We start from the raw sequence: 115,343 nt of genomic DNA on the forward strand, positions 1-115,343 counted from the left end.
GATGCTGTTTGGGGTAAATCCGGTAGTGATTATAACAAAAGTGCCATGCGTGCCGTACAAATGGTGAACTTCGAAAGTGGTAAAGGTTTCCCGCCACATCTTATTGAGTCTTTTAATGGTGCAATTCGAAAAGTCCTCGTTGCCAAGAGTAAATAATCTCTGCTTTGTATTCATTAAGTAAAACAAGTCTCAAAAGAAAGTGGCATAACCTAAGCGACCCTTGCTAGCATAGCTCTCTTTCTGAAGAGTTAAGTAATCTGTTTTATGAATGCCGCTTTGTTACCACTCGTTTTCCACCCTAATTACAGCATCCCATTTCCCGCAGGGCATCGGTTTCCCATGCGCAAGTTTGGTCTGTTGGCGGAGTCCTTAAGAGAGCAGGGGATCCTGACGGACGAAAACGAATACACACCTGCGCCGCTTTCTCTTAAAGTATTAATGGCTGCTCATCATAAAGAATACGTACAACGCTTTATTCGTGGTGAGCTGAGCAAACGAGAAGAAAAAGAAATTGGCTTGCCTTGGTCTGAATGGCTAGTCGAACGGACCTTGCGCGCCGTCTCTGGCACCATGCTCACCACTGAACTCGCGTTCGAACATGGCTTGGCTTGTCACCTTGCTGGTGGTACGCATCATGCACATCCTTCTCATGGATCTGGATTCTGTATATTCAACGATTTAGCTGTCGCCGCACTTGCTATGATCAAATCTGGCAGGGCGAAAAAAATCCTTATCCTAGACTGCGATGTACACCAAGGCGACGGAACTATTGCCTTCTTCAAAGATAGAACCGATATCATTCCGGTCTCGTGGCATTGTGAAGAAAACTATCCTCCAATCAAACAAACTGCTGGCCTCAATATCGCCATCCCCAAAGGCGCAAATGACCAAGAATACCTATCCATTCTAAAAAGTACATTGCCCGCGATACTCGCCGAACACCAACCTGACTTCATCTTCTACGACGCAGGTGTCGACGTCCATAAAGACGATCGACTTGGCTACGTCAATCTAACCGACCAAGGCATTCTAGAAAGAGATAAATACGTCATTGAAACTTGCGTCGCCCTTAAACTGCCTACTGCGTGTGTCATCGGCGGCGGCTACGACAGACAAGAAGACATAGTCGCACGGCGACATAGTTTGCTGCATCAAGCAGCGAATCAGGTTTGGAAGGAATATCTTTTGTAGCTTTTTAAGAGTCCTGAACATTTTTATCAAGGATGTGAGGTTCGCAGATTGGTTGTCCATGGCTATTAAAAAACTCAGAGGGTTTGTTTAAGCCTTTTAATTTCCATGACAGTATTTTGGTAACCATTGTTAAGTTAATGCTCAACGAAGAACCTTTAAGATTCTCGGGGACTGGCGTTTTAGCAAACTTAGTAAGAACGTGGCCTCTGCTTTTTCCTAGGTTAACGTCACGTGTTTGCGTATTGTCCATGAAGCTATGAATAACTCCAATAAATGGGCCGCCAGCTCCAAATGTATTACCAATTGGTGTGTTGCAGCACTTTGCATACCAGCGATACATGCCTTTAGAGCTAAGCCTAATACAGGCAACATCTGCTTTTCCTTCGCTTATCGTGAGATAAGACACCGGTATTTGAAATATATCTGTCCCGCCATATTGATCTAATACATTGTCTTCCTGATCTAGAAATTGAGCAAATGCTTGGCAGTCATCACAACAGCAAGTAATCCTTGTGCCCATTTTGGCACTTTCCGTAGTGGCTTTTCCTTTTACGGTTCCGCAGGCACATTTCAAATCTATTTCAGGCATTGGGTTAAGTCTCCTTGCTGTGAAAATGCATCGTTCACAGTTTAGCAGCGTTTTAAAAATAAATGGGAAATGCGAGTGAATGAATAGAACTCAATTGGGGATTGTCATAATGTTTGATTTAACAATTGTGTTAGTTAAATGGGCTTTCGAACAAGCTAGATTATTTAATGAATGTTAGGTGTAATTTAAGTCAGTTTTTTATGAGAAGCATGAAAGTAGTTTCTAATATATAAGATTGAGTTTTTAAGTAATAAAGAGCCTCAGCCGAGGCTCTTTATTTAAAAAGCGTTATTGAGTTGTTACTGTAATGGACTCTTACAATGTCATTCTGTATTCAATAACGCCTGGTTCTTCAGCAACCCAATTATAAAGCCGTTGCGCGACTTTATTGCTTTCTTGGGTATGCCAGTAGAAGCGGTCGCTGTTTTTAGCCTGTGCCTTTTCTTTTACATATTGAATTAGTTTTTTCCCAATGTGCTTCCCACGGGTAGCTGGATCTACGAATAGATCTTCGAGGTAGCAGAAGTTATTTATTCCCCAAGTTGAATCGTGGAATAAATAATGGGCAAAGCCGAGAATTTTTTCCCCTTCCCTTGCTACTGCGCAATACACCGGCACGTTTTCATCAAAGAAGCGTTTCCAAGTGGCTGCAGTCACTTCATCAGCTAATTGGGCCTTGTAAAATTCTTGGTAGCTCAGCCAATAGGGCAGCCATTGGGTATAGTCTTCCGGTTTAACGCTTGTGATAATGATATTAGGGCTTTGACTCATAGTTCATACTCGCTTTTTTTGGGTGAAAATTTATTTCATAAAGTTTTTGATTAAATACTGATTACAAATATTATTTTGTTTTCAGTGAAAAGTTTGTGCTTAATAAAGCATAGGCAGCGAGGCCGATTAGCAGCCCCCAGAAAGCGCCACCTATATCGAACAGAGTGATATTAGATGCGCTTGCTAAAAAGGTAATGAGAGATGCCTCACGCGAAGCTGAGTCACTGATGGCGGCAGTAAGGCTGCTGGAAATGGTTCCGATCAAGGCTATACCGGCAAGAGCTGTTATAAAGGCTGTAGGAAATGCCATAAATAGTGTGGCCAGCGTAACGCCGAATACCCCCACAAGAATGTACAACACGCCTGCAATAACACCAGCAATCCAGCGTTTCGTTGGGTCTTGATGTGCTTCTTTGCCAGTACAAATAGCAGCAGTAATCGCTGCAATATTTATTGCGTGAGAGCCAAACGGCGCAAATAGCAATGAACCTAGACCGGTAAAGGTCAAAATAGGACTGGCACTGGTTTTATAGCCATCATTGCGTAGTACCAGCATTCCAGGAATGTATTGGCCTGTTAGCGTAATCAGGAATAACGGCAGTGCTATACTTAGCAGTGCATTCCACGAAAAAACCGGTGTAATAAAAACTGGTGTTGCTACGATTAGTTCGATGCTGGATAAATCCAGTCGTTTTTGCAGCATTAGCCATATTAGCCCGGCTATCATCATGCCTGCTACGGCGTAACGACCAGCACTCCGTCTTAATACAAGATAGCTTAATACCATCAACACCACTAAGAATGGCTCGACATTGATAACAGCAAAGGCACCAATACCAAATTGCAACAAAATGCCAGCGAGTAAGCCAGCGGCAATGCCGGGTGGAATTAACCGGATTACTTTTTCAAAATAGCCACTTAGACCTAGCATGATAAATAAAGCGGCAGATACCAAGTAGGCGCCAATAGCTTCCGCGTAGGAGATCGTCGGTAATGCGATAATCAGAAATGCTGCTGCCGGTGTAGACCATGTTGTGATGATAGGTTTGCGGGTACGCCAGCTCAGAAAAATACAGGTAAGCCCAACGCCAATGGATGAAGCCCAAACCCAAGATGCTGTTAATTCCGGCGATAAGTTCGCCATTTTTGCGGCCTGAAATACCAGTACAAAGGTCCCTCCATAATTGACGATTACAGTCATTAATGCAGCTATGGCAGGGGGGAGTACATCAAGTGATTGTTTGGATTTTTTCAAATATGCGTACATGGTCGGCAACTCTTTTGGCAATAAATTAGACTTGTATTTATAGCAATTAAATGGCCTGATTTACCCATCCACTTTTTTAAAGGAGTCCAGTCCAATTGTTTAAATCTTCCCAATTGGAGACGGTAAAGACTTGGTTGGTTAACCCAATCAATTCGGCATTTCCATTGCATATAAGAATTCAGCGAGCGATAAAACAGCTCATTCTTGATGGTGTTCTTACCTCCGGAAAGCCCTTGCCTGCAACACGTGCTCTGGCAAAGTCATTGGCTGTTTCTAGGGATACTGTTGAAACCGCCTATGGCCAGCTACATGCTGAAGGTTTTATAGATCGGCGCGTAGGAAGTGGCAGTTTTGTTTCAATGAGGGCTCATCGATTATCTAAACGGCCTGTGCAGCATTCAATTCCGTCGGAGAGTCATGAAACAATGTTGAGCCAAAGAGGTATGGCTATGTTTCTTGACGGAGGTATTAAAAATTTTTCAGCTCCTAGGCCTTTTATTCAGGGCGTGCCGGAAACTCGTAATTTTCCGTTGCCGGTCTGGGAGCGTTTGGAGCGACAGGTGTTGAAAGAATATGGCCATCTAGCGTTGCAAGCAGGTCCGCCGCAAGGTATGGAGGCGTTACGTTGTGCTGTTGCTGATTATATTAATCTTGAACGTGGCGCACGGGCAACTCCGGAACGTATTCTGATTTTAACAAGTTCACAGCAGGCCATAGCGCTTTGTGCGCAGATGTTATTGGATACCGGTGAGCGGATTTTTATGGAAGACCCAGCCTACCATGGCGCACGAAAGGCGTTTGAAGCTGCTGGACTTGAATGTATTCCGATTCCAGTTGATAAGCACGGTTTGCAGGTTGATGCTCTTTGTAATTCATCGGTGTCGGCTAGGGTTGTGTTTTTAAGCCCATCACACCAGTTTCCTACTGGGGCGACATTGACACTGGACCGGCGTTTAACATTAATAGAGTGGGCCGCTCAACAGAAGGCTTGGATTATCGAAGACGATTACGACAGTGAATTTCATTATGCAGGTAAGCCGACTGCTTGTATTCAGGGGATGGACCGTTACGAGCGTACGATTTATGTGGGGACATTTACTAAGTCGTTGTTTCCTGGTGTTCGTATAGGTTACATGCTATTGCCTGATTCCCTTGTCGAACCAATGACTCGCGCACGTACTCTGTTGGATGGGCATAGTGCGCCGATTCCGCAATTAACACTTGCACGTTTTATCGAAGCTGGCCACTTTGGTGCTCATGTACGAAGTATGCGACTCATCTACGCCGGGCGTTTGAATGTGTTGGTGCAATTAATTGAAAAGCATCTCTTTGAGTACGTTATTCCAATAGTACCGGATGGAGGCATGCAAATATTCTGCAAGTTGGTGTGTGAGATTTCTGAGCAGACGGTTATTGATAGTGCTCGTCTTGAAGGTATAGACCTTTTCGGATTAACTGCGCTTTACGCATCTGCCCAGCCCCAAGCTGGTTTCTTGTTGGGCTTCGCAGCGTATACTCCAATGGAAATGGATACCGCTATAAAGCTCCTTGCTAAGGTGTTTCGAACCTTACTGAAAAAGGAGTAATAAAACAGACTGTATACTCCTTTAGTCCTGAGCTGCAGAAAATCTGAATCAGTTTAATTTGATTGGTATTACGTAAGAGAGTGCTTCAAATACTCAGGATTGGCAGGAGAGCGCAGTAACTGCACGGTCTTGTGTAATATTCAATGACATAACAACTTAATCCTCAGAAGTTCTGCTGAGTAATTACTGTTGTATCGGCATCATCCACACACCATCCTGCACCGCTTTAGGTAATACGTAATACACCAGAGTTTTAGTTAAACATACAGCATGCTGTCGATCTTTGGGATACACGCAATCGCTACCAAGAAGAAGCGAAACTGGTTAAGCCTTTGGCGACCGTATTCCGGTGAAGCTTTTAATGTATTCAGTCTATTTTTTATGACGAGCCAACGCTATTTTGGTGTGTCTCTAATTCTACTGGGTAGCTGTCAGGATAAATCTCGACTTACAAAATGAAAGCTTCGCTTTCAGCGTCGGATTACGCCTCGTTCCTCGTCTTATCTGACCTGCGTTCTTTGGTTCTACTATCAGGTATAGCGAGCGTAGGTAGCAATCATGTGCCTATGAAGAAGTTGAGGTATTAAAGATCTTAAAGCGAATTTTTGCTTTCCTTTAAACTTAAGTTTTTGGGCGCTAGCAAAAGTTATACGCTCAGCTTTCCCTTAATTAAAGAGTGGAATAAAGGTTGGGAATACAAAGTGTTAGAATGAAACCTACATTCAGCGTCGAGATAAATGCCGATCTACAGGGTTAGGTTGGTGTCGTCAGTTTTCGTTGGGCATCATGAGTAAAGAGGTTCTTGTTAAAAGGTAATGTCAGTTATAATCGTTATGTAATATCGCCACTTTTTTTACAGGTAAGCGTCTCGTCTCATCTGGCTTACGGTATCATATTTAACTGTTGGTAAGTCTATGTTCAATGCTTTTAGGATTCTGGCGATTATCTAATACGGCTAAAATCAAGACTTGGTCTTTTATAACTTGGTAGTAAATTGAAAAAGGAAAGCTGCGTGAAAGCACTCGGAATCTGCCATTAATGTTAGGATGAATACCTGCGAAAAATCGCAACCGTTCAATGTCTAACATCAAACTATCAACACAATACTGACCAAGTGCCTCATTTATTTTTGCATAGAATTTTTTCGCATTGAGCAAATCATTTTCGGCCGATGGCGTAAAGAAAATGTTAAATATCACGATTTAAGCCTTTTTCGTACCTCTTCAAAACTACGCCATTTTTCAGTTTCATTAAGCTCATGTGTACGAGCTTCTAATTCTTGCAGGTGCCATTTAGGTGAGTCAAATTCAGCTTGGTTCTGAGCCAATGCACTCATTACGGCTTCCATTAATTCAATTTGCCCATCAAATGGCAGTTCTGAGATTTTTTTCGTGTCAATCAACATACCAAGCTCCTTTGTTTGGTTTCTTGAAAATAAGTATACCTATATTAACAAAATAATCATTTCCTCTTTTTCACTTGGTTCTTTCCTATTTTATTTTCGTACATATTGTTTTCGTAGGGCATCACTTTTTGAATGGAGCCAAAGAAGAGATTAACCCCATTCTCCGCCTTCTCCTTGGAAGAAAAAGGGGAAGGGGCTTGGTGATTAGTAGTTGTTACCTTTTGCGCTTGAGATCACGATGAAGTCAGTTCGACGCGACGAAGTTGCGCGACTTTATGGAGTTTCAGAGTCATTGTTTGATGGTCTATCTCCCACCGAATGAACAATCTATGCCTTACGATGTAAATCGTCTTGCTAAACCAGTATTAAACAAAATGAATGAGACGTTTGGGTGATAGCCCGATAAAGCGAATTTTTGCTTTCCTTTAAACTGAAGTTTTTGGGCGCTAGCAAAAAGTTACCCGCTCAGCAGAGCGGAATAAACCTGCTGCTAAGAGTCATTGAGAGGAAGAAAATACACTTTAAAACCTAAAGAAATAACCCTTCCCCTTGATGAGAAAGGGGAGGGAATAAATAAGGCTTTGTTGTTAAAAAGGACAGGCCGCTACAAATGCCACCCATGCTTTGGTAAACGGATGCCTAAACTCTAGCCGATAGGCGTGCAACAACAACCGAGGGTCGTTCTGAAGCTCTGGGTCGTAGAATTCATCGCCAATAATCGAGTGTCCTAAGCTTTGCATGTGAACACGCAGTTGGTGAGAACGGCCAGTAAAGGGCACGAGTCGAACACGGGTGGTGTTGTTTTCGTAGGCCATTTTTTCCCAGTAGGTGATGGAGTCTTTGCTCCATTCGTCGGTGCAAATTATTTGTCTTGGGCGATTTGGCCAGTCGCAGCGCAGTGGTTTTCGTACTTCGCCTTTTTCGCCCAAAAGATGACCGCGCAGTAAGGCGCGGTATTCTTTTTGGACTTCTCTTTCACGAAAATGCGCATACATGCGTTTTTGACATTCGTGGGTTTTTGCCACGAGGATTAAGCCTGAGGTGGCTTCATCTAGTCGATGTATAGCAAAGGCTTCGCCAAATAAACACTCTGCTCGATACAAGATAGAATCGAGCTTATCTGGGCCACGACCGGGCACAGATAAGCAGTTAGCAGGTTTGTTTATTACGGCAAACCATTCGTCTTCGTACAATATCTCTAAGCGAGATAGCTCTAAACTCGGCACGGCATCCTGCACAGGATGTTATTCCGGCTTGGTAGTTAAGATGATACGAATCGCATCCAAGCGGATTTGGTGCTCGTCGATACGAGTCAAACCTTCTTGCATGTTGGTTTCAAGACGTTCTATGTCTTCATCACGAATGGTGTCGTTAAAGGCTTTCAATTCCACTAAACGTTCGATTTCATTCTGACAACGATGTTGGTAAGACGTTTTCGCTGCGTGAACGATCGGACGCGCTTGGTCTTGAGCATTCAACTGGTGAGCTTGCAGTACTTCAATAAGGTTTTTGCGCAAGGCAGCAACCCATTGTTCCGCGACTCTGTTTGGCACGCCTTTCAGTTTTTCTGCCCATTTGTCTGCCGTAAATTGCTGATGGAGAAATTTGCCGTTTGAGTCAGACAATTGCCACATTGGTGTCATTGGCAGAGATTGCGCCAATTTTAAACGTGGGTGAGCAGTCGCTTCGATGACGAACATACTTTCCACCAATACTGTGCCTTCAGGCAATGCAGCGATTGGCAAGATAGCCGAAGTAAGCTTGCCAGAGTCAAAGCCTTGAACTTCGTCCATTAGCATGGTGATCAGAGGGTGTTCCCAGGTTGCGAACGCTACGTCTTCACGCTGGCTAGCTTGACGTCGATCAAGCATGAGCATTTTACCTTCTTCCTCTATGCCTGGCAGTGCTTCGAGCATCATGTCAGTAGAAGGGCGCAAGAACCAAGCGGCGCGATCTGGATCATCATTGATGCAATCTGCGTAGATGTTGAACGCGTGAGTAACTTGCTCAATGTAGTGATGCAGGCCTTTTGTCGCTTGGTTGTTAATCTGTTCGATTAACACACGCGCTTGTTCTGGACGGCACGAACTCATTTCTAGCAAGCGGTTACGACCTTCTTCCATTTGTTTTAGTAGCGCTTCATGGTAGATGTTTGCTTCTTTTAGCAAATCAGTGTCGTCGTCTTGACCATGCAAGTAGGCATGCAAGCTGTCGCCAAAAGCTTCTTCGACTTTATCGCCAGAACCCGTAGTACGACAAAATGCGTTTAGGGCGTGGTGGTACCAGTTGAATAGGCGCTCTTGCACGCTTTTCTTGATATAAGGGACGTGAATTTGCACGTCGTTTAGTTGTCCTAGACGATCAAGACGACCAATACGCTGTTCGAGTAAGTCTGGGTGCTCTGGCAAATCGTACATAACGATGTGATGGCTGAACTGGAAGTTACGGCCTTCACTGCCGATTTCAGAACACACTAAAATTTGTGCACCGTTATCGTCTGCGAAATAAGCAGCAGCTCGGTCACGGTGGATCAGTGGCATTTGTTCGTGGAAATCGGCACTTTGGAAGCCAGCAAAAGTCAGTTGGTCATTTAGCCATTGTGCCATGTCGGCGGTGTGACAAATGACGAGGACTTTGTCTGCTTGGCATTCTAGGAATTCTTTTAGCCAAACCCAGCGTGGATCTTTTTCCCATAAGCCGTCAGACACTTCGGTTTCTGGTTGCACATGGCGATCTGCAGATTCGAAGTGTTCATTGTTTTCTAACGGATAAGAATGAAGGTAACGATCCGGGAAACCAGCCACAGCGGCGCGGGTGTTACGGAACATTTCACGGCCTGTTCCATGACGGTCAATCAGCCAGCTAATGGCTTCTTTTGCGGCTTCGGTTTGTTCTGCACCAGATTTGGTTGTAAGTGCTTGGAACCAGTCTTTTGCACTGACTTCTTGTAAGTAAGAGCCAAACGCCGTGTTCCAATCTAGCGCTTTTGGTGAGCTGTCTTCTTGGCTGAACGGCAACAGTGCTTCTGCTAATTCAGCCGCTTGTTTGAATGCTTGTTGTTGTGCTTGATAATGCTCGAAATCGTGATAATGATCAGCATCCAACAGTTGCAAGCGAGAGAAATGCTCGCGTTCGCCAGTTTGTTCAGGTGTTGCGCTCAACAGCAATAACGATTCTGTTTTGGCGGCTAAACGTGCTACAACTTGATAGCCAATGCTTGGTGTTTCTGGGTGCCAAGCAAGGTGATGGGCTTCGTCGACAATCACCATGTCCCATTCTGCATCCAACATGTGCTGAGTGGCTTTCGGATGTTGGCTCGCCCAATCGATTGGCGAGATAACAAAAGGTTGTTGTTCAAACGGGTTGTCGTCGCCTTCCATGAAGTCTTCATACACGGATTCGTTGATCAGTGAGAATGGCTGGTGGAAGCGGCGTAGCATCTCAACCAACCACTGATGTTGCAGGTTGGTTGGAGTCAGAATAAGTACGCGTTTGCAGAGGCCGTTTAGTAGACGTTGATGCAAGATCAAGCCGGCTTCTAGGGTTTTACCCATACCGACTTCGTCACACAAAAGCGCGCGTGCTTTCGGGCGATTAGCGATCTCATGAGCCAAATAAATCTGGTGCGGTAGAAGCTCTGCTTTCAAGCCCATTAAGCCACGAACTGGTGATGCTGCGTTGGCCGCTTGGTGTTCAAGCGTATGGCGACGTAGGTCGAACCACATACGACGAGCTGGCGAAAGCGCCAATAAAGAATCGAGCTCGTTCTTATCGTTACGTGGGAATTGAATGATGGATTCTTCTAACCAATCATCGTCTTCGCTGATACGGTATTCGATCAGGTCATCAATTTCTTCTACTTCCAATATGGTGAAGGTCTCATCTTGAAAGTGCAGTTGATCGCCGACAGTTAAAGTGCGTCGAACAAGACTAGTCTGGTCATTTGAGTATTGACGATCCGCTTCCGCATCAGGGAAGTGCAAGGTAAAAGACTTGTTTTGTTTGTCTACTATCATGCCTACGCCGAGATCAGGCTCGTTGCGGCTACTCCATCTTTGTCCAGTTTGGTACATAGTTATTCGTTGTCCGGTTCAATTAAAGTTAAACTGCCTTGGCATAAATCCGTCAATGCGATTTTATGTTCAGGCCAAGTACGTTCAATAACAGCAAGATCAATTACTATGCTGTCACTGTATGTTTTGTTGGTTATTTCTATATCGCTCTGTTCTAGCCAATATTCAACCTTACCCAGTAAAGAGTAGGCGATTTTCAGCTGAACGGGGCTGCGCGGGTACACATTTTCATATTCTGTTTGCGAAAGCGCTTCTTGTACGGCTTGGCTGTAGGCTCTTACTAAGCCTCCCGCACCGAGTTTCACACCGCCAAAAAAGCGTGTCACGACTACTGTGGTTTCACCAAAATTGGAATGCTGTAACACATTCAGCATAGGTTTACCCGCTGTGCCTTTAGGCTCACCATCGTCACTTTGATCCCATAGATGGGCATTATTTGGCATACCTGCAATAAACGCCCAACAATGATGGTTAGCATCAGGGTAACGCTGGCGCATTTTTTCGATAAAAGCCTTTGCCGCTTGACGGCCGTTCGTACGACAAACCGTCGTAATAAACTGACTATTTTTTATTTCTAGATCAAAGCGTTGCGTGTGTGTTGGGCTTAGGTAGTAATCCATGTAAACTTATCGAGACCTTAGCATGACTGCTGCGCGCGCCAATACAGTGTTAAAAATAGACTCAAAATGCTCATTTATAACCTATAAACTCCGCTTTTTAGTCTATTTTTGCCTCGTCTTGCCTTTGCTCGTGACGTCATGCAAATGCCTCACTTTGTTAAAAACAGACATTTAAAATAGCGAGTTTTAATTCATATGACAGATTGGCTTTCGCAATCAGTTTGGGTGTTATCGGGCTTTTGTATCGGCGCGATTCTTCTATCTGGCATTGCTGGTGCTATTGTACAGGCTATGCGCCGTCAGTGGCAGCACACACAAGAAAAAATGCAGCAACAAAATGAGGATTTAAAGCGTCTTTTAGAACAATCGAAAGATCAGATTCATTATTTGGAGAAAGAGTCGCTGACTTTAGAGCAACAATTTGCTGCCGCGCAAAGTGTTTGGCAGGAAAAGGAAGCCTTTTACCGCGAGCAAAAAAAGCAAAACGAAACCGAATTTAAGCAAATAGCTCATGAAATCATGAGTCAGCAGGGGCAGCAACTAGCGAAAGAAAACGAGCGTCAGTTGGGTTCTTTATTAACGCCACTTGGTTCGCAAATCCAGAAGTTTCAAGAAAGTGTAGAAAAGAGTTATCAAGAAGAAGCTCGCGAGCGTTTTTCGTTGGTGAAAGAAATTAAAGGTCTGCAGTTACTGAATCAAAAAATCAGCGATGATGCGGTGAGTCTAACCCATGCATTGAAAGGTCAAAATAAACTGCAGGGTGGTTGGGGTGAAGTCATTCTTGAGCGAATTTTAGAGCGTTCTGGTTTGGAAAAAGGTCGTGAATATGAGACACAAGCTTCTTATCAAACAGCAGAAGGTCGACGTTTACAGCCAGATGTAGTGATCCATTTGCCTGAAGGTAAGCAGGTTATCGTTGACTCTAAAATGGTACTGATCAGTTATTTGGCTTACATGGAAGCGGAAAGCGATGAAGACAGAAATCGAGCGCTAAAGCAGCATTTGGATGCAGTGCGTCGTCATATGAAGGAGCTGAGCGCAAAGTCTTATCACGATTTACCGGGCGTCACTTCGTTGGATTTTGTGTTGTTGTTTATCCCAATTGAAGCGGCGTTTGGTTTAGCCTTACAAGGCGACAATGGTTTGTTTAGTGAAGCCTTCGAACACAATATTATTATCGTCGGGCCGTCTAATTTATTAGCGACTTTACGTACCATTCAAAACATTTGGCGCAATGAAAAACAGAGTCAAAACGCTATTGAAATTGCGCGTCAAGCCGGTGCAATGTACGACAAGTTTTCGGGATTTGTACAAGATATGGACGACATCGGTAGCAAGCTGGAAGCCGTGAGTCGTACTCATGATTCTGCCTTGAAAAAGCTAACTGCAGGACGCGGTAATCTAGTTGCTAGAGCGGAGAAGCTAAAGTTGATGGGCGCGAAGACCAGTAAGGCGCTGCCAGTGGAGTATCTAAACAACGATACTCTCACTGACGAGTCTAGTGATTAGTTGATATTAAAGTGTGTAATGCCTGATTACGGTCGTACCTCCCTCATCAGGCCTACAAAAATCTTAGCAGATTCACTTTCTTTGTTATTCAGGAAAGGCCCACAGCACGGTGGCTTTGTGGATGTAGCTTGTTGTTTGCAGTTCCTGAAGAATTCTGGCTGTCAGTTGTTTTAGATCAGCGCCTTCTGGGATTTTTGCTGAATTGGCGATGATTTCTAAATCAAGCTGATTGTTTAAATAGTGCAAGCGAGAGTTCGGAATATCCACATAGGCTGTATGTTGGCGCAGTAAAAAGCCTAGGTCCGCTAATATTTGATGACGAGCAGGCAGTTTTAAATGTGGTGGCTTGCCGGATTCATGAATGAAACTTTCGGTTTGGATTTTATCATCAGTGTCGATATGCACCATCACATCTTGTACTTGTGAATGGGCTTTTTTGATGGTGTAAGCCACCAAATCACCAAGGTAATGACCTTCGCTGACGCTGGCGTGGCTCGGCACATGAATGTGCATGTCTAGATAGATTTTGCCTGCCATGGATCTTGCTCTGACATCATGAGGCGCCATGACATGTTTTAGGCTGTTAGCTGTTTCTTTGATTTGTGCAATAAGTTTTGGATCAGGTGCCGTGTCCACCAGTTCAGCTAAGTTTTCCCACACCATGCTGATGGCCATTTTGCCAATCAATAGAGCAACGACAATCGAAGCCACCATGTCTGCCCAGCCATAACCAAAGTAAACACCGATCAAGCCAATCAGTACGGCTACAGAGGAAAGTGCATCACTACGGCTGTGCCACGCATTGGCAACCAACATTTTACTGCCAATTTCATCGCCTGCTTTTTTGGTGTAATGGAAAATCGCTTCTTTAATTACAATGGTTGCAACCAATGCCGCGAGACCATACCAAGTAAATTGTGCTTGTGATGCGGGTGCTGTAATCGACTCATAAGCAATACCAAGTGCGACGACAATAAGTACGATGCCAAGAAATACTGTAGTCAAGGTTTCAAAGCGAAGATGACCATAAGGGTGATTTTCGTCTGGTCCTTGGCGAGAGTTGGCGGAAGCAAAATACACAAATACGTCAGTGACTAAGTCGGATAAAGAGTGAATGCCATCCGCGATCAACGCTTGGGATTGAGAAAAATATCCTGCGACTATTTTGGCTAAACCGAGTAGGGCATCCCAAACGGCTCCGACAAGGGTGACTCTTATGGCTATGTCTTGTTCTTGCTTCTGCTTTGTCATGAGGCTTTTTGACCTGTTGAGAGTTTTAAATACGAGGGTTGCTTAACATAATCCATCTTACTTAACTTATCTTAAGTTTCTATTAAGGAGGATGAGTTTAAGTAGAAATTAATATCGGATTTAAGTGGTATTTTGTTGAATTTAGCTTTGACAATAAGGATGGATTATACCTGTTCAAATTGGTGCATTTTGGATCTTTGTGGCAAGAGCGCCTTGTTGTCTAGCTTACCCAATGTTCTCCCCAAGCTTATCCACGAAATCTGTGGAAAAGGTTGGGGAGCTAAGAAAATACGGTTTTTTAATTGATCTCAAACCATAAGCAGTAAGATGCAAAAAATTCTCTCATAGTCAATGACATTAGGGAGAAGTTAGCGTCCATATCTGATAAGCCACCACCTTGAGAATCATTAAACGCAGCTTCTTTTAATGCATCATCAAATTTGATTTTGCGTAATGTCAGATCTTCATGCAGAACGAAGCTTAATTTGTCAGTCCAGCGCAGGCCTAGGTTTTTAACCGCCATGCCTTGTTGTAAATGACGAGTTACGTCTTCAGATAAAGGCTCTAGAGACTTAAAACGAATGGTAGCTTTGTCTTCAGAAGAGTCTTGGATCTCACATTCATCACCGGTTTCTAGGCTGGCAGGCACTTCATTTTTAACCAACCAATCTGTCATCAATGAAGATGGCGAAACTTGCGCTTGCAATGGGGTCATTGGGAAGCTGCCAAGAGTGGTTTGTAGGTGCTTAAATAATTGCTCTGTCATGCTTGCATTGGTGCTGTTGAGAACCAAAATTTTAGCTTGTAGATCAATGTATGCCCAGATGTCTGTACGCTTTGAAAAAGCCTTCGGACGAAGTGTGAAAACCAGTTCGTCTTTCATGTCTGATTTTTCTTTACGACCGACTTTGCGTCCTTCTATTAGCTCGATTTCAGCTACTTTAGCTTCTAGTTCTTCACGTACTACGGCAGAAGGTAAGACTTTTTCTTCTTTGCCTGCGCGGAATAGTAAACAGCGATCACTGGCTAGGCTCCATTGTTCGCTGTTACGGATGAGCGGTAACCAGCCGAAAGAGAACTCTTCCTGAGAGCCGCATTCTTTTAATGGGAACTCAGGAATCTTGTCGATCAATTCATTTGTATCTAGTGATTCGGTGTCTTTCAATTGGAAAATTTGGGCGTTCTTGAACCACATAATTAGTCTCTCACGGCTTCTTTAAAGTGTTTTCGGCAAACGGACAAGTAACGGTCATTGCCGCCTATTTCTACTTGTGCGCCTTCTTTAACGGGGATTCCTTGTGCATTGAGTCGAATGACCATGGTGGCTTTGCTGCCACAATGACACACGGTTTTTAATTCTATTAGTTTATCTGACCAGGCGAGTAATGCCTTGCTGCCTTCGAATAGTTCGCCTTGGAAGTCAGTACGAATACCAAAAGCCAGAACGGGAATACGCAGTTTATCAACGACTTCTGAAAGATCGTAGACTTGTTCTTTGGTTAAAAATTGTGCTTCATCTATCAATATGCAGCTTAATGCTTTTGGCTGATTTTCATCTTTGACTAAAGTGATGAGGTCAGTATTGCTATCAAATAGGCTGGCTTCTGCCGATATACCAATTCGTGAGGCAATTTGCCCTGTTTCAAATCGGTCGTCTATCGATGCTGTAAGGAGTAAAACCCGCATACCTCGCTCTTGATAGTTATGAGCGGATTGCAATAGAACGGTGGATTTTCCAGCGTTCATTGCCGAGTAGTAGAAGTACAGTTTGGCCATATTAAGTCTGTTTATTAGCTTGCTGTTTAATTTGGCTGGTGAGTATAGCAAATCAATATAGTGAATGGCCTTATTTTTTGGATCTTGCGCTTTTGGGTTTATCTAGACTTTTGTTTATTTGCAAAGTTAGCCATTCTGCGCGTTTTAAACCATTTATCTCACAGAGTTTATCCAGCTTATCGATAATGTCTTGCTCAATGATTAGTTCTAAACGCTTTAGTCCCTGAGCTTTTTCTTTCTCTCGTTGTGCTCGTTTATTGATCTTGAGCTGGTCTTTTCGAGTGAGAGGTTGGGTGCGAGGGCGGCCAGGGGATTTACCAAATAGGTCGATTGTATTCCGGTCGGATGACGCTTTTGCCATGGTGTAATGTTCGTATCAATGGATTAATGATTTAGATTGCGCATAAAAAATAAGAACGAAAAACAGTCAAATACTGTTTTTCGTTCTTTATGTTTTATCTTTTAGTTTTGCGCTGTTTTCTTTTCTGCTTGTTTTTCTGCCATTTGGTTGGTAGCAATAAAGTCTAATAGGATTTCAGACGCTTCTTTTGCATAAGTGTCTTCTTCTATCGGTTTAATGTCTTCAACCGAAGTGAGTAGTTCTAGTCCTAGCGCTTTGCGGCGAGTGTTTTCACGTTCTAGCTCGCTTTTTTTATTGTCTTCTCTTTGTTGTATGCGAGTGCTTTCTTTTAAAGAAATAGTTTTATAGGTCTCAACTTGTTTTTTGAACTCTCCTATTTGTTCATTAATCGCAACGAAGTTAGGATCTTTAGCCATTCTGGCTTCATGGCGTGGTTCTAAAATAGGCAGGTAAGCTGGCATATTCCAATAAACTGGATAGCGAGTTTCGTGGATTTTATCCCAAGGTAAAGGGTTGTCTAGCGCACTTTCCCCAATGGTTTCTTTATCAATCAAAGAAGGGAAAGCTATGTCTGGCATAACGCCTTTATGTTGTGTGCTTTCTCCAGATACTCTGTAGAATTTAGCCTGAGTAACTTTAAGCTGCCCTTTATCCATATCTTGCAATACTTGAACCGTGCCTTTTCCGAAGGTTTGATCGCCAAGAATTAGAGCACGCCCGTAATCTTGTAAAGCGCCCGCAACAATTTCAGAAGCGGATGCACTCATACGGTTTACTAAAACAGCCATTGGGCCACTGTAAACTATGGCTGGATCAGAATCGCCTAATGGCGTGACTCGTCCACTTTGGTCGCGGATTTGTACTGTCGGGCCAGATGGAATAAACAATCCTGCTAGGGCATTGGCTTCTTGCAGGGAACCGCCACCGTTATTTCTTAGGTCAAGAATTAATGCCGAAATACCTTCTTTACGCAGCTCTTCTATGAGTTCTTTTGTGTCTCGAGTAGAGCTTTTGTAGTTTTTGTCGCCAGCTTGGATTGCGGCAAAATCAGAATAAAAAGTCGGCAAGGTAATTACGCCTACTTTGTATTTTTCGCCATCACGCTCCACTTCAACGATTTCTTTTTTGGCGGACTGATCTTCAAGCTTCACTTTTTTACGCACAATGCTAATGCGCTTACTCGTTTGAGTGTCGCCTTTACTTGGAGTAACTTCCAGTATTACTGTAGTGTCTCTTTCGCCACGAATCATATCAACAACATCGTCAAGACGCATACCAACCACATCGACCATAGGTTTGCCTTCTTGGCCTACCGCAATAATTCGATCGTTAGGGGCAAGGTCGCTTTGGGTTGCCGCTGGACCACCAGGAACCAAACGCACGACTTTGGTGTAGTCATCTTCCATTTGTAGGACCGCACCAATGCCTTCAAGAGATAGACTCATGTTGATATTGAAAGCTTCTGATGCGCGTGGCGCAAAGTAGTTGGTGTGAGGGTCTAGTGCCGCAGTGATTGAGTTGGCAAAAATTTGATATACATCGACAGCATTAGTTTGGTCGACTCGTTTTATTTGGTTTTTATAGCGGCGCTCAAGTGTTGAGATGATTTTCTCTTCGCTTTCGCCGTTGAGCTTCATGGTTAACGCACGGTTTTTAAGACGTTTACGCCAGTAGTCATCAAGCTCTGCTTCGGTTGTTGCCCATTTTTGGGCGTCTGGGTCTGCATTAAGTGTTTCATCAATTTCATAATTGAAACCTTTGATCATCTCTGGTAGATGGTCTTGAAGGTTTAGAAGTCGTTTTTCTAAACGCTCAAGGTAAAGGTTGTAAATGGTGTAAGCAACCGTAGTGTCACCGTCTCTTAAAGCATCGTCAAAGCTGTTTCTATATTGAGATAGCTTATCTATGTCGCTTTTAAGGAAAAAGCTTTTGCTCGGGTCTAGAGCATCAATATAGTAATCAAAGGCTTTTGCTGAAATGGCATCATCAATGTGAGGTCTGTTATAATGGATGCCTTCTAACATCTCAACGAGTTCTTTTGATACTTTGTCGTATTCATGAGGAGGCTGTAGCTCCTGATAAGCGGACGCAGGTGTTGAGGCAAAGGTATAGCCGGTTAAAAGGCAAAGCAAAAGGCGTTTATAGTTCATCCGGTATGGGCTCTCTCTGTCTATTTTATACGTCATTGGTAAAATCATATTAGACACTGGGCTGTAAGGCTAGCCAAAGTGTTAAAAAGTCACTTTTTTAAAGCATTCTGCTTATAGGACACTATGGAATTTTCAAATTTTAACGACTCTTTACTGTCATTTCTCCAATCTTCTCCGACACCTTTTCATGCAACCACTAGTATGCGCTATGCTTTGCTAGCAGAAGGTTTTACTGAATTGTTAGAAGAAGACGATTGGGTAATAGAAGAGGGCGGGAAGTATTTTGTCACACGCAATGAATCCTCTTTAATTGCCTTTACTACGCCACAACTCAATTTTAGCCAAAGTGGTTGGCGAATGATTGGAGCTCATACTGACAGTCCTTGTCTGAAATTGAAACCTAATGCGCAAGTTGATCGCTTTGGTTATCACCAGTTAGGTGTTGAAGTGTACGGTGGGGTTTTGCTTCACACTTGGTTAGATAGGGATTTATCCATTGCGGGTCGCATTACGCTGAAAACCGAAAGTGGCGATATTATTAGTCGCTTGGTGGATTTTAAAGATCCAATTGCAGTGGTGCCTAATTTAGCTATCCATTTGAATCGGCAAGCAAATGAAGGTTTTTCTGTTAACCCTCAAGAAGAAATGTTGCCAATTTTGTGTGGTGCTGAAAACGAGTTTGATCTGCATGAGCTGTTAAAATCTCAACTTAAGAAACAATATGCAGATTTGGCTATAGATACGGTTCTTGATTTTGAATTGAGCTTATACGACACACAGCCTCCTGCTCTGGTTGGTTTGCACAAAGAATATATCTGTTCAGCACGTTTAGATAATTTGCTGAGCTGTTTTGTCGGTTTATGTGCTTTGTTGGATTCGGACCAACAGCGTCCTAGCTTGCTTATTTGTACTGATCATGAAGAGATTGGTAGTTTGTCTGCTTGTGGTGCAAATGGACCATTTTTAGAAGATGTATTGCGTCGTCTAACACCGAATCCTGAGCAATATGTTCAGGCGATTCAGCGTTCTATGCTGGTTTCTGCTGATAATGCTCATGCTTTGCATCCAAACTATGCTAATAAGCACGATAAAAATCATGCGCCCTCTATTAACAAAGGTGCGGTTATTAAAGTAAATGCCAACCAGCGTTATGCAACAAATAGTGAAACAGCGAGCGTGTATCGAGACATTGCTGCTGAAGAGAATTATGAGGTTCAATGCTTTGTTGTTCGTAGTGATATGGCTTGCGGTAGCACGATAGGGCCAATCACATCAGGCGAAATAGGTGTGCCGACTATTGACATCGGTTTGCCAACTTTTGGTATGCATTCTATTCGCGAATTGGCGGGTAGTCGTGATGCTTATGGTTTGTATAAAGTACTGACTCGTTTTACAAAACGAGAAAAACTGATTGCTCGCTAAGTTAATTAGACTAGTAGAGTAGAAAAAAAAGCCGTAAAACATCGTTTTACGGCTTTTTTTCATGATCAGAAAAGCTAAGTTAGTTTTTAGCGACTAACCATTTGTCCAACTCTTTGATCTTGTCTTCAGTAAGATCGCCAGTTGCTTCTAATAGGTTTAGTTTTTTTACTACAAAGTTGTATCTATATTGTTCGTAGGTATTTTGCGCATCATATAGATTTGATTGAGCGTCAAGCAATTCTACAAGGTTGCGCGTACCAACATCGTATCCTGCTTTTGTGGCTTCAAGCGCGCTAGTACGAGAACGAATTAGTTGCTGTTGAGCATCAATTTGAGCAACCGCGGTTTGCAGGTCAAGGTATAGACTACGGATATTAAGCTCGATAGTTTGTAATGAGCTTGCTCTTTGCTCTGTAGTCGACATTGCTTGTGCTGTTGCTTGTCTAACAGAAGCATTTATTGCACCACCACTGTATAGCGGGATACTAACACCTAGCCCGATAGATGACGTATTTGTCGCACCATCATTCATTGAGGATGGTGCACTGCTGCTATAATCGTTATCCGTTCGAGATAAAGAGCCCGTTATTGATACGGTAGGAGTACGTCCATTGGCTTTCTGGATGTTAATGTTATTTTCTGCACTTTTTACAGAAAGGTTTAAAATTTGTAGTTCTTTATTATCAATACGGGCTTTTGCAATTAAAGAGTCAACCGTCATATTTGGATCAAGGCTGATTGGGTAGTCTTTTGATAATTGAGGAATGGTTTTTATTTCTTGTCCTGTTCTTTGGTACAAGGCTTTTTGTGCATAAGACACACTTGAACGAGCGCTTAGCTCTGTAACACGAACAGAGTCATATTCAGCTTGAGCGTCTTGTAAGTCTGTAATAGATGCCAAACCTACTTCATATTGTTTCTTTGCACGATCTAGCTGGCTTGCTGTACTTTTGACTAAGGCTTCGGTTGTCTGCAATGTAGACTGTGCAATTAGAAGATCAAAGTATTCGGTCAAGGTAGTAAGTGCTAAGTCTTCTTCTGAATTATTAAAGCTAATGCCTGCACTTTCTGAACTTATCTCTACTGCATCGACAGCGTAGTTAAGAGCTGGAGAGTATATTGGGTAGCTTAAATCTAAAGATAAACTGTTTGATGTGTTGTTGTAGTTGCTAGATGAGTTATCAGTATTGCTATAACCCAAATTGCCATTAAAGCTAATACTAGGGTATAGATTGCCTTTAGTGACTGTTACACCTTCTTTTTCTGCTTGATAGGTTGCTGCTGCAGCTCTTAAACCTGGATCATGTTGTTTGGCAAGTTTGTATACTTCGTAAATGCTTTCTGCATGGGCAGTCGTACTACTTAGAACGGCTGCAGCGATGAGTGATGGTATAATATGCTTTTTCATAGATCTCTGTGGGCTCGTAGTATGAAATATAGTTATAATAGTACCTCAAGTTTTTCGCTTTCGGCAGTGTCATTCTTGCTATATCTATTATGACTACTGACCATATCATAACGAAATATTTTAAATAGACTTTGAATGTGAAAAATTAATGCAAGCGGGGCCGCTTTTTAGCCTATATTTTTCACATTCCTTCATCCTAATTTTTCACATCTATTTTATACGTAATAGTTTGTTTCGAGTTTGCTTGTATTTCCCCTGAAACGAGTAAACTATTTGCATTTATTGGTACTGCGTCATTGCCTTCTAATATATCTACAACACCATTAGTACTTTGTTCTATTGAATACTTTTGTGCTGTATTTGAGTGGTTTTCAATAGTGGCTTCCCAAACTTGAGTGCTAGGAAGTTTTTGAGATGAGGCACTAACCAAGGTTAAATAGCCAGTTATGTCTTGGCTTTTATTGGTCATGACGTCAACTGAGCTGCCTTCACGAACTGTCTCTAAACGGACTGTATTACCGGGAATAAGCAGATCTCCTCTTTTCCAAAATGTCTTGTATTCGCCTGGAAGGCCATTTTTTTCAAAAGAGAAGCTTAGGTTGTTATAGAAATTTAAGTCGATTTTTCCAGAACTATTACCATAAGTATAAAGCTTTGCTTTATGTGTTTGGCTATCTATATTGCTATCGCTGCTAGGTAAAGGAATTAAGGTGTTTGAATAAGGTGCGATTGAAAGTGTGCCACCACCCAGAGAATAGCTCACTTCATTATCTTGGTAATTTATGTCGGGTCTATCTGCGCTCATTGCAAGTGAATTGCGCTCTGCTTTGAAAAGCTGAGGAGCAGTACTTCGGGAGTAGTGAAGTAGGCTGTCTTGTACCTGGATGGTAGAGCTTGAATTGTTGTGAATAAGCGCTTGTTGAGAAACAGAAACCTTATCATTTTCGAAAATCAGACTGAGCTGTGGTGACCACGAAAGCTCGTTTGTTTGATAGCTAACCTTGTAGGGCGCTGTTTTATCGGCATCAGCTTTACTTTCAGGTTTTGTCTCCGCAGTACTTGGGTTTTCAAGCGGGATTAAGTAAAAGTCATCCATGGGTAATGTCATAGAAAACTCTTTATTGCTAAGCACAAAGGATCGAGTGTTGTTCTCGATTTTAGCCAGTGTGCCAGTGTAATTTAGATCTCTTTGTTTGTGTTCCACTCTTACTTTCTTGTTTATCAGATCAAACCAGTTAGCATTTAAGTTATTTTCTAAATGAGTGATTGGTGCGAAATTTTCTTGAAGCGGTAGTAGTGAGCCTGTGTTCGGAGTAAGGCTAAGTTGCTGGCTAGTTTCCACGATTTGACTATTATCTAAACCGATAACGGCATTGATCGGAGCTGCAAAAGCACTGTGAGCAGAGGCTCCTAAAAGAATGCTAAGGCAAAAATAGGCTGGTTGGTTGTTCATAACAGAGTCCTTTTGTTGGTTTTAACAGCACGCAAGTTGTCGTGATGAATCTTCTCTCATGGTACCCTATTAAATTCAAGTAAACGTCAAACAATGTAGCAAAAATAAGGGTTTGCAGTGGATAAAAAATTACTAATTATTGACGGATTGAATCTAATTCGAAGACTCTATGCAGCATTAGAATCAGAGCAAGATGCAACTCGTCGTATTGAGCGCACCCAAAGTATTGCGATTGAAGCCTTGGCGAAATTAACCCATCAATTTTTCCCTTCTTATGCTGTTGTTGTGTTTGATTCAAATGGTAAAACTTGGCGCCATCGAGTCTACCCAGAATACAAACTAGGCCGTGTACCTATGGATGATACCTTACTCGAATCCTTGCCAGACTTTGCTAAGGTATTTCGTTTCAATCATTTGCCTTGTTTGAGAATAGATGGTTGGGAGGCAGATGACCTTATCGCTACGTTAGCGGTGAAAGCGGCGAACAGCAATGTTAAATCCTATATTGTTTCAACAGATAAAGGTTTCACGCAGTTATTAGGGGATGATCGTATTCTTCAATATGATTACTTTGCCAAATTGGGTTACGACAAAATTTGGGTACCCGGTAAATATGGAGTGGAGCCTGAACAACTAACAGACTATTGGGCTTTAGTCGGTGATACCACCAACCGAATTCCAGGTGTAAAAGGTATTGGGCCGAAAACAGCATTAAGTATTATTAGTTTGTTTCCTACAATTGAAGAAATTTATGCCAATTTGCCGTCTTTTTCAGAGCGCATTCAGTCTATGTTAGCTGGTGGTTATGAGCAGTGTTTGCTGTCCCGTTCATTAGTTGCCTTGAAAACAGATGTGGAAATTGGGGTTCGGCTTTCTCAGCTTAGGTATATCGAAAGTAAAGTTGAGTGAATATCAAACTTCTAAGTAGAAAAGTTAGGTTCAACCCCTTACTCATATCTTATGAGACGCTTATAATAGCGGCATTTCAGACAACAAATAAATGAGATTTTTATGTCAGAGGTAAGAACACGTATTGCGCCGTCTCCAACTGGCGACCCGCATGTAGGTACAGCCTATATTGCGCTATTTAATATGGCTTTCGCACGTAAAATGGGCGGCAAGTTTATTTTACGTATTGAGGATACCGACCAAACTCGTAGTACACCTGAATCTGAAAAAATGATTTTAGATGCATTACGTTGGTTAGGTCTAGATTGGGCTGAAGGTCCAGATGTGGGCGGACCATACGGGCCATATCGTCAAAGCGAAAGAGGCGATATTTATGGTCAATATGCTCAAGAGTTGATCGATAAGGGGCATGCTTTTTATGCGTTTGAAACCACTGAAGAATTGGATCAAATGCGTAATGAACAAAAAGAGCAAGGTTTGCCACAAAAGTACGATGGTCGTGCTCTTAACCTGACTGCAGAAGAAGTGCAGGCAAAATTAGATGCAGGCGTTCCTTATGTTATTCGTATGAAAATTCCTGAAGAGGGCACATGTGTTGTTCAGGATATGCTTCGAGGCACAATCGAAATCGATTGGGCTCAAGTGGACATGCAAGTGTTACTAAAAGCAGATGGTATGCCGACTTACCATTTAGCAAACGTTGTTGATGATCATCTAATGAAAATTACCCATGTTATTCGTGGTGAAGAATGGATCAACTCAGCGCCGAAGCATATCTTGTTGTACCAATACTTTGGTTGGGATATGCCGACTTTGTGTCATATGCCTTTGTTGCGTAACCCAGATAAATCTAAGTTATCAAAACGTAAAAACCCAACGAGTATTTTGTACTATCAATGCATGGGGTATATGTCTGAAGCGGTAATCAATTACCTTGGTCGTATGGGTTGGTCTATGCCTGACGAGCGTGAAAAATTCTCGTTAGACGAAATGATAGAACATTTTGATATTCAGCGTGTTTCTTTGGGTGGTCCAGTTTTTGATGTTGAAAAATTGAGCTGGCTAAATGGTATGTGGATTCGTGAGAATCTAACCCCAGAAACCTTTGCGCAAAAATATGTTGAATGGGCGCTTAACCCTGAATATTTGATGAAGATTTTGCCGCTGGTTATTCCGCGTGTTGAAACTTTCTCAGATGTCGCTGATGTGGCTGGCTTTTTCTTAAAAGGTATGTTGCCAATTACCAAAGAGGATTTTTCTTCTATCAAGATGGAAGAAGAAACACTTCGTAAGGCCATGCAGTTCGCTTTATGGCGTTTGGAAGCATTGAACAAATGGGAAAAAGACGAAATTTTTAATGAGATGAAATCATTAGCTCAAGTGATGGAAATTAAGCCGAAAGACTTTTTTGCGCCGTTATTCGTCGCTATATCCGGAACGACTGCGTCGGTTTCTGTTTTTGACTCAATGGCGATTCTAGGCTCTGATATTTCTCGCGCTCGTATGCGCACCGCAGTAAATGTACTTGGTGGTCCTTCTAAGAAAGAAGCGAAGCGCTGGGAAAAAGAATACGCTGATCTATAAGATCAGCTGTTTTTAGCGACAATAATGCTAAAGAAATTTTGAACAAAAAAAACCGACTTTGATAGTCGGTTTTTTTTACGCAATTTATTAGATCAACCGTTTGCTTATTTACACTAACGAGTGGTGAAGACACTCGTCTTTTTGTCTAAGCTACTAACTTGATTGTGAATGTCACGGGTATTGCCTTCAATGCTATTAATATAGCTATTATCACGTTGAAGTTGCTGTGCAATTTTGTCCATTTCTTCACTCATGTGTACAGCTGTTTTTGCAACCTCTTGGATAGAGCGAGCCATATCAATGGAGGAAGCTGAACTTGTCTGAGCATTCTGTTCTATTTCACGAATGGCCAATTCTGCTTTTTCACTAAACTCTTCAATGGCATGTAGGCTTTCTTGACCACTTTGCATGGTTTCGATTGCTGTTTGTGTTGAAGATTGAATAGTGCTTACGATATCTGTGATTTTGGCTGTTGCATCAACTGTCTTCTCAGCCAGAGAGCGTACTTCATCGGCAACGACAGAGAACCCACGGCCTGCTTCACCGGCACGTGCTGCTTCAATAGCCGCGTTTAGTGCAAGGAGGTTGGTCTGATTTGCTAAGTCATTGATCATGCCTATAACGTTGTCGATATCTTTAGATAATTGGCCAAGCTCGTTAAGTTGCTCACTTGTTTTGTTGACAACACTAATAGTGCTAGAAAGATTCGATAACGCGCCCTTAATCGTTTCAGCACCAACTTTTGCAGATTCGTAAGTGTGTTGAGACTGGCTGCTTAAGTCTTCTGTTGTGCTAGAAATACTAGAAATAGTGGTGGATATTTCTTCTGTCGCTGCTGCTAGAGAGTTTGTTTGCTCACTAACGGAACGGTTGCTTTGTGCAATGTTAGTAACGGAAGTATTTAGTTCATTAACCATGTTGTTGACACCTTGAGTGGTATCCACAACTTCGCCAATTACTGAGCTTAGCCCCGTCGTCATTTCATTTACAGAGCTACATAAGGAATCAAATTCATCATTACGCTTTTTGTTAACGTGTAAACGAGCCGTTAGGTCACCACCTTTTACTTTACCGAGGTCCTTGATGATTTGATTAAGTGTACTGTTTACACTACTGCCAATCCCCATCATCATAAGCGCGGCAATGACAGCAACAACAATACTTACAATGATTAAGCTTATGCTAGCTTGTTGAGAACTTTCAGAAGCTTGCTGGCGTGCTTCTAGCACTGCTTTTTGCATGTATTCAACTGCAGCTAAACGAGTTTGAGCAAAATTTGCTTTACTGTCTAGAAACTGTGATTGTAGGTTTTTTAGCTGTTGGTTTTCTTTATCGAAGTTCTCAACAGCTGAAAAATACTTGTTAATAACTTCGCCGAAGCGCTCTTCAAGGCCGAAGTTAGTAACACGCTTATAAAATTTGTCATAACGTTCCATGAAGGCAGCTTTATTTTCAGGAACTGGTTCGAAGATAAAGTTTTTTTCGGCTTCTCGAACTGGCAGGAATTCTTGTTTCACTAAGCTTAGGAAAGAAATTTCTTCTGTTACTTTTTCACCTAATTGAGAGATCTCGCCTTTTAAACCAGAAGACCCATTAAAGCCAACTTTTTGTCTTTGATTGACAAGTAGCTTTAATGTATCGCTGTAGTTGGCTAAAGAAGAGGTAATGCTAGTTATGTTTTTCTTTGCTTCTGGATCTTGAAGAAGATTCGTATCGCCTTCTAGCGTAACCATGAACTTTTCATGGTTAGCATTTAGCTGCTCTAGAAAATTTTCGTAGGTGCTATTGTCAATGCCAGACAGTGTCTCGTATTCCTCCATTAAGGTAATAGCTAAAGATGCAAGATCTTTATCTACTGTGGTAAGGCGATCGAATTTTGAGGATGAGGTTTCTTGAACATTCAATCCTTGTAAAGCAACAGCAGTTACAACAACGAATCCAAGAATAGCCGCAATCAATAATGAGAGTAACTTGGTACGAAAACTAAGGTTTGCCAACATATTATATCCTGCACTTTTTTATTATAAATTGAACAAATAGACATTTTGCAGAGAGTCATCAAAACTCTTAGCCTTCATTAATGAGTCTATTAAAGCATTACAAATGTTTACTTAAGCATTCTATTTCTACTATGGCCTTATTTGCAATTAATTGACATAAAAATATAGATTTATCTTGTTGTGATAATGGCTGCGAATGTTATTTTTAGTATGTTTTTTGTTGTAAGGTAAATTTCGTTTGTCTAAAAGTCATGAGGGCTTAGCCATACATCTATTTTTTGGGTGCCAAGGTAGCTGATTTTTCCTTGATATCGTGCAATTCCACTGGAACTAAATTCAAACCTGTAGGTTCTTTTAATTTTTATTTCTCCTCGGTTCCAGATTGGTCTCCATTCTGCGCCAGCGACACTTTCCTCTAGTAGTTGTAGGTTGAGTGATTCACAGTGTTTTTTTGCGTTTATTAGAGCTTGCTCTCGAATGGAGGAATTTTGCCACCAAGCGTAGGCTACAGCGGAAATTAATAGAAGAATGATTATGTCGGAAAGCTGTAAGTTCATGTGCGCCAACTATTTGTTAAAGAGGTTTACGATCTTCTTTAACATCATAGCGAATAGTGACTAGAAAAAAATAGTCATAATAGAAAGAAATACGTGGCTACCTCCAAGCAGGAGAGAAAGGAGAGGTAGCCACGGTCTTCACGCTATTTAGAGCAAGTCGTAAAATTATCTCATTGATTAAAAGCTAAATTTGGGCATTCGGGGCAGCGAATGTGTGGGTAAACCAAATTTGAGTCGTTAGCTTTAATCAAATGGCCAGTCAGGCGATAATTTAGGCGGCTTCTACTGCTCTCTCTGCGTAAAGTTGGATGACCCACTGCTCGATGCGTTGATCAGTGAGTTCAAACTGTTGATCTTCATCAATTGCTAGGCCGATGAAGAATTCTTTGTTATCAACACAAGCTCTAGATGCTTCAAATTCATAGCCTTCTGTTGGCCATTGGCCAATAAAGGTTGCATTAGTTGGTAATAATTTTTCATATAGCCAACCTACAGCATCGACAAAATAATCGCCGTAGCCAAATTGATCGCCTAGTCCATATAGGGCTATGACTGTATCTTCAAGAGCCAGTTCAGCTAAATTGTCTCCAATGTCTTCCCAGTCGGATTGAATGCCGCCAAAATCCCAAGTAGGAATTCCCAAAATGAGCATGGAATATTGTTCAAGTTGGCTGAGTTCAATATCCTTGATATTGAATATATCTACTTGCTCGCCAAGTTCTTCCCATTGTTTGGCAATCTTGCGGCCAACTTCTTCTGTGTTGTTTGTATCTGTGCCGTAAATAAGGGCAATTGTTGATTGAGCCATGTGATGCCTTTGCTTTCTGTAATTTAGTGAATTTGTTTATATTGGTGGCTACTGACACCAAAGTGTTGGATAAAAGCTGCTTCGAACTGGTCTTCTGAAAAGCCACTTTGAGCAACAATATGAGATTTTGCCGTCGGGTTTTGTCTTAGTTGGGCTGCTGCGAATTTGATCCGGCTACGAGTGCAATAACTTTCGATAGGTTGCCCAACAATAAGGTTAAAGCCAATGGCAAGAGCTTCTGTATTAAGGCCAACTTGTTGCGCTAGATGTTTAATATTGAGAGTATCGTATTCCGGTGTTTCTATTAAATTTTGTGCATGGAAAAGTTTGCTTTGGCAGTCTTCACATTGTGATAAGTGACTGAGCATTTGTAGCTGCTCGATCAGTATAAATATAAGTGAATAGAGGTATCCAGCAAGGCTTATTGAGTGTCCCTTGTGTGCCAATATTGGCTCAATGGCACTGATGGTTCTTTCTGTAATAGGCAGCTGAATCACGGCGTTTTCATTGCCTAGTTTGTCTCGCATAGCCATAAAATGCTGGATGATTTGATCTTCTGTTTCACCTAGGACAGCTGCTAAATGGGCTGGACTAATTCGAGTTTGCAGTAGGCTGTATTCATCACCCTTTGCCATAAAGAAATGACCGTTAATGTTTTTCGGCTGATATGAAATCTGTACAGAATTAATATCTTTTGCCGTATTAATTGGCCCTGCTCCTAAAAAAGAAAAATAGAGTCCTGATCGTGCTTCTTCATGAAGTGAAACGTCTGCATTACTAATTAAGTGTTGGTTAAGTAATTGCAAATTTGGAAGTAGGGCAAGTAATTGTTTATGGCCAGATAGCCATGGCGCTACTTCTTCTTTGACTTTTCCTGCATTGTCATACACATCGCGCATGTTTAGTTGCATCGTATGTTGCCTCAATCTGATAATGGTTATCATTAGAGATTCTTTTTGCTTTCAATGCAAGTGATTCTCATTAAATATTTTATATGAGAATCACTTTATTCATATTTTTATCTGATATGTATTGTTTGGTGGGAGTCAGTCTAAGTAGTCTGTTCGATTCAGGCCGTATTTTTGCATTTTCTGATTGAGTGTTCTGCGAGGAAGCTGGAGTTGTTCTAACACAAGTTGAATATTGCCTTTTTGTTGTCGAATACTGGCTTCAATTAAGCTGCGTTCAAATTCTTGTACCTTCACGCTAAGTGGGAGAGGGGTTATGGTGTCTATATCGTCCTGAGCTTGGTAGCCAGCCAATATTTTTGCCACACTTGTATTAGGTTCAAGAGCATAACGCAGGGCAACGTTTCTAAGCTCACGAACATTTCCAGGCCATCCATACAAAGTCAATGTTTCATGATCGATTGGGCTGAGTTGTCTAAGATCTCCTCCGCGCTCTTTTACTGCTATTCGACAAAAATGTTCAAAGAGCAGTGGGATATCAGATCCCCGGTTGCGTAAATCTGGAAGATGTATTTGCGATACATTCAGACGAAAGAATAAGTCTTGCCTAAAGTTTTCTAGCGTCTGTAGGTCACTTTTTGCAGCCGCGACGACTCTTAGGTCTATCTTGATTGTATTATTACTACCAACTCGCTCGAGTTGATTTTCCTGCAATACGCGTAGCAATTTAATTTGCATCGCGAGTGGCATACTTTCTATTTCATCGAGAAATAATGTGCCGCCACTGGCATGCTCAAGCTTGCCAATCCTTTGCTTGTTCGCACTGGTAAAGGCGCCAGCCTCATGGCCGAATAGTTCGCTTTCAAACAGATCTGCTGGAATAGCGGCGCAATTAATGGCAACAAATGGATTGCTGCTTCTTGGACTGCAGTCGTGTAAAGCTTTTGCAACTAACTCTTTGCCACAGCCTGTTTTTCCGTAAACAATGACATGGGTGTCCATGCTGGCAAAGGTGCGAATTTGCTGTCTGACACGGATGATTTGCTCATTTTTACCAATAATGGTTTCTTCTAAGCCGTGTAAGTCGCCAAGGTACTGAGATTGGTTAGCATGTTGAAGTTGCACTTTTCTTAGTTGAATAGCTTTTTCAACAGTTTGTAACAACCTGTTTGGGTCAAAGGGTTTCTCAAGAAAATCAAAAGCACCGTCACGCAAAGCATTGACGGCGGTGTCAACGTCGCCATGTCCGGTAATAAGTATAAATGGAAGCTCATGTTCTTTGGTCAGGCAGTCGCTCATTAACGTTAAGCCGTCGATTGGCGTCATACGGATATCGCTGACGATAATGCAAGGTAGCCCAATGTTGAACTGATCGATTAGTTCTTGGGCCTCTTGAAATTCTCGTACGTTATAGTTTGATAAACGCAGCCACTGGGCGGTGGTTGAACGAACAATATCGTCGTCATCAAGTAGCCATATTTCAATGTGATTGTTGGTGTTACGGTTTTCCATATTAGGCCTTTAACAGTGTTAAGCTGAATACAAGTTTCGAGTCATTGTCATGGCTTGCTTTTAGTAAGCCATTCATGTCTTTTGCTAGGTTTGCACTAATGGCCAGCCCTAATCCTAAGCCTTTACCGATCGGCTTTGTCGTAAAAAAAGGCTCGAAAATATGCGTAAGTTGAGATGATTCTATACCTGGACCATTGTCTTGGTAGTTTATGGTTATCTGCTCATCGTGTGTTTCTAGGGATATTTTAATACTTGGTGTGATTTTTTGTTCGGAGCAGGCTTGAATTGAGTTGCTAATTAAATTAGAAAATATTCTTTCTAGTCGAGTAGGTTCTGCGATAACAGCATCTAAGTCGTTGAATGCAATTTCCCACTGAACACTGTTTACGTCATCACCAAGGCTTTCAATAGCTCGTTCTACAGAGCTTTTTATAGAGGTTGATGCAAGCTGTTCTGGTCTTCTATAAGCAAGTACTTTTAGTTCGCTGGTTAGTTTTTGCATTCTAACAACAAGCGATTCTAGGTCTATGAGCGTTTTTAAAGCTTGTTCTGAATCTTGGCGTTTAAGTAGCAGTTCTGCGGTATAGGCTAATGTTCTTATGCCTGTGAGCGGTTGATTTAGCTCATGAGCGATGGCTGTAGACATTTGCCCTATGGCAGCGAGTTTTTCTGTTCTTAATAGCTCTTTTTGTGCGGCTTCTAATGCCTTCGTTCGTTCTAATACCCGCTCTTCAAGGCGAGTGTTTGCGTCGAGCAAGTTTAATTCTGCTCTTTTGCGCTTGCTGATGTCGAGTAGGGTTACTAAGTATCCTTGTGAGTCACTCCATTCTAAAGAAGAGACAGAGAGTAACGCTGGAAAAATTTGACCGTTTTCTTTTTGCAGGACTACTTCTTGTTCTAGCAAGTTTGCCGCGAATGCATTTCCAGCGACCTCTTGTGTTTGCAGGGATCTGATAAAAGCTAATGCGATTTGGTTCTCGGGGCAATCTGGTAGGAATTCATATAAATAATGGCTGTTAAGCTCAGCTCTTTGCCCGAAATAACGCAACCCCATCGGGTTTACAAAAGATATTTCACCGCGTTTTGTTAGCTGCAAAAGTCCGACATGAGTGTTTTCGATCAGGACTCTTTGGCGCAGAGCACTATTGGCAATGAGTATTTCGTTCTCTAATTTTGACGCGATTTTTAAAGAGCGCTCACGCCGATAAAGCCAAAAAAGAAATATCAGAGCAAAAATACCTAGGCTGATAAAAGCGATATTTTGTGCTTTTTTCTGAATGCCTTTTAAATTTGATAAATAATGGATTTGCCATTTTAAGTCATCTAAGGTGACGTTCTGTAAAAGGTAGTTTTCATCGTTTAGATGGTAAATTTTAGAGCGAGTATTATTCAAAAACTGAACATCTGTAGGGTTATCTAGCCAATTACTAACTAAAAGCCGATTCAATTTACTGGCTAAGAAAATGAGGCTGTTTTGATCTGTCATCACAACGAGATCATCGAAAAGATTCCATCGCTCAATCAAATCACTGACGTTAATTCTTACTGCGACAGCGCCTGCTAATCCTGCCTTTGTATAAACAGGAGCCAATACTAGATGTGCTGATTGATACTGCTGGGGGTTGTAACCAGAGACGAGGATGTATTCTCCTTGCTGCTCTCTTAGTACATCGCTTAGATCTTGTTTACTGAAGTAGTCGTCTAAATTGAAGTGCGGGGATTGTTCACTGGATACTAAAAGATCACCCTGGGCAGATAAAATAAACCAATCTTGTGTTTTAGATACATGTGTCAGGTCTTCCAGTTGTCGCTGCAGTCGCTGTGTTAACACTTGGTCTTTAGGGTTATTCATAAAGGCTAGTAGAGTAGGGTTATCAGCAAGAGCATAGGGAAGAATATGGTAGTTTTTTAATTCGTTGCGTAACTCAATAACGTAATCGAGTAGTTTATCTTGGCCTTCTGAATGCTTGTCTATAATGAGTGCTTGATAGGCAATGGTGTTTACACCAAAGAATAGTAGGGTTAGTAGAGTGCAACCGAAGGTGAGAAAGAAAAGACGATGTTTACGGAATTGTGAAATCAAAGAGAGTCTCGCTAGCCTTTAATGTGTTTAGCCAGTTTTAAATGTTTAATTAATCGGATTAGATTAGATTAAAGCTGCGTAACAAAGTAACGCCAATACTGGTACTAATCAAGGATGCGATGGTTGTTATAACGATGATGTTTGCCGCAAGCGTAGAGTTTCCATTCATGGCGCGTACCATGATATAGCTCGCGGACGCTGTTGGGGCGGATGACATGAGAAATAGTACGCCGAGCTCCATGCCGCGATAGCCTAGTAAATATCCACCAAAAGTCAGTATGAAAGGGATAAAAATAAGCTTACCTACAGATGCCAATATAGCGCCTAGCATCCCGCTTTTTAAAGACTTAAAGTTGAGTGATGCTCCAGCGCACAAGAGAGCTAAAGGTAGCGTCATTTGTGCAAAATAATCGCCTGCTTTATAAAGCGTTGAAGGAAGTGATAAACCTGTTAGTGAAGTAATAAAGGCTGCCAAAATGGCGATGATTAATGGGTTTTTCGCTATGCCTTTTAGAATGCCTATCAAACTGGCATTTTTTCCTAGGGCTCGGCTTAGGCCAATGACGGATAGTATATTAAATAATATAGTAACTCCGCCTAGATAGACTGACGCCACTGAAAAAACATTATTACCGTAGGCATTAACGCAATAGGCTAATCCAATAATGCCCATATTTGATCGAAAAGCACCTTGAACTAAAACCGCTCTTTCTGCTTTATCTGGCTCCCAAATAGACAAGAGTAGTTCTAATGCAATATAGGTAACAGTTACCGCTATCATTGCATATATCACCAATGATAAGTCAGTGTTTGAAGATATGTCACTCTTGGAAATACTAATGAAAAGTAACGCAGGGAGTGTAACGTTAAACACCAGTTTAGATGCGACATCAATGAAGTTGTCATTGATGATTCGCATTCGGTATAAGATAACTCCCAATGCCAATATCATGAATATTGGCATTGTTATAGAGAAAGAAAATACCAGTACATCTAAAAAGTTGTTCAACGCCATTCCTTAGAGAAGGGTTTTACTGATCGTTGTTTTCGAAGCGGTAGCCTGCACCGTAAACAGAATGAATAACATTTAATTCAGGTGCCACAGCAGAAATTTTCTTACGAAGCTTTTTGATATGGCTATCAATAGTGCGATCACTCACTACGCGGCTGTCGGCATAAATGCTTTTCATTATAAGATCACGGCCGAAAACGCGACCAGGTTCTTTGATTAGCAATTGAAGTAATTGAAATTCAACTGTTGTTAAGTCGATTAAATCACCTTTATACGTTGCACGAAGACGATCTACATCTAAATCGAAGCCATCAGTTCTTGGTGATTCTGCTTGGTCTAATTCTACGCGACGTAAGTTTGCTTTTACACGAGCGACAATTTCACGTGGGCTAAATGGTTTACATACGTAGTCATCTGCACCCATTTCTAACCCGATTAGACGATCGATTTCTTCTGCTTTCGCTGTCACCATGATAATAGGCACGCCACTGAATTGACGAACTTGTTTACAGATTTCAACACCATCTAAGCCTGGTAGCATTAGATCTAGTAGAACAATATCAACTTGGTTGTTTTTGATGTAATTAACAGCGATGTCACCGCGGTCAAGGTGATGATGCTCATAACCCGCCTGCTCTAAATAAGCTGACATTAGTTCTGCTAGTTTTGGTTCGTCTTCAATAATCAGTACTTTGCTCATAATATTATTCGTTCCTATTCGTTTAACGAAACTAGTTTAAAGGGAATTCTACTTTTATTCCTAAGCCACCATCAGGGGAATGATAAGCACTGATTGTGCCTTGATGTCCATCTACAATACTTGCGCAAATAGCGAGACCTAAGCCTCTTCCGCCAGTTGCTCGGTTTCTTGAATTTTCAACACGGAAAAACTGTTCAAAAATTCTGTTTTTATCTTCGTCGCTAACACCTGGTGCAGTATCCTCAAAAAGAACAATGGCTTTCTTGTTCTTTTTTAAAAGTTTTACTGTTAGCTTTCCAGGTGCATTTGTGTATTTTAATGAATTATTCATTAGATTCGAAAAGAGCTGATGTAATCGATCAGAGTCACCATTCATAACAATAGGGTTTTTTTGAGAATATTCAAACCCTAATTCTAATCCAGCTTCATTAAATGGAAGAGTCATGGATTGAACGGTTTGTTCAATAATGTCATTTATCGTAATATCTTCCATTTCATAGCTTAAGTTACCCATATCATGCATTGATAATTGGTTTAAGTCATCAATTAGGCGTGCAATATGCAGCGTCTCTTGATGTAACGAAGAGAGGCTTTCAGGAGAAACTTTAATAATCCCATCCTGCATTGCTTCAATTTCTCCTCTAAGAATTGCCACAGGAGTTCTTAGCTCGTGAGCGGTGTCAGCAACCCAGCGTTTACGTGCCTCCCTCGTGTGTTCTAAGGTGCAAGCTAAGTTATTAAAATCACAACTAAGACTGGCTAACTCATCTGCGCCTTTTACTGATATGCGAGTATCAAACTTTCCAGCTGCCAGTTTTTTTGTGGCTTTCTGCATCGAAATGATAGGGCGACTTAACCACTGAGCCAAAGGCCAGGTTAAAAGCGCTGCGATCGCGAGCATGAAGGCAGAGATAAGTAGGAACGCTTCACCTTGCTGGCGAACAAAGCGTAATGTTTGATCCTGAACAAGCTCTCTGATTGAACGAAGGCCAACATACCCTACTATTTTTTTATTCACGCTAACCGCATGGGTTTCTGCATCGGCAAAGCGAGTTTTGCCGATGATCGGTTTTTGTTGACTATCAAATAATAGAAAGCGTTGGCGATAATACTGGGAAGGATAGATCAAATCTAAGTTAGGTGTGCTAGGAGGCGGAACCAAATCTCGTAAGTTTTCTAGTTTTGCTTTATGCCATTCGCTTTCCATTCGGCTTTCTTGGACCAAGAAATACCAATCGTCGTAATAAATGTACAGGTTGGCTGTTCTGTTTGCCATTTGTTCTAAAAAGTCGCGATCACGTTCCGTTGCGTAGGATACAAATCCTCTGTCAAAACTCCATTGAAATACTTGCCACATAGAAACAATGAGTAAAATATTACTTAAAACAAAAACTGCAAAAAGTTTATGTCGAATTTTTAACCCTTTGGTCATTGCCATAGTGGAGTTTGAGGTCCTATTGTGTCCTGTTTATGTGTTATTTACAGGGGGGTTGATAATCATCGATACGTTATCACAATGTCTTCGGTATCGAGCTGGTTCTCTAGTCATTCTAATCGTCTGTTTACTATACAGTTTTATGTGGAAAGCTGGCTACTTGGTTGGAGTGTAAATAATGAGGATTTCCAATCAAGGGTTTCCTTTAGTATTATGCGTCAATTTTTGTATTTTTAGGTTGGCTTATGCCTGTTTTGTTTGTGCTAAAAGGTCTGGTTTCATTTTTTTTGATCATAATGAATACCTTGATTTGTTTCGTTCCCGTCATGGTTTTGGCTTTGTTTAAGTGTATTTTACCCTTTGCGTCGATACGGGCGGTTTTAAATGTTGTATTGGATAACATAGCAACGTTCTGGATCGTGATAAATAATATCAATCAGCGCTACTTAGGTCGTTCTGTTATTGATGTATCGGGTGCGCGTGATTTTGAGTTGAATGACTGGTATATGATAACGGCTAATCATCAATCTTGGGTGGATATACTTATTCTGCAGCGCCTGTTTAATAGGCGTATTCCATTCATTAAGTTCTTTTTAAAACGTGAGCTTATTTGGGTGCCTTTTATCGGTCTTGCTTGGTGGGCATTAGAGTTTCCTTTCATGAAACGTTACAGTTCTGCTCTGCTCAAAAAGAAACCAGAACTTAAAGGAAAAGACATTGAGGTGACGAAAAAAGCTTGTGATAAATTTCAGTATTTCCCTGTGTCGATTATGAACTTCCTAGAAGGAACTCGTTTCACAACTGAAAAACATGATCAACAATCTAGTCAGTATAAGCACCTTCTTATGCCAAAAGCGGGTGGCTTGTCTTTTGCTTTAAATGCCATGGACGGAAAGTTACATCAATTAATTGACGTAACCATTGTTTATCCTGAAGGTATTCCGAGCTTTTTTGATTATCTTTCTGGAGAAGTGTCCAATATTAAAGTGCATATTAGATTAATGCCTATTGATGATTCTTTACTTGGGAATTATCAAGATGATGCAGAATATAGAGCGTATTTTCAGCAGTGGGTGAATGATCTTTGGCTAGAAAAAGATCAGCAGTTCGAATGCTTACTGCACGTTGAGACAAAAAATATTGAGCAATAAATAACACATTCTCTTTCTGTATCCTTCAATAAATCGAGAATTGTATCTTTTCTATTTTTTAAAAATGTCTGACTCTGTTTCTCTACTCTTAATATATCGAGGCGTTTGGTATGGATATTTCTCATTTATTGACTTCACACTCACGAAACATGGAAGCATCTTTGGTTCGTGAACTGCTGCATTATAGTCAACAGCCAGACATTCTATCTTTAGCCGGTGGTTTGCCAGATGAAAACCTGATGCCAGCATACCCAGAATTGAAGCAACTAACCGACAGTCGGCAATATGGCCCAAGTGAAGGTGAGAAAGACCTGCGAGAATGTATTGTGTCGATTGTGGCTGAGCGAGGTATTCAGACATCTAATGATAATGTGCTGGTAACCAATGGCTCGCAACAGGGCTTGGACATTGTCAGTCGTTTAATTTTAGACGAAAGTTCGACTATTTTAACCGAGCAGCCGACCTATCTCGCTGCTTGTCAGGTATTTAAATTGCAAGGTGCAAAGGTTCAAGATGTCATATCAGATGCTGAGGGTATGTCTGTTTCAGCTTTACGAGATGCTATTGAAAAACATCATCCAAAAGCGGTTTATTTGATTCCTAATTTTCAGAATCCAGCAGGGCATTGTTATAGTTTGCAGCGTCGACACGAGATTGCTGCTCTGCTTGATGAGAAAAATATATTGCTCATTGAAGACGATCCGTATCGCGATCTTTGTTATGACAATGTCGACCTTACGCCAATTTCAACTTTGATAAAACAAGCGCCTTGGCTGTACATGGGGAGTTTCTCTAAGGTTTTGTGGCCAGGTTTGCGTACTGGCTATATCGTTTCCTGTGATGTTTTTTCTCCGTACTTGGTTAAAGTAAAACAAGCTGTTGATCTTCATACCAATCGTCTTGGTCAGAGTATGATTACTCAATTCTTTAAGTCTGGACAATATCCGGATCACGTTATTAAGCTTCAAAAAGCCTATAAGGAAAAGCGAGATGTGATGGCTGAGGCTTTAAATGCAGAGCTTGGCGATCTCATTGAATTTTCGTTTCCAGCTGGTGGTATGTTCTTTTGGGTGAAGTTGCCCGCAGGCGTTTCATCACAATTAGTACTGACTGAAGCGTTGAAGGATAAGGTGTTGGTTCTTCCCGGAACGCCATTTTTCCCCTGTAAGAGTTCACTTGATGATTCGTTTCTAAGGTTGAGTTTTGCGCGTGTTTCACCGGCGCAAATCCATCAAGCAATCACGGTGCTTGCGAAAGTCATTCGACAGCTTGCTTAGTTATTTGTCACTTGGGTGCTACTGGTTGTATGTCTATATTGGCTAAGTTTCTTGTTTCAAAACCTTTTTGTTGTGGTAAGGCTGGCTTTTTATTGTATTTATGCTCGGCTAGCAGTTCCTTCTTTTTAGGCGACACGTTAGAATCTTATTTTTAAGACTGTATAGAATAGGAATATGTAATGGGCAGAGCCTTTCAAAACCGCAAAGAGTCCATGGCAAAAACGTCTGACCAAAAAGCCAAGGTTTACAGTAAATACGGCCGTGAGATTTATGTTTGCGCAAAATCCGGTGGTATTGACCCTAATGGTAATTTGTCGCTACGTTCTCTGATCGACCGAGCTAAAAAAGATCAGGTGCCAACTCACGTTATCGACAAAGCGATTGATAAGGCGAAAGGTGGCGGTGGAGAAGACTTTGATACTGCTCGCTACGAAGGTTTTGGTCCTGGCAATACTATGGTTATCGTGGATTGTTTGTCTGATAACCCAAACCGTACTTTTGGTGACGTGCGTACTTGCTTCAACAAAGTAAAATGTAAAATCGGTAGCCAAGGTAGCGTGAGTCATATGTTTGACCACAGTGCTATTTTTGTTTTTGCTGGTACTGACGAAGAAGCTGTATTGGAAGCCTTGATGATGGCTGATGTTGATGTAACAGATATTGAGCTAGAGGACGGTAAAGTAACTGTTTTTGCGCCTCATACCGATTACAGTAAGGCTAAAACTGCACTAACAGATGCATTTGGAGAGATTGAATTTGAGGTTGATGAAATTCAATTCGTTGCTCAAAACACGACAGAAATTCAAGGCGAAGAGGTGGATCAGTTTGATCGTTTCTTAGATCTATTGAATGACTTGGATGATGTTCAGCGCGTTTATCATAACGCTGAATATTAGAATTTGAGGCCTTGGTGAAGTTCTTTGCTAAGGCCTTTTATTTTAGGTGTACTGATTAAAAATGACTAAGCCAAAACCTCAGTTGAAATCTCCATGCGTCAATGTCTGTCTTTTGAATGACGAAGATGTTTGTGTAGGCTGTTATCGTACCGGTAAGGAAATTAGCCTGTGGGGCAGTATGAATAAAGCCTCTCAGCAGGCGGTGATGAAAAAGGTTCGCGAGCGAGAGGCTAAAAGTAATTTTGTTTCTAGCTAGTGCTTTTTATTAATGTTACTTATCTTCGTTTTTGTTTTTAAGTTCTATCCATTGCGACATGTATTGCGTGCTCTTAAGGCTGTGGTGTCGCAGCATCAATCCCAAGAAATGTTTCTTTCTCAAGCTTTCCCTTAGCTGTATTTGCAGTTTAAGTCGATTGATTAATTTCGGTTCCCATTCTTCTGCTTGATATCGAGCCTGTAGGATTCTATTGCCATTTTGTTGCATTAGTAGCCAGCTTTCTTTGTCTTCATAGAGAGAAACTGCTGCATCAACAAAGGTTTCATTGTCGTCTTTGATGATGCCATTCCATGGAAGCTCTCCATACATGGATTCTGCGCCAATCGTTGTGGTTATGCTCGGCGTTCCCATTTGCATGGCTTCCACCAATTTGCCTTTAATACCTGCACCAAAACGTAATGGTGCTAAGCAAAGTCGAGCTTGCTGCATGACTTCTTGAGCATCTTCGGCCCAGCCTTTTATTAAAAAACCTTCTTTTGCGTTGTGTAATTGCGTGGCTTTTGGTGGTGGGTAAGCGCCATAAATATGCATTTCTGCTTTTGGTAGGCGTTTGCGTATCTTTGGCCATATTTCTGTTTTTAATTGCAGGACGGCATCCCAATTTGGCGCGTGACGAAAATTGCCGATGCTAATGAAGTGTTGGCGCTCTTCAAAGCTGGTTAGAGCATCAGTGTCTTTAGGTTTGGGCAGCATAAATGGAAGGTGAAATAAATGGGTTTCAGGTACGTGAAATTCATCAATTAACAGTTTGGTTTCTACTTCAGAAATCATCAAGGTTAAGTCACAGCGATGAATTGCGGCGATTTCACGAATGCCCAGATCGCTATAAAGGTCTTCAATCACAAAGGTTCTATTTTGTTTAAGAGCATTGTGTCTGGCTTGTCTTAATGAGTGAAGGTCTTCTGTGTTGAGAACGCGTAATGAGTCTGGGCTGAATTTTTCAACGCGCCAACCAAATTGTTCTTCCATCATAAAGCGATCAAATATCACAATGTCCGGTTTTTTGTCTGCGATATAGGTATCGAAAGATGCATCGTTAAGTTCGATGTGTTCAGCCTGTATGCCTAGTTGGGATAGATCCGTCATATGCTCAGTTTGTTGAGCTGGACTGGCAAAGGATAGTTGCCATTGTTGTTTATAAAAACAATTAAGTAATTGCATCATTCGGCTGCCAGCGGCAGATGAGTTGGGTTCTGGCCAGACGTAGCCGATGACAAGTAGGTGCACGGTGTTCTCTCAATGTTTCAATGTTTTTTGGTTCTGAATTTTTAGCAGAATCAGGACATATTCGTCTGGCTATTGTATCATGGCAAACAGATTTGTCTTGCCTGCCTCATTTGAAGGGATTGTCTGGCAAGATGTAAGCAAAACATGACGTTGAGAAGATATTATGATCATAAAACCAAAGATTCGCGGATTTATTTGTACAACAACACACCCAGTAGGTTGTGAGCAAAATGTAAGAGAGCAAATTGCTTTTACTAAAAGCAAAGGGGCTATCGAAAATGGTCCTAAAAAAGTACTTGTAATCGGTGCGTCAAGTGGTTATGGCTTGTCTTCTCGTATTGCTGCAGCGTTCGGTTCTGGCGCAGCAACAATAGGTGTTTTCTTTGAAAAGCCAGGTACAGATAAGAAAACTGGTACAGCGGGTTGGTACAACTCTGCGGCATTCGATAAAGTTGCCAAAGAAGAAGGTTTATATGCTAAAAGCATTAATGGTGATGCCTTCTCAAATGAAGCGCGTGCAACCGTTATTGATTTGATTAAGCAAGACCTTGGTCAAGTTGACATGGTGGTTTACTCGCTGGCTTCCCCAGTTCGTAAAATGCCAGAAACAGGCGAAGTCATTCGCTCTGTTCTTAAGCCTATTGGTAAGCCATACCGTTCTACTGCGATTGATACGAATAAAGATGTGATTATCGAAGCGGAAATCGAGCCAGCAACAGAAGAAGAAATTGCGGCAACGACAACAGTAATGGGTGGTCAAGATTGGGAGCTTTGGATGTCTGCTTTGCAAGAAGCAGGTGTTTTGGCTGAGGGTGTTCGCACAGTGGCTTACTCTTATATTGGTTCTGACATTACTTGGCCAATTTATTGGCATGGTGCATTAGGCAGGGCTAAAGAGGATTTGGATCGTGCCTCTTCAGCAATTGATGCTCAGTTGGCTAAGCTCGGTGGCGGTGCTAATGTTGCAGTATTGAAGTCGGTTGTGACTCAAGCCTCTTCAGCAATCCCAGTTATGCCTTTGTACTTGGCAATGGTCTTCAAGGTTATGCGTGAAAAAGGCCTTCATGAAGGTTGTATGGATCAGATTTATCGTATGTTCTCTGAGCGTTTGTATAATAATCATAACCCAGCAGAATTGACGGATGATAAAAATCGTCTTCGTTTGGATGATTGGGAATTGCGTGAAGATGTTCAGCAAGCTTGTCGTGAACTTTGGCCGCAAGTGAATGATGCTAATTTGTTTGCCCAGACTGATTACCAGCTTTATAAAGACGAGTTTTTGAAGTTATTTGGTTTTGGAGTGGAAGGTGTTGATTACGATGCTGAAGCTGATCCGGAAGCAGACTTTGAAGTAATTACACTTTAGTCTTTACTTAAAGAGACAAAAAAGGAGTTCAAGTATCGCTTGGGCTCCTTTTTTTATGCCTTTTTATCTCTTATAGTGAATGAGTTCTAACTTTGGGGTGATTATGAAATATTCATTGGGGTTGCTTTGTGTTGTGTCATGGTTTGTTGATGCCCAGACCATTGAGCGTCAGCCAGTCGATATTATTTACGGCAATCAGGTGATTCATACGCAGCATCAAATTGTTGTGAGCTCTCGAGAAGAGGTGGCAATTATTCCTGCAGAAAAGTCGAAAACGACTTTGGGGCCAAATATTGTGATAACGGCTGATGGTAAAGGTATGTCGTATTTGGAAGAAAATGCCATTGCCGAGCGGGAACAAGCAATTTACGATGAGGTTAATAAGCGAACTGAGGATGCGCCATTTACTGTTCTGTTTACTGGAAATATACCTGAGGATATTCAGGCTAAGCGCCTTCGGATGATGCCGGAGATTGGTATCTTTGGTGACCAAGCAAAAACAGATGATGCGTCAGTTGATAAGGTGCAGCCAGATGTGGGTGATTTTTCACCAATTGGCAAAGGGGTTGCTCCTGCAGCGAGCGGGGCTAAGGGTGCACCTGCAACTGACCAAGAAAAATTAGAGAAGCTGATCGGTGGTTGAGGCTTTTTGGGTTCTCTAGGTGGCTTTATTTTAAAGATTGGGGGAGTTTGGTGATGTTTCTCTCCAGTCTTGTTGCTCGATGAGTTCTTGTGGGAATGCTTTGTTGTGAATGATTATTTTTGTCGTATCTGTTGATTGCAGTTTGCTATTTATAAAAGCAATAAAGTCCTCTCGCTGAATTTTTTCTACGTTGTTTATCCATTCTTCTCTGGTTAGAAAATCTGGGTCTGGTTTGGCAATTTGGTGCCATTCATTTAGTGCATTGTCACTTAGGTTTTTTGCGGTCATTTTCAGTTCGCTTAGTAGTGCGTTCTTAGCTTGTAAAAAATCTTTTTCCGATATATTGGGTAATCTATTGCTCTGTTCCTTTAGGAAGTCTTCTATAGAATGAACGATCGTTAGGCTGTCGTTATTGGGGGATTGTACTAATAACCCTAGTATTGGTGTGTTCCTAATACTGAGGTCTTGTGCTCCAACAATATAGCCAAGCTGTTGATTGGTTCTTAGTTCCTGATAAAAAGGGCTGCTGATTAGTTTTCTTAATATTGAAAAATAAGCTTTTTCTGTAATGGCTTTTTTTGTTGCCTGTGTGCTGGTGTCTATTAGTGCATATAAAATCACCTTGTCGTCGCTTGTTGATTCGAACTGGTAGTGGTATTTCTTTTGAGTGGTGAGATTTTTGGTTTCAATTTCTAGTGGCTCTCTAGGGGTTAGTCGATCACTAAAGCGTTGATAAATCGAGTCTGCAAGCTTTTCTGCCTGTTCTTTAGTTAAGTTGCCTGTGCTGTAGCCAACTATATCAAAATGTTCGCGTGCTTTTTTTGTGTATTCCCGAAGGTCTTCTAAAGTGAGCTGTGCCAGCGCATCTTCTAGTTGTTTTGTAGTAAAACTATTTTTAGTAATCAATATGCTTAGTGCGCTACTAGCGTTGCTGTAAGCTTGTCGGCTTTTTTGGTTGCTTAAGTCTTTTTCTAGTTGTGTTTTAGCTTGTTCGAATCGCTCTGGTGTTGGGCGAAATAAGAAAAGTTGATCTACTAGCCAAGTGATATAGGTGTTTTGTTTATCTGAATAGCCGCTGGTTCGTAAGGTTACGCCGTTGGCATGAGGGTAAAATGCATAACCCAGCCCTGCAACATACGGTGCATAGGTTGATTCGCTCACACTATCATTAAAAAGACGACTCCATAGTCTGTTGAGTAGGGTGTGTTCTGGTGTATCTGCAGCATCGGCAAAACGTATTGCTAGAAAGTTCATTGCGGTGGGTTTGCCAAAACTTGAGTCGGATTTATTCCAGTAGGTGAAGCCCTCTTTTTGGAAAATGATTGAGGGGGTTGTGTCTTTTTTATCAATTAAATCTAAAGATTCAGGGATGAAGGTGTTCTTTTCGGGCAAGCTAACTTGCGTGCTTTTTACTGATAAATTGATGATGTCTAAAAATAGTTGGCTGAAATTGTTGTTGCTGTATTTGCTCTGGTACCAGGGTTCTGTTTGCCATGTTGGCTTTTTTTCGGTCCAGCTTTCTGGGAATTCGTGATTTGATGTAATTTGTACTAAAAGGTTTTCTTGAGAGAGCTGTTTTAGGAGGTTGCGAACTTGCTTTTTGTCTGCAGCTGATTCTAGGCGATAGCAGCTCAAAATATCTTCAGGTGGTGTTTTTAGTATTCTTGTTGATAAGGATTTAGCTAAGCTTTGAGGGTCTACATAGCCTTGATTGTTAAACATGAGCTGACTAAGTTTTAGTCCCTCTTGTAGGTACATTGAGTTGATAGGGGAGGATTTTAAGGTGCTAACGGTGGCAAAAAAATGTTTGGCTACTGTGTCTATTTTTCTTATTCCCTCATCGGTCAGGGCGATTCTGACAGTGAATAAGGCGTTGTCACCATAATCTGCGCTAGTGCTTGCGGATATGCCGTTTATTAACCCTTCAGATTTAAGGGATGAATATAGTGATCCTTTGTTTTCATTGCCTAAAATATAAGATAAATAGCGTGTTGGTTGGGTCTTGTAGTTTTTATTTTGGGCGTCTATTTGGTAGTAAAAACTTAATGTGCTGTTGTCGATTAGTGAGCGCACAAACTGTAATTGTGGTTTGTCTTTTTGGATGAGTGCTGGGTAGTGTTTTTCTGCCTCAGGCTTTTTACTCGGAATGTTCGAAAAGTACTGGCGGGCAAGTGTGGCCATTTGGTTATAGGGGAGGTTGGCTACCATAACTAGCGCCATATTCTCACTAAAATAATTTTCTTCATAAAGTTTGAGCAATTGCTTTCTTAGTGGATTGTTTGGCCTGTCTTTGAGTGTATCTAAGCTACCAACTGTGAAGTGACTGTATGGGTGTTTAGGGTTGAGTAATGTTTTTAATGCCTGATTGTTTCGTCTGCTTTCATCTTTTAGTTTGGCTTTGTATTCAGAATCGACTGCGTTTTTTTCTCTTTGTGTGAGGGATTCGCTGAATAGTGGTGCGGTAAAAAATTGCGAGAATCTGTCTAGTGCACCTTCGTATGCGGTGGGTTTGATGTCGAAGTAAAAGTTTGTCGTGTCGGTGCTTGTGTAAGCGTTGTGGGAGCCGCCATGAGTATTTATATAGGATTGGTAGTTGCCCGCCTCTGGGTATTTTTTAGTACCAAGAAAAAGCATGTGCTCTAAAAAATGCGCCAATCCTTGTTGGTTGTCTGGGTCTTGAAAATTACCGACATTGACTGATAGTGATGCGGCAAAGCGTTCGGCTTGCGGGTCGCTTACTAATAATACTTTTAGGTTGTTAGTTAGAGTTATGAGGTGGTAGTCATTTTTGTCGGTGAGGCTTTTGTTAGGTATGTTAATAATTTGATCATTTGTCACTTCTACTACGCTACTGTTGGTTTGTTGTGGGCTGGCTTGATTGCTTTCTTGTGCTGCTTTAAATGACGTATTGTCTTGGTTCATGTGATTGCTTATTTCGGGTGTTGTGTTGTTTTCGATAAGGTACGAGGTGTCTGCTTGTATCGAAAAAGATGCAAGTGCAGCAAGTGGCAAGTAATAGGTGGCGACTTTTTTTCTGATATTAATCATGGCTTCAGATTAACCGAAGCATGCGGTGGGATGCAATGGGCGTGCACTATGCCCATTGCTTATAAAGTTAGGTCGTTCTATTGGGCATCCAATGATTTGCCGTTTACTGTTAGGCTGTCTTTACCCATTAGATAAAGATAAATCGGCATAATGTCTTCTGCTGTAGGTAGTGTTTTTGGATCTTCGTCTGGGTAAGCGTTTGCTCGCATGCTGGTTCTTGTTGCGCCAGGGTTTATGGCGTTACATCGAACGTTAGGTGATAGGCTTTCTAGTTCGCTGGATAGTAGTTGCATCATAGCTTCAGTAGCAAACTTTGATACCGCATAGGCTCCCCAGTTGGCTTTGGCTTTTCTTCCAACGCCTGAAGAGGTAAATATTATGGAGGCGTGCTCTGCTTTTTGCATAAGAGGCAGCAGGGCTTGATTTAGCATTAGTTGGCTGGTGACGTTGACACGCATAACCTGTTCAAACAGCGTTGGGTCGTAGGTTGCTAGGGTTGTTCGCTCGCCTAGTAGGCTGGCATTGTGAAGAATGCCATCAAGATGGCCGAATTCGCTTTCTATGGTGTTAGCAAGTTCGATATAGTCGTGTTCGGCAGCACCATCAAGATTTAATGGCACAATGGCTGCTTGTGGATATTGTTGTTTTTCGATGTAATCGTAAACCGCTTCGAGTTTTTTAGTTGTGCGGCCCAAAAGTATGACGGTTGCGCCATGTTTTGCGTAGGTGATGGCAGCTTCTTTGCCTATACCATCACCGGCTCCAGTAACAAGGATTACCTTGTCTTTAAGTAATTGGCTTGGGGCTTGATAATCAAACATATCTCCTCCTTGTGCCTTGGTTAGGCTTCTATTTTTTGGGTGTGCATCATGTAATTGACAGACACGTCTTTGTCATTCAGCTTGTACACTTTGGTGAGAGGGTTGTATGTCATTCCTGTCATGTGAGTGACTTCTAATCCGGCTTTTCTTGCGTAATTATTGAGTTCGGCTGGCTGAATGAACTTTGCGTAATCGTGCGTTCCTTTTGGCAGCATCTTTAAAATGTATTCCGCGCCAACGATGGCAAAAAGATACGCTTTGGGGTTTCTGTTGATAGTAGAAAAGAATACGTGACCACCTGGTTTCACTAGCGTCATGCAGGCTTTAATTACAGACGATGGGTCTGGCACGTGTTCTAACATTTCAAGGCAAGTAACAACGTCGTACTGGCCTGCTTCTCGTTGTGCTATTTCTTCAGCAGTGATTTTCTCATAATCAATGTCGAGTTTAGATTCTTCTTTGTGTAGTTTTGCTACGGCAAGAGGCGCTTCGCCCATATCAATGCCTTTCACATCTGCGCCTAGTTTTGCCATCGCTTCTGACAGAATGCCGCCGCCGCAACCGATGTCGATGACTTTCTTTCCTTGTAACCCGTTGGCGCGATCGCTGATGTAGTTGGTACGTAGTGGGTTGATATCATGTAATGGTTTGAATTCGTTTTCTGTGTCCCACCAACGGCTCGCAAGCGCTTCAAACTTCGCAACTTCATTTAGGTCTACGTTATTCTGTTGTGTGTTTGTCATGTTTTGTTTTCCATTTTTCAATGTCGCTAAGAGTGATAAAGCTATGTTCGTTGTACTGAACCGATCGCCTGTGTTCTGAAATGCTTCTTTAGGTAATAGAGGCGAAGCTTATTTTTATTACGTCATCTTAGTATAGCGCCAACCTCAGAGGTGACCAATAGCAAACTTGCTTTGTTAAAGAGAGTGTTCCGTAGGTGGTTTCTATAAATACAATATAGAGCAACAAAACATGCTCCTTGAAGGGGTGTTATTTATTTCCTTATGTTACAATGCGGCGCTTATAAAAAGATATTAGGGAGTCTTTTTGACTCCGAGGCATAAGGATCGATTGTATCTATGGGTGAATTAGCCAAAGAAATTATTCCCGTCAGTATCGAAAATGAACTTAAGGGATCTTACCTAGATTACGCAATGAGTGTAATTGTAGGTCGAGCATTACCTGATGTGCGAGACGGGTTAAAGCCTGTTCACCGTCGCGTTCTATTTGCGATGAATGAACTTAAAAATGATTGGAATAAACCGTACAAAAAATCGGCGCGTATCGTTGGTGATGTAATCGGTAAATATCACCCACATGGTGATTCTGCTGTATACGATACGATTGTTCGTATGGCGCAACCTTTCTCAATGCGTTACACCTTGGTTGATGGTCAGGGTAACTTCGGTTCTGTCGATGGTGACAGTGCTGCGGCAATGCGTTATACCGAAATCCGTATGGCGAAAATTTCTCATCATCTTTTGATGGATTTAGAGAAAGAAACCGTCGACTTCGTGCCTAACTACGATGGCACGGAATTTATGCCGGAAGTATTGCCTGCGCGTGTACCTGGACTGTTAGTAAACGGTTCTGCGGGTATTGCGGTAGGCATGGCGACTAATATCCCACCTCATAATCTTGGTGAGATTATCGATGGTTGTTTAGCTGTTATTGATAACGCAGACATTACTATTGATGAGCTTATCGATCATATACCAGGGCCTGACTTCCCAACTGGGGCGTTTATTAATGGTCGCGCTGGTATTATTGAAGCTTACAAAACCGGTCGCGGTCGTATTTACATGCGTGCCCGTCATCATTTTGAAGACATGGAAAAAGGTAACCGCCAATCCATCGTTTTCACTGAGATCCCTTATCAGTTAAATAAAGCGAAAGTGATTGAAAAAATCGCTGAGCTAGTTAAAGAGAAAAAACTGGAAGGTATCAGTGAGCTTCGTGATGAATCTGACAAAGACGGTATGCGTATCGTTATAGAGTTGCGTCGCGGTGAAAATCCTGATGTTGTTGTGAATAACATCTTCACGCAAACTCAATTGCAGTCAGTGTTTGGTATTAACATGGTGGCCTTGGTTGATGGTCGTCCTCAGTTACTTAATATCAAACAAATTCTTGAATGCTTCGTTAAACACCGTCGAGAAGTAGTTACACGTCGTACTATTTACGAACTTCGTAAAGCGCGCGAGCGTGGTCACATTCTTGAGGGTTTGGCTGTTTCTCTAGCGAACATTGATCGCGTAATTGAGTTAATCCGTACATCGCCAACGTCTGCAGAAGCAAAAGAGAAAATTGTTAGCGAGTCTTGGGAGCCGGGTAATGTGGTTGCCATGCTTGAGCGTGCTGGTGCTGACGCTTGTCGTCCTGATGATCTTGAGGCTGGCTACGGTTTTGTTGATGGTGCATATCATTTGTCACCAGATCAAGCTCAAGCGATTTTGGACTTGCGTCTACATCGTTTGACAGGTTTGGAACACGATAAGTTACTGGGCGAATATAAGTCTCTGATTGAGCTTATTGGTGAATTGCTAAATATTCTATCTAACCCAGATCGTTTGATGGAAGTTATTCGTGAAGAGCTAGAAGAGGTTCGAGATACTTTCGGCGACGCTCGTCGTACTGAAATCTTAACTTCTCGTCAAGATTTGACCATTGCGGATTTGATTGATGAAGCGCCAATGGTAGTGACGATTTCGAATACAGGTTATGCGAAATCTCAGCCATTAGTTGAGTATCAAGCTCAGCGTCGTGGTGGTCGCGGTAAATCTTCTGCGAGCATGAAAGACGAGGATCACATCGAGCATCTGTTGGTTACTAGTAGTCATGACACCATAATGCTGTTTAGTAATTTTGGTAAAGTTTACTGGTTGCGTGTGTTTGAGATTCCGGTAGCTAGTCGTAGTGCGAAAGGTCGTCCTATTGTTAACTTGTTGCCGTTAAGAGAAGGCGAGTCTATCTCTGCTTTATTGCCTTTGCCGGTTGTTGAAGCAGTTGAGGCAGACTCGGAAGCGGATGACGAAGTTGCAGATGACGCAATTGTTGAAGCTAGTAGCTATATCTTTATGGCGACAGCAAACGGAACAGTTAAGAAGACAGCGATGCAGCATTTTGCTCGCCCTCGCTCGACTGGTTTGATTGCGCTTAGCTTAGATGAGACTGATGAGCTGGTTGGTGTATCTGTTACCAATGGTGAAAATGATATTATGTTGGTTTCATCTTCAGGCAAAACAATCCGCTTTAAAGAGTCTGATGTTCGTGCAATGGGTCGTACTGCAGCAGGTGTTCGTGGTATTCGTTTAGGCGAAGATGCTAAGGTTGTTTCGCTTATCGTTCCTCAGGATGGTTCTGCTGTATTGATGGCTTGTGAAAATGGTTATGGCAAGCGTACTTTGGTAGAAGATTTCCCAGTGTATGGTCGTGGCGGTCAAGGTGTTATCGGTATTCAGGTTTCTGAGCGTAACGGCCCTGTTGTTGGTGCTGCTCAGGTTGATGAAACAGATGAGATTATTTTGATTACCGATCAAGGTACTTTGGTTCGTACTCGGGTGACAGAAGTGTCATGTCAAGGCCGAAACACTCAAGGTGTTACTTTGATTCGTTTGACCAATGATGAGCATTTGGTTGGCATTGAACGTGTTGTTGAACATGATGAAGAAGATGTTGAGATCGATGAAGCAGGTGATGCTGTTGTCGTTGATCAGGCGCCAAGTGATGGTGACGAATCTCCTGATATCCTTGATAGCGATATGGAATAGAAAATAAAGCGGCGCACCTAGGTGCGTCGCTTTTGTTGTAGATAGGTCCTGAAAATACTAGAGGTAATACGCAGGATGAGCCGAGTATATAATTTTTGTTCTGGTCCAGCAGCGCTTCCAGAAGCGGTTTTAAAAAAAGCACAGGCTGAAATGCTAGATTGGCATGGTGCTGGTGTTTCTGTTATGGAAATGAGCCACCGTAGTTCTGAGTTTATGTCCATTCTCGCATCTGCTAAAGCGCGTTTGTCGCGCTTGATGAATATTAGCGATGAATATGAAATTCTGTTTGTTCAAGGTGGCGCCTCTACCTTGTTTGCTCAAATTCCTGCGAACTTAGTGAATGGCTTTGATTCTGCCTGCTTTTTGGATACTGGTGCTTGGTCTTCAAAGGCAATTAAAGAGGCAGAAAGATACACTAAAGTAAACGTAGTGGGATCTTCAAAAGAGCAGAACTATAGTACGGTTCCTGACTTTTCTACTCTAGAGTTGGATGAAAATGCTGCATATTTGCATCTTTGTCCAAACGAAACTATCGGCGGTCTAGAGTTTTCCGACCTGCCTGAAACGAATTTGCCTATCGTTGCAGATTTGTCTTCAACGATTTTGTCTCGCAAAATTGATGTGAGCAAATATGGCTTGATTTACGCTGGCGCACAAAAAAATGTCGGTCCTGCTGGTGTGGTTATATGTATTATTCGTAAAGATTTGCTGGTGCGTAGTAGTGATGAGTTGCCATCAATTTGGAATTTTGCGAATTTAGCGGCAAATGACTCTATGATTAATACGCCGCCAACGTTTGCAATTTACTTAGCTGATTTAGTGTTCGAGTGGTTGGAAGAGCAAGGTGGTGTTGAAGCGATCGAAGCGATCAATATTCGTAAGGCGCAGGCTTTATACGACTTCATTGATGCTAGCAAATTTTATTCAAACCCTGTTGATCCTGCTTATAGATCTCGCATGAATGTGCCGTTTATTTTGGCTGATGAGTCTCTTGAATCTCTTTTCTTGCAAGAATCTGAAGCGGCTGGCCTACGTACTTTAGCTGGACATCGTTCTGTTGGTGGTATGCGAGCAAGTATATATAACGCAATGCCTATGGAAGGTATTGAAGCTTTGATTGATTTTATGCGTGGCTTCGAAAAGCGTCACGGATAATACTTTTTAGAGACAATAACCTCTATGGATAATAAATAGCATGTCAAATTCTAAACAAGCAGTACCAGATACTCTGCCTTTATTGCGCGATCGTATTGATTCCATTGATTCGCAAATACAAATACTGATTAATGAGCGTGCATCTTGCGCTCAAAAAGTGGCTGAAGTTAAGTTGGCTGAGCAGGGTGGTGAGTCTGTTGTCTTTTATCGCCCGGAGCGCGAGGCTCAAGTTTTGCGTAGAGTTATGGAGCGTAACGAAGGACCTTTGGGGAATGAAGAGATGGCGAAGATCTTTCGTCAGGTGATGTCTTCATGTCTAGCGCTTGAAAAACCAATGCGTATCGCGTTCTTAGGACCAGAAGGCACCTTCACGCAGCAAGCGGCATTAAAGCACTTTGGAAAATCTATTGTTAGTGCGCCGATGGCGGCTATTGATGAGGTGTTCCGTGAAGTGGAATCTGGTGCTGCTAATTATGGTGTCGTGCCAGTTGAGAATTCGACAGAAGGTGTTGTTAACCATACGTTAGATAGTTTTCGTGACTCGCGTTTAAAAATATGTGGCGAAGTGGAAGAGCGTATTCACCATCATTTGTTGGTGAGTCCGAATATTAACTCCGAAGACGTCACTCATATTTATTCACACCAACAGTCTTTGGCGCAATGCCGTGCTTGGTTGGATCGTTATTGGCCGCATGCTGAGCGTATTGCTGTAAGTTCCAACGCAGAGGCGGCTCGTCTTGCGGCTGAAGCGGGTCGCAGTGGTCGGGCTATTGCTGCCATTGCGGGTGAAGTTGCTTGTGAGTTATACGGCTTATTAAAAGTTTCTTCTAATATTGAAGATCGTCCAGATAATACCACGCGCTTTTTGATCGTTGGTAATCAGGATGTTCCACCAAGCGGTAAAGATAAAACATCACTGCTAATTAGTGCGAAAAATGAGCCAGGTGCTTTATATCGATTGCTTGAGGCTTTCGAGCGTCATGGGGTTGATATGACGCGTTTGGAAACTCGTCCTTCTTTAATGAGTCGTTGGGGTTATATATTTTATATTGATTTCGTCGGTCATTATTTAGATGAAGATTGCCGTGCTGTAATCGATGAGTTACGTGAGCGTGCATCGGAAGTGAAGGTGTTGGGTTCCTATCCTGTGGCTGTGCTTTAGCAATTTTATAAGAGTGTTGTGCTTTGACTGGTGAAAGTGATTTTCAGGCGTCTGTTAATATGACGTCTCAAGAAAAAAAGAAATTTGGCAATGTAATGATCATTGGTCTTGGCATGATAGGTGGCTCATTTGCGAAAGCGTTAAAAGAGCGCGGCTTGGCAACCTTGTATGCTGTTGATCGTCGGGAGGGGGAGTTAGCGCTAGGGGTTTCAACGGGAGTTATTGATTACCCTGCTGAAATTTCAGCTGAATTTGTCTCTAAGATGGATGTTATTGTTCTTGCTACTCCAGTAAGGGCGATGGAATCTGTTTTGACTGATCTTAAGCCTTTCATATCTGAGCGTACCCTAGTTACTGATGTGGGGTCGACAAAGGGGAGTGTGATTGAGGCGGTTCGTCGTGTCTTTGGGCATGTGCCGGCTAATTTTATCCCTGGTCATCCTATTGCTGGAGCAGAAAAAAGTGGTGTATTGGCATCTAATCCTCTTCTTTTTGAAAAGCACATGGCGATAGTGACGCCGTTGGCAGACAGTAATCCTGTTTTGTTGGATCGTCTTCACCGTCTTTGGCGTGCTGTTGGCGCTGATGTTGTGAGTATGGATGTTGATCATCATGATCACGTGTTGGCCTCTTCAAGTCATTTGCCGCACCTGCTTGCTTATACTTTGGTTGATGCGCTGGCCAATGGTGAGCGTAGTCAGGATATATTTAAATTTGCTGCTGGTGGCTTTCGTGACTTTACTCGGATTGCGTCAAGTGACCCTGTGATGTGGCGAGATGTCTTTATGGCCAATAAAGAAGCTACTTTGGCTACGTTAGATCATTTTACTGATCGTCTTGCTGATATGCGCGCTGCGATAGAGCAAGGTGATGGCGCAAGCATGTTTGGTGTTTTTACTCGCGCTAAGTCTGCGCGAGATCATTTTCTTCGATTGTTAGAGCAGCGTACAATTGGTTCTACGAAAGAGGTTCGTCCAGTTTCTGTTTCTGTTTTGCCTGCATCTGCAATTAAAGGTGATATTTCTTTATTGGGTGACAAATCTCTGTCACATAAAGCGATTACTATAGCGGCGCTTTCTGAAGGTGTAAGTGAAATAAAGAACGTCGATTTGACTGGTGATGTGCGCATTACTATGCAAGCTTTTCGGGATATGGGGGTTGTGATAGAGGAGGCATCCGCTGATCACTTACGCGTTCATGGGGTTGGTCTTCGTGGCTTAAAAGCACCAATTGCGCCAATCAATGTGCACCAATCTAGGGAAAGTTTGTATTTGTTGCTGCCTGTTTTAGCTGGTCAATCATTTTCTGTGTCTGTCGTTGCAGAAGAAAAATTACTTAATCAATCGATGGGTGATTTGTTTTCTTTGGTACGCAAAATGGGTGGCGGTGTCGTGTCTGAAATGACTGATTGTCTGCCAGTTGATCTTTTGCCTGGTGAACCTTCGAATGTATCTGTTGATTTGAAAATTGGGTCTGAACGCTTGCGTATGTCGGCGTTTTTGGCAGCACTATATTCGCCCGTTGAAGGTTCTGTTATGACTCTGTCGACGGGGTTATCTCATTGTGAGGTGTTGTTGCGTCATTTTGGTGTGACAATATTGGGTCATGCTGACGGCTTTAGTGTTGTTCCTGCGCCTTTGGTTGGTACGGATATTGTTTTATCTGGTGATGAATATGAGGCGGCTTGGTTGGTGTTATTGGCGAGCTTGTTGCCAGGTTCTGAATTGCTAATCGAGAATGCGGGTTTGGATTCTGTATCTTTTGCATTTCTATCGTTTCTAAAATCGATCGGTGCGGATATATCTATACCTGAGCAGGGTGAGTTTGGCTTGTACGAAGGTAGACTTCAGGCAGGTTTTGCTGAGTTGAATTCGTTCAGTTTGTTGCCAGAGCAGAGTTACCAATTTAGAAATGAGTTGCCTTTGTTGTGTGTCGCTGCGGCTTACGCGAAGGGTGAAAGTTGTATTCAAGGTGTTGGCTCTCTACCTTATTATTGTGAAGATAGGGTCCTGGCTTTAGTGGATGCACTTGAGCATATGAAGATTGTTTGTGCATACGAAAATGGGGATTTGCTTATTAAAGGTGGTCTTCCATTGGGTGGTGAGTTGGATTGTGCTGGTGATGATAAATTAGCACTTGCCATGTTGGCACTAGGGGCGCGAAGCCAATTGCTAACAAAAGTGAATGATTGCCAAAAATTATTAGAAGAATTTAACGAGTTGGAGAGTGTCACTATGCAGTTAGGTTTTCACTGTTCGGTGGCGCAATAGTTTTTTAAGAGGAATAGTTATGATCAACCAAGGCCCAGTTATTACGATTGATGGTCCAAGTGGTGCTGGTAAAGGCACTGTAAGTCAGTTAATCGCAGAAAAGCTGGGATGGCACATACTTGATAGTGGTGCTTTATATCGACTACTTGCTCTTGCTGTATCGCATCACGGTATGTCTTCTGATGATGTTGAGACCTTGAAGGTCTTGGCCGAACATTTGGATATACAGTTTGAGCAGTCAGAAGAAGGTAAAGTTGAAATTATTCTAGAAGGCGAGATTGTTACTCAAGCGATTCGAACTGAAGAAGTTGGTAATTGCGCGTCTAAATTGGCGGCTATTCCAGAAGTTCGAGAAGGTTTGTTGCTACGTCAGCGCGCTTTTTCGCAATTGCCTGGTTTGGTGGCGGATGGGCGTGATATGGGGACGGTGGTTTTTCCTTCCGCGCAGATTAAAATATTTCTAACAGCATCGGCAGAAGAGCGTGCTCAGCGTCGCTTACAGCAATTGCAGCAAAAAGGCGAAGCTGTTAATCTAGATGAACTTGTTAAAACGATTAAAGAGCGAGATGAGCGAGATGCGAATAGAGCGATTGCTCCTCTTGTGCCTGCAGCAGGCGCTTTAGTTATAGATAGTACGGATTTGACGATAGAACAGGTTGTCGAGATGATTTTTGCTGAAACAGCAAAAGCAGGTCTCGTATAATCTGTTCTTTTTTGCGTCTACTTTTTTGCATCTAGAATGTGCTAGAATAGATCAAATGTTATTCAAGTCGATAAAGGTGCCAGCAAGCTTTTATCGCATCATCCAAAAAAATTGACCCACATTTGCTGGCAATGTGGATATGGCCTAGTTCTTTATATAGGCCGACTATATAGGAAATACAATGACTCAAAGCTTCGCAGAACTGTTTGAAGAAAGCCTATTAACCGTCGAAATGGCGCCAGGCTCAATTGTTACTGGTATCGTTGTTGATATTGACAGCGAGTGGGTAACTGTTCATGCAGGTCTTAAATCTGAAGGCGTAATTCCTCGTTCTCAGTTCCTAACGGATAGTGGTGAGTTCAACTTAAACATCGGTGACGAAGTTAAAGTTGCTCTTGATGCTGTTGAAGATGGTTTCGGTGAGACTAAATTGTCTCGCGAAAAAGCTAAACGTGCAGAAACTTGGTCTGTTCTTGAAAAAGCTTACGAAGAAAATGCCATTGTTCACGGTGTTATCAACGGTAAAGTCAAAGGTGGTTTCACAGTTGATATCGCTAACATCCGTGCTTTCTTGCCAGGCTCTTTGGTAGATGTTCGCCCAATCCGCGATACATCTCATTTGGAAGGTGTGGATCTAGAGTTCAAACTTATCAAGCTTGATCAAAAACGTAACAACGTTGTTGTTTCTCGTCGTGCCGTTATGGAAGCGACTAACAGCGCTGAACGTGAAACATTGCTTGCTTCTCTTGAAGAGGGTCAAGAAGTTAAAGGTATCGTTAAGAACCTTACTGACTACGGTGCTTTCGTTGATCTTGGTGGTGTTGATGGTCTTCTACACATCACTGACATGGCTTGGAAACGCATTAAGCACCCAAGTGAAATCATTGCTGTTGGCGATGAAATCGACGTTAAAGTTCTTAAGTTTGACCGCGAGCGTAACCGCGTGTCTCTAGGTCTTAAGCAATTGGGTGAAGATCCATGGGTTGCTATCAAAGCTCGTTACCCAGAAAACACTAAAGTAACTGCTAAAGTTACCAACTTGACTGATTACGGTTGCTTCGCTGAACTTGAAGAAGGCGTAGAAGGTCTAGTGCACGTTTCTGAAATGGATTGGACAAACAAAAACATTCACCCATCTAAAGTTGTTCAGATTGGTGATGAAGTTGAAGTTATGGTTCTTGACATTGACGAAGAGCGTCGTCGTATTTCTTTGGGTATCAAGCAGTGCACAATGAACCCATGGGAAGAATTCGCAACTTCTTTCAATAAAGGCGACAAAATCTCTGGCGCAATCAAATCTATCACTGACTTTGGTGTGTTCATTGGTCTTGACGGCGGTATCGACGGTCTTGTTCACTTATCTGACCTATCTTGGGACGAAACTGGTGAAGATGCAGTACGTCAATACAAGAAAGGCGATATGCTAGAAACAGTTGTATTGTCTATCGATGCTGAGCGTGAGCGTATTTCTCTAGGTGTTAAACAACTAGAGGAAGATCCGTTCCTAGCTTTCGTTGCTGAAAATGACAAGGGCACTATCGTTAACGGTACTGTCTCTGAAGTTGATGCGAAAGGTGCTGTAGTTGTTCTTGCTGAAGGCGTTGAAGCTACTTTGAAAGTATCTGAAATTAGCCGTGAGCGTATCGAAGATGCTACAACAGCATTGAAAGTTGGTGATAAAGTAGAAGCAGCGATCATTAACGTTGATCGTAAAGCGCGTACTATCACTCTTTCTATCAAGCAGAAAGATGCTACTGAAGAGAAAGCAGCGTTGAAATCTCATTCTGAGAAACAACAAGCTGAAACTAATGGTCCAACCACTATCGGTGATTTGATCAAAGCGCAACTAGAAAACCAAAACTAAGTTTTGATTTCTGGTTGTTGTAAAAAGCGGACTTAGGTCCGCTTTTTTTTGCTTATTTTTTTGAATTTATTGACAGGGAAACTATACACAGAACATGTGGATAACCATGGGTATAGACTTGGTGTATGTTTTTTTAGCGTAATGAGTTAAGTAGTTTTTCAGTGTCTTCTTCGTTCCAATTGTCTTTCTCCAGTAGCTCTTTGAGGGCTTTGCTTTGCTGTGCGTTATGGAGGTTTTTTTGGAATTTGGCGTAATGAAAGTCTTTTATTAAGCGTTCGTCGTGTTCTGAGCGATAAAGTGCCCGATTTTGAGTGTTTTCTATTCTCTCTTGATTGAGCGAGCTGATTTTTTTATAAGTATTTAAGAACTGCTTTTTATTCATCTCCTGCTCTCTTATTTGTCTTCTATACGAAGTATTTCAAAATGGTCGTTTCTTGCGCACCACTTTATATTGATATCCCAAAGCTTGATTCCGTGCTCTCTATTGACCTGTTCTGATAAGTAAGAGGGTCTAGGATCCTGTTCCACAATTTGTTTAATTAAAGTCGTTATTTCTCTTTTGTGCAAATTTTGATAGGTCTCGCATTGTGCTTTTGCGAGTTCAGAAAATAGTACGGGCTTTATTTGCATTTGCGCTGGTGTTGGGGCAAAGCCTCCTTTCGCATCGACAATGCTGTCTGCATAAGGCAGATAAGGTTTTATATCGAGAACTGGTGTGCCATCTAGTAAATCTGCGCCATGCAAATCAATAAAGATTTTTTTGTCTTCTTGGTAGATGCGCCCAATTTTCACAACGGATAAGCCTATCGGGTTAGGTCTGTGCGTGGCTCGTGTAGCGAATACGCCCATTTTTATTTTCCCCCCTAGGCGTGGTGGTCGTATTTTTGCTTTCCAGTTTTCTGTCATGCAGGCGTGAAAGACGAACTGGATCCAGATATGAGAGAATCCATCTAGCCCTTCTAATATGTCCAACCTGCTATAAGGAGGGATTAGCTCTAGGCGCGCTGTTGCTTCTGTTACCAGTCCTGGTTGTCGTGGTATACCAAATTTTTCCTTGTAACAAGAATGTACTATGCCAATGGTGTTGAGAGTAAAAGAATTGATGGGTGGCAATGGGGGATCCTTTCGTGAAAATCTGCGCTAAATGAATAAAAATATTGTGATAGTATACTGTCTTGATGAAATAGATCGCGACTTATTTGGTGATCTATTGTTTGTTCTTTTTACTTTTATTAGAGATTAAAAATGTCTTTAGAATCTTATATGAATCGAATTGGTCAGCAAGCTAGGGCAGCTTCTCGTCTTCTTGCTAAGGCATCCACAAAGCAAAAAAATATGGCGCTGTTTGCTATGGCTGACGCTTTGGAAAATGCTCGACCTCGATTGATAGAGGAAAATGCGAAAGACATGGAGAATGGTCGTGCTAAAGGTCTTGATTCGGCTTTGCTAGATCGACTATTGCTAAATGATGCTCGTATTGATGGCATGATTGAAGGCTTAAAGCAGGTGGCGTCACTGCCTGATCCTATTGGTGAGATATCAAATATGGTGTATTTGCCATCTGGAATTCAGCGTGGGCAAATGCGCGTACCGCTTGGTGTGGTTGGTATTATCTATGAGTCTCGCCCAAATGTGACCATCGACGCAGCAAGTCTGTGTTTGAAATCAGGTAATGCGACTATTTTGCGCGGCGGTTCAGAAGCGTTTCATTCTAATCAAGTTATTGCTGAGGCTATATCTGTAGGCCTCAAGTCTGTAAATTTACCTGAAGAAGCGGTTCAGGTGTTAAATACGACAGACCGTGAAGCGGTTGGTAAATTGATAACCATGCCTGAGTACGTAGATGTGATCGTTCCGCGTGGTGGTAGGGGCTTGATTAAGCGCATTAGTGAAGATGCTCGAGTTCCTGTGATTAAGCACCTTGACGGTAACTGCCATGTTTACATTGATGATGAAGCGGATTTAGTTAAAGCCTTCAATATTGCTCTGAATGCAAAAACACGTCGTTATGGTGTGTGCAATGCTATGGAGTCCTTGTTGGTCCATAAAGCAATTGCTCGCGATGTCCTTCCTAAGTTGATTTCTGCATTTTTAGATAAGGGTGTTGAGTTGGTGGGCTGCGAGGCAACTCAGGCTATGTCGGCTTCAATTGGTTCTGCTAGTGAAGAGGATTGGTATACCGAATATCATGCTCCTAAGTTATCTATCAAAATTGTCTCAGATATGGATGAGGCGATTGCGCACATTAATAAATATGGTTCTCATCATACGGACGCAATTGTTTCGCAGAACTATTCAAAAACACGAGCGTTTATGACGGAAGTGGATTCATCATCGGTTATGGTGAATGCTTCGACATCCTTTGCGGATGGTTTTGAGTATGGCTTTGGGGCTGAAATTGGTATATCTACAGATAAAATTCACGCTCGTGGACCGGTTGGGTTGTTAGGTTTGACTAGTCAGAAATATATTGTGCTTGGCGATGGTCATACTCGTGACAACTAGAGTCAACGATAGCGTGAAGGTTTCTGGGCTGGCCATTATGGGTGGGACATTTGATCCTGTTCATAATGGTCACTTAAGAACAGCGGTTGAGATTTTGGATCGCTATCATTACTCAAATTTGAAGTTAATACCCTGTTTTCAGCCTGTGCATAAAGATCGACCAAGTGTTTTACCTCAACATCGGCTTGACATGGCTAGGCTTGCTATCTCAGGTGATGCTCGATTGAGTGTTGATTCTCGTGAAATTGATAGGGAAGGGCCAAGCTATAGTATTGATACGTTGCGAGATCTTCGTGAGGAAATTGGTCCTGATGAATCGTTAATTATGGTGTTGGGAATGGATAGCTTTCTATCTCTTCCAACTTGGCATAAATGGCAACAGATAATCAAGTATGCTCACTTGTTGGTGGTGTCTCGTCCCGGTTGGGAACCTGACTTGATCTCTGAATTAAGCGGTTTTTGCGAAAACTATCGTGCCGCATCGTCGCATGAGTTACAATGCGCGCCCTCAGGGCGGGTCTGGTTCGAGACTCTTACTCCTTTGGGGATATCCTCTAGCATGATTAGAGCGCTAGCTCGTAAAAACGAGTCGATTGCTTATTTGTTGCCAGAGCCAGTCCAAAAATATATAGAACAACATCAATTATATCGATAGGGTAACGTAATTATATGAGTCAGCTTAACCTCACAGCAGATCAAATTTTGGCTTTTGCTGTTGAAGCATTGGAAGATGTGAAAGGTGATAAGATCACAGTATTGAATGTAGGAAATCATACAGACATGATGGATTACATGGTGATTTGTACCGGTACTTCAAAGCGCCATGTAAATGCTTTGGGTCAAAATGTATTTGAACATTTAAAAGGTAAAGGTCTTCAGCCATTGGGTTGTGAAGGTCGTGGTATGGGCAGTGATTGGGTGTTGGTGGATTTACATGACGTTGTTGTGCATGTGATGACAGAAGAGGCTCGAGCATTTTATGATCTTGAGAAACTTTGGGACATTAAGCCAGAACAAATGTAAGGCTCTTTTAAATGCGTGTTCGTTTGATTGCTGTTGGTAATAAGATGCCAAAGTGGGTGACTGAAGGTTATGATGAGTATGCTAAGCGCTTACCGAAAGATTTTGCGTTAGAGCTTGTTGAAATACCTATGTCGCCTCGTGGAAAAAACACTGATATACCAAAGGCAATCCGTAAGGAAGGGGATAGTATGCTTGAGGCTATACCTTCTGGAGACAAAGTGATTGCAATGGAAGTTCTTGGTAAAGAGTGGTCTACCGATCAACTGGCAGACCAGACTGAGCAGTGGCGTATGGATGGCTATAATGTGAGCTTGTTAGTGGGTGGGCCGGATGGTCTTGACCCTAGATGTACAGCTCGTGCTGATCAGACTTGGTCTCTATCTCGTCTGACATTGCCCCATCCTATGGTGAGAGTGATTTTGGCTGAGCAAATATATCGCGCCTGGACACTCATGAATAATCATCCGTATCATAGGTAAGGTGATGTTGTGAGTCGTCGACATCAAAACTTCCGTAATTATCGTCAAGAGCAACGACTGACGCAGCAGAGAGTATTTGCCGCCGCTGTTTTTGTTTTATTAATGGCTGTCGTGCTAATGGCTCGTTTGTTCTATCTTCAAGTGATAGAGCATGAATTATACCAAACCAAGGCTAACGACAACCGCGTTATGTTGGTTACAGAGCCACCTCCAAGAGGTTTGATATATGACCGCAACGGATTGGTGTTGGCTGACAATCGTCCTATACACAGTTTAACTGTAATACCTGAGCGGGTAGAAAGCTTTCCCAAGTTAAAGCAAATGCTTTCTGGCATTATCGATATTAGTGATAGTGAATGGGAGGATTTCGATGACAGGAGAAAAGAATATCGCCGCCCTTATCAATCCCTTACTTTAAAATCTCAATTGACTGATGAAGAGTGGGCAAAGGTTTCTGTTGATTTATATAAACTCGATGGTGTTCAGGTCGAAGCCCAATTAACCCGTTATTACCCATACGGCGAAGCGTTTGCACATGCTATTGGATATGTCGGTCGAATTACCTCAAAAGATTTAGAAACAGTTGATAAGTTAGCTTATCAGGGCGCCTTGTTTATAGGTAAAACAGGTGTGGAGGGTTTTTACGAAAAAACACTCTTTGGTGAGGCAGGTCTTAGTAAGGTAGAGGTGAATGCTCGTGGTCGGATCATGTCCGAACTGGAACGACAGAATCCAACTCCCGGTAAAGATCTTCATCTATATTTAGACGCAAGGCTTCAGCAATATGCTTATGATCTTTTAGGCGAATATACGGGCTCAGTTGTAGCTATAGACCCAACGACAGGCGGAATCCTAGCCCTAGTTTCTAAGCCTGGGTACGATCCTAATCTCTTTGTGCGTGGTATTTCAGTTGATGATTATGCAACACTGCGCCAATCTAAAAAACTCCCTCTTTTTAATCGAGCCTTACGAGGAGGTTATCCTCCTGCATCAACTATCAAACCTTTCATGGGGCTTGCTGGGCTTGAATACGGTTTTTCGTCATGGACCGAACGCTATTTTGCCAAAGGCTATTATCAAATAAATCCTGATGGTCGTCGCTATCGAGACTGGAAGCGAACAGGTCATGGTTGGATTAATTTAGAGCGCTCTATTATTGAGTCAGTTGATACTTATTACTATCAATTGGCTAACAAGATGGGCATTACTCCTATCCATAACTTTTTGACACGTTTCGGATTTGGTCAAACAACCTTGCTCGATTTGAGTGGTGAGAGTCATGGTTTGTTGCCTTCTAATGAATGGAAAAAAGCTAAATACAAAGAGCCTTGGTATCCAGGTGACTCTGTAAACGTTGGTATCGGGCAAGGGTTTATGGTGGCGACACCGTTGCAAATTGCTGCTGCGACTTCTGCGTTAGCAAGTAAAGGACATTACTTCTATCCCCGCATGACTCGGCTGGTGGGGGATCATCCTGCTGAGTTTGAGGATGGACTTGGTGATGAGCATGATATTGTTTTAAAGGATCAGCGCAATTGGGATCGCATGATTGATGCGATGCGCAAAGTCATAACAGATGCGCATGGTACAGCAAGGCGTTTGCAGGGGACTGATTACGAGATAGCCGGAAAAACAGGAACGGGCCAAGTATTTAGTTTGCAAGAAGACCAGGAATACGATGCAGATAGTCTTGAAAAACGTTTACATGACCATGCATTGTTTATCGGTTTTGCTCCGGCTCGTAATCCTAAAATTTCGGTGTTTGCTATTTTTGAAAATGGCGGCAGTAGTTCCAAGCCGGCTGATTTAACTAAAGCATTATTTGATGCTTATCTGCACGATGATTATCCAGCGCGTTACGATTATTTAAAGGGTGATAAAAATGACTGATAGCTTTTATCGCAGAGCGCTATCTTTTACCAATGCTCGCTTATGGCAGCTGGTTCACGTTGACGTTTTACTGATGGGATCTTTGTTGCTGCTTATTAGTGGAGGGCTTTTTATTCTGTACTCAGCCTCCGGGCAAGATGTGGCCATGGTTGAGCGGCAGGTGTTTCGATTGATAATAGGTTTGCTTATTTGTGTGGCGTTGGCTCAGTTGCCCCCTAAATATATGCGACGGGCTTCACCGACGCTATTTATTTTTATCACAGTGCTTTTGATTGGTGTGTTGTTATTTGGTGTTGGGGCAAAAGGTGCGCAGCGTTGGTTGGCTTTGCCGGGAGGGCTGCGGTTTCAGCCTTCAGAAATTATGAAGATTGTCATGCCTATGATGATTGCTTGGTACTTTTCTGACAGGCAGCTTCCTCCAAGTTTTAAACAAATATTGGCGGTTCTTGGTCTTATTGTTTTGCCAGTGTTGATGATAGCCAAGCAACCAGATTTGGGGACGGCTTTATTAGTTGCTGTGTCTGGTATTTTTGTGCTGTTTCTTGCCGGGCTTGGGTGGCGCTATATATTAGGTGCGGCAGCTTTAGCACCTATCGCTGGCTATGCATTGTGGCAATTTATGCATGATTATCAGCGTCAGCGAGTATTGACTTTTTTGAATCCGGAAAGTGATCCGCTGGGATCAGGTTGGAATATTATTCAATCTAAAACTGCGATTGGTTCTGGTGGACTTTATGGTAAAGGTTTTTTAGAAGGGACGCAGGCTCAGTTAGATTTTCTGCCAGAAAGTCACACAGACTTTATTATCGCTGTGCTTGCCGAAGAGTTTGGTATGTTGGGTTGCGGTGTGCTGATCTTGGCTTATTTGCTTGTTATAGCTCGAGGTTTGTATATTGCTGCAAATGCAGAAGACAACTATGCGCGGTTATTAGCGGGTAGTTTAACGCTTACCTTTTTTGTGTACATGTTTGTAAATATTGGGATGGTGTCAGGCATTCTGCCTGTGGTTGGGGTACCCTTACCACTTGTCAGTTATGGTGGTACTTCTATCATTACCATCATGGCGACATTTGGGATTTTAATGTCAATACAAACACATAAAAGAGCAAGATAATGATTAAGCAAGCTACGTTGTTGTTTCTAGCGCTTGGTCTAACTGCGTGTAGTAGTATGGATCATTCTACATTACCCTCGGATATAGGAGTTAGCGACTCACTTCTTGAAGAAATGCCCAAAGAATGGGCAGATTCTTATGCTGGAAATCCAGAGGTTCAAGTTTTTATTAATCAGCTGGTTAAAGAGCATGCTTATGATAAAAAGCGCCTCGAATTAGCTTTTTCTCATATTAAAGTGCGCCCGAATGTTATTTCGAAATCAGATAATCAACCTGAAGTTGTGACGCCTTACTATGAGTACAAAACTCGCTTTGTGAACGAAGAGCGGGCGAAACTCGGACGAGAATTTGCCAAGCGTAATGCTCAGTGGTTACGCAAAGCAGAACAGGAGTTTGGTGTTGAGCCAAACGTCATCGTAGCTCTTATAGGAGTTGAAACCTATTACGGGCGCATTACAGGGTCAAAAGATGTTTTTACCTCGCTTACTACTCTCGCCTTTGATTACCCGCGAAGAAAAGAATACTTCCAAAGTGAACTAAAAGCCTATTTGTTGCTTGCCCGTCAAGAAGGATGGAACATTGGCGAAACAAAAGGGTCATACAGTGGAGCGATGGGAATGGTGCAGTTTATGCCCAGTAACTATCAAAAACTGGCAATAGATTATGACAAAAATGGGCATATCGACTTGTGGGGATCCGAAGCCGATGCCATTGGTAGTGTAGCAAATTATCTTAAACATCATGGTTGGCAATCTCGCCAGCCTTGGTTTGTAATGGCTTATGTTGCGGATCCTGATTCTGTGGCGGATTTAATTAATCGTGGCAGAGCGCCTAGTGCTGACATGACTGAGTGGTCGGCGTTAAATGTGCTTCCAACTCAGCCTTTTATTCCTCAGAAGACGGGGTTAATTGGTTTGCGAACTGGGCCTGAAGAAGTCTCTTATTGGCTTGCGTATGAGAACTTTTTCACGATTATGGATTACAACCCTAGTAGGCGATATGCCATGTCTGTATTGGAGCTCGCTGAGAGTATAGGGACCTATGAAAGTAATTAACATGCTATTTGTTGCTGGCATTAGTTTGCTGGTATTGAATGGATGTATGAGCACGCGTCATGTTTTAGGTAAGGATGACGTAGATTATGAAAAAGCATCAGGTGGAGGGCGTTATTCCATTTTACAAGATCATGCTCCGACTGGTGATATCAAGGTGGATCATCTTCCTGATCTAGTTCCAAGATGGGAGGCGAAAAGCCGTGGTGGTAATAAGAGCCCTTATGAAGTGTGGGGTAAGAAATATTGGGTAATGGATTCTGCTCAAGGGTATGTGGCAGAGGGGACAGCGTCTTGGTATGGCAAGAAATTTCATGGACATAAGACCTCAAATGGGGAAACATATGACATGTATAGTTTTTCTGCTGCCCATAAGTCTTTGCCGTTACCTACTTACCTTAAGGTCACAAACCTTGATAATCAGCGCTCTGTTATTGTTAGAGTTAATGATAGAGGGCCGTTTCATGGAGATCGTTTGATTGATCTTTCATATGCGGCTGCAGCTCGCCTTGATTATCATAAAAAAGGTTTGGCTCGGGTGCGAGTTGAGGCCATTACGCCATCACAAGGGCAGTCTTATAATCCACCTAAAGTCGTTGCTAAAGAGTCAGTAGCTCCGCCAGAAGCCTTGCCAGCTAAGGTATCACCAGTTTCTTCGACAGAAACGGTAAATGCCCCATCTGAGTTGGTTTTTTCTCATCTCCAAATGGGAGCTTTTAGTTCGGAGGAGTCTGCGGATAAGCTCAAGCAGCGTCTTTTTGAGGCGTTTGATACGAGTGTTAAAGTTGTCATTAACAAACAAGACGATGGTTTATTTAAGGTTTTAGTTGGGCCTTTTACCGATCCAAATGACTTGGTTGAATGGCAAAAAAAATTACAACTAGAAGGCTTTGGTAACCCCGTAAGAGTTGCTTTAGTGCCTTAGGTACGATTTGTTTGGGCTAGAGATTCCTAGATGGCTCTAGTATCATTTGTTAACATTTTTTAAGAAGACGATATTTTTGAGTATGAAAAAACTCCTAGTTACTTTATCCCTTGTATTTTGCTTCGTGAGCGGCTCTGTTTTTGCTGCTCCTTCATTAATCCCAACGCCACCACAATTGTCAGCAAGTAGTTACATTCTTATGGATGCATATACTGGCGACATTTTGGTTGAACATAATGCTGATCAGGCCTTGCCTCCTGCAAGTCTAACAAAATTGATGACGGCTTATATTATTGAATATGAGCTAGCGCGTGGAAACTTATCATTGGATGATAAAGTAAACATAAGTGAAAAAGCATGGCGGATGGAAGGTTCGCGTATGTTTATTCGTGAAGGTACACAAGTTAAATTAGAAGACTTGATGCGTGGCATTATTATTCAGTCAGGTAATGATGCTAGTGTCGCTGCTGCGGAGCATATTGCTGGTAGTGAGTCTGCTTTTGCTGATTTGATGAATCAGCATGCTCAACTTCTTGGTATGACAAATTCACACTTTGTAAATGCAACTGGTTTTCCAGCAGAAGATCATTACTCGAGTGCACATGACATAGCTAAGTTGGCGCGTGCAACTATTTTGCAGTTCCCAGAAAATTACAGCATGTATGCTGAGAAAGAGTTCACATACAATAATATTCGTCAGCCTAACCGTAACAAGTTGTTGTGGCGTGATAAAACCGTTGATGGTATGAAAACTGGTCATACTGAAGCCGCTGGCTTTTGTTTGGCAGCCTCTGCAGTTCGAAACGGCACACGTCTGATTACTGTGGTTATGGGTACTAAATCTGATACAGCTCGAGCTATTGAGTCGCAAAAATTGTTAGATTATGGTTTTAGATATTATGAAACTCGCAAGCTATATAGCCGTGGTCAAGTGGTTAATAATGCCCGTGTTTGGGGTGGTACACAGGCTAATGTGAAAGTGGGTTTTGCAGAAGATGTACTTGTTACTATGCCGCGTCAGCAAGGTGAGTCTATTCCAGCAACACTTGATATGCATAAAGAAATTATGGCACCCATTGCTGTGGGTGATGTATTGGGTAAGATTGTTGTTGGTTCTGAAGGCAATATTTTACTAGAGCGCTCAGTTGTTGCATTAGAAGCAGTAGAAGAAGGTGGTTTCTTTAAGCGAATGTTTGATAAAATTAAACTCTTTTTTATGAACTTGTTTTAAGCCCTAATGGCGAGTGGTAGATTAAATTAATGGCACTAATTACGAAAAATGGTGATCAGGCTGAGAAAACAGTTGATGCACCCAAAATAGAGTTCCCTTGTGAAAACTACGTTATAAAAGTTGTTTCACTTGATGTGGATGGTATTCATGCTGAGATAACTGAGCGATTGCTTATTCATGCTCCGGAGATGAATACCGCTGCTGAGAATACTAATCGTTCCAGTAAGGGGCGTTTTATTAGCTTTAGTTTTCGTATAGTGGCTCAAAGTGAAGATCAACTATCGGCTTTGCATCGTGACTTGATGTCAATTGAAGCCGTTAAGATGGTCATGTAAATGGAACTTGATTTAATTTGCCGTGATTTGGGTGTTGTTGATTATGCTGAAACATGGGAAAGGATGAAGCAATTTACTCAAATTCGTTCAAAAGACGATGCTGATGAGATTTGGTTGTTAGAACATCCTTCCTTGTTTACGCAAGGTCAAGCCGGTAAAGAAGAGCATCTTTTGGCTCCGGGCGATATTCCTGTTATTCAGGTCGACCGTGGTGGTCAGGTCACGTATCATGGGCCGGGCCAACTGGTTGCCTATGTTATGGTTGATTTAAAACGTCTTGGGATAGGCGTTCGTGATTTGGTTAGTGTGTTAGAGAACTCTGTGGTGCGCGCTTTAGCGCTGAACGCTATAGAGGCCTACCCAAAGCCAGATGCACCAGGCGTTTATGTGGATGAACAAAAAATTGCGTCACTAGGATTACGTGTACGCAGAGGTTGTTCATTTCATGGACTTGCCTTAAATGTTGATATGGATCTCACCCCATTTAATCGTATTAACCCATGTGGCTATCAAGGCTTACAAATGGTTGATATGAAACGCCTCAATAAAGGCGTTATTTTATCGAATGTAAAGGCTCAGCTAGCGAATCAGCTGGCTGAGCAACTCGGATACAATTATCCGGCTATCCAACAAGGGTGGAAATAGAATGACAACAGAACGCAAACGCGTTGTCCAAGGGGAAAAATTACGCGGAGCCGATAAAATGGCGCGTATTCCCATTAAGATTGTTCCTACTGAAGAAATTCCACGTAAGCCTGATTGGCTTCGTGTCCGTATGCCAGCTTCGCCAGAGATAGCTCGTATCAAAGCGACTTTGCGTGAGCATAAATTAGCTTCAGTTTGTGAAGAGGCGAATTGTCCAAATTTAGGTGAGTGTTTCAGCAATGGCACCGCTACCTTTATGATTATGGGTGAAATTTGTACTCGCCGCTGTCCTTTCTGTGATGTTGCGCATGGTCGTCCTAATCCGCTTAGTGTTGATGAGCCAAAAGAGTTGGCGGCTGCTATTCGTGATATGAAACTAAAATATGTGGTTATTACCTCTGTAGATCGTGACGATCTTCGTGATGGTGGTGCACAACATTTTGTTGATTGTATTAGAGAAACACGTGCCGAAAGCCCGAATATTGAGATTGAAACATTGGTGCCAGATTTCCGCGGTCGCATGGAAGTAGCCATTAATACACTTTCAATTGCACCACCTGATGTTTTCAACCATAACTTAGAATCTATTCCACGTTTGTACCGTCAGGTAAGACCAGGATCAGATTATCAGTGGTCATTAGATCTTTTGAAAAACTTTAAAGATCGTTGTCCTGATGTACCAACTAAATCTGGTTTGATGGTTGGTATGGGCGAGACATTCGAAGAGATTGTTGAAGTACTAAAAGACTTACGAGCTCATAACGTTGACATGTTGACGATTGGTCAATATTTACAGCCTTCTAAGCATCATTTTCCAATGGCGCGTTTTGTACCGCCTGAAGAATTTGCACGTTATGAACAAGTTGCAAAAGAGCTAGGCTTTAAGCATGCTGCGTGTGGGCCTTTGGTTCGCTCGTCTTACCACGCGGATAAGCAAGCTCATGGCGAACACGTTTCTTAATTTGTTCGTTCGTTAGAATAAAGCGGAGTTAAGATATTTCTTAGCCCCGCTTTTTTTATTTGAACTAAACCTAAAAAATATGTCTGTGTTTAACTATGACGTACCTTTATTAGAAACGGTGCTAATTTACAGCTATTTAGACTTTTGGAGATGATATGAAGCCTTGGTCAATCAAAGATTCGATGGAACTTTATAATGTAAGTCATTGGAGTAGTGGCTTTTTTTCAATCAATGATAAAGGGCGCGCTATTGCGCTACCTGATAGGGAAAATAGCATTGATTTGACTGAGCTTTCTGTGGCGCTTAAACAACAAGGCATTCCTTATCCATGTCTTGTGCGTTTTCCTAATATTTTGCACTCGCGAATTGAGAAAATTACTAATTCGTTTCAACAGGCAATAGAGCATTACGACTACCAAGCAAAGTATGCCATTGTTTATCCAATTAAAGTAAACCAGCAGCGTCGTGTGGTAGAGGAAATTGCGGCATGTCAGCCAGATAATGCTGCTACTGTTGGCTTAGAGGCAGGTAGTAAGCCAGAGCTTATGGCTGTTTTGGCCATGCATAAAAACGCCGATGGAATCATAGTTTGTAATGGCTATAAAGATCGTGAATTTATCCATCTTGCTTTGATGGCCGAAAAAATGGGTCATCAGGTGTTTATTGTTGTTGAGAAGATGCATGAACTTGATTGGATTCTAGAAGAAGCCGACAAAATCGGGGTTCAGCCTCGAATTGGTATTCGTATTCGATTGGCCTCTACTTGTACGACGCATTGGGGTAACAGTGGTGGCGAAAAATCTAAGTTCGGTTTGACCACATCGCAATTGCTAAGAGCTATTGATCGCTTGCGTGAATTGGATCTGTTGCATTGTCTTGAGCTAATTCACTTCCACTTAGGCTCACAAATCACTCGTATCCGTGATATTCAAAATAGCCTTAAAGAGTGTGCTCGTTATTACGCAGAACTTCACCAGATGGGTGTAAAAGTTAAATGGGTCGATGTTGGTGGTGGTTTGGGGGTCGATTACGAAGGTACGCGTTGTCAAAATGATTTTTCAGCGAACTACAGTATCGGCGAATATGCCAATAATGTGGTGTTTGCTTTTCATAATGTGTGCGAGCAATACGAACTTCCGCACCCTCATTTGATTTCTGAATCAGGCCGAGCTGTGACAGCTCATCATGCCATGATGATTGCGGATGTTTTCTCACATGGAGCTGAGCACTTGCCAATTGAAGAGCCAGCTGAAGACAGCGAGCTAGAGCTGCAAAGACTTTGGGCTTCTTATCAAAGTTTAAAAGGCGAGAATGAAGAAGAAAGTCGATCTTTGGTCGAGATTTATCATGACTTGCTAGATGATTTCAATGACAGCTTGACCTTATATAATCACGGCCAGCTTAACCTATCGCAAAGAGCGCAAGCAGAGAACCTTTTCTTATCTGCGTGTCGCAACTTGTTGCCTCGTTTAGACAATCGAAATAGAGGGCACCGTGCGGTAATTGATGAGCTAAACGAACGTTTAGCTGAGAAATTATTTGTTAACTTGTCAGTGTTTCAGTCTATGCCTGATGCGTGGGGGATCGACCAATTGTTCCCAGTATTGCCTTTACAAGGCTTGGATCAAGCGCCTTCTTTCAGAGGCAAAATCCAAGATGTTACTTGTGATTCGGACGGTTGCTTATACAGCTACGTGGATGGCCAAGGTATTGAATCTTCTTTGCCATTGCCACCACCGCCACCAAAAGGTGAAGATTATTTGATGGGGTTCTTTTTAGTCGGGGCTTATCAAGAAACACTAGGGGATTTGCATAATTTATTTGGCGACACTTGTTCCGTTGACGTTTACTTAACAGACGACGGTTTCAGAATTGATCACATATTGAAAGGTGATAGCGTTCAGGATGTACTTAAGTCCGTTAGCTATAATGAGCAAGAGTTGATGAAGCGTTATCAAGACAAAGTGGCAGCAAGTCCATTAAGCCAAGAAGAGCAAGTATCACTAATGGCGACCTATAAAAAAGTGCTAGAAGGCACAACATATTTGACTCAAGTATAAAATGAGCTTTTGTGCTTGTAGCGCAACATATTTTGGAGGTAGTAAGTATGAGTAATGTAAAAGTGGCCTGCGTTCAAATGGCGGTCAGTACAGACTTTCAAGCGAATTTAGATAATGCGGTTTCACAAGTAAGAGAAGCTGCTGCAAATCAGGCAAATATTATTCTTTTGCAAGAATTGTTTATGGGCCCATATTTTTGCATTGATCAAAAGCCAGCGTATTTTGATTGGGCGCAGCCGGTAAATGATTGTTTGGCTATTCAGACAATGAGTAAGCTTGCTAAAGAGTTAGGTGTAGTTTTGCCAATTAGCTTTTTTGAGCGCGATGGTAACGTCTTTTATAACTCTTTGGTGATGATTGATGCCAATGGTGAAGTAATGGATTTGTACCGCAAGACGCATATTCCAGATGGTCCTGGTTACCAAGAAAAATACTACTTCACACCAGGTAATACTGGCGTAAAAGTTTGGGATACGCAGTTTGGTCGAATTGGCTGTGGTATTTGTTGGGATCAGTGGTTTCCAGAGTTAGCGCGTGAGCTAGCTCTGAAAGGTGCAGAATTAATCTTCTACCCTACAGCAATTGGTTCAGAGCCTCCTTATCCTGAATGGGATTCCAAAGACCATTGGCAAAGAACCATGCAGGGGCATTCTGCAGCGAATATGGTGCCAGTCATTGCTGCAAACCGGGTTGGTCGTGAAGAAGGTGAAAACAGTTTTATCCAGTTTTACGGCTCTTCATTCATGACAGACGAAATGGGGGCAATGAAGTGTGTCGCAAGTCGCGATGAAAGTACCATTTTGTACTCTGAGTATGATTTAGAAGCTATTCGTAAGGCCCGACGTTCTTTTGGTTTGTTTCGTGACCGTCGTCCAGACCAATATCAAGCCATTACTTCTGGAGCGGGTGTTACTTGGGATAAGTAGCAGTAAAGTAAAAAAGTGCCCGCATAAAGCGGGCACAAAGCTTTCCTTATCCTTATTGGTACAAAGGGGGAATATCAATAAGGTAGATCTACTTGCAATTGGCTTTTAGAAGCCTAAAGTCGTTGTATAAAATATTGCAAGGCCTGTGTCTTTAGAAACACTCTGACGGCAATATAAAGCGAATTAAATGCTTTGAATTACAAGGCTTAAAAAGAAGCGCATCCTCGTCAGTATAGATCTGTCCAAAACCTAGATATTAACTATAGCTTGAGATTTTAACTATGGCCTACGATTTTACATAGGTGCGGATATAATTTTGCATCTACGCCTAGCTAAAAGATCCATCCATTTATTTTAGAGAATCGATGAACGTATTTAGTTCCCCAAGTGAATTGCCTTATTTTGCGATCATGTTGTCTAGTAAGTTGATGTTGAATGACTTGACTTACCGAATCATGGCAGAAAAAATGCTCGAACTAGCTCAAGGTCAGCCCGGCTATCTTGGTGCTGAATATGGTTCGGGGGAAATGGATCTGCTGATGACTTATTGGCAAACAAAGGAGGCTGCAGAGGGGTGGTTGACCCATGATATGCAGCGTAGAACCTTATCCATTGGTGAAAATTTTTGGTATGAAGAATATTCGTTAAAATTGTTTGAAGTGATGAGGGACATGTCATTTAAGTACTCTAACCAAGGTTTACATGCTTCACGTTTTCCTCGGATTGTTACCGAGAGAGGCGTATTGAAAATATTAGACGAAGCTCAAGCTCCGCTCTTGCACGATTATATTAATCAAGAAAAGGCGTTTCTTGCCCCATGGGAGCCATATAGAACCGATGGCTACTATTCACTTGAAACCTGCCAGTTACGAGTTCGAGAAATGCGTCGTGATTTTTTAGAAGATAAAGGCATTGTCTTTTGTTTTCTGTCACCTAATGAAGACAGAATGCTCGCTTACACCAATTATTCGAATATTATACGTGGTGTTTTTCAGGCCTGTAATCTTGGTTACAGTTTGCGAGAAAGTGAGCAAGGCAAAGGCATCATGCAAGAAGCCTTGAACGCAGGAATAGAATACATTCATAAAGAGCAGCATATTGATCGAATTCAAGCGAGCTATATGCCAAGAAATTCTCGCAGCGCAGCCGTGTTGAAGGCGCTGGGTTTTGATAAAGAAGGTATTGCAAGGGATTACTTGAAAATCAATGGACAATGGGAGGATCATATTCTCACGGCATTAGTACTGCGCTGAATATAGGCTAAAGTGTTCTGCCTTCAGGTTTTGTGAGAAGTAAAATCCGTCCCTTGGTGTTTTTTGTTGTCATCACTGACAGCACAGTAACACTTTCGTTGCTTGGATTTAAAATGGCTCTGGGCTCCTTATGAGCAATTATTTTGCCATAACGAGGACAAGCTTTAGGTACTTTCTTATCGTTTGAAATGAACGCGATACCGGTCAGCGGAAGAAGGTATTGAGTGGCTGTTTTTTGATAATAAAGTGTCTCTTTAAATTGAGGTGGGTAAAGTTCTAACGCAATTTGACCGGCTTCTCCATGCCATAGTGGCCATGTCTTAATGTGACTTCTTCCTGAGATTGATTCCACTGTGCCAGAAGATACTTTTTTAAACGAGTTGTTTAATTCAGCTTGGCCAGTGTTCTTTAGTCGTATTAAGCACAGTTCTACCGCTGGTGTTAGCAAGGTGATGCTGTTAATCGTCTGTGCTGTTAACCAAATTCCCTGATGCTGCTTTAAGGCTGTTTCTTGTTCACTGTTTTGTTGGGTGCATTGTTGTAAGTATAATTCCCCTCTAATGATAAAGAGAAAGGTATCTGCTTGATGGTGATAGAAGCGGCTAGGAATGTCTGTCTGAAACAGGTATTCATGTGCAATAAAAAGGTCATCTTGTTGATGGATGATAAAGTGTTTGCTTGACTCCCCAAGGCTGTAGTTCATCGGGTCAAGTGTGTTTTGTTCAGTTATGTTCACCATCAAGTACCTTTTTAATTATCGAATGTATTGAAACACGAGAATAGCGACCTTTCCATGATAATCTTACGGTGAGTGTTGCAGTGAGTTGGGATGTTTCTTTATAGTTGAGCCCATATTAGTTTATGAAATCCGCATGCGCCGATAATTTGCCCATGCAAACGATTATAGAAGGAAAGTTTCCTTGAGTGAGTTGTCAAATTTCGAGTCGAATGAAACCCTTTCATTAAAAGACTACACAGAAAAAGCGTACTTGAATTACTCCATGTACGTTATTTTAGATCGAGCCTTGCCGCATATTGGTGACGGTTTAAAACCAGTTCAACGCCGTATAATTTACGCGATGAGCGAATTAGGGCTGAAAGCCAGCGCGAAATACAAAAAATCCGCCCGTACCGTAGGGGATGTGCTAGGTAAATTCCATCCTCATGGTGATAGTGCTTGTTATGAAGCAATGGTGTTGATGGCTCAGCCTTTCTCATACCGTTATCCGCTTGTCGATGGTCAAGGTAACTGGGGTGCGCCAGATGATCCAAAATCATTTGCTGCCATGCGTTATACCGAGTCTCGTTTGTCAAAATACGCGGATGTACTGCTGAGAGAAGTAAGTCAAGGTACTGTGGATTGGACACCTAATTTTGACGGTACCTTACAAGAGCCATCGGTTTTGCCATCGCGATTGCCTAACTTATTGCTTAATGGCACGACAGGTATTGCTGTTGGTATGGCGACGGATATTCCGCCGCATAACTTGCGTGAAATTGGCAGTGCTTGTATTCACCTGCTTAATAATCCAAACGCTGAATTAGATGACTTACTCAATTTTATCCAAGGTCCTGATTTTCCAACTGGTGGCGAAATCATTACGCCAAAAAGTGACATAGTTAGACTTTATGAAACTGGCAAAGGGCAGATTAAAGCTCGAGCTCGTTTTACGATTGAAGAAGGCGAGATTGTTGTTAATGAGTTACCTCATCAAGTATCTGGTAGCAAAATTTTAGAGCAAATTGCGGCGCAAATGCAGGCGAAAAAACTACCAATGGTTGTGGATTTGCGTGATGAATCAGATCATGAAAACCCAACTCGACTGGTAATTGTGCCTAAATCAAATCGTGTTGATATTGATTCGGTTATGACGCATCTTTTTGCGACCACCGATCTTGAAAAGTCTTATCGCGTCAATATGAACGTGATTGGCCTAGACGGTTTGCCTCAAGTTAAGCCATTAAAGAACTTCTTATCTGAGTGGTTACGCTTTCGTATTGATGTAGTTCGTCGTCGTTTGCAATTCCGTCTTGATAAAGTTAATAACCGTTTACATATTTTAGAAGGTTTGTTAATTGCCTACTTAAATATCGATGAAGTTATCGACATCATACGTACGGAAGAAAAACCAAAAGTTGAGTTGATGGCTCGCTTTGGTTTGAGCGATATGCAAGCTGAATCTATTCTAGAGTTGAAATTGCGTCACCTTGCTAAACTTGAAGAAATGCGTATCAAAGGTGAGCAAGACGAGCTAGAGAAAGAGCGTAAGCAGTTAGAAGGTCTGCTGTCTTCGGATCGTAAGCTGAAAAAACTAATTACTGAAGAAATTCAAGAAGCTATTGACGACTTTGGTGATGATCGCCGAACGCCTATTGTTGCTCGTAAAGAAGCGCAGGCTTTTAGTGAAGAAGACTTATTGTCGAATGATCCAATTACGGTAGTTATCTCTAAACAAGGTTGGATTCGTGCCGCAAAAGGCCATGACATTGATGTGAATGGGTTGAGCTACAAGTCTGGCGATGAGTTCTTAGTGAGTACTAAAGGTCGTTCTAACCAAACACTTGTATTGCTTGCTTCTAATGGACGAACCTATTCTATCAAGGCACACACTTTACCTTCTGCTCGTGGCCAAGGCGAGCCTATTACAGGTCGTATTTCACTAGAAAAAGACGCAACTATTGTATCTGCGGTACTGGATAATGAAGAGGCGCATTACTTGATTGCAAGTGATGCAGGCTATGGCTTTGTTGCCCAGCTAAAAGAGCTGTATGCAAAAAATAAAGCAGGCAAAGCGACCTTGTCGTTACCGAAAGGTGCTCAAGTAATGGCGCCGGTTCCTGTGCAAGATCCAGCGTCTGGACGTGTTGTTGCTATCTCTAATGAAGGCCGTATGTTGGCGTTTGATGTCGCTTCGTTACCGCAAATGGCGAAAGGTAAGGGCAACAAGATGCTAAGTATTCCAAGTGCTCGTGCTGCAGACAGGGAAGAGTTAGTCATAGCACTAGCTTGTGTTCAACCAAATGATCTGTTGACGGCCTATGCTGGCAAGCGTTTTATCTCCTTTACTGAAAAGGATCTAGAAGAATATCTTGGCGAGCGTGGCCGAAGAGGCTTGAAACTGCCTAGGGGACTTCAGCGTATCGACAGTCTTGAAGTGAAAGTAGGTGAGGGTAAGGTAATCAAAGGCGACGAGTCGTCAAGCAAAGAGTTGTTTTAAAAAATTAGCAAATTAACACTGAAGTCTAGAATTATGTTCTAGACTTCAGTGTTTTATTAATCAAGTCTTCCGTACTACATTCGTCATGTGAAATGGACTTACTTGAAATAAGAGGAGAAGAATATGAAAGGCAGTAAAAAAGTAATTGATAGTCTGAACTCGCTGTTAGCGAATGAATTAGCGGCAATTGATCAGTATTTCATTCACTCGCGTATGTATGAAGATTGGGGTTTGAGCAAGTTGTATGATCGCCTTAATCATGAAATGGAAGAAGAAACTCAGCACTCTGATTGGCTTATCAAGCGCATTTTGTTTTTGGAAGGTGTGCCGTGCATGACTAAGCGTCGCGATTTGCTAATTGGCTCTGATGTTCATTCTATGATGAGTAATGATTTGACACTTGAACTAGAAGTCGTGAGTTGTGTTCGTGAAGCGATTGCTGTGTGCGAAGCCGAAGGCGATTATCAAACACGTGAGACACTTGAAAAGTTACTGTTTGATACTGAAGAAGACCATGTTTATTGGTTGGAAAAACAACTTGGCCTAATGGATAAAATTGGCATGCAGAACTATTACCAGTCACAGATGGGTAACTAAGGAGAGATTTTATGAAAGGGGATCGTGACGTAGTTGCCAACCTAAATAAGGTATTAGCGAATGAATTGGTGGGTATTAACCAATATTTTCTTCATGCTCGTATGTTTAAAGACTTCGGTTTTAGTACGCTTGATAAAGCAGACTATAAAACTTCCATTCAAAAAATGAAAAATGCTGATCGTTTGATTGAGCGAGTTTTGTTTTTAGAAGGTTTGCCTAATCTGCAAGATCTTGGACGTCTGCGTATTGGGGAAAATAGTGAAGAGATGATTTCGGCTAACTTAGAGTTCGAATTAGATACTTTGCCAGCTCTTAAAGCAGCTATCAATTTATGTGAACAGAAAAAAGACTTTATGAGTCGTGATACGCTGGAAAAAATATTAGAAGAGCAAGAAGAGCAAATTGACTGGCTTGAAACTCAGCAGCATTTAATTGCCAGTTCTGGAATCGAAAATTATCTTCAGTCACAAATGTAATAAATCAGTTATTACCACGGTGTAATAACTGATCTTAAGCGACCTGAACTTGAGTTTCTGCTATTTTGAGAAGCTCATTGTTCAGTAATTTTTTCGCGCACTGACAGCACTTTCCACACTGGCTACCAATGCTGTGCTCTTTGTATAGCTCACGCATGGTTGTCGCCCCTTCTTGAATGGACGCTTTGATTTCTCTGTCTGATACGCGGTTACAAATACAAACGTACATAAATGAAAATCACTCTCACTAATATTCTAATCATGCGATTGTATTTTTAATGTTAATGATTATCAATAGATAAGAATTTATCTGTTTGCATGGTTTGATAGTTTTTTTTTAGAGTTTTGTCGAAGAGTTAACGATAAGACCAAATGACAGCTTTAGCCTTATCGTCAGTAGGATGTAGTTATATGGATTACAACTCTTTTTCTGCAATATCGGTAAGCACTTTTAAGAAGGATTCTGGAGTGTGAGCGCCTTGAACCATATATTTGTCGTTGATGACATATGTCGGCACTGAATTAATTTCTATACCACGTAAATGCTGTAGTTTTTTTTCAGTCAGTGCTTTAGCTTCTGTGCTCAATGCGTATTCAATATCGGATTTTTGCATACCGATACTTACTGCTACTTCTTCTAAGATACTCTTCGATCCTATGTCTTTTCCGTCCGTGAAATAGGCATGAAATGCTGCCAAAACAAACGGTGTTGCTAATCCTGACTTAGTGGCAGCAAGCACAAATTGGTGAGCAAGTTTAGTATTGGGGATGCGATCTTTTTCTGAGAAATTGAATTGAATACTTGCTTCAATCCCCACTTGTTGAATAGCGTGAGTGGCTTCATTGAGTTTTTCTTGACTGCCAAACCGCTCGCCGAGGTAAGTTTCTCGATCGGCGCCTTCTAATGGCATATCAGGATGTAGCTCAAAGGGCTGCCAACGAATGTCGATTTTATAGTCATCGCCTAATTGTTCAATAGCTTGTTTAAGGCGGGAATAACCTAAATAGCACCAAGGGCAAACTACATCTGAAATAATGTCGATACGAAGATCTGCCATGTTTTCTCCTAAAAAATAAGTTACTGAGAGTGTAAAGTGTTTAATTGACGCTTAAAGCTATGCATTGACTAATTTCTGTATAAGAGCGACCGCTTTCTTTGTGCCAATGATTAAACGCGCCTTGTGCTGCTTTCCACGCGGATTGAGTGTCTCTTCCTGTGGTTATTATCTCGTGTTGACGTAAATAGCCTTCGACATCTCTGGTGAGCATAAACGTGTCTTTGCCCATTGCTCTTAATGTATAGGGGCCGGTGTTGCCACCAAGGCGAGCGCCATGCTTTTTCAAATAGGCCCACAGGCCAATAATGTCGTCATTCGGCCAGTTAGCAACAAAGTTAGAGAATGATCCATAGCTAGCCTGACATTCGCTAATCATCAGGGCGTTTTCTCGGATCGTCATCACCTTGCCAAAGTTACGAATGATGCGTACGTCTTTGGCTTTTTCTTCCCACATTTCGTCATGAATTAACAACATTTTTTCGATATCAAAACCGAAAAAAACCGTTTCAAAACCGGGCCATTTGTTGCGAACTACTTGCCAGTTAATGCCAGATTGAAAGACTTTCTGAGAGAACGCCGCCAGCCATCTATCGTCACTGTGTTGACTGAGTTTTGATGGGCTTAGTGGTACAGATAGCATGGCTTCAAGGTGTTTTGCTCCATCATGTCGAAGAGCTGCACGATCGTAAATGGATTGAAAGAGTTCGTATTTCATCCTGGACTCCTATTTTGTGGCGCTCAGTTTATCATAAGCCTTGCTCTATATAATGGCTTGAGCTGATAACTTGTTTGGTATTTTAGTGATGGACGCTATGTGTTTGTCCTATAATGCCAATAAATGACCCTGTCGAGAGAAGTTGAATGACACACTTAAGCGTTAATCTGAATAAAATTGGCTTGCTTCGAAATTCTCGTGGAAGAGATTATCCAAATTTGATTGATATGGCGGAGCGTACGCTGGAACTGGGCGCGTTTGGTATTACCATTCACCCAAGACCAGATCAGCGTCATGCGACCTATCAAGATGCCTACGATTTGAAGACGCTATTAAAACGTTTTCCAGGTGCTGAATTAAACGTTGAAGGTTTTCCTGATGCGCAGTTTTTGGACGTTGTTTTAGAAGTAGAACCTGATCAATGTACGCTGGTACCTGATGATCCAAATCAGCTAACATCTGATCACGGTTGGAATATCGCTCGTGACCAAGATGCATTGCGTCCAGTCATTGCTAAACTCAAAGCCAAAGGTATACGCGTTGTATTATTCATGGACCCAGAAGCTGAAAATATGGCGTTAGCTAAAGAGGTTGGTGCTGACCGTGTAGAACTTTACACTGAAGCCTATGCTAATGCGTTTGGAAAAGACGGATTTACTGAGGTTCTTGAGACTTATCAGCACGCTGCACAAGCCGCATTAGACGCGGGTTTAGAAGTGAACGCTGGACATGATTTGGATCTGAATAATGTTCAAGCTTTGTGTGAGCAAGGTAGAATCATGGAAGTATCGATCGGTCATGCTTTGACGGTTGAAGCTTTGGATCTAGGCTGGAATAACGTCGTAAAAGCCTATCTTGAAAAATTGGCTTGAGAAATAGGTGACTAAACTAGAGACTCGAGCATGCAAAGCGCAAAAAGAACACGCTGTGATAATTGCCACTTTTTAACAGAACAGTGTGTTTGTCATTGGATACCTGTGCTTTCTACGCGATTAAAGATCTTGATTTTGCAAGATCCTAAAGAAGCGCAACATGCCAAAAACACTGTGTCATTATTGTCTTTAGGTTTGTCGTCAGTGGAATGTATTTCGATAGCAAATCACGATGTGCTGGCGAGTGCTTTGAGGCAAAAAGATCCAGCTAAATGGCGTTTGGTATTTCCATCGGATTCTGCTGTCGCTATCGAATCGATAGATGCAGACTCGACTGCTGAGGTTGAAGGCTTAATTTTAATTGATGCAACTTGGCGGAAGGCGAAGAAATTCTATTTCATAGAACCCTTACTATATGCTTTTAAAGCGGTTTGTTTTTCACAGGCGCCAGTTGGGCAGTACAGTATTCGAAAGTCACCAGGTATTGAGTCATTATCAACCTTAGAAGCGTGTGCCTATGCAATAGAACAAGTTACTGGCGAAAATATGCAGCCATTAAGAGAGTTTATGGTTGTGGCGCAAGAATGGCAGTGGCGTAAGCAGCCTTTAAGTCATCGACACCTTGAGTAATCGTTAACGAATTATAAGAAGACAAAGAGATTTGAAATTATTATGAATAAACAAACTGAAATTGAAGCCGCCGTGTTGCGTCGCCTTTTGAAACACCTTGACGATAATAAGTCCGTGCAAAATATTGATCTGATGAACTTAGCTGGTTTTTGTCGTAACTGTTTGAGTAAGTGGTATATGGCCGAGGCAGAGCAGCAAGGCGTGAAAGTAGACTACGATGAAGCACGCGAATTTGTCTATGGCGAACCTTATGACACTTGGAAAGCCAAGTATCAACCAGAAGCCACAGCCGAGCAGTTGGCCGCTTTTAATGCAAAGCCTAAGTCTGACAAGTAACTTTGCAGTGAAAAAACGATTTAATTCGTTTTTTTCCTATCTAAGAAGCACCAAACGTATTGTTTGTGTGCTTCTTATCATGTGCTTTGTGCCGCATTGGTGGTTGTATGCTGATGTGTCAGATAAATATCGAAAGTTAGCGAAACAAGCTGGCGTAGTCTATGGCGCGGGTGCAGAAAAGCGTATTTTAGCTTGGCGAAAGCTGATTGATGATTCTCGATCTTTACCTATTGTTGATCAGCTCGCTCAAGTGAATAACTTTTTTAACCAGATGGATTTTGTCGACGACATGACCTTGTGGGGGAAAGAAGACTATTGGGCAACACCCATTGAGTTTTTAGGCATGCAAGCTGGAGACTGTGAAGACTTTACCATAGCCAAATACTTCACTCTCAGAGAGCTTGGTGTGCCAGATGAAAAGCTACGACTTGTCTATGTAAAGGCGTTAAAGCTTAATCAGCATCATATGGTATTGGCGTATTATCACAAACCAACGTCCGTCCCTGTCTTGCTTGATAATCTTGATAAAGAATTAAAACCCGCGTCAAAGCGCAATGATCTCTTGCCTATTTATTCGTTCAACGCAGAGAATTTGTGGCTTTCAAAAGAAAAAGGGCGCGGTGTATTGGTAGGTGGCTCATCTAGATTGAGCTTGTGGACAGATTTAAATAATCGTTTTAATACGATGACAAACTAGGAGAACTTGGATGACGCTGTTCCGCCAATTAATGATGACGATTATTGCCATATTCTCATTGATGCTAGCTGTTGTGATGGGCATTAATTTTAACACTACGAAAGGCTATTTGATCGGGCAATTGGAATCCACCACCCAAGACTCAGCAACATCCTTGAGTATGTCGGTATCCGATTTCATGGCGTTAGAAGACTATGCATCAGTGGAAAGTAGCATTAACGCTGTATTCGATAGCGGCTATTTTTCAGAAGTGCGCATTCATGTTTACGATACAGATAAAAATATTACCCGTTCCAATGAAACAAAAATAGACGGTGTACCAACCTGGTTTATTCAGCTAATTGATTTCAAGGTGCCAGTGGCCAAAGCGGTTATTTCAAATGGCTGGAGTGAGTTAGGGCAAGTTTATATTACGGGTAGTGCCGGGTATGGCTACAATCAGCTTTGGCTCGCTTCACGGGATTTATTAGTGTCCTTTTTTGTGATTGGTGCAATCACTCTGGTTATTGGCAGTTTTGCGTTACGTTATTTATTTCGACCTTTGGCTGAGCTTGAAAAACAAGCGGAAGCGATTCAGCAACGTCGTTTTATTAAAACCATTGCAGTGCCTAAAACACGAGAGCTAAAGTCTGTTGTTTTATCTATGAATCGAATGGCAGAGAAACTAGAAAAAGAGTTCGCTTCTGAAGTCGAAACGGCTCAATGGCTGCAAGCCAAAGCGTTTAAAGATCCCGTTAGTGGATTAGGGAATCGACATTTTTTTGAAAGCCAGATGAAGTCACATTTTGCTGAAAGAGAGCGTGGTATTGATGGTCTGGTTCTGATTAGTTTGGCGGATTTGGGTAAGTTAAATAATGAGCGTGGTTATGAATCAGCGGATATGTTTATTCAGTCTGCGGCCGATATTTTAACCAAAAAAGTGTCAACACTTTCTTCTTTCTCAACCTTAGCGCGTTTATCTGGCGCGGACTTTGTTTTGCTTATCCCTAATTTTGATCAAAGTCAGCTTATCAAAGTAGTTGATGAAATTTTGGCAGAGCTAATGGAGTTGAATACGGCTAGCATTAGTTATTCTGCTGCGGTGGCCAATATTGGTGCAGTGACCATTGATGGATCGGTAGAGCGTTCAAGTGCCATGTCTCAAGCAGATGCGGCTCTGCGTGAGGCAAAACGAGAAGGTAGCAATACGAGTAAAGTGTTTGACCTTAATATGGGCCAAGATATGGCCATTAGTAAAACTGCTTGGAAAGAAATATTAGAATCAGCAATACGGCATAAATCTTTCAAACTTAAAAAACAAAAAATTACAACTTTGGATGAAACGCCAATTATTCTTCATGAAGAAGTCTTTATGGGCTTGGAGCATGCTGGGAAAGAGTATCATGCGGGGTATTTTATTGGTTTGGCTGAGCTGTTTGATTTAGGTAGTCAAATAGACCAAGTCATTATTGGGCGAGTGATCGAACACATTAAATCGAGGCAGCTTACTGTTCCATTAACCGTAAATTTGTCAGCCTCTTCTTACGCTAAACCTGCTTTTATTACGTGGTTAGATAAAACATTGAGTAACCTTAATGCAGACGTAAAAAGTAAATTGATGTTTGAGATTTCGGAGCAGAGTGTTCTGGTTGAAGAGGCACAGGCGAATGAGTTGGCTCAGATGCTAAAAACACAGCGAGTGCAATTTGGGATTGATAATGTGGGCAAGCAGTTTTCTGCCTTTCAATATTTACAAACTTTGATGCCGGATTATGTCAAAGTAGATTCTTCTTATACCCGAATGGCTGCAGGCAAAGAGTCTGAGTCTTTCTTCATGCACACTTTGTGTAAGATGTTTAATAGCTTAAACATTGAAGTGATTGCGACGGGGGTTGAAAGCGAAAAACAATGGATAGCATTGAAACGTTTTGATGTATCGGGCGGTCAAGGATTTCTAATCGGTCGTGCACAAGATATGTAGATCGATGTCGCTATCTTGTTTCCTTAAAAATGAAGATACTTTAGATTAAAGCGTCTTCATCGTCTCCTTCGGCAATACCACTATCTGTCATTAAGCTTTCGTCGCTACTACTGTGTACGCCACGAACCCATTTTCTACCGAGTAATTTTTTCTGTGCCGCTAGGGGCAATTCAGTAAATTGTATTAAGCGTTTTTCAGTTAGAAGGTCTACCAAATCTTCAAGTATTCGCATCATTTCACCGTCAGAACTAGCGAGTATTTCTTGGGTGCTAGTGCTTGCTGTAGTGAATTTTTTTTCCAATATGCTAGCAACTGTCGGATCATTTGGTGCTACGAGTAGTTTGTACTCATCTGATTGAGATGTGGCGACATCAATAATTACACCATTCTCATTGACTTTTGCGTATAGCATGTTGATTTCCTTCTGTGTTTCAATTTGTAGTAAGGCATAAGTTCGCTTCACATATTACTTAATAAACACTATTCTAGACCATAATTAATAAGCTATTTGTTTATAAAAAACAGATTTCCGGTAGTTTTAGGAGAATATAGAGTATGTCTGACTCTGGTCGTTCAGAACAGAACTCTTCGTCACCTTTAGAAAATGATTCGTATGAAGAAAATGAAGTTGCAAATGAATCAGACGAAGGGAAGACGGATGCAGAAGTTGAAGATGGTTCTAAAGAAGATATTGATCAGTGGGATACACAAGGTGCTTCGTTAGAATACCCTAATCCTCTGTTAGATTGCTTAGTACTGTTAAGTAAATACTTTCATAATCCTTATACTTCGGATGGTATTGCTTCAGGTTTACCTATTACCGACAATGCAATGACACCAGAACTTTTTCAGCGTGCGGCTAAGCGTATTGGTATTAGTACTCGTTTTGTTAAACGACCTATCGCAAAAATTCCCAACATGGTCATGCCCGCGGTGTTGCTATTAAGAGATCAGCAAGCCTGTATTCTACTTGAATTGGATAAAAAGCAAGGCACCGCAAAAATACTTCGTCCAGAATCTGGTGAGGGGGAAATTACTCTACCTATCGATAAGCTTGCCGAGTCTTGTACTGGTTATTGCTTCTTTGTTCGTCCTTTGTATCAATTTGATAAACGCTCTGAAAAAAGCGATGAAAAAGAAAGTAAAAAAGGGCATTGGTTCTGGGGAACTATTTCTGGTTCTTGGCGAATTTACCGAGACGTTTTTATTGCATCTTTATTAATCAATATCTTCGCCGTTGCTAGTCCTCTTTTTGTGATGAACGTCTATGACCGAGTTGTGCCGAACAATGCATTTGATACACTCTGGGTGTTGGCCATCGGCGCTGCTGTCGTGTACTTATTTGATTTTTTATTGCGAACCTTGCGGGCTTATTTCATTGACATAGCTGGCAAAAAATCAGATATCTTGATATCAGCAGCTATCTTTTCCAGAGTAAATAATATCACCATGGCATCAAGGCCTAAGTCTGTCGGGGCTTTCGCCAAAAACCTACAAGAATTTGAAAGTATTCGAGACTTCATTACATCGGCGTCTATCACCACTTTGGTTGATATTCCTTTTATGTTTCTGATTATTGGTGTGATTTGGTTGATTGGTGGTCCTGTTGGCTATATTCCCATTGTAACCATTGCTCTGATCGTCCTTTATAGCATCATCATTCAAATCCCATTACGTCGCTCTATCGAAGAGGGTCAAAAAACGGCATCACAAAAAAATGCGGTTTTGATTGAGAGTTTGTATAACGCGGAAAGTGTGAAGCTCAATAATGCTGAAGGCGTGATGCAGAAACAGTGGGAAAATGCTGTTGGTAACATTGCTGATTGGGGAGTCAAAACTCGTCAGTTGTCACAATCTTCTTCCTCTTTTGCGATGGTAGCTCAGCAGCTAACTACCGTTATTATTGTCATTGTTGGGGTGTATCAAATATCTGAAGGTAATATGAGTATGGGCGCTTTGGTTGCGTCTGTTATGTTGACTGGAAGGGCGCTTGGCCCTATGGCGCAAGTAGCTGGTTTAGCGACACGCTATAACCAAGCAAAATCTGCTTTTACATCTCTAAATGAAATTATGTCTTCGCCAGTTGAAAACCCGGATGATGTCAAGTTTGTTCATCGCCCAGTGTTTAAGGGAGAATTTCAATTTGAAGCAGTTAACTTCGCTTATCCTGATCAAGAACAAGCCGCAGTTAGTGCTATTAATATTAATATTAAGCAAGGCGAAAAAGTCGCTATTATTGGCCGGATCGGCTCTGGTAAGTCGACCCTTGGTAAATTAATGACAGGGCTTTATACACCTGATAGCGGCGCTATAAGAATTGATGGCGTGGATCTGCGCCAAGTAAACCCAACCGATCTACGTCGGAATATTGGTGCAGTTTCGCAAGATGTGAATTTATTCTATGGCTCGATAAAAGATAACATTGTGATGGGCGTTCCTTATATGGAAGACGATGCCATTATTCGTGCGGCAGATCTGTCCGGAGTATCTGAGTTTGCCAATCGTAAACCAAGCGGTTTAGACAGTATTGTTGGTGAACGTGGCGCCTTGTTATCTGGGGGGCAGCGTCAAAGTATTGCTATCGCAAGGGCACTACTTTTTGATCCACCAATTTTGATTTTGGATGAGCCGACAGCTTCGATGGATAACACCACAGAGTCTCGAATGAAGCGTCGCTTAATAGAAGGGGTGAAAGACAAAACCCTTATTTTGATTACACATAAGGCCTCTATGCTAGATATGGTCGATCGAATTATCGTTATGGATAATGGTCGCTTGATTGCTGATGGTCCAAAAGCGCAAGTGCATGAAGCGCTTCGTCAAGGCAAGTTGAAGGTCAGTTAATAATGAGTAATAAAAATTCGATTTCACAAGATGATTTAGAGTATCTGACAGACCGAAATGCGGCCTTGATGTTGAAAACACCACGTGGCGGTAGAATTATCCTTTGGGTGATTTTTATTTTTGTGGCAGCGGCATTGGTGTGGGCTAATTATACGGCTTTAGATGAAGTTACTGTGGGCGAAGGGAAAGTTATTCCTTCTAGCCAAGTCCAGCAGATTCAAAACCTTGAAGGTGGTATTTTAAAAGAAATTAATGCCAAAGTAGGTCAAGTGGTCGATAGTGGACAAGTGTTGATGACGATAGAAAATACTGAAGCCTTGTCATCATTGCGTGAGCAGCAAGCCGAATCGATTAATTTAAAAGTTCGAGCGACTCGTTTACAGGCTGAATCTTATGGTCTGGAGCCTAAATTTGATCCGGAAATCATGAAAGATTATCCGCTGGTTGTAAAGCGTGAACTTGATTTATATAACAACAGATTAGAGTCTTTACGGACTAACCAGGTTGGCTTTCAGCAGCAGATTGAGCAAAAGAAACAAGAAATAGTTGAGTTACAGGCAAAACTAGAAAATTTAAAACAGAGTTATGCTTTTTCGAAAGAAGAGCTGGCATTAACTCGACCTGCGTTTGAGCAAGGAGCCGTGTCTAGGGTTGAGTTATTGCAGCTCGAACGCCAAGTCAATCAGTTGCAAGGGGATTTGGAAGCAACTCAGTTAGCGATTCCTCGGGCGCGTTCAGCGCTGAAAGAAGCGCAAAGTAAACTATCCGAAGGTGAAGCGAAATTTAGGGCGGATGCCCAAGAAGACCTAACTGGAGTAAAAAGTAAATTAGATCAGTTACGTGAAAGTAATGTATCCCTTGAAGATAAAGTATCAAGAACACAGGTTCGTTCACCAGTAAAAGGTATCGTGAAACAGATTCAAATTAATACGGTTGGCGGTGTCATCAAGCCCGGTATGAATTTACTTGAAATTGTACCGTTTGAAGATTCATTGTTGATTGAGGCAAAAGTACGTCCTGAAAATATTGGTTTTATTAAACCTGATTTGAGTGCCGTGGTTAAACTCTCCGCCTATGATTTTGCAATATTTGGTGGTTTGCATGGCATAGTTGAAAACATCAGTGCCGATACTATTCTTGATGAAGAGGGCAATAGCTTTTATTTGGTCAGGGTGAGGACTGATAAAAACTATTTAGGAACAGAGCAAGCCCCATTGCCCGTTATTCCAGGCATGCAAGCGACAGTAGATATAATTACTGGTAAGAAAACCTTATTGGATTATTTGCTTAAGCCAATTTTAAAAGCAAAACAAAATGCGCTTCGTGAACGGTAATTACAAAAAAGTTTTCAAGCTCAATGAACAGTTACAAATGTTAACAATACGTTATTATTTGCTGGTTAGAATGGTTCATCGCACTTAATAGGACGAGACTTATTTTGAAAACTTTGTGTTGGAATACAGATGACGCCGTATGGAAACATTGGAATCAAATAGTCAGTGTGGATTCCTTATTGGTACGAGCAGAGACATTTGAAGAGGTATATCAAACATTAGAAGCGGCATCATCTAGCTTCACTTACTGCTTTATCTATTTAGAAGATAAATTTTTTTCTAAACAGGTTGAAGAAGTGGTTGCACTTTGTTCAGCCTTTCCAAAGCAAAAAGTTATCGTGTTTCCTAATCAATCAAGTCAAGCTGCCGCTTTAAGACTTTTTTCTGTTGGCGTTAGCGGGCAATGTGCTCCTTATATTGGTAAAGAGCAACTTTCTCTGGTGCTTTCGGTTGTTGACTCCGGTGAAATCTGGGGCGGAAAAGCATTTATTCAACAGCTTATTATGCAATCTACCGCGCCAGCAGAGATTCACAACGATGAACTGGATGACTTGTCTGAACGTGAATTAGATGTTGCTCACAGTGTTTCGAAAGGCTTGTCTAATAAGCAAATCGCACTTGAAATGGGTATTACAGAGCGTACTGTAAAAGCCCATTTGACGTCTATTTTTAAGAAAACCAACACTAAAGACCGCTTGGCTTTAGCTCTGCTTGCACAGACTCGATATGCTGTGCATTAATTTGGTTCTTTATTAGCGCTAGCTTGCACTGCTTCAGTTCTTACCTATTATTCGTGTGTTACTTTTTGGTTAATTACTCTTAAAAGGCTCTATTTAGAGCCTTTTTTGCTTCTAATCTCCGGAAAAATAATGTGTCGAAATGGCGCATATCTTGCATTTTATCTGAATGTGATTTTACGATTTTTAAGAGAATGCACCATGCCTGCGCCCCCTGAAAAAGAATTAACCGTGATGCTTGTTGATAATGAGCCTGCGCGAGCAGCTATTGTAGAACAGGCCATGATTGACAGTGGTTATCGTGTTATTAGACGACTGGAAAATGCCAAAAACCTAACGGAAGCGGTAACGGAATTTCAACCAGATATGGTAATTATTGATATCGAATCTCCTGATCGAGATATGTTGGAAAACATGTCGCGACTCACCAAAGATAATCCTCGTCCCATTGTTATGTTTGCTGAAGAAGATGATTCCAGACATGTAGAAGCAGCTATTCGAGCGGGTGTCAGTGCCTATGTGGTTGATGGTGTTAACAGCGGTAGCGTGAAAGCGTTATTGCAAGTTGCGATTGCCCGGTTTAGAGAATTTCAGGCGCTAAGATCTGAATTGGAATCTGTAAAAAGTCAGCTTGAAGACCGTAAGCTGATAGACAAAGCAAAAGGTTTGATAATGAAACATCAAAAATGTGATGAGCCCGCAGCCTATCAAGCGCTTCGGAAACTAGCGATGGATCGTAGTCAGCGAATGACTGACGTCGCTCGAAATATCATATCTGTGATGGAATTGATGGGAGGTTCAAAATGAACCTGATACAGCCAAATAATATTATTCAAACTAGCGAGTCTGTGCGGATTGGTTTTATTCCATTAATCGATTGTGCGCCTTTTGTGATTGCCCAAGAAAAAGGCTTTTTTATTCAAGAAGGCGTGGATGTGGTGTTATCTAAAGAAGCATCTTGGGCAAGTATCCGCGATAAAGTGGCCTTCAATTTGCTTGATGGTGCGCATATGTTGGCGTCTATGCCGATTGCTGCTAGTTTAGGAATTGGCACCATTAAGACACCCATGCAAACCAGCTTTACTGTTAGTCATAATGGTAATGGCATCACTATTGGTAACGCTTTGTACGAAGAGCTACAGCACCATGCTGAATCTTCGGTTGATATTCGAACTGGCGTGGCATTGAAGAGGTTGCTAGATGGCCGAGCAGCTAATGCAGCACCATTGCGTTTTGCGATGGTCTATCCTTACTCATCCCATAACTATCAGTTAAGAGATTGGTTGAGTCGAGCTGGAATTGATTCCGATAAAGATGTGCAAATAGTTGTAGTTCCACCGGTAAAAATGCTTGATAGTTTAAGACAAGGTGATATTGATGGTTATTGCGTAGGTGAGCCTTGGAACAGTCTTGCAGTGGAGCAAGGTATAGGCCACATGTTGGTGACTGGATATGAAATTTGGGGTAGTACGCCGGAAAAAGTCTTTGGCGTAAATTCCGTATGGGCTGAACATAACCTAGAAGTATATTTGTCAATTATTCGCGCTTTGGAAAAAGCTTGTTTGTGGGTAGATGAACCAAATAACCAGACTGAATTACTGAGTATCTTAAGTCATCCTGATTATTTGAATTGCACGTTAGAGCAGCTGGTTTATGGTTTTAGTGCGATTAAACCAAAGGGGCAATTTGATTGGCCAATGAAGGCGTATCAGCGTTTTTCTGGTAGCGATATTAATAAACCTTTGCCGAGCTATGCATTATGGATCATGGCGCAAATGCACCGCTGGCAGCAACTGGGTGACATTAAGTCACTGAACGACGTGGCGGAGCAGGTTTATCGTCAGGATCTTTATTACAAAGCATTAGGTTTGACGGAAGAAAAAAACAACACGGATTGGCATTTGTCTGTCGAAGGTGAGTCTACTTGGTTGGATTCTGTTGCTTCGGGAAAGATCCGCTTACATCCAAATGGCATTTTAAATGGTTTTGATAAGTAGTTTGTACGTGTCTTTTTTTAGTGCGCTATGCATGATAACTGGGCAAATAGATTTATTTGGCCTGCTGAATTATTTTATCTAGACAGCGGATTTAAGATAAAAAACATATAAATCATAAGGTTAGTTTTATTGGCACGCTGCGTGCTTTGTAAAACACATAGACATAAAGTTTTGAAAAAAATTGGTGGAATTAGCAACGACCGTTAATTATCACCCACATTATTGATAGTCCAATGTAGGATTTTCTTTGAATGGCAAAGGCGCCTGCGAACACACTTTTTTGTGATTCGCATGCGCCTTTTTTTGTTTTTGTACTTTTTAACCCCTTAAGCGGAGTGTGACTATGAACCTAAGATTTTTGAAAACGGTAATTCCCTTGCCGAGATTCGTTAATGCCACTCAAAAAATTAGTTTTTCTATATTGTTGGGCTCTGCGCTTTTATCTGGAGCAGCTCATGCGGAGCTGGGTTATGCAGAAAAAGAAGAGCTTAAATTTGGTTTTATAAAATTGACGGATATGGCGCCATTAGCCATCGCTTACGAGAAAGGTTATTTCGAAGACGAAGGTTTATACGTCACCTTAGAAGCGCAAGCAAACTGGAAAGTTTTGTTAGATCGAGTAATTGACGGCCAGCTAGACGGCGCGCATATGTTAGCGGGTCAACCACTCGGTGCAACTATTGGATACGGTACGAAGGCCCACATAGTGACGGCTTTTAGTATGGATTTGAATGGTAACGGTATTACCGTTTCAAATGATGTTTGGGATGAAATGAAGAAAAACATTCCAAATGGACCAGATGGCAAGCCAGTTCATCCAATCAGCGCCAGTGCATTGAAACCTGTGATCGATGGTTATAAAACGCAAGGTAAGCCATTCAAAATGGGCATGGTGTTTCCTGTTTCCACTCATAACTATGAGCTGCGTTATTGGCTTGCTGCCGGTGGCATTCATCCGGGTTATTACGCGCCAGCGCGTGGTGATACCAGCGGCCAAATTAATGCCGATGCTTTGTTATCTGTGACGCCACCACCACAAATGCCTGCGACTATGGAGGCAGGAACGATTTCAGGTTACTGCGTTGGCGAACCTTGGAACCAACAAGCTGTGTTTAAAGGTATTGGTGTGCCAGTCATTACGGATTATGAAATTTGGAAAAACAATCCAGAAAAAGTCTTCGGTGTGAGCAGTGATTGGGCGGAAAAATACCCCAATACCCATATTAGAGTCGTAAAGGCCATGATTCGCGCTGCGAAATGGTTGGATGAAAACAACAACGCCAATCGTCCTGAAGCGGTAAAAATACTCGCTCGTAGCCAATATGTTGGGGCAGATTACGATGTCATTGCCAACAGCATGACAGGGACATTTGAGTATGAAAAAGGCGATAAGCGTGAAATCCCCGACTTTAATGTCTTTTTCCGTCATAACGCGACTTACCCATATTACAGCGATGCCATTTGGTATCTCACACAAATGCGCCGTTGGGGGCAAATTGCTGAACCAAAATCCGACGAATGGTTTATGAAAACCGCGAAAGAAGTTTATCGCCCAGATATTTATGCGCAAGCCGCAAACGCTTTGATTGAAGATGGTGTTATGACAGCGTCTGAGTTCCCTGATTTCGCTAAAGAAGATGGCTTTAAACCGCCACAAAGTGACTTTATTGATGGTGTGACTTATGACGGTAAACACCCAAATGATTACTTGAAAAGCTTCAAAATCGGTTTAAAAGGCGACGACCAAATCTAAACCAAACAGGATAAAGCGGCCGCAGTCGTAGTCGCTTTATGAGTCAAATTGAGCGAGAAACAGATGATGATACCAAACGTAACCATGGCTTCTTTAAAAGACAAAATCAGCACCTTTTCTTTTAGAGGGATCTTGCTGCCGGTCTTTGGCATTTTAGTGTTCATCTTGTTGTGGCAGGTGGGAGCGAGTCGTGTTCATACCTCTTTGGGTGAGTTTCCAGGGCCAGTGGTAGTTTATGAGCAATGGAATAGTCTCGTAGCAGAGCATCAGAGAGAGCGTGTAAAAGAAGACAAATTTTATGTTCGTCAAGAAGAGCGTATTGCTGAGCGACAAGCTAAAGATCCTAGCTATGTCGGTACGTTAAGAGATTACACAGGTAAGCCTACTTTTTTTGATCAGATATTTACCAGTTTATATACCGTATTGGCTGGCTTTGGTTTGGCCAGCCTAATTGCCATTCCTTTAGGGATTTTAATTGGCTTAAATAGATCGGTTTACAGTGCTTTAAATCCTGTTATTCAAATTTTCAAACCGGTTTCGCCGCTGGCATGGTTGCCCTTAGTTACCATGGTTGTGAGTGCCAGTTACGTGTCTGATGATCCGCTGTTTTCTAAATCCTTCTTAACCTCCATGTTCACTGTGACCTTGTGTTGCATGTGGCCAACGCTAATTAATACAGCAGTTGGTGTGGCGGCAGTAGAAAAAGATTTACTTAATGTTTCAAAAGTATTAAGCCTTGGTTGGATGACGCATGTGATGAAAATCGTCATTCCGTCAGCGATTCCTCTGATGTTTACCGGTCTACGCTTGTCGCTCGGTATTGCTTGGATGGTATTGATCGCGGCGGAAATGTTGGCGCAAAACCCAGGGTTAGGGAAGTTTGTTTGGGATGAATTCCAGAATGGTAGCTCGAATTCATTAGGTCGAATCATGGTGGCGGTGTTGATGATTGGTTTCATCGGCTACTTGCTAGACAGAGTCATGCTGACAATTCAGCGTTTTGTTTCTTGGGATAAAACTCAGGTACTACGCTAAATAGACTTTCACTAGAAACAGATTGGATTGGAGAGAAACATGGCAACACATTTAGACATCAGTCACATTTCGATTGAGTTCCCAACGCCAAAAGGGCCGTTTAAAGCGCTGGATAATGTCAGTTTAAAAATCGAGAAAGGCGAGTTTGTCTCTCTGATCGGGCATTCAGGTTGTGGTAAATCGACGGTTCTCAACATAGTAGCCGGTTTATACGATGCTACTGAAGGCGGGATTTTATTGGATGGTCGAGAAGTAAAAGGGCCAGGGCCTGAGCGTGCGGTGGTTTTTCAAAATCACTCTTTGCTGCCTTGGCTAACGTCTTACCAAAATGTTGAATTGGCGGTAAAGCAGGTTTTTCGTAAAACTAAATCCAAGAAGGAAATGCATGATTGGATCATGCACAACTTAGAGTTGGTGCATATGACCCATGCTGCGGACAAACGCCCAGATGAAATTTCAGGTGGTATGAAGCAGCGTGTCGGTATTGCTAGAGCCTTGGCGATGGAACCAAGCGTGTTGTTGATGGATGAGCCTTTTGGTGCCTTGGATGCCTTGACTCGTGCACATCTTCAAGACTCTTTGATGGAAATTCAAAAAGACCTTAACAACACAGTGATTATGATCACCCATGATGTGGACGAAGCCGTGCTGCTTTCTGATCGTATTGTGATGATGACTAATGGTCCAGAAGCGACAGTAGGCGAAATTCTGCATGTTGACCTTGAACGTCCTCGTGATCGTTTGGCCTTGGCGAAGGATCCAAGATATGTGGATTACAGAACTCAAGTTCTGACTTTTTTGTATGAGAAACAGCGCAAAGTAGAGCCTATTCAAGCTGCTACGAAAAGCAAAAAAACGGCCGCTAGTGCCAAGGTTGCCAATGCCTAGTCTTATCTCTCAGTCTGGGAAACGCCTAGTAAATCAGACGGATAAACGCCGTCTTGTCATTGTTGGTGCTGGCATGGCTGGCAGCAAATTGGCGCATGATTTACAACAAGCGTATGGGCATCTTTATCAGATCACCTTGATCGGAGAAGAGCCTAAAGTTGGCTACAACCGAATTATGCTGTCTTCTTTATTGGCGAGCGATATTTCTCATGCCGATATGGCACTAGTTGATACGCAGAAAATGCAAGATGACGGCGTTCAGATTCTTTCAAATGATCCTGTGACGAGTCTGAATTTAGAAATGAAAATCCTGCATTTATCCAGTGGGCAGGAAATAGCGTATGACCAATTGGTGCTAGCGACTGGGTCTCGGGCAAGTGTATTGCCTATTAAAGGAATATCTGCATCCAATGTAATGGGCTTTCGTACTTGGCATGATGTTGAACTCATGACGCAGCTGAAAGGCAGCCAGCCTATTTGTGTGATAGGTGGTGGGCTGTTGGGGTTAGAGGCGGCGGTGGGTTTGGTGAAACGCGGTCATAAGGTTGTGGTCTTTCATCGTTCAAATTGGTTGTTAAATCGACAGCTAGACGAAGAATCAGCCGTACTTTTGCTTAATAGGCTGAAGGAAATGGGCGTCGAATTTCGCCTTGGCGAGTCACCTGAGTCTTTTTTGCAAACGGACGGTGATCGCGTGTCTCATGTCGTTTGTCAGAATGGCGATCAGCTAGCGGTGAGTTTAGTCGTTATGGCGGCTGGGATTTCGCCTGAAATTACTTTGGCCAAGGCAGCTGGGTTGGAAACGAATCGAGCGATTTTAGTCGATGAACGAATGCAAACCTCTCGTGCTGATGTTTATGCTCTGGGTGAATGTTGTGAATTTAATCAACAGACCTTCGGTTTAGTTGCGCCTATTTGGACACAAATTAACGTCTTGATGAAGGTGTTGGTCGGGGAAGAGTCTGCGTTTGTGATAGAGCCAACGCCTACCAAGTTAAAAGTGTCAGGCGTGAATCTTTTTTCAGTCGGTAAGATTCAACCCTCAGCAGAAGACAGCTGCATCTTTTTTAAAGATGTTAGCGCAAATCATTACCGAAAACTGGTGGTCAACGATGGCTTGCTGGTTGGAGCAATTCTTTATGGCAACGTCGCCGATGGAAGCTGGTATTTCCAGCTAATTCAAAATAAGACCAATGTCTCTGACATACTTGATTTACTGGTATTTGGCGAAGCGTATTGCTGCCCCAAAGTGGCCTGAATTAAGTAGTTTTAGACGTTGCTAGCCGTAAGGCATGCTACATAAACAAGGGTTACAGCAAGGGGAATATAATGACGTCAACTGTGTCTTTTCTTACCACAAAACCTCATCTCATTGTCATTGGCAATGGCATGGTCGGTCACCATTTTGTTGAGCAAATGATCGCTCAAGGTGGTCATGAAGAATTTAATATTACTGTTTTTGGTGAAGAGCCGTATTTAGCCTATGACCGCGTACATCTAAGTGAGTATTTTACTGGCAAAGGCGCGGCGGATTTGGCAATGACCGATGGCTCTTTATATAACGAACACGGTGTGCGCTATTTTACTAACAGCTTGGTGACCGAGATCGATCGTGCTGCTAAGCAATTGTTATTACAAAATGGCGACTCTCTATCTTATGAGAAACTTGTCCTTGCAACAGGTTCTTATCCTTTTGTTCCGCCCATTCCGGGGCATAACCGTGAGAACACTTTTGTTTATCGTACTCTCGACGATTTAGACGCTATCAGAGCCTGTGCGAAACAAGTGACACGAGGCACGGTTGTCGGTGGTGGTTTGCTAGGATTAGAAGCTGCCAATGCGCTAAAAAATCTTGGTTTAGAAACCAGCGTAGTGGAGTTTGCGCCACGTTTAATGCCAGTCCAGCTGGATGAAAAGGGCGGTTCGGTTCTTAAGGAAATGATCGAAGGCTTAGATGTGAAGGTGTATACCGACACAGCGACCAAAGAGATTGTCGATGGCGAGAGCGCTTTCCACCGGATGAACTTTGCTGATGGTTCTCACCTTGAAACAGATCTGATTTTATTCTCTGCTGGTATTCGACCACAGGATGCTTTGGCGCATCAGTCTGGTTTGACGGTAGGTGAACGTGGCGGCATTTGTGTGAACAATCACTGCCAAACCAGTGATGAAGACATTTATGCCATTGGCGAGTGTGCGCTTTGGAATAATCGTATCTTTGGCTTGGTAGCACCGGGTTACGCGATGGCCAAATCTGCCGCTGGGCATTTGCTAGCTCATTTATTAGGAAGTGCTGGCGTGACTTTCACTGGCGCCGACATGAGTACGAAATTGAAGCTTTTAGGCTGTGACGTTGGTTCGGTTGGCGATGCTCATGCTCAATCTCAAGGCTGCAAAGTATTCGTTTATCAAGATGAAATTAGCCAGAGCTATCGAAAAATGGTGGTATCTGAAGACGGCAAGAAGCTATTAGGCGCTGTTTTGGTGGGCGATAACAGTTATTACGACACCTTGCTGCAATATTATCTCAATGCCATTGATTTACCGGAACAAGCGCAAGCGCTTATTTTGCCCGCTATGGGTGATGCACCAGTTGGCTTAGGTGTGGATGCTTTGCCAGCGACAGCTTCTATTTGTAGTTGTCATAACGTGTCTAAGCAAGACATTAGTGACGCTGTTTGTAGTGGTGCCTTGTCAGTCGGTGATGTGAAAGGCGTAACTAAAGCGGCGACAGGTTGTGGTGGTTGTGCGGCGTTATTGAAAAAAGTTGTCGACAATGAGTTGTTGGCTTTAGGTGTCGAAGTCAGTACAGATATTTGTGAGCACTTTTCTTACACACGCCAAGATTTATATAACTTAGTCAAAATTGGCGAAATCAAAACCTTTAATGAGTTATTAAAAACGCATGGCAAAGGTCACGGTTGTGAAATATGTAAACCCGCTGTTGGTTCTATTCTAGCGAGTGTGTGGAACGATTATGTGTTGAAAAAAGAGCACATCAGTTTGCAAGACACTAACGATCGCTTCCTTGCCAATATGCAAAAAGACGGAACTTACTCCATCGTACCGCGAATTCCTGGTGGGGAAATAACACCAGATAGATTGATCGTCTTGGGTGAAGTGGCAAAAGAATATAGTTTATACACCAAGATAACGGGTGGTCAGCGTATCGATTTGTTTGGTGCCACCTTGCCACAATTGCCTGAAATTTGGGAAAAATTAATTGCAGCGGGATTTGAAACGGGCCAAGCCTATGGTAAATCCTTGCGTACGGTGAAGTCCTGTGTCGGTAGCACTTGGTGTCGCTATGGTGTGAATGACAGCATGAAGATGGCGATTGATCTGGAAAATCGCTACAAAGGCTTGCGCTCGCCACATAAGATCAAATTCGCAGTATCTGGTTGCACACGAGAATGCGCTGAAGCTCAGAGTAAAGACATCGGTGTGATCGCAACGGAAGGTGGTTGGAATTTATACGTGTGTGGTAACGGCGGTATGAAGCCACGCCACGGTGATTTATTTGCCAAAGATTTAGATGATGAAACCTTAGTGAAATACATCGACCGCGTATTGATGTTTTACACCAAAACTGCGGATCGATTGCAGCGTACCTCCGTTTGGATGGACGGACTGGAAGGCGGTTTGGACTATCTTAAAGATGTGGTGATTCATGACAAGCTAGGATTGTGTGGCGAACTTGAAGCTCGTATGCAGCACGTTGTCGATACTTTCCAATGCGAATGGAAAACCACGTTAGAAGATCCTGAAGCATTAAAGACTTTCCGTCAATTTGTGAACTATGAGGGACGTGATAACAATGTGGTATTCGTTGAAGAGCGCGATCAAATGCGTCCAGCAACAGAATTAGAAAAACAGCAATTAATTGCGAAGGTGGGCTAATACGATGACGATGCCATGGAAATTAATTTGTAAACAAGAGGATTTAATAGAAGGCGCTGGTGTTGCCGCCATAGTGAATGGCGAACAAGTGGCCATCTTCTATGTTCCTGAATCCGACAATCAAGTATTCGCCATTGGAAATTGGGATCCTGTCGGCAAGGCCAATGTCTTGTCCAGAGGTTTGGTTGCTCACCTGCAAGAGCAATGGGTTGTGGCTAGCCCTTTGTACAAACAGCATTTTGTATTGGCGTCGGGTCAATGCCTTGAGGAAGATATTAGTGTACCTCATTGGCTGGCAAAACTTGAAGGCGGTGAAGTGTTTATTGCCGTCAATTAAAACGGTGCATAGTATTGCACGACTGCACTGTTTAGGCGCTTTGTTGGGTGATTGGTAGGTAGAACTTTCTGGATAACTTAACGGCCAACCCAGAGGGAGCAAGGCATGATCTATTTTATAAGTGTTTTCAGAGTTGGCTTGCTTATTGCTTTATCTAGGATAACTGATGCACCGTAAACCGATGATGGCTTACACATAAAGCATACAGATATTACAAAAGGCAACGGGGCCCAATCACTTTTTTAGAAAAGTGATTGGGCCTTTTTTTGTTTTTAAAAAATGTAAAAAGTGCGAGGAAGCTGCATGACGGCAACAATGAAGACAGCAACAAGCGGGAAAACGACCTGTCCATATTGTGGCGTTGGATGTGGCGTCACCTTAACGCTTCCATGCTCTGCAAACGAAGCGGTTCCACCTGTTTCTGGCGATGAAGATCATCCTGCGAATTTTGGTCGTTTGTGTGTGAAAGGCAGCAGTCTTGCGCAAACCATTCAATCAGATGATCGCTTATTAACGCCCATGGTTGATGGTCATCCTGTTGCTTGGGAATCGGCTATTGAAACAGTGAGTGCGAAAATTGCTCAAGTCGTAAAAGATCATGGTCCTGATGCTTTTGCTTTTTATCTTTCTGGTCAGATTCTTACTGAAGATTATTACGTGGCGAATAAACTCGCTAAAGGGTTTATCGGTACAGCCAACGTTGATACCAATTCTCGTTTGTGTATGGCATCTGCGGTGGTCGGCTACAAACGCGCTTTTGGCTCGGACACTGTGCCTTGTAATTATGAAGATCTCGAGCGCTGTGATTTACTTATTATGGTTGGATCAAATGCGGCTTGGACACATCCGATTTTATATCAGCGAATTGCAGCAGCTAAACAGCAACGACCGAATATGAAAGTGGTGGTGATCGATCCACGAGAAACCGCGACTTGCGATATTGCGGATTTGCATTTGGCGATTAAGCCAGGAAGCGACGCGGCGATTTTTTCCTTTTTATTAAATGATTCTGTTCAATCTGGCATTTTGGATCATGACTTTATTACTAATCACACCAACGGATTCGATCTCGCCTTGGCACAAGCGAATGAATCGACACCGAGTCTCTCTTTTACAGCTGATTTTTGTGCTGTTAGTGAGCAAGATTTAACAAGTTTAGCCTGCTGGTGGCGCGACACAGCAAAGACAATCACATTTTATTCTCAAGGGGTGAATCAGTCTTCGTCAGGTGTTGATAAATGCAATGCAATCATTAATTGTCATTTGGCCACGGGGCGTATTGGCAAAGAAGGCGCTGGGCCTTTTTCTATTACTGGTCAGCCAAATGCTATGGGGGGGCGGGAAGTGGGTGGCTTGGCGAACCAGTTAGCTGCTCATATGGATTTCGCTACGTCAGGAGCGCTGGATTTGGTGCAGCGTTTTTGGCAAGCACCCAATATGGCAACAGAAAATGGCTTGAAAGCTGTCGACTTATTTCAAGCCATGGAAGAGGGGAAAGTCAAGGTTGTGTGGATTATGTCGACCAATCCTATGGTGAGCTTACCAGATACCGCTCAGGTTCGACGCGCGCTGGAAAAATGCGAGCTGGTGATTGTCAGTGATTGCAAAGCGCATACTGACACAACGGCCATGGCTGATGTGCTTTTTCCTGCAACAGGTTGGAGTGAAAAGGATGGAACGGTAACGAATTCGGAGCGATGTATTTCCCGTCAACGAGGTTTGTTACCTGCAGCTGGTGATGCTAAGCATGATTGGTGGGCGATTTGTGAAGTGGCAAAAAGTCTTGGTTTTGCAGCTGCTTTTTCTTATCAAAATGTTCATGAGATCTTTGCTGAGCACGCGGCTTTATCGACGTTTGAAAACAATGGCGAGCGCGATTTCGATATTGGTCACTTTGCTAAGATAACCAAAGCTGAATACGACTCTTTGATACCAGTGCAATGGCCTGTGCCAAAAGGTCGGCCAGAAGGCACCAAGCGTATGTTTGAGGATGGGCGTTTTTTTACACCCGACGGTCGAGCACGATTTATTGCGATTACACCAAGTTTGCCAAAGAACCAAGCTTCACAAGAATGGCCTTTTACATTAAATACCGGACGAGTGCGAGATCAGTGGCATACCATGACAAGGACGGGAAATGCTGCGTCTTTGGCTAAGCATACAGCGCAACCTTATGTGGAGGTTCATCCCAAAGATGCGAAATGTTTTGGTATTAAAGATAAAGCCTTGGTACGTCTTACTTCGCCGTATGGGGAAGTTTTATTAAAAGCTAAACTGAGTCGAGCGGTTGCCCCTGCCAATGTATTTGCGCCTATTCATTGGACTCAACAATTTGCCAATGCGTCTGTGGTATCGAATCTTATCCCGCAAGTAGTTGATCCGTTATCAGGTCAGCCGGAATCAAAACATGCCCAGGTACAGCTCGAAGCAGTCACAGACATTTGTTATGGGATGATTGTTTCGGATGCACCACTTGTATTATCTGACTGTCTATATTGGTGCCAAGTGCCTTCCGAGCAAGGCTATCACTACGAAGTGGTTTGGCCTAATGGACAAACGCAAGCTTCGCTTAAATCGATAGATGTAGAACAAAGTCAAGATTCAGCTGAAAAAGCAGAATGGCTGGAGTATTCGAATCCGCTTACACAGCAAATTCGATTGGCAAAACTGATTGACCAAACACTGACCTTGCTTGTGTATATGCATCCGCAACCTGAATCCATCATGGCTGATTGGTTAGTCTCTAAGTTGGCGATAAATACGTCGTTATCAATACAAGATCGTTTGGCGATTTTGGTGGGTACTCCAGCAAACATTGAAGATAAAGGTGAGATTATTTGTTCTTGTTATCAAGTTGGCAGCAAGCAAATAGAAAAGGCGATTGCGTCAGGTGTTTGTTCTGTTGATGCGTTGGGCGCCAAGCTCAAATGTGGCACCAACTGCGGCTCTTGTCTTCCTGAATTAAAACGATTTATTCCCATTGTGGCGGAGTTATCAGCATGACTTACAGAGCTACTACTAGTAAAGCAACTACTAGCACAACCATCAGAATGAGTAACGACTTCACTCAATATGTAAAAATCTTAGGTCGTGGAAAGAAAGGCGCGCGCAGTCTAACATTGGAAGAAGCCGAGCACGCCATGAGTTTGATGTTATCCGGCGATGTAGCGCCAGAACAGTCGGGGGCTTTCTGGATGCTAATTCGGATACGAGAAGAGACTGTTGAAGAAACGGTTGGTTTTACCAAAGCGACCAGGCAGTACTTATTAAAAAAACAACCTCTGGGCATAAACATCGATTTAGATTGGCCTGCTTATGCTGGCAAACGTAATGAATTGCCTTGGTTTTTATTAGCAGCTCTCGCGCTCGCTAATACGGGCGTGAATATTGTGATGCATGGCCATACGTTTGATGGGGAAAACCGAATGTATGTGGAGCATGCCATCAGTAAATTGGGCTTGGTCGTATGTAATTCCAAAGGTCAGCTAAAACACGAGCTTGAGACAAGCCACTTTGCATATATGCCACTGGCTGAGATAGATGAATCGTTAGGCGCTATGATGGACCTTAAATATGTTTTGGGTTTACGTTCACCAGTAAATACTGTGGTGCGTATGATGAATCCGTTTTTTGCCGACAACAGTGTTCATGGTGTGTTTCACCGTGGTTATGATCAGTTGCATCTAGCTGCTTGCGAGCAGTTAGGTGATGCGTCTGTGTTAGTATTTCGTGGTGGTAATGGCGAAGCAGAAGTAAATCCAGAACGAGATGTCACTTTAGGGAAATGGCAAGATGGTATGGCGACTTGGTCAGATTGGCCAAAGGCTGAGAAAGAGCATAAGCGATTAAAAGATAATTTAGATCTGTCTCGATTGACGGATCATTGGCGCGGTGATCAGCTTGATCAGTTTGGTGGGCAAGCTGTGCGACAAACCGTTGCGTCAGTGGCAGGGCTTCTTTATGGTGTTTCGTCTCATGAAGAGTGTCTTGTTTTGGCTGATGATATATGGGCTAGAAGAGATAAAGGGTATTTTGATTCGATTTTGTAGAAAGAGAAAGTGATATGGCGTTTATATCCTTATCGGCGGCGGTGTTAGCTGGTGGAAAAGCAGAGCGAATGTCGCGTCAGGACAAAGGTTTGCTGTTGTTTCAGAATGAGCCTATGGCCTTGTCAGTAGGACGAGCTTTACAGCAGGTTGCTGAAAGAGTGTTTATTAATGCCAACCGAAATTTTGAAGCTTATGCAAAGCTTGGTTATGAAGTGGTTGTCGATGAGCTATGTCATCAAGGAAAAGGACCTTTGTCTGGCTTATTAACTTGTTTGGCCTTTGCTAAAACATCGCATTTATTGATCTCGCCTTGCGATACGCCTCGCATTAGCGGTGAAGCTTTTGCAAAACTAAAAGAAGCCAGCTTATTGTCACCAGAGAAAATCTATTATTTAAGAGGAGCTTCGGGGGCTCATCCTTTGCATGCTATCTTACCTGTTGAAACTGCGTTTGCTGCCCTTAAGTGCTTTTTAGGAGAGGGGCAACGTTACAGCGTATTAGGCTTTTATAATATGTTTGGTTGTCAGTCTGTTGCTTGGGACAATGCTGCAGAGTTACTCAATGTTAATACACCTGACGAGTTGGCCTAAGCTCTGCTTATGTTGGTATGTATCTCTTAGGATTGGCTCATGGATTCGATATCTAGGCGATAAGACTCACCGTCTTCTTTATGCTCCATTTTGACCAGTAAATAGTCAAATTTTGGCACAAACCAAAAAGAGGTTCTTTTACCTTTTTCTAGATTATCGGTTCTGATGATTTTAATTGCAGAGACTCGGCCAAGCTTAGTGTCGATGGTTTCCATTTTTTCACGTTCAAAGCGCCAGTTTTTAATGTAACCGCCATCGGCAATCTGATAGTCGAATTCATTTTTACCCATTTTGAGATCTTGTCTAACTTGCAACTGAATAGATAGTTTGTCTAATGTTTTGGGTGGTATCGTAAGGTTCCAAGGTTTGTCTTTTACATCATTATGGACAAGCTTGTTTTCCCAATCAAAAGTGAGTACCGCGCTTCTTTTTTTTCCTAGAGCCGAGCTATGATATTCGTATTTGGCAGGAATTATTTGATGGTCTTCAACGTAGAAAATTGATGATTCATTAAGCGAGGCGATCATGCTGTCTGCTGTAAATACAAACTGCCACGAATTGTCTGCTTTTTTAGATAAGGTCTGTTTGCCTTCCACTTTTAGGCTAATGCCTTTTTTCCAGATTGTGCTGTAAACAGCAGAGTAAGGTTTAAGGAAGGTTTCTTGTGGTTTTGTTTCAGTAGCATTTGCTTTTATTGAAGAAAAAGAAAGTATGGGAATACTCATAAAAATGGCCATTAAAAACATTGGAATTTTACGAGTTCTCATACTTTCTCCTACATCATGTTAGTGCTTCGTTATATAAAATGCCGCTTTCAGGCAGTGCATTCTTATCAAAAAAAGCCTTTCCGTCATGGAATGTTAATCTTTCTTCACTGAACCATTTAACCGCCAGTGGGTAGATAATATGTTCTAAACAGTGAACTTTACTAGCTAAAGTTTCTGCTGTTTCTTCTTGCGCTATTTCTGTACTCGCTTGAAGAATAACAGCGCCAGCATCTAGTTCTGGACTAACAAAGTGTACCGATACTCCATGCTCTTTTTCGTTTGCATCAATAGCACGCTGATGCGTATTTAAGCCTTTGTACTTTGGAAGCAAAGAAGGGTGAATGTTTAGCATTCTACCTTCAAAATGTTTCGCAAAGGTTTCAGTTAGAATACGCATAAAACCAGCGAGAACAACCAATTTTGGTTGGTATTGATCGATAAGCGCTTGCAGCTCAGTATCAAATTCTTCTCGACTATCAAACGACTTATGATTAAGTGTGTGCGTTGGAATGCCTGCTAGCTTGGCACGCTCTAAACCATAAGCTTCTGCTTTGTTGCTAATAACAGCGCAGATCTTGATATTGAGTAGTCCTTGCAAGCTTTGATCTATCAAAGCTTGCAAGTTGCTACCGCTGCCAGAAATTAAGACAACGATCGGATAACTCATGCCTGCGTTTCTAGATCAGAGATTAAAACCTCTTTTCCGCCGTTGCGAGGGCAAATGTCACCGATGATCCAAGCATTTTCACCTTCAGCTTTCAGAATGGCCAATGCCTCGTCTGCTTTTGCTGCATCAATAGAAAGTACCATGCCGACACCGCAGTTTAAAACACGGTACATTTCTTCTTGCTTAACATTTCCTTGTTCTTGCAACCAATCAAACACAGCAGGACGTTTCCAGCTAGTTGCGTCGATACGAGCTGCTGCATCTTCAGGAAGAACGCGAGGTATATTTTCAAGTAAGCCGCCACCAGTAATGTGAGCTAGTGCATTCACAGAAATGGATTCCATTAATTTAAGAATGGATTTGACGTAAATACGAGTTGGCTCCATTAGCGCATCTTTCAAAGCAACACCGTCGATATCTTGATTAAGATCCGCTTTGCTTACTTCAAGGATTTTACGAATAAGTGAGTAGCCGTTTGAATGTGGGCCAGATGAGCCTAAAGCAATCAATTTGTCGCCAGCTTTTACTTTGCTGCCGTCAATGATGTTTTCTTCTTCAACCACGCCAACACAAAAGCCAGCTAGATCGTAATCGCCGTCATGGTACATGCCAGGCATTTCGGCGGTTTCACCACCAACAAGTGCACAGCCTGCTTGTAGGCAGCCTTCACCAATGCCTGTCACAACGTTTGCAGCCACATCAACATCTAGCTTGCCAGTTGCGTAGTAATCTAGGAATAATAGTGGCTCAGCACCAGCTACTACTAGATCGTTAACACACATAGCGACGAGGTCGATACCAATAGTGTCATGTTGGTTAAGGTCCATTGCTAGACGAAGCTTAGTACCAACACCATCGGTGCCAGAAACAAGAATGGGGTTTTTGTATTTTGTTGGAAGACGTGTCAAAGCACCAAATCCACCCAGACCACCCATTACTTCAGGGCGACGAGTTTTTTTGCTTACGCCTTTAATACGTTCAACAAGTTGATTGCCTGCGTTGATATCAACGCCTGCGTCTTTATAACTAATGGATGGTTTATCCGACTTGGTCATTGCCTATGCCTTATCATGGTACGAGGAAAAAAAGGCATTTTAGCATAGTGGCGCATTAGGGCTATGGTTCTTTGCAATTAAGACAGTAGAATAGGCAAATAAACGAAGGAAGGGTTATGAATTCTCGTATATTTTTACTACTAATCAGTGTTTTTTGTATTTCGCCAGCCAATGCTGTCCCTGTTCAGGGGCTTTATAGTGCTGAAATTAACTTGCCAGTGACACAATCTGAGGCACAAATGCTAAATGAAGCATTTGGTTTGGCTGCTGAAGATGTGCTGATAAAAGTATCGGGTGATAAAAATGCCATTACTGGTGATCTGTTGGAGCAAGCTAAAAAGAAAGCGCCAACTTGGGTGGCGCAGCATTCTGTTGCATCGCTTAGCGAGTTGTTGCCTTCAGATGATGGGCTGGTTCCTGGTAAGCAAGTTAAAGTGACTTTCTATCAAGAATCTATTGATGGCTTTTTGTCGCAGAGTAACTTGCCAGTTTGGGGTGATAATCGACCTTCTGTCTTAGTTTGGTTGGTAAATGAAAATAATGGCGTTAGGGCTCTGTCTGGTTCAAAAGAGCCATCTGATGCATTAAATAAATTAGCACAATCTACAAGTAAAATAGGTGTGCCTATCTATGCACCTTTGCTTGATGATGTTGATAAAAGAAGTCTTTCTGCATCAGATGTTTGGGGTTTCTTTGAAGACAGCATAATGAATGCAAGTAAGCGTTATCAGACAGATTCTGTGGCTGCTTTGAGAATAAGTAATTACGCAGGTCAAGTTGGTGGTAATTTGCTGGTGTTGTTAAAAAATGGTGAGACAGAGCGATTTGTTTTACGTGGTGAGAATCTTAATGATTTAATTGATCAAGCGAGCGCATATTTGGCTAAAGCTTTTTCATCTCGTTATGCTTCAGTACGTAATGGTGGCTCTGCTAGCAAGATTAATATTCAAGTGGTAGGTGTTACAAACTACAGCATTATGAATAAAGTGCAGTCCTATTTAGAAAGTATAGGTGTAGTTCGCGATGTAACTTTGGTCCAAGTGGATGGTGAAAAAATAGAGTTTTCGATTGAAATTGATGGTGACAAGCAAAAATTATTTAACAGTATATCGCTGAGTCGGTTGTTAATTAATGCGCCGTTAAATGCTTTAGATCCTGATGCAAATCGAGTTGTGTCTTATCAGTATAGTGGAGTGAATTAAATGACAGATCTATTGGATGAAAAAGTTATAGAGCGAGATTTTTTTGCTCGTCCAGTGGAGGAGCAAGGCGATTTCTTAGCACAAACTTGGTGTAATCACTGTATGGAAGTGGACTTAGGTATGACTAACCCTAAGGAGTTTGAAAGTGAAGATAGAGTTTGGATAGAAGGTGATTGTGTTAAGTGTGGTAATTCGACTGTGACTGAAATAGTTGAAGACGATGAAGAATAACGCTTAGTTTTAAAGCAAATTTTAGACATAAAAAACCGCGCTTATTGGCGCGGTTTTTTTTAATGCATTAGTCCAATAAATTATTTTTTAACAGGGTAATCGCGTTTAGGCTTACCAATATATAATTGACGAGGGCGGCCAATTTTATATGGTCCACTGATCATTTCGTTCCAATGAGAGATCCAGCCAATGGTACGAGACATAGCAAAAATCACAGTAAACATACTGGACGGAATGCCAATTGCTTTCATAATGATGCCTGAATAGAAATCCACGTTGGGGTAAAGCTTACGCTCTACAAAGTATGGATCTTCTAGTGCAATTTGCTCAAGGCGTTTTGCAATTTTTAGCAATGGATCATCAGACTGACCTAATTCTGCCAATACTTGGTCACAGGTTTCGCGCATAACTTTTGCACGTGGGTCAAAGTTTTTGTAAACACGATGACCGAAGCCCATCAATCTGAATGGATCATTTTTATCCTTTGCTTTAGCAATATATTCATCGATATTTTCAACATCACCGATTTCTTCTAGCATTGTCAGTACAGCTTCATTGGCGCCGCCATGAGCAGGCCCCCAAAGTGTTGCAATGCCCGCTGCAATACAAGCAAACGGGTTAGCACCAGATGAACCAGCTAAACGTACCGTAGATGTAGATGCGTTCTGTTCATGATCCGCATGAAGAATGAAAATTCTGTCCATTGCTTTAGCAAAAACAGGATTAACTTTATAGTCTTCACAAGGCGTTGCAAACATCATATACAAGAAGTTCTCGGCATAAGATAGGTCGTTACGTGGGTACATAACAGGCTGATCTTTCGAGTACTTGTAACAGATCGATGCCAAAGTCGGCATTTTAGAAATTAGGCGAAAAGCCGCAATTTCACGATGCTTCGGATTGGTGATATCCATATGGTCTTGGTAAAAGGCTGATAATGCACCCACTAGGCCGCACATAATAGCCATAGGGTGAGCATCATTTCTAAAGCCTTCGATGAATTTGTGCATCGATTGGTTCACCATAGTGTGCTTGCCAACCGTTTTTTCGAATTCGGCTTTTTGATCTTTATCAGGAAGCTCCCCATAAAGTAACAAATAGCATGTCTCTAGGTAATCTGAGTGTTCTGCAAGTTGGGCGATTGGGTAGCCACGATGCAAAAGGATTCCAGCGTCTCCATCTATGAACGTAATAGAGGATTCACAAGAGCCGGTAGACATAAAGCCTGGATCGTAGGTGAATACACCGTTAGCGCCTAGGCCTCGAACGTCGATAACGTCTGTGCCTAAAGTGCCTGAAAGAACAGGAAGTTCGATAGTTTTATCGATCCCGTCCACTTTGAGTGTCGCTTTTTTATCAGCCATTTATGGTCTCCTTCGTATTCTGATTCGGGGCTATTAAGTTATTGTTTGACTCTATCTAGCCCAGAAGGTGCGGAAAAAATACTGTCTCTAGACTATAAAAGTCAATCTTGTTCATTTGCACTCTATTTACATTGTGGTGCGTAATTTTGTAATTATCTGACAAAATTGTAATGTGGGCTAAAGTCAAGGTGTTGTTGGTTTTTATCTATGTTTTTGATATATATGAATTTTATTTGTTTTTTGTGGGTAATAAATTATGTAATTTTATACCATTATTGTTTCGGCTTATGGTTACATTCATTTGCTGAATGGTGACCATTGAAAACCTCTTGTTCAGTCTATTTGTCTTAGTATTTTTGGCTGGTCTATAATTGCGCCTCAGACGATTTCATTGATTTGTTGATGCTAATGGATAAAAGAGAGTCGCTTTTAAACATTTGTTTGCAAATCGATGAGATTTTCAAAGTAGGCCTATGACGTGGTTACGTTACTCTTTTTTAAGGTTTATGTAAGCACGTATAGACATTGGGTCGTGATTGACCATTCAATCGATAAGATGGTGTAAAAAGTCGTGAATAAAAAAAGACCAGTCAACCTTGATATTTTAACCATATCTCAGCCAGTCACAGCAATCGTGTCTATTCTTCACCGTGTAACAGGAATCATCCTTTTTGTAGGATTGGCTTTCTTGTTTTATGCATTCGATCTTTCTTTGGAATCTCAAGAAGGTTTTGATCAGGTGGTTAATGCACTGCAAACTAGCTTTCTAGTAAAGTTTGTTATTTGGGGTGTTGTTTCTGCGCTGATGTACCACTTCGTAGCAGGTGTAAAACACTTGTTCATGGATATGGGGTATTTTGAAGAGTTAGAAAGCGGACGTCATGCTGCTATCGCAAATATTGTGATTGCTGCGGTTCTTATTGTGTTAGCGGGAGTGTGGATATGGTAACTCAAATCACAAGTTTTGGACGTTCAGGTCTTTATGACTGGATGATGCAGCGAGTTTCTGCTGTAGTTTTGTCTTTATACACAGTTTTTATTATCGGTTATTTGTTGCTAAATCCTGATCTTACATACGACCAGTGGAGCGCTTTGTTTGAAGCTACGTGGATGCGTATATTTAGCTTGATGGTGCTTTTGTCTATTGGTATGCATTCTTGGATTGGCTTGTGGTCTATTTCTACTGACTATATTAAAGCAACCGGTGCTCGTTTCTTTTTTCAATCTCTATGCGGTCTTGTAATGTTTGTTTACATCGTATGGGGTGTTCAGGTTCTTTGGGGGCTATAAGTAATGGCAAATATTCGTACTATTTCTTTTGATGCCATTGTTATCGGTGGCGGTGGCGCAGGTATGCGTGCAGCGCTTCAGTTAACTGAATCTGGTTTGAATACCGCATGTGTTACTAAAGTATTTCCGACTCGTTCACACACTGTATCGGCACAAGGTGGTATTACCTGTGCGATTGCAAGTGATGATCCAAATGATGATTGGCGCTGGCACATGTATGACACCGTAAAAGGGTCAGATTACATTGGTGACCAAGACGCAATCGAATACATGTGTTCTGTTGGTCCTCAAGCAGTTTTTGAACTTGAGCATATGGGTCTACCATTCTCTCGTACAGAGCAGGGTCGTATTTACCAGCGTCCATTTGGTGGTCAGTCTAAAGATTTCGGTAAGGGTGGTCAGGCTGCCCGTACTTGTGCGGCTGCTGACCGTACAGGTCATGCTCTTCTTCATACGCTTTATCAGGGTAACCTTAAAGGCGGCACGACATTCTTGAACGAATGGTATGCAACTGATCTTGTGAAAAATAGCGAAGGTGCGGTTGTTGGTGTTATTGCAATTTGTATCGAAGATGGTGAAACCGTTTACCTTAAAGCTAAAGCAACTGTTATCGCGACTGGTGGTGCTGGCCGTATTTACCAATCTACTACTAATGCCCACATCAATACAGGTGATGGTGTGGGTATGGCATTGCGTGCCGGTTTCCCAATGCAAGATATGGAAATGTGGCAATTTCACCCAACAGGAATTTACGGTGCAGGTACACTTGTAACTGAAGGTTGTCGTGGTGAAGGTGGTTACTTAATCAATAAAGACGGTGAGCGCTTCATGGAGCGTTATGCTCCAAACGCAAAAGACCTTGCTGGTCGTGATGTTGTTGCTCGCTCAATGGTTCTTGAGATTTTGGAAGGCCGTGGATGTGGTCCTGATGGCGATCACGTATTGCTTAAATTGGATCATTTGGGTGAAGAAACGTTGAATAAACGTCTTCCTGGTATTCTTGAGCTTTCTCGTACTTTTGCTCACGTTGATCCAGTTAAAGAGCCAATTCCAGTTATTCCTACTTGTCACTACATGATGGGTGGTATTCCAACCAATATCGGCGGCCAAGCAATTAAAATTAATGAAGCAGGTGAAGAGACGATTGTTGATGGTCTTTACGCTTGTGGTGAGGCTGCATGTGTATCTGTACACGGTGCAAACCGCCTTGGTGGTAACTCGTTACTTGATTTGGTTGTATTTGGGCGTGCTGTTGGTATTCAAGTTAAAAAATCTTTGGATGAAGGTTTTGAGTCATTGGATGCTGCAGATACTGATATTGAAAAGGCGTTGGTTCGTCTAAATCGCTTGAATAACACAACAGGTGGCGAAAGTGTTTCTGCGGTTCGTGCAGACCTTCAGCGTGTAATGCAGCTCTACTTCGGTGTATTCCGTGATGGCGAAGCAATGCAGAAAGGTTTGGCTCAACTTAAAGACATTCGTACTCGCGTTGAGAACTTGCACCTTGAAGATAAGAGTCAAGCCTTTAATACTGCTCGTATTGAAGCGCTTGAACTTGAGAACCTACTGGAAGTTGCTGAAGCTACAGCGATTCCTGCTGAATTCCGTAAGGAAAGCCGTGGCGCTCATGCGCGTAATGACTTTACTGAACGTGACGATGAAAACTGGTTGAAACATTCTTTGTTCCACCCAGCTGATAAGAAAGTGACTAAGCGCGATGTAAACTTCGCGCCAAAAACTATGGAAGCTTTCCCACCTAAAATTCGTTCATACTAAGGAGTTGTGTCAATGTTAGTTAGTATTTATCGCTACAATCCTGAGAAGGACGACGCTCCTTATATGCAGGATTATGAAATTGAGTTGCCAGAAGGTAAAGACCTAATGGTGCTTGATGTTTTAAACTTGTTGAAGGCTCAAGATTCTAGTATTTCGTACCGTCGTTCATGCCGTGAAGGTGTGTGTGGTTCAGATGGTATGAATATGTCAGGCAAAAATGGTCTAGCTTGTATCACACCAGTTTCAGAAGCGGTTAAAAAAGGTAGGTTGGTATTACGTCCACTTCCTGGTTTGCCTGTGGTTCGTGATCTTGTTGTAGATATGGGGCAATTTTATAAGCAATATGAGAAGATTCGCCCATTCTTGATCAATGATGCGCCTGCACCAGCAATTGAGCGCTTGCAAAGCCCTGAAGAGCGTGAAAAGCTTGATGGACTTTACGAATGTATTCTATGTGCTTGTTGTTCAACTGCTTGTCCATCTTTCTGGTGGAACCCAGATAAGTTTGTTGGGCCATCAGGTTTGTTGCAAGCATATCGTTTCTTGGCTGATAGTCGTGATACGGCAACCCAAGAGCGTCTTAGTGATTTAGATGATCCTTTCAGTGTCTTCCGTTGCCACGGTATTATGAACTGTGTGAACGTTTGTCCTAAAGGGTTAAATCCTACTAAGGCAATTGGTAATATCCGTACTATGCTTTTGCAGAGAGCGACCTAATAATGCTCCGTGTGGTTCATAATGGTAATTTGATGTGACCACCGAAAGTAGGCGGCTTGAATATTGATTCAATGCCGCCGTTTTTGCATATTCTAATGTAGAGAATGTAACAAAAAGAATTTAAAATTCGATCTTTACGAGCAAGGATGCACTAAGAAAAGCCACTAACTCAGTGATTATGGATTCAAAGGGTTTTGTTTAATTAAATGAAACGCTTTTAGTGGCTTAGTATTGAACGTAAAAGGGCGAAAGTAGCTGGAAATAAACAAAAAATCGAGGCTTTAATAGCCTTACGGGCCTGATAAAATGATCGATCTTAATCATAGGTTGATACCGGGACCCCGGTAGCTGGCTCGAACATAAGGGTGATCGAGAATGCACGAAAGTTTAATGGAGTTGCTGTGGAGCACCTCTCATTTTTCAGGTGGAAACTTGGAATATGTTGAAGGGTTGTTTGAAAGCTACCTCGTCGATCCGAACTCTGTGTCGGAAGAATGGCGTAAATGTTTTGATCAATTGCCTCGCGTAAGTGAAGCGCAATCAACTGATCTTCCTCATTCAGTGATTCAAGAACAGTTTTTACAGATTGGTAAGAACAAGTTCCGCTCAATGCCTGTTTCTACAGGCGTAGTGGCTAGTTCTGCACATGAGCAAAAACAAATTAATGTCTTGCAGTTGATTAATGCTTATCGCGTACGCGGGCATCAACATGCAACACTTGATCCGCTTGGATTGCAAAAACGTGAGAAAGTTGCCGACCTAGATATTGGTTACCACCAATTAACGGGCGCTGACTTAGATACAACATTCAATGTAGGTTCTTTGTTCTTTAACAAAGATTCTCTTAAATTAAGTGAAATTGTATCCGAGCTTGAAAAAACTTATTGCGGAAGCATAGGTTATGAATTCATGCACATTGTTGATACGCAGGAAAAAGCGTGGCTTCAGCAGCGTGTAGAATCTGTTCGTTCTCATCCAGAATACTCACAAGAAACTCGCGAAAACCTACTTGAGCGTTTGACTGCGGCTGAAGGCTTAGAGAAATATCTTGCTAGCCGTTACCCAGGTGCAAAACGTTTTGGTCTTGAGGGTGGCGAGAGTTTGATCCCTATGGTGAATGAATTGATTCAACGTTCTGGTGCACTCGGTGCTAAAGAAGTTGTGATCGGTATGGCTCACCGTGGCCGTCTAAACGTATTAGTTAATACGCTAGGCAAAAACCCTAAAGACTTATTTGATGAGTTTGAAGGTAAAAAATTAGTTAACACTTCAGGTGACGTTAAATACCACCAAGGCTTCTCTTCTAATGTGATGACGGCGGGTGGGGAAGTTCATATAGCCCTCTCTTTCAACCCATCGCATTTGGAAATAGTTTCTCCTGTTGTTGAAGGTTCGGTTCGTGCCCGTCAAGATCGTCGTAAAGACACGACAGGTAAGACTGTTGTTCCTATCTCGATTCACGGTGATGCTGCTTTTGCTGGTCAAGGTGTGGTTATGGAGACATTCCAGATGTCTCAAACTCGTGCTTATCGTACCGGCGGTACAGTACATATCGTAATCAACAACCAAGTTGGCTTTACTACCAACCGTCAAGAAGACTCGCGTTCTACTGAATATGCGACAGATGTTGCTAAAATCATTCAAGCGCCTATCTTCCACGTTAATGGTGATGATCCTGAAGCGGTATTGTTTGTTACACAGCTAGCATTAGACTACCGTTACGAGTTTGGTCGTGATGTTGTGATTGACATGGTTTGTTACCGTCGTCGTGGTCACAATGAAACAGACGAACCTTCTGGTACTCAGCCACTAATGTACAGTGTAATCAATAATCTGAAAACAACGCGTACTCTTTACTCAGAGCGTCTAGTTGCAGAGTCTG

Annotated in this window: 103 protein-coding genes (2 of these 103 cut by a window edge); 64 read left to right on the forward strand and 39 right to left on the reverse strand. The window is 42.1% G+C overall.

Translation table 11 applies throughout. From position 1 onward, the window contains the following. Both CCS02_RS05030 and CCS02_RS05035 read left to right on the forward strand, forming a co-directional pair. On the forward strand, positions 1 to 156 hold the end of the coding sequence (locus tag CCS02_RS05030; RefSeq protein WP_100635998.1) for an HD domain-containing phosphohydrolase. 945 nt of this gene lie to the left of the window's left edge; the window shows 156 of its 1,101 coding nt (coding positions 946-1,101); its start codon lies beyond the left edge, outside the window; the stop codon is at positions 154 to 156. Positions 157 to 264: 108 nt separating this feature from the next. After that, positions 265 to 1,191: a histone deacetylase family protein gene (locus tag CCS02_RS05035; protein ID WP_100635999.1), complete on the forward strand. Its 927-nt coding sequence runs from the start codon at positions 265 to 267 to the stop codon at positions 1,189 to 1,191. 4 nt (positions 1,192 to 1,195) lie between these two features. Here CCS02_RS05035 and CCS02_RS05040 read toward each other — a convergent pair whose 3' ends face one another. The 3 genes from CCS02_RS05040 to CCS02_RS05050 all read right to left on the reverse strand — a co-directional run bounded on the left by CCS02_RS05040 (position 1,196) and on the right by CCS02_RS05050 (position 3,818). Then, on the reverse strand, positions 1,196 to 1,780 hold the full coding sequence (locus tag CCS02_RS05040; protein WP_100636000.1) for a DUF6151 family protein: 585 nt from the start codon (positions 1,778 to 1,780) through the stop codon (positions 1,196 to 1,198). A 315-nt stretch (positions 1,781 to 2,095) separates the two neighbouring features. Continuing rightward, positions 2,096 to 2,551 carry a GNAT family N-acetyltransferase gene (locus tag CCS02_RS05045; RefSeq protein ID WP_100636001.1) on the reverse strand — a complete coding sequence of 152 codons (456 nt, stop codon included), beginning with the start codon at positions 2,549 to 2,551 and terminating at the stop codon, positions 2,096 to 2,098. 70 nt (positions 2,552 to 2,621) lie between these two features. After that, complete coding sequence (locus tag CCS02_RS05050; RefSeq protein ID WP_100636002.1) at positions 2,622 to 3,818, reverse strand: benzoate/H(+) symporter BenE family transporter; 1,197 nt, start codon at positions 3,816 to 3,818, stop codon at positions 2,622 to 2,624. 95 nt (positions 3,819 to 3,913) lie between these two features. Here CCS02_RS05050 and pdxR point away from each other — a divergent pair, with 95 nt between their 5' ends. Then, positions 3,914 to 5,404, forward strand: coding sequence for a MocR-like pyridoxine biosynthesis transcription factor PdxR (gene pdxR, locus CCS02_RS05055; RefSeq protein ID WP_100636003.1), 1,491 nt, complete (start codon positions 3,914 to 3,916; stop codon positions 5,402 to 5,404). An 896-nt stretch (positions 5,405 to 6,300) separates the two neighbouring features. On the opposite strand, the gene CCS02_RS05060 is transcribed toward pdxR, so the two are convergent. From CCS02_RS05060 to CCS02_RS05080, 5 genes are all read right to left on the reverse strand, one after another. Then, the gene (locus CCS02_RS05060; protein WP_198515332.1) at positions 6,301 to 6,603 is read right to left on the reverse strand and encodes a type II toxin-antitoxin system RelE/ParE family toxin; all 303 of its coding nucleotides are present in this window, start codon (positions 6,601 to 6,603) and stop codon (positions 6,301 to 6,303) included. After that, positions 6,600 to 6,809 carry an addiction module protein gene (locus tag CCS02_RS05065; protein ID WP_100636004.1) on the reverse strand — a complete coding sequence of 70 codons (210 nt, stop codon included), beginning with the start codon at positions 6,807 to 6,809 and terminating at the stop codon, positions 6,600 to 6,602. Before CCS02_RS05065 ends, CCS02_RS05060 begins: the two co-directional genes overlap by 4 nt. Before the next feature lie 587 nt (positions 6,810 to 7,396). Then, positions 7,397 to 8,047, reverse strand: coding sequence for an RluA family pseudouridine synthase (locus CCS02_RS05070; RefSeq protein ID WP_232728824.1), 651 nt, complete (start codon positions 8,045 to 8,047; stop codon positions 7,397 to 7,399). A gap of 6 nt (positions 8,048 to 8,053) precedes the next feature. Continuing rightward, on the reverse strand, positions 8,054 to 10,882 hold the full coding sequence (gene rapA, locus CCS02_RS05075; RefSeq protein WP_100636005.1) for an RNA polymerase-associated protein RapA: 2,829 nt from the start codon (positions 10,880 to 10,882) through the stop codon (positions 8,054 to 8,056). Positions 10,883 to 10,884: 2 nt separating this feature from the next. Next, a complete protein-coding gene (locus CCS02_RS05080; RefSeq protein WP_100636006.1) occupies positions 10,885 to 11,502 on the reverse strand; it encodes a YigZ family protein in 618 nt (205 codons plus the stop codon). A gap of 195 nt (positions 11,503 to 11,697) precedes the next feature. Between CCS02_RS05080 and CCS02_RS05085 the strand changes: the two genes are divergently transcribed. Next, entirely contained in the window at positions 11,698 to 13,011 is a 1,314-nt protein-coding gene (locus CCS02_RS05085) for a DNA recombination protein RmuC (protein ID WP_100636007.1), read from the forward strand. Between the two features lie 84 nt (positions 13,012 to 13,095). Here CCS02_RS05085 and CCS02_RS05090 read toward each other — a convergent pair whose 3' ends face one another. The 5 genes from CCS02_RS05090 to CCS02_RS05110 form a co-directional block, all read right to left on the reverse strand. Then, positions 13,096 to 14,262: a cation diffusion facilitator family transporter gene (locus tag CCS02_RS05090; RefSeq protein WP_100636008.1), complete on the reverse strand. Its 1,167-nt coding sequence runs from the start codon at positions 14,260 to 14,262 to the stop codon at positions 13,096 to 13,098. 298 nt (positions 14,263 to 14,560) lie between these two features. Further along, positions 14,561 to 15,457, reverse strand: a complete 897-nt coding sequence (locus tag CCS02_RS05095; protein WP_012070576.1) for a recombination-associated protein RdgC — start codon at positions 15,455 to 15,457, stop codon at positions 14,561 to 14,563. A gap of 2 nt (positions 15,458 to 15,459) precedes the next feature. Then, positions 15,460 to 16,038 carry a thymidine kinase gene (locus CCS02_RS05100; protein ID WP_072839898.1) on the reverse strand — a complete coding sequence of 193 codons (579 nt, stop codon included), beginning with the start codon at positions 16,036 to 16,038 and terminating at the stop codon, positions 15,460 to 15,462. A 70-nt stretch (positions 16,039 to 16,108) separates the two neighbouring features. After that, positions 16,109 to 16,399 (reverse strand): LexA regulated protein, encoded by a 291-nt coding sequence (gene ybfE / locus CCS02_RS05105; RefSeq protein ID WP_100636009.1) that lies wholly within the window; start codon positions 16,397 to 16,399, stop codon positions 16,109 to 16,111. Positions 16,400 to 16,500: 101 nt separating this feature from the next. Then, on the reverse strand, positions 16,501 to 18,585 hold the full coding sequence (locus CCS02_RS05110) for a carboxy terminal-processing peptidase (RefSeq protein WP_232728825.1): 2,085 nt from the start codon (positions 18,583 to 18,585) through the stop codon (positions 16,501 to 16,503). A gap of 87 nt (positions 18,586 to 18,672) precedes the next feature. Here CCS02_RS05110 and CCS02_RS05115 point away from each other — a divergent pair, with 87 nt between their 5' ends. Further along, positions 18,673 to 19,971 (forward strand): M18 family aminopeptidase, encoded by a 1,299-nt coding sequence (locus tag CCS02_RS05115; protein WP_100636010.1) that lies wholly within the window; start codon positions 18,673 to 18,675, stop codon positions 19,969 to 19,971. Positions 19,972 to 20,050: 79 nt separating this feature from the next. Here the strand turns inward: CCS02_RS05115 and CCS02_RS05120 are convergent, their stop codons facing one another. After that, positions 20,051 to 21,379, reverse strand: a complete 1,329-nt coding sequence (locus CCS02_RS05120; protein ID WP_072839902.1) for a TolC family outer membrane protein — start codon at positions 21,377 to 21,379, stop codon at positions 20,051 to 20,053. 196 nt (positions 21,380 to 21,575) lie between these two features. Then, complete coding sequence (locus CCS02_RS05125) at positions 21,576 to 22,832, reverse strand: hypothetical protein (RefSeq protein ID WP_100636011.1); 1,257 nt, start codon at positions 22,830 to 22,832, stop codon at positions 21,576 to 21,578. Between the two features lie 117 nt (positions 22,833 to 22,949). On the opposite strand from CCS02_RS05125, the gene xni reads away from it, so the two are divergent. Next, positions 22,950 to 23,741: a flap endonuclease Xni gene (xni, locus tag CCS02_RS05130; protein ID WP_100636012.1), complete on the forward strand. Its 792-nt coding sequence runs from the start codon at positions 22,950 to 22,952 to the stop codon at positions 23,739 to 23,741. Positions 23,742 to 23,843: 102 nt separating this feature from the next. Further along, a complete protein-coding gene (gene gltX / locus CCS02_RS05135; RefSeq protein WP_100636013.1) occupies positions 23,844 to 25,325 on the forward strand; it encodes a glutamate--tRNA ligase in 1,482 nt (493 codons plus the stop codon). Between the two features lie 113 nt (positions 25,326 to 25,438). Here gltX and CCS02_RS05140 read toward each other — a convergent pair whose 3' ends face one another. The 7 genes from CCS02_RS05140 to CCS02_RS05170 form a co-directional block, all read right to left on the reverse strand. Continuing rightward, on the reverse strand, positions 25,439 to 27,325 hold the full coding sequence (locus CCS02_RS05140) for a methyl-accepting chemotaxis protein (protein WP_100636014.1): 1,887 nt from the start codon (positions 27,323 to 27,325) through the stop codon (positions 25,439 to 25,441). Between the two features lie 242 nt (positions 27,326 to 27,567). Continuing rightward, positions 27,568 to 27,882 carry a DUF3301 domain-containing protein gene (locus CCS02_RS05145; protein ID WP_100636015.1) on the reverse strand — a complete coding sequence of 105 codons (315 nt, stop codon included), beginning with the start codon at positions 27,880 to 27,882 and terminating at the stop codon, positions 27,568 to 27,570. A gap of 271 nt (positions 27,883 to 28,153) precedes the next feature. Beyond that, positions 28,154 to 28,690, reverse strand: a complete 537-nt coding sequence (locus CCS02_RS05150) for a flavodoxin (RefSeq protein ID WP_072839908.1) — start codon at positions 28,688 to 28,690, stop codon at positions 28,154 to 28,156. Positions 28,691 to 28,713: 23 nt separating this feature from the next. Continuing rightward, positions 28,714 to 29,601: a helix-turn-helix domain-containing protein gene (locus CCS02_RS05155; protein ID WP_100636016.1), complete on the reverse strand. Its 888-nt coding sequence runs from the start codon at positions 29,599 to 29,601 to the stop codon at positions 28,714 to 28,716. 135 nt (positions 29,602 to 29,736) lie between these two features. After that, complete coding sequence (locus CCS02_RS05160; RefSeq protein ID WP_100636017.1) at positions 29,737 to 31,110, reverse strand: sigma-54-dependent transcriptional regulator; 1,374 nt, start codon at positions 31,108 to 31,110, stop codon at positions 29,737 to 29,739. A gap of 1 nt (position 31,111) precedes the next feature. Continuing rightward, a complete protein-coding gene (locus tag CCS02_RS05165; protein ID WP_100185730.1) occupies positions 31,112 to 33,193 on the reverse strand; it encodes a sensor histidine kinase in 2,082 nt (693 codons plus the stop codon). Between the two features lie 58 nt (positions 33,194 to 33,251). Continuing rightward, positions 33,252 to 34,112 carry an AEC family transporter gene (locus CCS02_RS05170; RefSeq protein ID WP_332835592.1) on the reverse strand — a complete coding sequence of 287 codons (861 nt, stop codon included), beginning with the start codon at positions 34,110 to 34,112 and terminating at the stop codon, positions 33,252 to 33,254. Here CCS02_RS05170 and CCS02_RS22335 point away from each other — a divergent pair. Continuing rightward, positions 34,033 to 34,215, forward strand: coding sequence for a hypothetical protein (locus tag CCS02_RS22335; protein ID WP_232617035.1), 183 nt, complete (start codon positions 34,033 to 34,035; stop codon positions 34,213 to 34,215). The genes CCS02_RS05170 and CCS02_RS22335 overlap by 80 nt on opposite strands. Before the next feature lie 9 nt (positions 34,216 to 34,224). Here the strand turns inward: CCS02_RS22335 and CCS02_RS05175 are convergent, their stop codons facing one another. Together CCS02_RS05175 and CCS02_RS05180 are read right to left on the reverse strand one after the other, a co-directional pair. After that, positions 34,225 to 34,905: a response regulator gene (locus CCS02_RS05175; protein WP_012070560.1), complete on the reverse strand. Its 681-nt coding sequence runs from the start codon at positions 34,903 to 34,905 to the stop codon at positions 34,225 to 34,227. A gap of 31 nt (positions 34,906 to 34,936) precedes the next feature. Continuing rightward, entirely contained in the window at positions 34,937 to 36,343 is a 1,407-nt protein-coding gene (locus CCS02_RS05180; protein WP_100185728.1) for an ATP-binding protein, read from the reverse strand. A gap of 242 nt (positions 36,344 to 36,585) precedes the next feature. Here CCS02_RS05180 and CCS02_RS05185 point away from each other — a divergent pair, with 242 nt between their 5' ends. From CCS02_RS05185 to CCS02_RS05200, 4 genes are all read left to right on the forward strand, one after another. After that, positions 36,586 to 37,491: an acyltransferase gene (locus CCS02_RS05185; RefSeq protein ID WP_100636018.1), complete on the forward strand. Its 906-nt coding sequence runs from the start codon at positions 36,586 to 36,588 to the stop codon at positions 37,489 to 37,491. A gap of 110 nt (positions 37,492 to 37,601) precedes the next feature. Beyond that, entirely contained in the window at positions 37,602 to 38,768 is a 1,167-nt protein-coding gene (locus tag CCS02_RS05190; RefSeq protein WP_100185726.1) for an aminotransferase-like domain-containing protein, read from the forward strand. Positions 38,769 to 38,947: 179 nt separating this feature from the next. Further along, positions 38,948 to 39,664, forward strand: a complete 717-nt coding sequence (locus CCS02_RS05195; RefSeq protein WP_072839916.1) for a YebC/PmpR family DNA-binding transcriptional regulator — start codon at positions 38,948 to 38,950, stop codon at positions 39,662 to 39,664. 61 nt (positions 39,665 to 39,725) lie between these two features. Continuing rightward, entirely contained in the window at positions 39,726 to 39,920 is a 195-nt protein-coding gene (locus CCS02_RS05200; protein ID WP_012070555.1) for a DUF1289 domain-containing protein, read from the forward strand. 15 nt (positions 39,921 to 39,935) lie between these two features. Here the strand turns inward: CCS02_RS05200 and CCS02_RS05205 are convergent, their stop codons facing one another. After that, positions 39,936 to 41,168, reverse strand: coding sequence for a glycosyltransferase (locus CCS02_RS05205; protein WP_100636019.1), 1,233 nt, complete (start codon positions 41,166 to 41,168; stop codon positions 39,936 to 39,938). 163 nt (positions 41,169 to 41,331) lie between these two features. Between CCS02_RS05205 and fabV the strand changes: the two genes are divergently transcribed. Both fabV and CCS02_RS05215 read left to right on the forward strand, forming a co-directional pair. Continuing rightward, positions 41,332 to 42,534: an enoyl-ACP reductase FabV gene (gene fabV, locus CCS02_RS05210; protein WP_072839919.1), complete on the forward strand. Its 1,203-nt coding sequence runs from the start codon at positions 41,332 to 41,334 to the stop codon at positions 42,532 to 42,534. A 103-nt stretch (positions 42,535 to 42,637) separates the two neighbouring features. Then, entirely contained in the window at positions 42,638 to 43,177 is a 540-nt protein-coding gene (locus CCS02_RS05215; RefSeq protein ID WP_100185723.1) for a hypothetical protein, read from the forward strand. A gap of 30 nt (positions 43,178 to 43,207) precedes the next feature. On the opposite strand, the gene CCS02_RS05220 is transcribed toward CCS02_RS05215, so the two are convergent. The 3 genes from CCS02_RS05220 to ubiG form a co-directional block, all read right to left on the reverse strand. Then, positions 43,208 to 46,225, reverse strand: coding sequence for an insulinase family protein (locus CCS02_RS05220; RefSeq protein WP_232728826.1), 3,018 nt, complete (start codon positions 46,223 to 46,225; stop codon positions 43,208 to 43,210). Positions 46,226 to 46,302: 77 nt separating this feature from the next. Then, positions 46,303 to 47,046 (reverse strand): YciK family oxidoreductase, encoded by a 744-nt coding sequence (locus CCS02_RS05225; RefSeq protein ID WP_072839921.1) that lies wholly within the window; start codon positions 47,044 to 47,046, stop codon positions 46,303 to 46,305. Positions 47,047 to 47,066: 20 nt separating this feature from the next. After that, entirely contained in the window at positions 47,067 to 47,789 is a 723-nt protein-coding gene (gene ubiG, locus CCS02_RS05230; RefSeq protein WP_072839922.1) for a bifunctional 2-polyprenyl-6-hydroxyphenol methylase/3-demethylubiquinol 3-O-methyltransferase UbiG, read from the reverse strand. A 336-nt stretch (positions 47,790 to 48,125) separates the two neighbouring features. On the opposite strand from ubiG, the gene gyrA reads away from it, so the two are divergent. The 6 genes from gyrA to rpsA all read left to right on the forward strand — a co-directional run bounded on the left by gyrA (position 48,126) and on the right by rpsA (position 57,970). Beyond that, a complete protein-coding gene (gene gyrA, locus CCS02_RS05235; RefSeq protein ID WP_072839923.1) occupies positions 48,126 to 50,816 on the forward strand; it encodes a DNA gyrase subunit A in 2,691 nt (896 codons plus the stop codon). A gap of 75 nt (positions 50,817 to 50,891) precedes the next feature. Then, positions 50,892 to 51,971 carry a 3-phosphoserine/phosphohydroxythreonine transaminase gene (gene serC / locus CCS02_RS05240; protein WP_100636020.1) on the forward strand — a complete coding sequence of 360 codons (1,080 nt, stop codon included), beginning with the start codon at positions 50,892 to 50,894 and terminating at the stop codon, positions 51,969 to 51,971. 40 nt (positions 51,972 to 52,011) lie between these two features. Then, complete coding sequence (pheA, locus tag CCS02_RS05245; RefSeq protein ID WP_100185721.1) at positions 52,012 to 53,133, forward strand: prephenate dehydratase; 1,122 nt, start codon at positions 52,012 to 52,014, stop codon at positions 53,131 to 53,133. Between the two features lie 59 nt (positions 53,134 to 53,192). Then, positions 53,193 to 55,403, forward strand: a complete 2,211-nt coding sequence (locus CCS02_RS05250; protein WP_232728827.1) for a bifunctional prephenate dehydrogenase/3-phosphoshikimate 1-carboxyvinyltransferase — start codon at positions 53,193 to 53,195, stop codon at positions 55,401 to 55,403. Positions 55,404 to 55,422: 19 nt separating this feature from the next. Further along, on the forward strand, positions 55,423 to 56,106 hold the full coding sequence (gene cmk, locus CCS02_RS05255) for a (d)CMP kinase (protein WP_072839926.1): 684 nt from the start codon (positions 55,423 to 55,425) through the stop codon (positions 56,104 to 56,106). A gap of 181 nt (positions 56,107 to 56,287) precedes the next feature. Continuing rightward, the gene (rpsA, locus tag CCS02_RS05260; RefSeq protein WP_072839927.1) at positions 56,288 to 57,970 is read left to right on the forward strand and encodes a 30S ribosomal protein S1; all 1,683 of its coding nucleotides are present in this window, start codon (positions 56,288 to 56,290) and stop codon (positions 57,968 to 57,970) included. A gap of 133 nt (positions 57,971 to 58,103) precedes the next feature. Here rpsA and CCS02_RS05265 read toward each other — a convergent pair whose 3' ends face one another. Next, on the reverse strand, positions 58,104 to 58,352 hold the full coding sequence (locus tag CCS02_RS05265; protein WP_100185719.1) for a hypothetical protein: 249 nt from the start codon (positions 58,350 to 58,352) through the stop codon (positions 58,104 to 58,106). Positions 58,353 to 58,363: 11 nt separating this feature from the next. Then, complete coding sequence (gene tsaA, locus CCS02_RS05270) at positions 58,364 to 59,083, reverse strand: tRNA (N6-threonylcarbamoyladenosine(37)-N6)-methyltransferase TrmO (protein ID WP_100185718.1); 720 nt, start codon at positions 59,081 to 59,083, stop codon at positions 58,364 to 58,366. 132 nt (positions 59,084 to 59,215) lie between these two features. Between tsaA and CCS02_RS05275 the strand changes: the two genes are divergently transcribed. The 15 genes from CCS02_RS05275 (at position 59,216) to CCS02_RS05345 (ending at position 74,369) form a co-directional block, all read left to right on the forward strand. Beyond that, complete coding sequence (locus tag CCS02_RS05275; protein ID WP_100636022.1) at positions 59,216 to 60,475, forward strand: glutamate-5-semialdehyde dehydrogenase; 1,260 nt, start codon at positions 59,216 to 59,218, stop codon at positions 60,473 to 60,475. Further along, positions 60,465 to 61,130, forward strand: a complete 666-nt coding sequence (nadD, locus tag CCS02_RS05280; RefSeq protein WP_084122389.1) for a nicotinate-nucleotide adenylyltransferase — start codon at positions 60,465 to 60,467, stop codon at positions 61,128 to 61,130. Before CCS02_RS05275 ends, nadD begins: the two co-directional genes overlap by 11 nt. A 14-nt stretch (positions 61,131 to 61,144) precedes the next feature. Further along, positions 61,145 to 61,498, forward strand: a complete 354-nt coding sequence (rsfS, locus tag CCS02_RS05285; protein WP_072839932.1) for a ribosome silencing factor — start codon at positions 61,145 to 61,147, stop codon at positions 61,496 to 61,498. A gap of 11 nt (positions 61,499 to 61,509) precedes the next feature. Next, positions 61,510 to 61,977, forward strand: coding sequence for a 23S rRNA (pseudouridine(1915)-N(3))-methyltransferase RlmH (rlmH, locus tag CCS02_RS05290; RefSeq protein ID WP_012070537.1), 468 nt, complete (start codon positions 61,510 to 61,512; stop codon positions 61,975 to 61,977). Between the two features lie 9 nt (positions 61,978 to 61,986). Further along, positions 61,987 to 63,867 carry a penicillin-binding protein 2 gene (gene mrdA / locus CCS02_RS05295; protein ID WP_100636023.1) on the forward strand — a complete coding sequence of 627 codons (1,881 nt, stop codon included), beginning with the start codon at positions 61,987 to 61,989 and terminating at the stop codon, positions 63,865 to 63,867. Next, positions 63,860 to 64,981 carry a rod shape-determining protein RodA gene (gene rodA / locus CCS02_RS05300; protein ID WP_072839935.1) on the forward strand — a complete coding sequence of 374 codons (1,122 nt, stop codon included), beginning with the start codon at positions 63,860 to 63,862 and terminating at the stop codon, positions 64,979 to 64,981. The genes mrdA and rodA overlap by 8 nt, the downstream gene beginning before the upstream one ends. After that, on the forward strand, positions 64,981 to 66,036 hold the full coding sequence (gene mltB, locus CCS02_RS05305) for a lytic murein transglycosylase B (protein ID WP_072839936.1): 1,056 nt from the start codon (positions 64,981 to 64,983) through the stop codon (positions 66,034 to 66,036). The genes rodA and mltB overlap by 1 nt, the downstream gene beginning before the upstream one ends. Then, positions 66,023 to 66,958 (forward strand): septal ring lytic transglycosylase RlpA family protein, encoded by a 936-nt coding sequence (locus CCS02_RS05310; RefSeq protein WP_100636024.1) that lies wholly within the window; start codon positions 66,023 to 66,025, stop codon positions 66,956 to 66,958. Before mltB ends, CCS02_RS05310 begins: the two co-directional genes overlap by 14 nt. A gap of 82 nt (positions 66,959 to 67,040) precedes the next feature. Next, positions 67,041 to 68,189, forward strand: coding sequence for a D-alanyl-D-alanine carboxypeptidase family protein (locus CCS02_RS05315; RefSeq protein ID WP_072839938.1), 1,149 nt, complete (start codon positions 67,041 to 67,043; stop codon positions 68,187 to 68,189). A 29-nt stretch (positions 68,190 to 68,218) separates the two neighbouring features. Next, positions 68,219 to 68,524 carry a YbeD family protein gene (locus CCS02_RS05320; RefSeq protein WP_072839939.1) on the forward strand — a complete coding sequence of 102 codons (306 nt, stop codon included), beginning with the start codon at positions 68,219 to 68,221 and terminating at the stop codon, positions 68,522 to 68,524. Next, on the forward strand, positions 68,525 to 69,169 hold the full coding sequence (lipB, locus tag CCS02_RS05325; protein ID WP_012070530.1) for a lipoyl(octanoyl) transferase LipB: 645 nt from the start codon (positions 68,525 to 68,527) through the stop codon (positions 69,167 to 69,169). Position 69,170: 1 nt separating this feature from the next. Beyond that, positions 69,171 to 70,130: a lipoyl synthase gene (lipA, locus tag CCS02_RS05330; protein ID WP_072839940.1), complete on the forward strand. Its 960-nt coding sequence runs from the start codon at positions 69,171 to 69,173 to the stop codon at positions 70,128 to 70,130. A 155-nt stretch (positions 70,131 to 70,285) separates the two neighbouring features. Then, positions 70,286 to 72,190, forward strand: coding sequence for a biosynthetic arginine decarboxylase (speA, locus tag CCS02_RS05335; protein WP_072839941.1), 1,905 nt, complete (start codon positions 70,286 to 70,288; stop codon positions 72,188 to 72,190). 47 nt (positions 72,191 to 72,237) lie between these two features. Further along, a complete protein-coding gene (gene aguB / locus CCS02_RS05340) occupies positions 72,238 to 73,116 on the forward strand; it encodes an N-carbamoylputrescine amidase (RefSeq protein ID WP_072839942.1) in 879 nt (292 codons plus the stop codon). Between the two features lie 365 nt (positions 73,117 to 73,481). After that, entirely contained in the window at positions 73,482 to 74,369 is an 888-nt protein-coding gene (locus CCS02_RS05345) for a GNAT family N-acetyltransferase (RefSeq protein WP_084122391.1), read from the forward strand. Between the two features lie 7 nt (positions 74,370 to 74,376). Here CCS02_RS05345 and CCS02_RS05350 read toward each other — a convergent pair whose 3' ends face one another. Next, a complete protein-coding gene (locus CCS02_RS05350; RefSeq protein WP_157807973.1) occupies positions 74,377 to 75,105 on the reverse strand; it encodes a hypothetical protein in 729 nt (242 codons plus the stop codon). Between the two features lie 184 nt (positions 75,106 to 75,289). Between CCS02_RS05350 and parC the strand changes: the two genes are divergently transcribed. From parC to bfr (CCS02_RS05365), 3 genes are all read left to right on the forward strand, one after another. Further along, on the forward strand, positions 75,290 to 77,587 hold the full coding sequence (gene parC / locus CCS02_RS05355) for a DNA topoisomerase IV subunit A (protein ID WP_100185710.1): 2,298 nt from the start codon (positions 75,290 to 75,292) through the stop codon (positions 77,585 to 77,587). Between the two features lie 123 nt (positions 77,588 to 77,710). After that, positions 77,711 to 78,184 carry a bacterioferritin gene (bfr, locus tag CCS02_RS05360; RefSeq protein ID WP_072839945.1) on the forward strand — a complete coding sequence of 158 codons (474 nt, stop codon included), beginning with the start codon at positions 77,711 to 77,713 and terminating at the stop codon, positions 78,182 to 78,184. An 11-nt stretch (positions 78,185 to 78,195) separates the two neighbouring features. Continuing rightward, positions 78,196 to 78,660, forward strand: a complete 465-nt coding sequence (gene bfr, locus CCS02_RS05365; RefSeq protein WP_072839946.1) for a bacterioferritin — start codon at positions 78,196 to 78,198, stop codon at positions 78,658 to 78,660. 34 nt (positions 78,661 to 78,694) lie between these two features. Here bfr (CCS02_RS05365) and CCS02_RS05370 read toward each other — a convergent pair whose 3' ends face one another. From CCS02_RS05370 to CCS02_RS05380, 3 genes are all read right to left on the reverse strand, one after another. Further along, a complete protein-coding gene (locus CCS02_RS05370; protein WP_072839947.1) occupies positions 78,695 to 78,889 on the reverse strand; it encodes a (2Fe-2S)-binding protein in 195 nt (64 codons plus the stop codon). 187 nt (positions 78,890 to 79,076) lie between these two features. Further along, positions 79,077 to 79,718 carry a DsbA family oxidoreductase gene (locus CCS02_RS05375; RefSeq protein WP_072839948.1) on the reverse strand — a complete coding sequence of 214 codons (642 nt, stop codon included), beginning with the start codon at positions 79,716 to 79,718 and terminating at the stop codon, positions 79,077 to 79,079. Between the two features lie 40 nt (positions 79,719 to 79,758). Next, positions 79,759 to 80,433, reverse strand: a complete 675-nt coding sequence (locus CCS02_RS05380; RefSeq protein WP_100185709.1) for a DNA-3-methyladenine glycosylase I — start codon at positions 80,431 to 80,433, stop codon at positions 79,759 to 79,761. A 146-nt stretch (positions 80,434 to 80,579) separates the two neighbouring features. Here CCS02_RS05380 and CCS02_RS05385 point away from each other — a divergent pair, with 146 nt between their 5' ends. Genes CCS02_RS05385 through CCS02_RS05405 form a run of 5 tightly spaced genes read left to right on the forward strand, consistent with a single transcriptional unit; the run spans position 80,580 to position 84,928 of the window. Continuing rightward, a complete protein-coding gene (locus CCS02_RS05385) occupies positions 80,580 to 81,305 on the forward strand; it encodes a pyridoxine 5'-phosphate synthase (RefSeq protein ID WP_100185708.1) in 726 nt (241 codons plus the stop codon). A gap of 30 nt (positions 81,306 to 81,335) precedes the next feature. Further along, the gene (locus CCS02_RS05390; protein WP_072839951.1) at positions 81,336 to 81,935 is read left to right on the forward strand and encodes a tRNA-uridine aminocarboxypropyltransferase; all 600 of its coding nucleotides are present in this window, start codon (positions 81,336 to 81,338) and stop codon (positions 81,933 to 81,935) included. A gap of 42 nt (positions 81,936 to 81,977) precedes the next feature. Beyond that, complete coding sequence (locus CCS02_RS05395) at positions 81,978 to 82,271, forward strand: DUF1244 domain-containing protein (RefSeq protein WP_072839952.1); 294 nt, start codon at positions 81,978 to 81,980, stop codon at positions 82,269 to 82,271. A 7-nt stretch (positions 82,272 to 82,278) separates the two neighbouring features. Beyond that, complete coding sequence (locus CCS02_RS05400) at positions 82,279 to 82,968, forward strand: transglutaminase-like cysteine peptidase (protein WP_100185747.1); 690 nt, start codon at positions 82,279 to 82,281, stop codon at positions 82,966 to 82,968. A gap of 10 nt (positions 82,969 to 82,978) precedes the next feature. After that, the gene (locus CCS02_RS05405) at positions 82,979 to 84,928 is read left to right on the forward strand and encodes a bifunctional diguanylate cyclase/phosphodiesterase (RefSeq protein ID WP_072839954.1); all 1,950 of its coding nucleotides are present in this window, start codon (positions 82,979 to 82,981) and stop codon (positions 84,926 to 84,928) included. Between the two features lie 40 nt (positions 84,929 to 84,968). Here CCS02_RS05405 and CCS02_RS05410 read toward each other — a convergent pair whose 3' ends face one another. Beyond that, complete coding sequence (locus tag CCS02_RS05410; RefSeq protein ID WP_072839955.1) at positions 84,969 to 85,340, reverse strand: hypothetical protein; 372 nt, start codon at positions 85,338 to 85,340, stop codon at positions 84,969 to 84,971. 143 nt (positions 85,341 to 85,483) lie between these two features. Here CCS02_RS05410 and CCS02_RS05415 point away from each other — a divergent pair, with 143 nt between their 5' ends. From CCS02_RS05415 to CCS02_RS05480, 14 genes are all read left to right on the forward strand, one after another. Next, a complete protein-coding gene (locus CCS02_RS05415; RefSeq protein ID WP_100636025.1) occupies positions 85,484 to 87,772 on the forward strand; it encodes a type I secretion system permease/ATPase in 2,289 nt (762 codons plus the stop codon). 2 nt (positions 87,773 to 87,774) lie between these two features. Beyond that, positions 87,775 to 89,106 (forward strand): HlyD family type I secretion periplasmic adaptor subunit, encoded by a 1,332-nt coding sequence (locus tag CCS02_RS05420; protein ID WP_100185705.1) that lies wholly within the window; start codon positions 87,775 to 87,777, stop codon positions 89,104 to 89,106. Between the two features lie 104 nt (positions 89,107 to 89,210). Then, positions 89,211 to 89,846 (forward strand): helix-turn-helix domain-containing protein, encoded by a 636-nt coding sequence (locus CCS02_RS05425; RefSeq protein WP_072839958.1) that lies wholly within the window; start codon positions 89,211 to 89,213, stop codon positions 89,844 to 89,846. A 198-nt stretch (positions 89,847 to 90,044) separates the two neighbouring features. Continuing rightward, on the forward strand, positions 90,045 to 90,650 hold the full coding sequence (locus tag CCS02_RS05430) for an ANTAR domain-containing response regulator (protein ID WP_072839959.1): 606 nt from the start codon (positions 90,045 to 90,047) through the stop codon (positions 90,648 to 90,650). Beyond that, the gene (locus CCS02_RS05435) at positions 90,647 to 91,840 is read left to right on the forward strand and encodes a CmpA/NrtA family ABC transporter substrate-binding protein (RefSeq protein WP_100636026.1); all 1,194 of its coding nucleotides are present in this window, start codon (positions 90,647 to 90,649) and stop codon (positions 91,838 to 91,840) included. The genes CCS02_RS05430 and CCS02_RS05435 overlap by 4 nt, the downstream gene beginning before the upstream one ends. Before the next feature lie 343 nt (positions 91,841 to 92,183). Further along, positions 92,184 to 93,593, forward strand: a complete 1,410-nt coding sequence (locus CCS02_RS05440; RefSeq protein WP_100636027.1) for a CmpA/NrtA family ABC transporter substrate-binding protein — start codon at positions 92,184 to 92,186, stop codon at positions 93,591 to 93,593. A 63-nt stretch (positions 93,594 to 93,656) separates the two neighbouring features. Continuing rightward, on the forward strand, positions 93,657 to 94,628 hold the full coding sequence (locus tag CCS02_RS05445) for an ABC transporter permease (RefSeq protein ID WP_100636028.1): 972 nt from the start codon (positions 93,657 to 93,659) through the stop codon (positions 94,626 to 94,628). A 39-nt stretch (positions 94,629 to 94,667) separates the two neighbouring features. Continuing rightward, positions 94,668 to 95,516, forward strand: a complete 849-nt coding sequence (locus tag CCS02_RS05450; protein WP_072839962.1) for an ABC transporter ATP-binding protein — start codon at positions 94,668 to 94,670, stop codon at positions 95,514 to 95,516. Next, positions 95,509 to 96,774 (forward strand): NAD(P)/FAD-dependent oxidoreductase, encoded by a 1,266-nt coding sequence (locus tag CCS02_RS05455; protein ID WP_100636029.1) that lies wholly within the window; start codon positions 95,509 to 95,511, stop codon positions 96,772 to 96,774. The genes CCS02_RS05450 and CCS02_RS05455 overlap by 8 nt, the downstream gene beginning before the upstream one ends. A gap of 71 nt (positions 96,775 to 96,845) precedes the next feature. Next, positions 96,846 to 99,416 (forward strand): nitrite reductase large subunit NirB, encoded by a 2,571-nt coding sequence (gene nirB, locus CCS02_RS05460; RefSeq protein ID WP_100636030.1) that lies wholly within the window; start codon positions 96,846 to 96,848, stop codon positions 99,414 to 99,416. Positions 99,417 to 99,420: 4 nt separating this feature from the next. Then, positions 99,421 to 99,753, forward strand: coding sequence for a nitrite reductase small subunit NirD (gene nirD, locus CCS02_RS05465; RefSeq protein ID WP_100636031.1), 333 nt, complete (start codon positions 99,421 to 99,423; stop codon positions 99,751 to 99,753). A 303-nt stretch (positions 99,754 to 100,056) separates the two neighbouring features. Further along, positions 100,057 to 102,756 carry a nitrate reductase gene (locus CCS02_RS05470; RefSeq protein ID WP_100636032.1) on the forward strand — a complete coding sequence of 900 codons (2,700 nt, stop codon included), beginning with the start codon at positions 100,057 to 100,059 and terminating at the stop codon, positions 102,754 to 102,756. After that, positions 102,753 to 103,802: a glycosyl transferase family protein gene (locus CCS02_RS05475; RefSeq protein ID WP_232728828.1), complete on the forward strand. Its 1,050-nt coding sequence runs from the start codon at positions 102,753 to 102,755 to the stop codon at positions 103,800 to 103,802. Before CCS02_RS05470 ends, CCS02_RS05475 begins: the two co-directional genes overlap by 4 nt. Positions 103,803 to 103,816: 14 nt before the next feature. Further along, positions 103,817 to 104,392, forward strand: coding sequence for a molybdenum cofactor guanylyltransferase (locus CCS02_RS05480; RefSeq protein WP_100636033.1), 576 nt, complete (start codon positions 103,817 to 103,819; stop codon positions 104,390 to 104,392). Positions 104,393 to 104,418: 26 nt separating this feature from the next. Here the strand turns inward: CCS02_RS05480 and CCS02_RS05485 are convergent, their stop codons facing one another. The 3 genes from CCS02_RS05485 to purM are packed head-to-tail and all read right to left on the reverse strand — an operon-like array spanning position 104,419 to position 106,881. After that, entirely contained in the window at positions 104,419 to 105,159 is a 741-nt protein-coding gene (locus CCS02_RS05485; protein WP_100185697.1) for a DUF3108 domain-containing protein, read from the reverse strand. Positions 105,160 to 105,172: 13 nt separating this feature from the next. Beyond that, complete coding sequence (gene purN, locus CCS02_RS05490) at positions 105,173 to 105,826, reverse strand: phosphoribosylglycinamide formyltransferase (protein WP_100185696.1); 654 nt, start codon at positions 105,824 to 105,826, stop codon at positions 105,173 to 105,175. Then, the gene (gene purM / locus CCS02_RS05495; protein WP_100185695.1) at positions 105,823 to 106,881 is read right to left on the reverse strand and encodes a phosphoribosylformylglycinamidine cyclo-ligase; all 1,059 of its coding nucleotides are present in this window, start codon (positions 106,879 to 106,881) and stop codon (positions 105,823 to 105,825) included. The genes purN and purM overlap by 4 nt, the downstream gene beginning before the upstream one ends. Positions 106,882 to 106,997: 116 nt before the next feature. Between purM and CCS02_RS05500 the strand changes: the two genes are divergently transcribed. Continuing rightward, positions 106,998 to 108,083 carry a DUF2066 domain-containing protein gene (locus CCS02_RS05500; RefSeq protein WP_100636034.1) on the forward strand — a complete coding sequence of 362 codons (1,086 nt, stop codon included), beginning with the start codon at positions 106,998 to 107,000 and terminating at the stop codon, positions 108,081 to 108,083. Further along, complete coding sequence (locus CCS02_RS05505) at positions 108,084 to 108,314, forward strand: hypothetical protein (RefSeq protein ID WP_072839971.1); 231 nt, start codon at positions 108,084 to 108,086, stop codon at positions 108,312 to 108,314. A gap of 80 nt (positions 108,315 to 108,394) precedes the next feature. On the opposite strand, the gene gltA is transcribed toward CCS02_RS05505, so the two are convergent. Beyond that, positions 108,395 to 109,678, reverse strand: coding sequence for a citrate synthase (gltA, locus tag CCS02_RS05510; RefSeq protein ID WP_072839972.1), 1,284 nt, complete (start codon positions 109,676 to 109,678; stop codon positions 108,395 to 108,397). 571 nt (positions 109,679 to 110,249) lie between these two features. Between gltA and sdhC the strand changes: the two genes are divergently transcribed. From sdhC to CCS02_RS05535, 5 genes are all read left to right on the forward strand, one after another. Then, positions 110,250 to 110,627 carry a succinate dehydrogenase, cytochrome b556 subunit gene (sdhC, locus tag CCS02_RS05515; protein ID WP_072839973.1) on the forward strand — a complete coding sequence of 126 codons (378 nt, stop codon included), beginning with the start codon at positions 110,250 to 110,252 and terminating at the stop codon, positions 110,625 to 110,627. Continuing rightward, positions 110,621 to 110,968 carry a succinate dehydrogenase, hydrophobic membrane anchor protein gene (gene sdhD / locus CCS02_RS05520; protein WP_072839974.1) on the forward strand — a complete coding sequence of 116 codons (348 nt, stop codon included), beginning with the start codon at positions 110,621 to 110,623 and terminating at the stop codon, positions 110,966 to 110,968. The genes sdhC and sdhD overlap by 7 nt, the downstream gene beginning before the upstream one ends. 3 nt (positions 110,969 to 110,971) lie before the next feature. Beyond that, entirely contained in the window at positions 110,972 to 112,744 is a 1,773-nt protein-coding gene (gene sdhA, locus CCS02_RS05525; protein ID WP_072839975.1) for a succinate dehydrogenase flavoprotein subunit, read from the forward strand. A 12-nt stretch (positions 112,745 to 112,756) separates the two neighbouring features. Continuing rightward, the gene (locus CCS02_RS05530) at positions 112,757 to 113,461 is read left to right on the forward strand and encodes a succinate dehydrogenase iron-sulfur subunit (RefSeq protein ID WP_100636035.1); all 705 of its coding nucleotides are present in this window, start codon (positions 112,757 to 112,759) and stop codon (positions 113,459 to 113,461) included. A gap of 375 nt (positions 113,462 to 113,836) precedes the next feature. Continuing rightward, on the forward strand, positions 113,837 to 115,343 hold the 5' portion of the coding sequence (locus CCS02_RS05535; RefSeq protein WP_072839977.1) for a 2-oxoglutarate dehydrogenase E1 component. Its footprint extends 1,331 nt past the window's final position; 1,507 of the gene's 2,838 nt are visible here — the first part of the coding sequence; its start codon is at positions 113,837 to 113,839; its stop codon lies beyond the right edge, outside the window.

The sequence above is a fragment of the Marinomonas sp. ef1 genome, assembly GCF_002806845.1.
Lineage (GTDB): Bacteria > Pseudomonadota > Gammaproteobacteria > Pseudomonadales > Marinomonadaceae > Marinomonas > Marinomonas polaris.

Excerpts from the sequence above, each read along its gene's own strand:
- CCS02_RS05035 (WP_100635999.1), top strand. The coding sequence starts at position 265 with ATGAATGCCGCTTTGTTACCACTCGTTTTCCACCCTAATTACAGCATC.
- CCS02_RS05040 (WP_100636000.1), bottom strand. The coding sequence starts at position 1,780 with ATGCCTGAAATAGATTTGAAATGTGCCTGCGGAACCGTAAAAGGAAAA.
- CCS02_RS05045 (WP_100636001.1), bottom strand. The coding sequence starts at position 2,551 with ATGAGTCAAAGCCCTAATATCATTATCACAAGCGTTAAACCGGAAGAC.
- CCS02_RS05050 (WP_100636002.1), bottom strand. The coding sequence starts at position 3,818 with ATGTACGCATATTTGAAAAAATCCAAACAATCACTTGATGTACTCCCC.
- CCS02_RS05065 (WP_100636004.1), bottom strand. The coding sequence starts at position 6,809 with ATGTTGATTGACACGAAAAAAATCTCAGAACTGCCATTTGATGGGCAA.
- rapA (WP_100636005.1), bottom strand. The coding sequence starts at position 10,882 with ATGTACCAAACTGGACAAAGATGGAGTAGCCGCAACGAGCCTGATCTC.
- CCS02_RS05080 (WP_100636006.1), bottom strand. The coding sequence starts at position 11,502 with ATGGATTACTACCTAAGCCCAACACACACGCAACGCTTTGATCTAGAA.
- CCS02_RS05085 (WP_100636007.1), top strand. The coding sequence starts at position 11,698 with ATGACAGATTGGCTTTCGCAATCAGTTTGGGTGTTATCGGGCTTTTGT.
- CCS02_RS05090 (WP_100636008.1), bottom strand. The coding sequence starts at position 14,262 with ATGACAAAGCAGAAGCAAGAACAAGACATAGCCATAAGAGTCACCCTT.
- CCS02_RS05095 (WP_012070576.1), bottom strand. The coding sequence starts at position 15,457 with ATGTGGTTCAAGAACGCCCAAATTTTCCAATTGAAAGACACCGAATCA.
- CCS02_RS05100 (WP_072839898.1), bottom strand. The coding sequence starts at position 16,038 with ATGGCCAAACTGTACTTCTACTACTCGGCAATGAACGCTGGAAAATCC.
- ybfE (WP_100636009.1), bottom strand. The coding sequence starts at position 16,399 with ATGGCAAAAGCGTCATCCGACCGGAATACAATCGACCTATTTGGTAAA.
- CCS02_RS05110 (WP_232728825.1), bottom strand. The coding sequence starts at position 18,585 with ATGACGTATAAAATAGACAGAGAGAGCCCATACCGGATGAACTATAAA.
- CCS02_RS05115 (WP_100636010.1), top strand. The coding sequence starts at position 18,673 with ATGGAATTTTCAAATTTTAACGACTCTTTACTGTCATTTCTCCAATCT.
- CCS02_RS05120 (WP_072839902.1), bottom strand. The coding sequence starts at position 21,379 with ATGAAAAAGCATATTATACCATCACTCATCGCTGCAGCCGTTCTAAGT.
- CCS02_RS05125 (WP_100636011.1), bottom strand. The coding sequence starts at position 22,832 with ATGAACAACCAACCAGCCTATTTTTGCCTTAGCATTCTTTTAGGAGCC.
- gltX (WP_100636013.1), top strand. The coding sequence starts at position 23,844 with ATGTCAGAGGTAAGAACACGTATTGCGCCGTCTCCAACTGGCGACCCG.
- CCS02_RS05140 (WP_100636014.1), bottom strand. The coding sequence starts at position 27,325 with ATGTTGGCAAACCTTAGTTTTCGTACCAAGTTACTCTCATTATTGATT.
- CCS02_RS05145 (WP_100636015.1), bottom strand. The coding sequence starts at position 27,882 with ATGAACTTACAGCTTTCCGACATAATCATTCTTCTATTAATTTCCGCT.
- CCS02_RS05150 (WP_072839908.1), bottom strand. The coding sequence starts at position 28,690 with ATGGCTCAATCAACAATTGCCCTTATTTACGGCACAGATACAAACAAC.
- CCS02_RS05155 (WP_100636016.1), bottom strand. The coding sequence starts at position 29,601 with ATGCAACTAAACATGCGCGATGTGTATGACAATGCAGGAAAAGTCAAA.
- CCS02_RS05160 (WP_100636017.1), bottom strand. The coding sequence starts at position 31,110 with ATGGAAAACCGTAACACCAACAATCACATTGAAATATGGCTACTTGAT.
- CCS02_RS22335 (WP_232617035.1), top strand. The coding sequence starts at position 34,033 with ATGAAAAGTAACGCAGGGAGTGTAACGTTAAACACCAGTTTAGATGCG.
- CCS02_RS05170 (WP_332835592.1), bottom strand. The coding sequence starts at position 34,112 with ATGCGAATCATCAATGACAACTTCATTGATGTCGCATCTAAACTGGTG.
- CCS02_RS05175 (WP_012070560.1), bottom strand. The coding sequence starts at position 34,905 with ATGAGCAAAGTACTGATTATTGAAGACGAACCAAAACTAGCAGAACTA.
- CCS02_RS05180 (WP_100185728.1), bottom strand. The coding sequence starts at position 36,343 with ATGGCAATGACCAAAGGGTTAAAAATTCGACATAAACTTTTTGCAGTT.
- CCS02_RS05185 (WP_100636018.1), top strand. The coding sequence starts at position 36,586 with ATGCCTGTTTTGTTTGTGCTAAAAGGTCTGGTTTCATTTTTTTTGATC.
- CCS02_RS05190 (WP_100185726.1), top strand. The coding sequence starts at position 37,602 with ATGGATATTTCTCATTTATTGACTTCACACTCACGAAACATGGAAGCA.
- CCS02_RS05195 (WP_072839916.1), top strand. The coding sequence starts at position 38,948 with ATGGGCAGAGCCTTTCAAAACCGCAAAGAGTCCATGGCAAAAACGTCT.
- CCS02_RS05200 (WP_012070555.1), top strand. The coding sequence starts at position 39,726 with ATGACTAAGCCAAAACCTCAGTTGAAATCTCCATGCGTCAATGTCTGT.
- fabV (WP_072839919.1), top strand. The coding sequence starts at position 41,332 with ATGATCATAAAACCAAAGATTCGCGGATTTATTTGTACAACAACACAC.
- CCS02_RS05215 (WP_100185723.1), top strand. The coding sequence starts at position 42,638 with ATGAAATATTCATTGGGGTTGCTTTGTGTTGTGTCATGGTTTGTTGAT.
- CCS02_RS05220 (WP_232728826.1), bottom strand. The coding sequence starts at position 46,225 with ATGATTAATATCAGAAAAAAAGTCGCCACCTATTACTTGCCACTTGCT.
- CCS02_RS05225 (WP_072839921.1), bottom strand. The coding sequence starts at position 47,046 with ATGTTTGATTATCAAGCCCCAAGCCAATTACTTAAAGACAAGGTAATC.
- ubiG (WP_072839922.1), bottom strand. The coding sequence starts at position 47,789 with ATGACAAACACACAACAGAATAACGTAGACCTAAATGAAGTTGCGAAG.
- gyrA (WP_072839923.1), top strand. The coding sequence starts at position 48,126 with ATGGGTGAATTAGCCAAAGAAATTATTCCCGTCAGTATCGAAAATGAA.
- serC (WP_100636020.1), top strand. The coding sequence starts at position 50,892 with ATGAGCCGAGTATATAATTTTTGTTCTGGTCCAGCAGCGCTTCCAGAA.
- pheA (WP_100185721.1), top strand. The coding sequence starts at position 52,012 with ATGTCAAATTCTAAACAAGCAGTACCAGATACTCTGCCTTTATTGCGC.
- CCS02_RS05250 (WP_232728827.1), top strand. The coding sequence starts at position 53,193 with ATGACGTCTCAAGAAAAAAAGAAATTTGGCAATGTAATGATCATTGGT.
- cmk (WP_072839926.1), top strand. The coding sequence starts at position 55,423 with ATGATCAACCAAGGCCCAGTTATTACGATTGATGGTCCAAGTGGTGCT.
- rpsA (WP_072839927.1), top strand. The coding sequence starts at position 56,288 with ATGACTCAAAGCTTCGCAGAACTGTTTGAAGAAAGCCTATTAACCGTC.
- CCS02_RS05265 (WP_100185719.1), bottom strand. The coding sequence starts at position 58,352 with ATGAATAAAAAGCAGTTCTTAAATACTTATAAAAAAATCAGCTCGCTC.
- CCS02_RS05275 (WP_100636022.1), top strand. The coding sequence starts at position 59,216 with ATGTCTTTAGAATCTTATATGAATCGAATTGGTCAGCAAGCTAGGGCA.
- rsfS (WP_072839932.1), top strand. The coding sequence starts at position 61,145 with ATGAGTCAGCTTAACCTCACAGCAGATCAAATTTTGGCTTTTGCTGTT.
- rlmH (WP_012070537.1), top strand. The coding sequence starts at position 61,510 with ATGCGTGTTCGTTTGATTGCTGTTGGTAATAAGATGCCAAAGTGGGTG.
- rodA (WP_072839935.1), top strand. The coding sequence starts at position 63,860 with ATGACTGATAGCTTTTATCGCAGAGCGCTATCTTTTACCAATGCTCGC.
- mltB (WP_072839936.1), top strand. The coding sequence starts at position 64,981 with ATGATTAAGCAAGCTACGTTGTTGTTTCTAGCGCTTGGTCTAACTGCG.
- CCS02_RS05310 (WP_100636024.1), top strand. The coding sequence starts at position 66,023 with ATGAAAGTAATTAACATGCTATTTGTTGCTGGCATTAGTTTGCTGGTA.
- CCS02_RS05315 (WP_072839938.1), top strand. The coding sequence starts at position 67,041 with ATGAAAAAACTCCTAGTTACTTTATCCCTTGTATTTTGCTTCGTGAGC.
- CCS02_RS05320 (WP_072839939.1), top strand. The coding sequence starts at position 68,219 with ATGGCACTAATTACGAAAAATGGTGATCAGGCTGAGAAAACAGTTGAT.
- lipB (WP_012070530.1), top strand. The coding sequence starts at position 68,525 with ATGGAACTTGATTTAATTTGCCGTGATTTGGGTGTTGTTGATTATGCT.
- lipA (WP_072839940.1), top strand. The coding sequence starts at position 69,171 with ATGACAACAGAACGCAAACGCGTTGTCCAAGGGGAAAAATTACGCGGA.
- speA (WP_072839941.1), top strand. The coding sequence starts at position 70,286 with ATGAAGCCTTGGTCAATCAAAGATTCGATGGAACTTTATAATGTAAGT.
- aguB (WP_072839942.1), top strand. The coding sequence starts at position 72,238 with ATGAGTAATGTAAAAGTGGCCTGCGTTCAAATGGCGGTCAGTACAGAC.
- CCS02_RS05345 (WP_084122391.1), top strand. The coding sequence starts at position 73,482 with ATGAACGTATTTAGTTCCCCAAGTGAATTGCCTTATTTTGCGATCATG.
- bfr (WP_072839945.1), top strand. The coding sequence starts at position 77,711 with ATGAAAGGCAGTAAAAAAGTAATTGATAGTCTGAACTCGCTGTTAGCG.
- bfr (WP_072839946.1), top strand. The coding sequence starts at position 78,196 with ATGAAAGGGGATCGTGACGTAGTTGCCAACCTAAATAAGGTATTAGCG.
- CCS02_RS05370 (WP_072839947.1), bottom strand. The coding sequence starts at position 78,889 with ATGTACGTTTGTATTTGTAACCGCGTATCAGACAGAGAAATCAAAGCG.
- CCS02_RS05375 (WP_072839948.1), bottom strand. The coding sequence starts at position 79,718 with ATGGCAGATCTTCGTATCGACATTATTTCAGATGTAGTTTGCCCTTGG.
- CCS02_RS05380 (WP_100185709.1), bottom strand. The coding sequence starts at position 80,433 with ATGAAATACGAACTCTTTCAATCCATTTACGATCGTGCAGCTCTTCGA.
- CCS02_RS05385 (WP_100185708.1), top strand. The coding sequence starts at position 80,580 with ATGACACACTTAAGCGTTAATCTGAATAAAATTGGCTTGCTTCGAAAT.
- CCS02_RS05390 (WP_072839951.1), top strand. The coding sequence starts at position 81,336 with ATGCAAAGCGCAAAAAGAACACGCTGTGATAATTGCCACTTTTTAACA.
- CCS02_RS05395 (WP_072839952.1), top strand. The coding sequence starts at position 81,978 with ATGAATAAACAAACTGAAATTGAAGCCGCCGTGTTGCGTCGCCTTTTG.
- CCS02_RS05405 (WP_072839954.1), top strand. The coding sequence starts at position 82,979 with ATGACGCTGTTCCGCCAATTAATGATGACGATTATTGCCATATTCTCA.
- CCS02_RS05410 (WP_072839955.1), bottom strand. The coding sequence starts at position 85,340 with ATGCTATACGCAAAAGTCAATGAGAATGGTGTAATTATTGATGTCGCC.
- CCS02_RS05415 (WP_100636025.1), top strand. The coding sequence starts at position 85,484 with ATGTCTGACTCTGGTCGTTCAGAACAGAACTCTTCGTCACCTTTAGAA.
- CCS02_RS05420 (WP_100185705.1), top strand. The coding sequence starts at position 87,775 with ATGAGTAATAAAAATTCGATTTCACAAGATGATTTAGAGTATCTGACA.
- CCS02_RS05430 (WP_072839959.1), top strand. The coding sequence starts at position 90,045 with ATGCCTGCGCCCCCTGAAAAAGAATTAACCGTGATGCTTGTTGATAAT.
- CCS02_RS05435 (WP_100636026.1), top strand. The coding sequence starts at position 90,647 with ATGAACCTGATACAGCCAAATAATATTATTCAAACTAGCGAGTCTGTG.
- CCS02_RS05440 (WP_100636027.1), top strand. The coding sequence starts at position 92,184 with ATGAACCTAAGATTTTTGAAAACGGTAATTCCCTTGCCGAGATTCGTT.
- CCS02_RS05445 (WP_100636028.1), top strand. The coding sequence starts at position 93,657 with ATGATGATACCAAACGTAACCATGGCTTCTTTAAAAGACAAAATCAGC.
- CCS02_RS05450 (WP_072839962.1), top strand. The coding sequence starts at position 94,668 with ATGGCAACACATTTAGACATCAGTCACATTTCGATTGAGTTCCCAACG.
- CCS02_RS05455 (WP_100636029.1), top strand. The coding sequence starts at position 95,509 with ATGCCTAGTCTTATCTCTCAGTCTGGGAAACGCCTAGTAAATCAGACG.
- nirB (WP_100636030.1), top strand. The coding sequence starts at position 96,846 with ATGACGTCAACTGTGTCTTTTCTTACCACAAAACCTCATCTCATTGTC.
- nirD (WP_100636031.1), top strand. The coding sequence starts at position 99,421 with ATGACGATGCCATGGAAATTAATTTGTAAACAAGAGGATTTAATAGAA.
- CCS02_RS05470 (WP_100636032.1), top strand. The coding sequence starts at position 100,057 with ATGACGGCAACAATGAAGACAGCAACAAGCGGGAAAACGACCTGTCCA.
- CCS02_RS05475 (WP_232728828.1), top strand. The coding sequence starts at position 102,753 with ATGACTTACAGAGCTACTACTAGTAAAGCAACTACTAGCACAACCATC.
- CCS02_RS05480 (WP_100636033.1), top strand. The coding sequence starts at position 103,817 with ATGGCGTTTATATCCTTATCGGCGGCGGTGTTAGCTGGTGGAAAAGCA.
- CCS02_RS05485 (WP_100185697.1), bottom strand. The coding sequence starts at position 105,159 with ATGAGAACTCGTAAAATTCCAATGTTTTTAATGGCCATTTTTATGAGT.
- purN (WP_100185696.1), bottom strand. The coding sequence starts at position 105,826 with ATGAGTTATCCGATCGTTGTCTTAATTTCTGGCAGCGGTAGCAACTTG.
- purM (WP_100185695.1), bottom strand. The coding sequence starts at position 106,881 with ATGACCAAGTCGGATAAACCATCCATTAGTTATAAAGACGCAGGCGTT.
- CCS02_RS05500 (WP_100636034.1), top strand. The coding sequence starts at position 106,998 with ATGAATTCTCGTATATTTTTACTACTAATCAGTGTTTTTTGTATTTCG.
- CCS02_RS05505 (WP_072839971.1), top strand. The coding sequence starts at position 108,084 with ATGACAGATCTATTGGATGAAAAAGTTATAGAGCGAGATTTTTTTGCT.
- gltA (WP_072839972.1), bottom strand. The coding sequence starts at position 109,678 with ATGGCTGATAAAAAAGCGACACTCAAAGTGGACGGGATCGATAAAACT.
- sdhD (WP_072839974.1), top strand. The coding sequence starts at position 110,621 with ATGGTAACTCAAATCACAAGTTTTGGACGTTCAGGTCTTTATGACTGG.
- sdhA (WP_072839975.1), top strand. The coding sequence starts at position 110,972 with ATGGCAAATATTCGTACTATTTCTTTTGATGCCATTGTTATCGGTGGC.
- CCS02_RS05530 (WP_100636035.1), top strand. The coding sequence starts at position 112,757 with ATGTTAGTTAGTATTTATCGCTACAATCCTGAGAAGGACGACGCTCCT.